Genomic DNA, 115343 nt, shown 5'->3' with positions numbered 1-115343 from the left:
TAACACCAAATTAACAATAATATTGCACTTATTCCTACTATATTTTATCCACTAGCACCAATACCATCGCATGATTTTAAATCCACAGGTACAGTATTCACTACTCTCGAATCATGCTCTGAGAAATATCCATGAATATCAAAGATATATTATTAGCACTCTGTGTCGTCGTCATTTGGGGCGTCAATTTTGTGATCATAAAGCTTGGCGTAACCGCCCTACCACCTTTATTACTTGGCGCACTACGCTTTGTATTCGTGGCATTTCCTGCAATTTTTCTGTTTAAACGCCCTAATATCCCATTTAGGTTATTACTGATTTATGGACTCACTATCAGTTTTGGGCAATTTGCATTTCTATTCTGCGCTTTACATGTCGGTATGCCAGCAGGTATTGCCTCGGTGATCTTACAATCTCAGGCCTTTTTTACCTTACTACTCGGTGCCATCATCTTAAAAGAATCCTTACAACTCAATCATTTTATTGGGATGTTCATTGCTATCGCTGGTCTAGCCGTTTTAGCCAATGGGGCAACTGCCGGCGGTATTGATGATATTCCACTGATCGGCTTAGTGTTTATATTAATTGCAGGATTATCTTGGGCGACAGGCAATATCACCAACCGTATTATTATGCAAAAACAAGGTGATGAAAAATGTAGTGCTCTATCACTGGTTAGTTGGAGTGCTCTGATCCCCATTATCCCTTTTCTATTAAGCTCATGGATTTTCGAAGGTGAAACTGCCATCGTCCAAGGTTTAGCCGGGTTTAATTGGTCTATATTTGGCGTGATTATTTATCTTGCTTACTTATCAACATTTGTTGGTTACGGTTTATGGGGCGTTTTATTAGGCCGTTATGAAGCTTGGCGAGTTGCCCCATTCTCACTGCTCGTTCCCGTTTTTGGTCTCAGTAGCAGCGCATTATTCCTTGGTGAGCATATTAATGGCATACAAGTCGCTGGGCTGATTTTGATCATGATAGGTCTGATAACAACGCTATTTGGTAAGAAAATTATTCAAATGCTGAGACAGCGATAGCTAACCTATTAAAATACCGGAAAGTTTAATACGGTATTTTTTCCCTACGATTTTATATTCCCACTATTCGCCACACCCTAATTATAAGTTTATTAAACCAATAAACTTATAATTATTGAAATAAAAATTCAAAACAAAAACGCCACATAGACAAAAACAAGATAAAATCCAATATTCATTCATATTTTAGTGACGCCAATTGCAATAATGAAATTTACTTAAAATTTCAATTAGGTGTCTCGTTTTAGCTACTTTTTCTTTTGATTTACTCTCGCTATACCTGTTTCAGTTTTACTTAAATAAATAATAATGACTCGTTAATGAAATGGATGGGGAAGGCTATGGGTAAACAATTGATTTGGATTGCTCTCGCTCTGCTCGGTGCTTTTTCACTCGGTTATATTGCACTAAACCGTGGTGAACAAATAAATGCCTTGTGGATTGTTGTTGCTGCTGTCTGTATTTATCTTATTGCATATCGCTACTATGGACTGTTTATTGCGAAAAAGGTCTTACAAGTCGATTCAACACGTATGACACCAGCTATTCGTCATAATGATGGTCTGGATTACGTCCCGACAGATAAAAAAGTGTTATTTGGTCACCACTTTGCCGCTATCGCAGGGGCCGGTCCACTTGTCGGACCGGTGCTAGCAGCTCAAATGGGATATTTACCAGGAATGTTATGGCTACTGGCAGGGGTTGTGCTTGCCGGTGCTGTACAAGATTTCATGGTGCTATTTGTGTCCACTCGCCGTGATGGGCGCTCTTTGGGGGAATTGGTTAAAGAGGAAATGGGGAATACAGCTGGGGTTATTGCCCTGATCGCCTGCTTTATGATCATGGTGATTATCTTAGCTGTTCTCGCGATGATTGTGGTGAAAGCGCTGACACACAGTCCTTGGGGAACCTATACCGTCGCCTTCACGATTCCACTGGCTATTTTCATGGGGATTTATACCCGTTATATTCGCCCCGGTCGTATTGGTGAAGTTTCTGTCATAGGCTTAGTTTTTCTCGTTTTTGCTATTATCTCTGGGGGTTGGGTTGCAGAAAGTGAAACATGGGCACCTTATTTTGACTACACCGGCGTTCAATTAACATGGATGCTCGTGGGATATGGCTTTGTAGCTGCCGTATTACCCGTTTGGTTATTGTTAGCACCTCGTGACTATCTGTCTACATTCCTGAAAATTGGTACCATTATTGGTCTCGCTATTGGTATTTTAATTTTAAATCCAAGTCTACAAATGCCAGCGCTAACCAAATATATTGATGGTACGGGTCCTGTGTGGGCGGGTGATTTATTCCCATTCTTATTTATTACCATTGCTTGTGGTGCCGTATCAGGCTTCCACGCCTTAATCTCATCGGGTACCACACCGAAGATGTTAGCCAATGAAAATCAAGCATGTTTTATTGGTTATGGTGGAATGTTGATGGAGTCATTCGTTGCCATCATGGCATTAGTGGCTGCTTGTGTGATTGACCCCGGTGTTTATTTTGCGATGAACAGCCCAATGGCAATGTTGGCACCAGCCGGTACTACAGATGTGGTGGCGTCAGCCGCTCAAGTGGTTAGTAGTTGGGGCTTCCAGATTACACCGGAACAACTCACTCAAATTGCCAATGATGTCGGTGAAACCAGTATTATTTCCCGTGCAGGTGGAGCACCAACCCTTGCAGTAGGTATGGCGTACATTCTCCATGGTGCTTTAGGTGGCTTGATGAATGTGGCTTTCTGGTATCACTTCGCCATCCTGTTTGAAGCGTTATTTATCCTGACGGCAGTGGATGCAGGAACCCGTGCTGCGCGCTTTATGCTACAAGATTTATTGGGTGTGATTTCTCCATCGTTGAAAAGAACCGATTCACTCCCGGCAAACTTAATTGCCACCGCGTTGTGCGTATTGGCATGGGGTTATTTCTTACACCAAGGGGTTGTGGATCCATTGGGTGGTATCAACACATTGTGGCCACTATTTGGTATCGCCAACCAAATGCTAGCAGGTATGGCATTGATGCTGTGTGCAGTTGTTCTGTTCAAAATGAAGCGCCAAGCTTATGCGTGGGTCGCACTATTACCTACCTCATGGTTGCTAGTTTGTACTATGACTGCGGGTTGGGAAAAGACGTTCAGTGAAGATGCCCGTGTTGGCTTTTTAGCTGTCGCCAATAAATTCCAAGCGATGTTAGACAGCGGTAACATTCCACCACAATACACGGAGTCACAGCTTACTCAGTTAATCTTTAATAACCGTTTAGATGCTGGCTTAACGATTTTCTTCATGATTGTCGTCGTGGTTCTCGCTATTTTCTCTCTGCGTACCGCATTAAAAGCATTAAAATCTAAGGAGCCAACGGCTAACGAAGTGCCTTACGAGCCAATGCCAGAGAACTACCAAGACATTGTGGCGAACACCCGCCATCATTAAGAGCAACGGAGATCGAGGGATGAGCAATTTTGTTTTAAGCATTTATTTTTCTTAAATATTTTTCAAAACTCACTCTCTTTCTCCAAAATCACTGGCTACAATGCAATCCTCTAAATAGTTTGTGTTGTAGCTAGGCAGCAAGCGAGGATATCCCTGGGAACATAGATAACTATGTGACTAGGGTAGCCAAGTGAAGCTAACAACGCTACAACACAAAATATGACGAGGATTTATGTTTGGGAACTTAGGGAAGGCGGCCCGTTACTTGGGCCAAGCCGCCAAAATGATGGTCGGCGTCCCCGACTACGACAACTACGTTGCTCACATACAGCAAACCCATCCTGACCAAACGCCGATGACTTATGAGGAATTTTTCAAAGAGCGGCAAGATGCGCGTTATGGCGGCAAAGGTAAAGGTGGATTTAAGTGCTGTTAACTCTTCAATAAAAAAGCCGAATACAGCACAAAACTGTATCCGGCTCTTCTTGATCTCATCGAGTCACTCACTATAATGACTCGCTTGATCTACTCGGCAATTATTTTACGCGTGATACGTATTCACCTGAACGGGTGTCAACTTTAATCACTTCGCCGACCTGTACGAACAGAGGAACTTTAACCACTGCGCCAGTGCTCAGTGTTGCTGGTTTACCGCCAGTACCTGCAGTATCACCTTTCAGACCTGGATCTGTGTCCGTAATTTCTAACTCAACGAAATTCGGTGGTGTTACGGCGATTGGACGACCGTCCCATAAGGTTAAGATACATTCAGCTTGGTCGACCAGCCATTTTGCGTTGTCACCAACTGTTTTTTCATCAGCTGCTAGCTGTTCGAAAGTTTCATTGTTCATGAAATGCCAGAACTCACCGTCGTTGTACAGGTAAGTTAAGTTCATATCCATGACATCTGCACCTTCGCAAGAGTCAGTAGATTTAAACGTTTTTTCCAACAGTTTGTTAGAAATCAGTTTACGGAGACGCACACGTGCGAACGCTTGACCTTTACCCGGTTTAACGAATTCACTTTCAAGAATTGCACACGGCTCACCATCTAACATGATTTTAAGACCTGAGCGGAATTCATTGGTACTATAAGTAGCCATGGAGATCCTCTATTTATAAACTAAAAATGGCATAGCCAAAAAATGGTCGATATTATAACTCAAAATACCTCATCCAGAGAAGTCTGGATACAACAACTTGCTGAAGCAGTCACTAATCCTGATGAATTGCTGCAAATACTCAATTTGGAAGACCATTTACCATCGCGAGAAGGCAACGAGGCTCGGAAATTATTCCCCTTACGCGTTCCTCGACCTTTTATTTCTCGAATGAAAAAAGGCGATCCATCAGACCCTCTGTTATTGCAAGTGTTAACCGCAAAGACAGAGTTTGATATACATCCAGGTTTTTCTACTGATCCACTAGAAGAGCAGGATAATGAAATTCCAAGTTTACTGCACAAGTACCACAACCGAGCATTAATGCTGGTTAAAGGGGGATGCGCGGTGAACTGTCGTTACTGCTTTCGCCGGCATTTTCCTTATGAAGATAACAAAGGAAATAAAAATAACTGGTTGATGGCGGTGGATTATATAAAAAACCACAGTGAACTCAATGAAATCATCTTTTCTGGTGGTGATCCATTGATGGCTAAAGATCACGAACTTGATTGGCTTATTAGCCAACTTGAGGATATTCCTCATATTACACGCTTGAGAATTCACTCCCGTTTGCCGGTTGTAATCCCAGAAAGGATCACCAATACACTCTGCAAGCGCTTGGAACAATCGCGTTTACACGTGATTATGGTCACCCATGTGAACCATGCCAACGAAATTGACGACTCTTTTACTCATGCTATGCAAAAATTAAAACGTGCGGGAGTTACTCTGCTCAACCAGAGCGTGTTACTGCGCCAAGTTAACGATAATGTCACTGCATTAGCTAACTTGAGTAATGCATTATTTGAAGCCGGAATTCTGCCTTACTATTTGCATGTTTTGGATAAAGTGCAAGGTGCTGCCCACTTTTTAGTGAGTGATAACGAGGCAAGAGAATTAATTCGTGAGTTATTAAGCAAGGTTTCGGGCTATTTGGTACCTAAATTAGCACGAGAGATCGGCGGAGAGCCCAGTAAAACATTATTGGATTTGAATTTACGACAAAGCTAAAGAGATAAAAAAACCCGCTTATTCACTAAGCGGGTCTTCACGATACTTAAATTATTGGCACTTATAAACCTGACCAACCATTTTGCTATCGACGGGAACAAAGCTAGAGAGGACGGTTTCGCTTGGGCTTGACGCACCAAAAATGACATTGCCACCCATTGCCGCTGCTTTGTTACGTAAATCGTTCGCTGCTCCACGCATAGAGCTAGATTCATTATTAACGCCGCTCAGCCAGTTGCTTTGAGTTCCAATTACCTGACCAAGAAGTTGACACTCACTTCCCGGTTGATTTTCAACAAAACGAACTTGTGAGCCTGCCGCAGTTAGATCATTGGTTGATGTACAACCTGCTAAAGTTAGTAATGCAGCAGCACCAAGCAAGACTTTAATTCGCATGTTTTCCCTCATTTTTTATTGTGTTTTTGCAGCTGGTTGTAGAACCTTTATCGCTCCAATCACTCAAAATTCTGTTTTATGGCAGTGAATTCGCTTACTAGATGCAGCGGTAAACTTTTTAAAAACTACCAATCGCTCAGAGTTTATCACAAAACTATCAAGACGCTCGTGATGTTCTTTACTTATTTAAACCATTTTTTACCTTACGTTAAATATAACCCGATGAGCCATGCAAACGCAAAAATAAGTGATAGTCCCAATGAATGCAGATCGCAAAAATATCAATTTAATACATATAAAAAACCGGCACTGCTAGAGAAACTAACAATGCCGGTCTATATTGGCTGGTAGCGGCTAACTTAGTTAACGGCTACTTGAGCAAGATGTTTGCCGAATGGCTTACATCATGCCGCCCATTCCACCCATGCCGCCCATGCCAGCGCCACCTAAGTCTGGTGCATCTGATTTAGGAGCATCAGTGATCATTGCTTCAGTAGTGATCATCAGGCCTGCGATAGATGCAGCGAATTGCAGTGCAGAACGAGTCACTTTAGTTGGATCCAAGATACCCATTTCGATCATATCGCCATAAGTATCCGTTGCCGCGTTGTAACCTTCGTTACCATTAACCGCTTTAACTTTGTTAACAACTACAGAAGCTTCTTCACCTGCGTTGGTGACGATTTGACGCATTGGAGATTCCATTGCACGCAGTGCAACACGGATACCAACGGTTTGATCTTCGTTGTCGCCTTTCATACCTTCCAGTTTCGCAGCAACGCGAACCAGAGCAGTACCACCACCAGCAACCACACCTTCTTCAACCGCAGCGCGAGTTGCATGCAGAGCATCGTCAACACGAGCACGTTTTTCTTTCATTTCAACTTCTGTCGCAGCACCGACTTTAATTACCGCAACACCGCCAGCTAATTTAGCAACGCGCTCTTGCAGTTTTTCACGGTCATAATCTGAAGAAGATTCTTCGATTTGCTGACGAATTTGAGCAACACGACCCGCGATAGCCGCTTCGTCACCGACACCATCGATGATGATAGTGGTGTCTTTGTTGATCACGATACGTTTTGCTTGACCTAAATCTTCTAACGTTGCTTTTTCCAGCTCCATACCGATCTCTTCAGAGATAACAGTACCGTTAGTCAGGATAGCGATATCTTGCAGCATTGCTTTACGACGGTCACCGAAACCAGGTGCTTTAACCGCAGCCACTTTCACGATACCGCGCATGGTGTTAACCACTAATGTCGCCAGTGCTTCGCCTTCAACATCTTCCGCGATAATCAGCAGTGGTTTGTTTGCTTTAGCAACACCTTCTAATACTGGGAGTAATTCACGAATGTTAGAAACTTTTTTGTCAACTAACAGAATGAATGGGTTTTCCAGTTCAATAACACCAGTTTCTGGTTTGTTAATGAAGTAAGGTGATAAATAACCGCGGTCAAACTGCATACCTTCAACCACGTCTAATTCGTCTTCCAGACCAGTACCTTCTTCAACGGTGATAACGCCTTCTTTACCGACTTTATCCATTGCTTCTGCGATTAAACGACCCACAGTTTCGTCAGAGTTTGCAGAAATAGTACCAACCTGTGCGATTGATTTAGTGTCTGAACATGGAACTGACAGTGTTTTCAGTTCTTCAACAGCTGCGATAACCGCTTTGTCGATACCACGTTTCAGATCCATTGGGTTCATACCCGCAGCAACGGCTTTCAGACCTTCAGTGATGATAGATTGAGCCAGAACTGTTGCGGTAGTTGTACCGTCACCCGCAGCATCGTTAGCTTTAGAAGCAACTTCTTTCACCATTTGAGCACCCATGTTCTCGAATTTATCTTCTAATTCGATTTCACGTGCTACAGAAACACCGTCTTTAGTGATAACTGGTGAGCCAAAAGATTTGTCTAAAACAACGTTACGACCTTTAGGGCCTAAAGTCACTTTAACTGCATCAGCAAGAACATTGACACCACGAAGCATTTTTACTCGTGCATCATTACCAAATTTAACGTCTTTAGCTGCCATTATTTCTTTCCTTTAAATTCTTTTCGTTTGATGAAAGTTTTAAGTGAAAATGATTATTCAACAATTGCTAAGATGTCGCTTTCGGACATGATTAACACTTCTTCATTGTCGATTTTTTCAGCTTTTACGCCATAACCGTCGTTAAAAATCACGATGTCGCCAACTTTCACATCCAGCGCTTTGATTTCACCATTTTCCAGGATGCGGCCTTGGCCTACAGCGATAACTTCACCACGAGTTGATTTGCCCGCAGCACTGCCAGTTAAAACGATACCACCAGCAGATTTTGATTCGATTTCTTTACGCTTAACGATAACGCGGTCATGCAATGGACGAATGTTCATTAATAGTTCTCCTACAAATAAAGTCCATACGAGTAAAAGGACGATACCAAGATGATCTTCACCAGTACCATGATTCAGGAGATTGGGGTTGGTTTATCAGACTTCAAGGGGTGGGAGATAAATTTTTTCATTATTTATCTCCCTACAAAAACAATGGAATTAGTACTTCGGACGCTCATCTTTATCAGACTCGGCAGATTTATCCTCTTTATCACCCTGATTAGGGCTATCTATCGTATAAGATGCATCATCTTGCTTACGTTGAAATTCACCTTCAAAAGTATTGCCATCTTGAAAACCATTACGGCCTGTACCATGAAAGCCATTACCCGGTTGATAAAATTTAATATGCGGGATTAAACGCATGACAAATAATTTTTGTACTGGCGGTAATAATAAAAGTAGACCAATAAAGTCAGTAAAGAATCCTGGAACAATTAGTAAAAATCCAGCTAACACCAACGCCACACTTTTAATCATTTCAGCGGCGGGACTTTCACCATTCATTAATTTTTGTTGTATTTGCATTACATTTTTCATCCCTTGGTTTTTCACAAGTGAAACCCCTAAACAGGATGTGAGCACCACTAAAATAAGTGTCATTAATACACCGATTTCATCAGCGACTCGGACAAAAATCACCGACTCTATATAGACCAAAACACCTATCAAAATTAGTGGTAACCAGCGCACAAGTACTCCTTTATATCAATAAGCTACTGCGTTTTTCGAGGTTAAAAGAAAACCTTTGTGAACTATCTCTAAGAGACTATCATCAGTATTCGCTTTTTTCATTAGTATAGCCATAATAATTGGGTCGCTTATAACGATTTTCAACTCACGAAGAAATATCATTAATTATGCTTATCCGTGATTTAAATCACACAATATGAATTCTGTTTCACTAATCAATCCATAAAATGATCTAGGTTCAAGGTATGGAGTGATAAAAGGCATATGATCTACCCATAAGTCAGTAGAACATAATGCTGATAACGGAGTAGTAGGTGGTAAACACCTATAAGTTTAGTTTTAGGATATATTTTTAAAGCGCATAAACGGACAGTAACTGTAATCTAATTAAGAAGGTTCTCATGTCAAACAATACTCGTATCGAAGAAGACCTGTTAGGTAAAAAAGAAGTTCCAGCTGATGCCTATTATGGTGTTCATACTCTGCGTGCGATTGAAAACTTTTATATCAGCGACCGCACTATTAACGATGTCCCAGAATTTATTCGTGGCATGGTAATGGTAAAAAAAGCAGCCGCGCTTGCTAACAAAGAACTGCACACGATTCCTCGTAATATCGCAGATACCATCATCAAAGCATGTGATATTGTTTTGAACGAAGGCAAATGCATGGATCAGTTCCCAGTTGACGTATTCCAAGGTGGTGCGGGCACATCACTGAACATGAATACCAACGAAGTTCTGGCAAACATCGGTCTTGAACTGATGGGCCATAAAAAAGGTGAGTATGAGTTTTTAAACCCAAATGACCACCTAAATAAAAGCCAATCAACCAACGATGCATACCCTACCGGTTTCCGTATCGCAGTTTACAACTCTGTTCTGAAATTAATCGACTCTGTTGTTTACCTGAAAGAAGGCTTTGAAAGAAAAGCTGAAGAGTACAAAGACATCCTGAAAATGGGTCGTACTCAGTTACAAGACGCAGTACCAATGACTGTTGGTCAGGAATTCCATGCTTTCGCGACTCTTTTAAAAGAAGAAGAGAAAAACTTAAAACGTAGCATCGATTTACTGCTCGAAGTTAACTTAGGTGCAACAGCTATCGGTACTGGCTTAAATACAGCGCCTGGTTACCAAGAATTAGCCGTTAAGAAATTAGCTGAAGTAACAGGCTTAGCATGTGTACCATCAGAAGATTTGATTGAAGCAACTTCTGACTGTGGTGCATACATCACTGTTCACGCTAGCCTGAAACGTTTAGCCGTTAAACTGTCTAAAATCTGTAACGACTTACGTTTACTTTCCTCTGGTCCTCGTGCGGCGCTGAAAGAAATCAATCTGCCAGAATTACAAGCAGGTTCTTCTATCATGCCAGCAAAAGTTAACCCAGTAATCCCTGAAGTTGTTAACCAAGCATGCTTTAAAGTTATGGGTAATGACATCTGTGTCACCATGGCTGCTGAAGCAGGTCAATTACAGTTAAACGTAATGGAACCAGCAATCGGTCAAGCAATGTTTGAATCAATTTCACTGATGAGCAATGCATGTCGTAACTTAGTAGAGAAATGCGTCAACGGTATCACAGTAAACAAAGAAATCTGTGAAGCGTTCGTATTCAACTCTATCGGTATCGTGACTTACCTAAACCCATTCATTGGTCACCATAACGGCGATATCGTTGGTAAAATCTGTGCTGAAACTGGTAAGAGCGTACGTGAAGTTGTCCTAGAACGTGGACTTCTGACCGAAGCAGAATTGGATGATATCTTCTCTGTAGAGAACCTAAAACATCCAGCATATAAAGCAAAAAGATTTGATGACTAATTATTTATGAGTTTCATAGATAATTCTTAAGAATAAGGGCACGACTTTCCACCGGATAGCGTGCCTTTTTTCATGAACGCACACACAAATAATTAACATAATAGTTTCATAATTTTCATTTTGTCGAGGAGTAAACACTATGTTAGCCGTAGAATTTGTCATTGTTCTGCTGGCCATTTTTTTAGGGGCCCGTCTTGGTGGGATAGGTATCGGCTTTGCCGGTGGCCTTGGTGTTCTGGTACTCGCTGCTATTGGCGTGAAACCGGGTACCATTCCATTTGACGTAATCTCTATCATCATGGCTGTTATTGCCGCTATCTCTGCAATGCAAATTGCAGGTGGTCTTGATTACTTGGTTGCTCAAACAGAAAAATTACTGCGCCGCAATCCAAAATACATCACTATTCTTGCCCCAATCGTGACTTATTTCCTGACCCTGTTCGCAGGTACCGGTAATATCTCATTAGCAACTCTGCCAGTTATTGCAGAAGTTGCGAAAGAGCAAGGTGTGAAACCATGTCGTCCACTGTCTACTGCGGTAGTGGCAGCTCAGATTGGTATTACTGCTTCCCCAATTTCTGCAGCGGTTGTTTACATGGCGTCAGTCATGGAAAACCCAGCAATGGTTGGTGCAGGTAACACAGTTAGCTATATCACGCTGTTAGGTGTTTTATTACCATCGACATTCCTTGCCATTATTTTAATGTCATTTATTGTTTCTTGGACATTTAACTCTAAACTGTCCGATGACCCAATCTATCAAAAACGTTTAGCTGAAGGTTTAGTTGAACTGCGCGGTAGCCAAGTCAAAGAAATCAAACCAGGTGCAAAATCTTCTGTTCTGCTGTTCTTACTCGGCGTTGTCGGCGTAGTTTGTTATGCAATCATCAATAGCCCAAGCGTGGGTCTGGTTGAAAAACCATTGATGAATACCACTAACGCTATCCTGATTATCATGCTGACTGTTGCGACATTAATCACTATCCTGTGCCGTGTTAACACTGATGCAATCCTGAACTCAAGTACCTTTAAAGCTGGTATGAGCGCCTGTATCTGTATCTTAGGTGTTGCTTGGTTAGGTGATACTTTCGTACAGCACAACTTAGACTGGATCAAAGCAACTGCGGGTGACCTGATTCATGAACATTCATGGATGTTAGCGGTTATCTTCTTCTTCTGTTCTGCTCTACTGTATTCTCAAGCAGCTACCGCTAAAGCGCTGATGCCAATGGCACTGGCTCTGAACGTTAGCCCACTGACTGCAATCGCATCTTTCTCTGCGGTATCTGGTCTGTTCATTCTGCCTACTTACCCAACGCTGGTTGCGGCGGTACAAATGGATGACACCGGTACAACTCGCATTGGTAAGTTTGTCTTCAACCACCCATTCTTTATTCCGGGTACTATCGCTGTCGCATTTGCCGTTACCTTCGGCTTCCTGTTCGGCGGTATGATGTTGTAGTCAATATTCGTTAAGTTAATTATCGAATGATAAAAGCCGTGGCATTAAAACCACGGTTTTTTTATTCTCGAAATACCATCACGATATAACCCCTTCCCCCGTTCCCATTCGCTTCAAAAACAATTGCTGATAACGCCACAGGGTTTTGGCATCAACACAATGATAATCCATATCAAATTGTGCGGCGGTTTGCTGAATAATATTGGCGAGAGCCGGATAATGTCGATGATGCCAGTTGGGAAAAATATGGTGCGTTAGGTGTAAATTCAACCCACCTAACCAATACGTCAGCCATTTGGGCGTGGTTTGCCAATCGTAGGTGGTTGAAAAAGTATGGGTATAAAAACCCTGCGCCATACGCCCTGATTCTGGTGCGGTATAAAAGGTAGCTTTTGCCCAGTGTGTACCGAGGATCAGCACCACAAAAATTAGCGAGGCGAGCATCTGGCTAAACAGATAAACCGTCAATAATGTGCCGATACCGATACCATAAGGGGATAAAAACCCATACGGTAATAACAGAGCCAAACAAAGATGCAGTACTTTACTCAGCAAAAACAAGCAAATACCTTTAGCTCCCTGATGGCGCATTTTCGGCGCGACACGTGTGAAATGAAAGCGGTCAAACCAATCATATCCCCAAATCAGCGCGGGAAACGTCATCGCCGCAATCAACGGCCAATATAAATGCTGCCAACGCATAAATGGATACCAGCGTTGATAAGGCGTTTGCCGCAGTAAAAAGTTTTCTTCTATATCCAAATCATAATGACGAATATTCGTATGGGTATGATGAAAGAGAATATGCCGAACCCGCCAGCAATCTGGGTCTAATCCAAGGGGAATAGTCACCCAAAAATTCAGCCACCGATTTGCCCAGCCATGCCGAAATACTGCGTTATGGGAGGCATCATGCACCACATTGATCGCCAGTAATAAAGCAAAAAATATAAACAGTGGATAGCCAATAAAAAAAGTGATTCCCCCCTGAGAGGTCATCATTAAGAAATAACAGCTAAAACAAGCCAGAATTAATAGCGTATTTTTCAGGTATACCTTGGCATTCGCAAAACGGTGGTCACCCTTTTCTTGCAGGTACCCGTTTGCGGCTTGCTGTAATGCGCGATGAAACGCCAAGTCATCTTTATGACGAAAAGAAAGTGGTGGTAAATCACTCGGTTTGCGCATCGGTTTTATCCACCTTAGTCACTCCGAATCCTACCAGCACCAATAAACTGTGCAGCCACAATACGCCACTCACAACCAACCAAAATGGCATTAACCAACCTGCACTTAACACCCACGCCGCAATCATCGTCGCCACCAAAAACCAGCTCCATTTACCCCATAGATAACCGCTTGATAACCCCGACAATGCTACGGTTCCTAAGGCTAACAAGATAAAGAGCCCAACTTGCACGCCAGTGGTGCCATTAAAACCGTAGCCATACAAATAAATGTAGCCAATCACCAATGTGAATAGCAACAATGTACCGCTTACCAAGAAGATTTCCTTAATCTGATAATGGGTTTCACGCGGCTGTTTCAGCCCATTTTTCATACCCAAAATACGGAGAAAAGGACGGTTACTGTCAACAAATGGATTTTGGGTCGCAGATTCTCCCCCAATACCGTATTGATGAGGGGTTTCAGGAGGTTCAGAAAATGAACCAAATAGTTTATCCCAAATAATAAAGCTGCCACCAAAGTTACGATTGGCATATCCACCCGATTTAATATGATGAACTCGATGGTGGTGCGGTGTCACCATCAATTTTTCTAGCCATCGGAAACGGGGGATCACACCACTGTGATTAAAAAACTGGATGGTATAGTGCAAAATGGAAATCGCCATAAATACCGCTAATGGCACGCCCAGTAAGGCAAGCAGTAAAAAGAATGGAATCGAGGTCAAGGAGGAATACCACGAGTTACGTACCCCAAGGGACAGGTTAAAATGTTCCCCTTGGTGATGAACAACATGTACCGCCCACAATAACCGGTAGCGATGGTGCAAACGATGTAACCAATAGAAGCCAAAGTCCCAAGCCACTAAGGTAAATAACCACACCAGCCAGATCGGCCAGTGATCAACAATCCCCAATGAAAAATGAGTGACCACAAACCCATAGCAAAATAGCTCTAATCCACGAAACAACCACAGCATGATGTGCCCGGAATTAAGGTTAAAAACCACATCCCGCCAACTAAATGAAGCGCGTTTCTGCCGCGCAATAATCACGGCTTCAGCCATGACAATCAGCAACATAAAAATAACGGGGAACGTTAATTCATTCATTTGTTGCCTCCTCTACACCTTATCTCCCTGAAACACTGAATCACTAAAATAGCGATTAATGCACACACAACACCACCAGCGACATCAATAAACAGATGCCGCTTAAGCTGCAAGACAGAAAAAATAATCACTAACGCCCACACTAGCCACAGTAAATTTTGAATGGGTTTTCCTTGTCTCCATAACGCAACCAACGAAATTAAGGTTAAAGAGACATGCAAAGATGGCAGCATATTTTGTGGTGTATCCACTTGCAGTAATCCGACTAAGGCTTGTTGCGTCAATCCATTACCGAGCTCTTGAGGGAAAATCGCAGTAGTTGGATAGAGTAAATAAACCACCCCAGATAGCACCGCACACAAGATCATTTGCCACATTAGCGGCTTCACTTTTACTGACTCAGACAACAGATAGCCACAAGGAATAAACAGGAAAAATGATAGATACAGCCAAATAGCACTTGGGGAATAGGCAATATAATTATCAATAATACTCGGGGAAATAAGGTGCGCAGCATCGTGAAAATGCCCAGTAAAAGAATAAATAATGCCTACTGTTCCCCAGCCAAGTAATAAATAACTGCCTCGTAACACTAATGAAAAGGATTTCATCACTCCGCCTCCCGCGTGATACGGCGTCGCTTCACCGCCATCGAGCACACTGGCAAATGATGCCTCAGTGTCCACTGCACATTGGAGGTTTCCGCACCTTGCTGCGCAAAATAGTAAGTTAGTGCTTGCTGACATTTCTGTAACTCAGCATCATCGCATTGCGCCGATAAGGTAAATTGAAGTCCTTTTTGATGCAGTCGAAAATCGGTTTCAGTGGGCAATGTATTGCAAATAACGCGGTTGCACGCGTCCGCAAATAAGCGAATCGGTTCCCCTTGCGAATTTTTTAATATTAATTGGTCGTCGCAGCGCCCCTCAATACGCTCAATGGCGGTTTGCACATCACCGCAAGGGCATGGTGCTTCCCGTATCACCAGCACATCATCCAGTTGATAGCGAACAATAGGCTGAGTTTTGCGCGTAAAATCCGTAATAATCGGGGAAAATCGGCGTTCATCCAGCCAATGTTTCTCAATATGGAGAAATGCTTCATTAAGATGTAAAGTTCCATGGGAACAGGTGCAGCCAAGAAACCCTTCTGTTGCCTGATACACTTCTCCCACCGCAGAAAAAAACCGTTGAAGTTTCTCTTTATCTTCTTTCTCAAGCACCTCTGCCACTGAAATCACTTTCTTTGGGGTTAGCGAGCACTCACCAAGCTGCTGACGCCGAGCAATTTCAACCAGCACCTGAGCAGGTGCAACAATAATAGTTGGCTTCCATTGAGCTAAAGATGACAAATTTTCGTCAAAATCCCCTAATAGGTCGTAGAATTGAAATGACAGCCAGCGGTTACTCACGCTTTCATATAAATTATTGTTAGCCCTAAGAAATAATGCAACTCGCTCACCCGCAAACAGTCCTTCAGGCAACATTTTAGCTAACATAATTCCTGACCACTGTGCTTGCTCATTCGGACTGACGGCAAAAACACCTCGACGCCCCGAGGTACCTGATGATAATCCCACACTGAATTTCCCAACCGTGGGTGAAAAATCCCGTGAGGATTCACTGCGTTTTGCACAAGCTAGCAGTTCATCAACCTTGAGTCCTTGGGTATTCATGCTATCAAAGTGCTTCATCATCAATACCTTATTCATCAAAGGCCATTGAGTTAGTGGTTGCTCACAATAACCTGCAAAATAGGGACTGTGACACAAATCGCGCTGAATAAATTTCGAGAGTTTACCTTGCTGGTATCGCTCTAAAGCCTCACTGTCTTTAAATTTCAATCTGCGCGCTCGCCAGTAATACCACAAAATTTTCAGCAGCTTCACAAATCACCCTCATGGCATAATTGGATTGGTATATGCCGTTTATCAATATGATGCAGTTTATTTAGAGTTTCGTAATAAGCTTGGCTGTCATCCATAATTAAATTGGCAATCGCCATGGGACCACGCATTTCTCGGTAATTAGTCGGCGACCATGCTGCATCCCCAGCTAATAAAATCCATCCATTATCCGTTGCGACACACAGCCCGGTATGCCCTGCCGCATGCCCCGGTAACGGCACTGCAATTAACGTTTTCTCTGCATTGATGGCAAAGCCATATCCCAATTCGGCTAGCTCAGCGGGTAAATCTATCTTCTTAAAACCTTCATAGAACTGCGCTCTCACCTCAAAATCTTCGGGGATTAACCCTCGAACAAATGCCTTACGTAGCGCCGAAAATCCGGTTAAATTCCGTGTTTTTTCCCAGCCTTCCCCAGAGCATATGAATGGCACATTAGGAAAATCACGCAGCCCAGCAATATGATCACCATGGAAATGAGAAATAATGACACCAGTAATATCCGATGGTGTGATTCCATCAGCGTTGAGTTGTGACACTAACGCATCTTTGGCGTCAAAATAGACTGGCGTGACTGCACGATAAAAACGAATAATGCCATGACGAGTATGATCATAAAAATGGTCGGCATAGCCGGTATCAAATAGCCAACGTTGATCATTTCCTTCAATCAACCACGCTCGCGCAGGGAATTTACAGGCTTTCATACTGGCGCCTTTGAGAGCAACACAGCCGGGATGAGTACAATACCCCACTTCAAATACCCGAATATTCATCATTTCTCACCCTTTTGATGTTGATTAAGCCACTGAGCGGTACGAGCAATCCCTTCAGCCATTGAATAACGAGGATAGTAGCCTAGCTCATTCTGAGCTTTCTCATTATTCAACGTCATTGTGAAATAGGCGGCACCCAAGCTATAACGGGTTAATAATGGCTCTTTGCGCTGTAAAACCGCTATTTTCTCCAAACAAAATGCCAGTCCATATAACAATGGATAAGGTGCTGATTTCACCTGACACTGGGTTTCTGTTTGTGAAAATAGCGCTCGAAGCGTGGTAATCAATGGCTGTGGATCTTGATTGGTAATATTAAATACCGAGCCGCTTTGTAGCGGTTTTTGGGTTGCCAATATCATCGCATCCACTACGTTTTCGACGTAGGTCAAATCAAAGGCATTCTGCCCACCACCGGGTAAAATAAGTTTTCCATGACGAGCACGAACTTGAGCCATTAACCGTGGTAACAGCACTCGGTCATAAGGGCCAAATAGCCCTCGAGGGCGCAAAATTACAAATGTGGTTGCTGGATAACGAGGCACCATGCTGGCAATTTCCTGCTCTGCCAGAAATTTGGTTCGAGCATAATCGTTGGCAAATTGGCGGTTTGTTGTCGACTCAGGGATATCTTGTTGATGGGTAAAATTAAAATAGATTGCTGGCGTGGAAATATGAACAAATCTTTCGATACCTTGGTCTGCGGCGGCTTGAGCTAATGTCCGTGTGGCTAGCCAATTCACTGCTTCAAATTCTTGTCTGTCTCCCCAAGGTGCCGATAATGCCGCGCAGTGCCAAATTCCCTGACAATCTGCCATCAGTTCGTGAGCCGCTTCTCGTGTTAACGTCCCCAGATCAATGGGACGAAAACTCGCACCGGCTTCCATCAATAACTGACCTACCGCCAAATCACGTCCACAGGCGACCACTTCGTGACCGTCTCGCAGCAACTTTTCCGTCGCATTACGCCCTAACCCACTTGTCGCTCCCGTGACGAGAATTCTCATGGCACTATCACCATCGCAGATAAAGCTAGACCCGCAGCCGTTCCCACCAGCATGACTAACGATTTTCCATAAAAGCGGTCAGTAATAATAGCTTCATGTAATGCTGAAGGAATCGATGCCGCCACTTGATTACCTCTTGTGGCGTAAATATCCACCAATTGCGCTGGAGTGACACCCAGTCGTTTTCGCATATGCTCTAGGGATAAATGGCTCGCTTGGTGAGGTACCACCGTATCAATTTGTGACAAACTCACTCCCGCCTCGGATAAAATGCGCTGCATAAAATCTTCCACCATCGCAGACGCCATCTTAAACAGCGGTTTGCCTTTCATATGGAATAAAAAGTCACTTTCTTGCATGCCTGAACGTGGATTACATCGCGTACCACCGGCCCGAATTTCACACAGGTCTAAGCCCTCTGGATACGTTTCCAGACGAAATGACAATATGCCACTATGACCATCGCCCCGTTCCACAATCGTACAAGCTGCACCATCACCAAAAATTAATGATGACTCTTCATGCTCCCAATCAATTCCTCGGGAAGCAATATCCGCGGAAACAATGGCAATTCGCTGATATTGATTCGTCGCCAATAACCCAGCAGAGACTTGCAAAGCGGATAAATAACTCACACAGCTAGCATTGATATCAAAGCAGGCAATTCCAGAAAGTAGTGATGAGCAAGATAAAATATGTGCCGCGCTACAAGGTAGTGCTTGAACAGGGATAGCCGAGGCGCAAATCAATGCATCAATCGAGGATGGGGCAATATTTTGGCGGATCAATGCATCTTGAATCGCTGCCGCGGCAAGTTCGGCTTGGCTATCGGTATTTGAAGCATGATAGCGCCAGCGAATACCTGAGCGTTTTTCAACATAGCCGTTGGATTTATTTAGGCGTTTATCAAGCTCTGTTGATAAAACTTGCTGTGAAGGTAATGCAACACCGGATGCCACTATTTTGAGAGGAACCAGCGAAGTCGAGTTGAGCATCTGTTTATTTACCTATTATTTTTTATTAATCCTACCATTTATCAAATTACGTAACGTCATGGTATAGGAAAAAGCGCATATAAAATAAATAGCGTCAAAACAGAGATAAAACTTACCTAAAAATCCTACCCAACCTTTTTGAGATCACTTCACGCTATCCTCATCTAATTTCTGATGAAAGTGATTGACCAATTTTAATCACTCTAGCCACATTAGATGCAGCAACTTCTAAGTTGTGCTCCCCCTCGCCCAATACTTTTTCTAAGGTGTCTAAGCGAGGTAAAATACTAAATAACGCACTTATGCCTTGCGTATGCAAAGAACTTGCGCCGTCACCGAGTACACCACTCAATGCAATCACCGGAACTTGATGTTTAGCCGCTAATTTTGCTACGCCAATCGGGGCTTTGCCTCCGGCAGTTTGCCCGTCCATGCTCCCCTCACCAACGATCACTAAATCTGCATCCATCAGATGCTGCTCTAAATTCAGCGCTTCCATGACGAGATCAATACCCGATTTTAATTGCCCATTTAAAAATGCGGCAACCGCAACGGCAATACCACCAGCGGCACCGCCGCCTTGTAGGTGGCGGTAATCGTGTCCAGTCAACTGTAAAATAAGCTCTGCATAATGATTCAGCGCGTGATCTAACATTATCACCATTTCTGAAGTCGCCCCTTTCTGAGGGCCAAAAATAGCTGCGGAACCTTGTTGTCCCACCAATGGGTTAGTTACATCACAGGCGACATCAATAATGCAGTCTTGTAAGCGGGAGTCTAAACAGGAAATATCAATCTGGTCGATTTGGCTTAATATATTGCCTTCAATACCAAGAAGCTTCTGATTTTCATCATAAAATTTGACGCCTAATGCTTGAAGTGCACCGACACCACCATCGATAGTTGCACTACCACCAATCCCTAAAATAATGCGTTTTGCTCCTCGGGATAAAGCATCGAGGATTAATTGTCCCGTCCCATAGCTGTTAGTGAGCATTGGATTACGTTGTTCAGGTGCCACCAGCATTAAACCGCTTGCTTGCGCCATTTCAATTACCGCCGTCTGTTTTTCTGGCAACAAGCCATAATATGCAGTAATCGGGGCCCCTAGAGGATCGCGAACGGTCAACGTAACTTTATCCCCTTGCAGAGCAGCAATCAGTGTGTCTAATGTCCCTTCCCCACCATCAGCAACAGGCAATGCCACATATTCTGCTGCCGGAAATACGTGACGAAAACCACGAATAATCGACTGCGCAGCAACATTAGCACTTAGACTTTCTTTGAATGAATCTGGGGCGACGATAATTTTCATCAGTTAGCTGTCCTTTATATCTCTAAGATGCACTCAAATATAAAATAACCTATTTAATCTAATCATCAAAAACACTAAAAAACGATTTATTTATTACTAATTAAATATGAATATTTCTTACGAAACACTTGTATTAATAATATATATATAAGTGTAACAATCCATTGCTTTATTCATATTCTATTATTATTTTTTGATTAAATTTACGATTATATAGATACGAATTTAAAACCAAATTAAAATAAAAAAATCGGTCAATTTAATATTATATTTCTAAATAAGGTGAATTTACAAAATATATAACCAATTATTCAAAGTTACTATCCATGAATGGAGTGAGTACAATAGTTCTAGTCTATCGAAATGAGTCAATCAATCCGCGATAAAAATTGGTAATAATGGGGGCTTCCTTGTTAAATACACACCATGATTGTAACAATCAAAATTAGACAACTTCGACTCACTAAAGATAATATTTTTTAATTATTGATGCGATTATCTTAATAATCCTCGCATGGAGGTATCATGCTCACTGATCAACAATTCGATAGTATCGAAGTCTCGACGTATATCGGGACATTTCTAAAACGTCGTCGAAAGGGGGCTGGATTAACGGGGGCTGAACTCGCCTCACGCTTAAGCATTAGCCAACAGCAGATTTCTCGCTATGAGCGCGGTGTTAATGCGATTACGATCCAAAGTCTTTTAGGAATTCTGCATGCTTTAGAGTTAAAGAAGCATGATATTGATGATTTCCTACAAAATATTTTCCATTTTTACTATATCGATATTGATATGGAAAATAAATTATTGAATTAGACAATTTATTTTTAATAAAAACAAATAATTAGTCATGGAGAGGAACTTACCTCTCTATCTCTTTTGCCACTCTATTTTTGTCAATTTAATCCCTTCCCCCCATCCTTCCTCCTCAAATACCGTTGAACTTATAACAAAGTAAATCCCTATAAATCGGTTTTGATCATTGCTATGATGAGAAAAAATCTGCAAATCTGGTGATGGAGATAATAATGAGTATCCAGCGAGACACGATCCTGAGTCATGCACTAAACCAACTAGAAAAACAGGGTTTATCTGCATCCACCGAAAACTTACTGACTGAAGTCGAATCCGATTTTACCACGCTCCGCCAATTCTGGCCTGACGATGAAGCACTGGTTTATGACGCTCTGCGTTATCATGGACAACAAATTGAAATTTGGCAGCGTCAAACATTATTAAATGAACAACTCAGCCCACAACAGAAATTAATGGCTCGCTACCAACAATTATCAGAGAAAGTCCGTGAAGGACGTTTCCCCGGCTGCTTATTTATTTCCGCCTGTAATTACTATCCGGATGCTGAGCATCCAATTCATCAGCTTAGCCGCCTGCAAAAAGCCAACTCATTTAACTTCACTAAGCAATTGTTAGATGAACTTGATATTGAAGATGCCGAATTGGTCGCCAATCAAATGGAGTTAGTCCTTGAAGGCTGTTTAAATCGTCTGTTGGTCAATCGAGATATTAATGATGTCGAAATTGCTCAGCAACTTTCTGAAGATATTTTAAGCATCGCATTGTGCCGTAAAAAAGGCGCTTTAAGCTAAAAAAAACCATTCGCGCGTTAAACAGGCTGTTTTTGTCGAAAAAGAAAACACTCGATCACAAAAAGGTTTTTTTTATCAAAAATGCATTGACGAGAACAGCCTAATACGGTTTAATGCGCCCCGTTGCCCGGATAGCTCAGTCGGTAGAGCAGGGGATTGAAAATCCCCGTGTCCTTGGTTCGATTCCGAGTCCGGGCACCACTATTTAAAGAACCCGCTTAATTGCGGGTTTTTGCTTATATAAACATTGATAATTCATCTCTCCCCCTCATCCTAGCTATCTAAACAATCCCGTATTTCTCTAATCATCCCATTGTCTCGAAAAATCCTAGCTGAAAACCTGCATAAAATATGGCTTTAACGTATAATCCAATCTCTTGGGCCTTTGCTCACTTCACACAGTGTCAACGTCATCATAAATACTATTTAGCCCCTTGTACTTTGATGGGATTTTGAAACTAAATTGATCGGGTGGGATATGCTGGATTTTCTAAAAAACTATGACAACCTAACTGTCAGTGAAAAAAAAGTATTAAAATATCTTACTGATAATATCGCGGATATTCCCTATTTAAATATTAATGAATTAGTTGCTAAAACCTTTGTGTCTAAAACGGTGATAATTAATTTATCCCAAAAATTAGGATTTAGTGGATTTAAAGAACTTAAATTCCAGATTAATAACCATATATTATCTCAAAATAAAGCAGAGAAAAAAAATCCTGCTTCTTATAAAAAACAGTTAGAAAATAATATCCATAAAACTTTTACACTGATTAATGAAGAGCAAATTCATGATTGTGCAAAAACCTTACGCCATTCACGTAATATCTTTATTGTTGCGCGAGGAACGAGTAAAGCTGTTGGCTACGACCTAGAGCACCTACTCTTCTCTCTTGGTTTACATTGCTTTTTTATCAATGATTACAATCTATCTGACTCTTTTACACGCCTAGTCAACAAGGATGACACCGTCATTTTCATCTCCCTTTCGGGGGGTACTAAAAAGATCATTGAAACTGCAAAAATCGTGCAACTCAAAGATGCCAATATTATTAGCATGACCGCATTCCATACCAATGAACTCACCGCCTACTCCACCAATAGCTTATTTTGTTTTGCTGATAGTTATGATACTAAGCGCGATGATTCAAAATCGAGAACGGGGTTCTTTATCCTTGTCGACCTATTGATTAATGAACTAGAAAATATGTTGTTAAGTTCGAATTAAAGCTACCTTTTTATTTTTTATTAAAATTAAATTCTATTTAACGATATTACTTTATTAATATCTACCTATTCTTTTTCTCGTTATTTACCCAACTAAAATGACCTAGGTCATAAATAATGACCTGAGATAATATTTAAAACCGCAATATCATTTCTTTTAAAAAACCCAGTGCTAGTATTTCCCTAATTTCAATATTCTTCGTCATAAGGAAAAAATATGGCTAAAAGAAAGTTTGGTGAGTCAATCCAACGCTTTGGTAGGACCCTACTCCTCCCCATTGGCGTGTTGGCTCCAATAGGTATGATACTGGGGATCAGTGGTGCATTAGTTCAAACCTATATGATTGCGCGATTCCCATTCCTCGGCAATGAAACTGTTAACGCATTATTAATCAGTATCCGCTCTATTGCTGGCGTCATCTTCGATAATATTCCATTGCTATTTGCAATGGGTGTCGCTTATGGGATGAGCCAACGCGATAAAGGAATTGCCGTCTTTGCCTCCGTTGTCGGCTATCTCGCCTTGATTATCACTATGAACATCTGGCTGGTGCTCACAGGTAAACTCGCTGACCCAGCTATCATGGGACAAGTTGGGCAAATCAAGGTTCTCGGGATACAAACCCTGAATATCAGTGCTGCGGGGGGGATTATCACGGGCTTAATCGCCGCATGGGCAACAGATAAATACTATAATCTTGAACTCCCAACAGCCTTTGCTTTCTTCTCTGGTAAAAAATCCGTCTCCATCATCATGATCGGATTGATGATCATGGTGGGCGCAACCTTACCGTTTATCTGGGAAGTACTCGTTCAAGGCTTAATGAAACTCTCGGCTGTGTTCCTCAGCCCTGTAGGACCATTCTTTACTGCGGGTGGCGAACGACTGTTTATTCCATTTGGCTTACACCACGTTTGGAACGTGCTATTTAGATTTACAGAATCCGGTGGTACTTATGTTATTGATGGACAAACATTTGTTGGCGTTGTTCCTGCACTGACTGAAGTCCTATTTAAGCAAGGTCCTGACAGTGAATACTGGGCGATGATGCCAAGCCTGACGCGCTTTATGGCACAACAGCAAATGCTGGTGACGCTGTTCCTGTTCCCTGCCATTGCGTTAGCCATTTATAAAACGTCTAAGAAAGAGAACCGCGCTGAAGTCAAATCGATGCTGGTAACCATGGTATTGACCGCCATGCTCGGTAACGTGACGGAACCTCTCGAATTTACCTTCGTGTTTATCGCACCGCTGCTGTATTTAATTTACGCCATTATAGTGGGAATTGGGGCGGTGCTGCTCTCCTTCGCCGGTGTCGCTATTGGTTATATTCGAGGCACAGTATTTGACTTCACTATTTTCGGATTACTGTACGAACATACCAACTGGATATTCTTAGTGATTATTGGTGGCTGTTTAGCCGTCGCAACGTACTTTATTTTCTACTGGGCGATAGTGAAATTTGATATCAAAACACCGGGTCGTGAAGAATCTAGTAACTTGAAAAATACTTTAATTAAAGAAAAACGTTATGGGGAAATTGCTGAAATTCTGATTCAAGCCCTAGGTGGCAAACAAAATATTCGTAACGTTGATAACTGTATTACCCGTATGCGTATTGATGTTGGTGAAGTTAACCAGATCGATAAAGAGTTAATGTTGGAATCAGGATGTACCGCATTCTTCTTTCCATCGGCAAACCACGTCCACGTCGTTTATGGACCGAAAGTTGAATTTGTTCGCAACGCTGTTGATGAAGCAATGAAGAAATAAAAAGGATATATGATGAGAGCCTTATATGATTCTAAAAGTAAAACTATCGATGACCGTGGCATAAAAGCGCTGCTATCGAATGAAGCCAAATACAATACTTGGTTGATGTTTGAATCCATGTTAGCTCAAGCACAAGCTGAGCTGGGGTTCATTCCCCAGTCTGCTGCCGATGAAATCAAAGAAAAGGCAGTGATTGAGAATATTGATTTCGAAGAAATGAACCGGATTTATCAAAAAATCGGCCATGGATTCGTGCCTTTCTTAAAAGTGTTAGTGAACGCCTGTTCTGAGGAAAGTGGAAAATATATCCATTATGGGATTACCACTCAGAATATTCAGCAAAGTTCACAGCTGTACATGATGAAGACGGTGCATAATAAATTTATGCTGCTGTTAGGTGAGATCATCGAAAACTTATCAGGGCTGGCAGAAAAAACCAAACACATGGTCATGGCGGGTAGAACTCACGGACGCCATGCAATTCCAATTACTTATGGGTATAAAGTGTCTGTGTGGATCAGCGATTTTATTGATTGCTACCAACGCATGCGTGAATGTGAGAAACGCGTATTTACCATCATGATGGGGGGCGCTGTTGGAGCCTTTAACTCAATGCCGGGCATTGGTTTAGAAGTGCAAAAACGGGTAGCTGAGTTAACCGGTATGCATGCAATGGAGGTTCCATCCAGAAATCTAAGTACCCATAAATTAGAGTACATGGCGAACTTAGCCCTGATGGCGAATATCTGCCATAAAATTGGTGAAGAAGTTTATAGCACAACACTTGAAGAAATTGCTGAAGTCTCTGAAGGGTTTACCAAAGGCACGGTTGGCAGCAGCACTATGCCACACAAAATTAACCCTAAATTAGCCAAAGGGATCATTGCGAACTCCCAAAAATTATACTCTTTACCGAGTGTTGGGATGTACTCAGCAGTTAGACCGTATGAAGGTGATAGCAGCTCATACATGCTCTTTGATGGGCTAATTGAAGAGGCTTTAGAGCTGACAACTGAAATTCTATTACGAACCGAGGAGCTATCAAGAACCCTCGTTCCTCACGAAGATAGAATGTTGCATAACGTACTCAGAAATAAAGGGCTCGATAATACTGAATACGTAATGATGAAAATGGCGGAAAAACTCGGCAAAGATAAAGCCCACTCACTACTCTATGAAGAGGCAATTAAGACTGCCGCTGACGGTGAGGACTTCTATACCAATTTAATCAAAAACGAAACAATTACCGCAGCTTTTAGTAATGATGAAATCAAAGCAATGCTCGACCCTCGTTCTTATATTGGTTTGTCTGTTGAGATTGCAGAAAAAGAAGCGAAGCGTGGTTTAGCAACGGTGAAAGAAATTAACCAACTGTATAAATAAATGCGATTCTACTAATAAATAGAGTACCCTATTTAAAATTATGGGGTGCTCTTTTTTAATTGGCAATAAATCAGCAATTTCCTCTTCAATAAAATTATCAATAGTTTTTTATTTCTTTATTTTTCATCAAAAAATTAATACCTAAGTAAAATACACTATCTATTCCATTTAAATTTGTTACATAATCTAATGCTATTGTTATCACTTCTATTCTATTCTCAATAAATCTATTCAAAAATTAATAATTATATTTAAAAACAATAAACCCTTTAATTTTACTCATTTAATTATCATGCTATTTGTTCTAAACCCGTGCTATTAACCTGTTTTATATGTGATTAACCAGTCAATAAATCTACTTTTTAGATAAAAAGGAAGTTTTTGAGATGCCGTTCAAACATTTATTTTTATAAAACACACATCATCGCTGCGATTCTATTTTTTGATTCTTAATTATCGTTATTAATTTATTTATAACAAAGGTATCAGAATGAACAAAGCACATGTGTCAATACCATATACTCATCATAAAAATAAAGTTTCCGTAAATAAAAAGCTTTTTCAGCTTTCAGTTATTACTTCTGCACTGCTATTTTCCGGTTATACCCTCGCATATTCAGAAGCGGGACAAATTGGTGACAAACAGAGTTGGGAAAGCCAAGAATATAAAAATGACTGGGGACTGGCGGCAATGAATGCCTCCAGTGCTTATGCTCTTGGTTATCATGGGCAAGGCGCTAAAATTGGTGTAATGGATTCTGGTGCACTGTTAACTCATGAGGAACTCAGCGGTTCCCGCTTCCATGCAGTAAAAGCCAAAGGTGAATATGGCTCAACAGGCATGCGCTATCCACAGGAAATGGGAGGAAACTATGAAAAAGATCAACCATTTGATGTCGATGGTAATTGGATAAAAGGCGTCAATGATACCCACGGAACCCATGTTACTGGTACTGTTGGGGCAAATCGTGATGGAAATGGTATGCACGGTGTTGCTTGGGGTTCTGATGTCTATGTCGGTAATACTGGCGCAACAGATAGCAATAACTATGGTCCTTATCAAGACTATCAATATTTCTATACTGGCTGGAAAGCAATGGTCGATGACGGTGCTCAGGTGATTAATAACAGCTGGGGTACCAATACACGGATTATAAATACAGTAAAAACAACCGGCCCTGACGGAGGTAATACCACCGTTCATTTACCTGCTGATACCACTCAGCAAACTGAATACGAATATTTCTATTTCAAAAAAGTGTATGGCGACAAACCTTCTTTTGTCGATGCAGCCTATGATGCGGTGAAAGGCACCAATGTGGTTCAAGTATTTACCACCGGTAACCGTGATTTTGCTAACCCATACTATCGTCCTCTCTACCCTTACTTTAATCCACAAGCTGAAAAACATTGGATTGCAGTTGCAGGCATGAAACAAAATGCGGCTAAAACTGGCTATGAACTAGAAGGTATGTTCAACGAAGCGGGCAATGCAAAATGGTGGACTGTCGTTGCACCAAGCCGTGCTATCTACTCGACTGTTGTTGATGAAGAGGGTAATCCAGGTTGGGATACCTTTAGCGGAACATCTATGGCAGCCCCACATGTTACCGGCGCTATGGGTGTGTTGATGTCTCGTTATCAATCCATGAATGCCCTGCAAGTTCGCGATGTGATGTTTACCACTGCCAATCGTTATAATCCTGACGGCTCTCTGTATAAAAATTGGACTTCCGCAGATGGCGTACCCGATGAGCGCTACGGCTGGGGTACACCAGATTTAGAAAAAGGCATGTACGGTCCGGGTCAATTCCTAGGTAAATTCGAATATAACTTAGATTCCACCCCACTTGATGTTTGGACTAACGATATTTCCCAAGCAGCACTCGATCAGCGTGAAGTCGAAGATCTTGCATGGTTAACCGACTATAAAAATAACGGTATCGATGCGGGAGGAAATTACGAATTAGGTGATAACTTCGTTGTTAACGATGGTAATCCAGATCCTGCATCCCATATTGTTGATATCAATGATGCTAAAAAATGGCGTCAAGAGTATTACCAAAAACGCGCCGAAGCTATTCAAGCCAAAATCGATGCGGGTTTATATGACGGTGCATTAGTGAAAAAAGGTCAAGGCGCTTTGGTCATGACTGGCGACAACACTTATCGTGGCGGTACTACCGTTGAACAAGGCACACTGTATGGCTTCACTGAATCTTTCGGTACTGCGGATGTGAATGTGAACGGCGGTACAATCAGTGTGATCGACCGTTATAACGACACGTTCACTCAAAAAGGTCAGCTGACTTCTAATCAAAGTCATAAAGCCAACATCAATATCAATGATAAAGGCACCTATTTGGTTGCTGTGGGTCACAATGCAAATGTCGGTAATCTGACTTTAAATCAAGGTGCTCAACTCGATGTCGCCGCAAGTGATGTCGGCCAATTAAAAGATGTTTATCTGAATGGCAATACCGTTCAAGGTACGGTGAATGCAGATAATCTAGTGGATAGCCGTGCAAAAGCTAAAGCCTTAGCAGCAACGCCAAATAATGCGATATCGGATGATTACGCATTATTCCAAAAAGATGTTTCTGTAAAAAATAATACGATTACAGGCTCAATTAGCAAAAAAGGCGATACAACTTTAGCGACCTTTGCAAACAATGAAAATGGCCGTGCTATTGCGAATACATTAGACAGTAATGCAAAAGGCCAGCTGTTTGATGCTGTATTACCAATGAGCGCAAATGACCTGAGCAGCACCTATCAATCATTGGGCAACGACATGCTACTGAATGCGAACACAGCAAGTGTAGTGAACGTATTAGGCTTAACCCGTACCGTGAAAGATCAGGCTATTGGTGTCGGTCATGGTCGCTATGCTAACCTCGAAAACAGTAATGCTCGTATATGGATGACTGGTGTAGGTCAATGGGGCAATCTGGACTACGGTTATAGCAATATGGACGTGGATTTCTACGCAGGCTTAGTCGGTGCAGAAATTGATGTCACTGAAAATACCAAAGCAGGTCTGTTCTTCGGGGCTGGTTCAACCCATTATAAAGCTCACGAATACGGAAAAATTGACAGTAATGACCTCCATGTCGGTCTGTATGGTGTTTCCAACATCAAAGATGTAGCCGCAGTAAACTATGGTATTACTCACACTAACCAAGATCGTGATGCTAAACGCACATTATGGGTCGGACAAACTTCAGGTTATAACTCCACCAGCTATGATGCAAAAATCACTCAGTTCTTCTTGGAAGGTGCTTATACCCAGTTGAATAATGATAAATACTCTATTGAACCGTATGCTGGATTTAACTGGCTACATGTTTCAACAGACAGTATCAATGAGCAAGTGGGCAATATGCAGTTCAGTACTAAAACTGACAATCAAGATATCCAAGTGGGTACCATTGGTTTACGTGGTGGTTATCCATTCACCGCAGGCAGCATCAATATGGCTCTGAAAGGCGATGTCTCTGCAAGCCACCTGTTTGGCGATAACCGCCCGGAAGCTCAACTGTATTTATCTAATTCCGGTGAAGCGACTTTACGTGGTGGAAAACTGGATAACCTATTCGGTGTAGGCTTAGGTGTTGATGCTCAATTGAATAAATCAACTACCTTCGGAGTTTCTTACCAAGGTCAGTACAATAGTGATGTGAGTTCAAGTGGTATTAATGCAACACTGAAAGTGAATTTCTAATCACACTTTGAGTCTGTAAAAATGTTGGGCTCTGTCTTTACGGAGCCCAACTTTTACTATTTTCATACTGATTAACGAAGCGCATGAATATCAGAGGGAGATAACCCAGTAATTTGGCTAATAATATCGACACTCAAACCTAACTTTAAGCTCATTATCGCTTGTTGTTGTAGATTTAGTGCCATTTGTTGCTGATAATGTTGACGTTCATTCGCTAATTTTTGTTGGCTAATCATTCGTTCCTCTTTCCTTCCTTTTTCCATGCCTTTTTCCATTCCTTCATTTCTCAATCGCTGTGCAATATTCATCACGGTTTCCTGATGCTTTTCTGTTTGGTCAACCAATGTTTTTACTATATGAGTATAAGCAGGAGTGTCCATAACGCTAAAGAGGTAATTAATGATCAAAATAACATCATCTTGATGATTCTGATTATTATTAAGTACCTGAGCTAAGCGTTCCGATAATCCGAATACGTCACCCCGTAGAGATGCATGCTTAAAAACTAACTCCATCGCAGCGACTTTTCGGTGATTCATAAGTTCATCATCACATGCCACCGTGACATCCACTAACGGCAGTGGATTGCAATACAAATCATGAGCTAAATCAGACCACTGAAAGCAATCCGTCCATGATTGGGAATAGGGATAAGGGGATTGGTTTCCATGATAAAACAAGATGGGAACCACCAACGGCAAAGATTGGTGCCCTTGCTGAAGATGCTGGTTCATCGCGCAAAATGCGTAATGCATCAGCCGCCATCCCATCAGCTTATCGGGAGAAGATTGGTGCTCAACCAAGAAGTAAAAATACCCCTTACCCTTGAGCGTTTGCACGGAATAGAGCATATCCGAAAAGCGAGAGCGCAGCGTTTTATCCACAAATGAAGCACTGGCTAATTTCAACGTATCAAAATTGCAAAGGTGTTTAATGCGATTAGGAAGATGGACTTCAAAAAAATCCCGCGCATTATCCACTTTGCTCATAAAGCCTTTAAAGGTTGAATCATGAGGAGCTACAATTGATTGGGTCGCCATCTCGGCCTCATCTTGGTTCGGAAGATGACGAGATACTAACCAATATCTTCAGGAGAGTGAGAAAAAGTTAGTCCTAATTACCGAGAATTAGTTAACAATTTAATGCATTGTTTTTAATCGAATTATTTACTTATTTCATCCATAAAAAAATACCCCAATCTGCGTATTGCTCATTGAGGTGTAATTCAAAATAAAAAGATTTTTTAATTTACTCTGCGGGAAAATTTGGACCGATTAAATCAATACGATCAGTACAAATAGCGTCCACGCCCCAATCTAATAATAATTTCGCTCGTGCAGGGTCATTCACCGTATACACGAGAATATGCAGTCCTGCGGCTTTTAATTGACGAACTCTATCTTCATCTAATAACAAATAATCTAAATGGATAGAGACACAGCCTAAACGTGTTGTCAGTTCACGCCAATCCTCGCGCCACTCCTCCAGCAATAAACCGCGTGGCAATTCAGGTGCTGCGGCTTGAGCCGCTTCAAGAGACTCAACGGAAAATGAAGAAAGTAACGGTGCTGTTTGACCTTGCCATAATTGACGAGCCGCCAGAGCAACCACGGTGCCAGTCTGGGTTTCTAAACCCGTAGTTGGTTTGATTTCAATGTTCGCCATCATGCCATGCTGTTGGCAACGCTCAGCAACTTGCGATAATAATGGCAGAGGCTCGTGAGCAAACTCTGGGCTATACCAGCTACCTGCATCAATTTTAACTAATTGTTCCCAATCAAGCTCTCCCGCAATTCCAGCTCCGCTACTGGTGCGCTCAAGAGTGTCGTCATGGAGTAAAAAAATTTGGCCATCACGAGATAATTTGGCATCAAATTCAATCATGGTATGCCCGAAGCTCGCTCCCACATCAATGGCGGCAAGCGTATTTTCCGGTGCTAATTTTCCACCGCCTCGGTGGGCGACAATTTTTGGATAAGGCCAATGACTCATAAACGGTGTCCATATTGAGTATCAAAAAAATGCTGATGGGCTTGCGGAATATCAAGCCACAGCGTAGTACCGACTTGCGGTCGCTGTTCATGACCAAGACGAACAATCACTTTTTGTCCGCCCCATTGACCATGCACTAAGTTATCAGCACCAAGCATCTCCAGCGTTTCTACAATCAATGGAATGCCCCCTTTAGACGCGGAGCTAAGCTGTAAATGTTCAGGTCGAATTCCTAACGTTAACCCATGCCCTACCCACTGTAAATATGACTTACCCAGCGGAAGAGATATTCCACCCACCAGCTCAAAACGAGTTCCATCAGAATTCAAAGTACCTTCCAATAAATTCATTGCAGGAGAGCCAATAAAGCTTGCAACAAAGCGACTCGCAGGACGCTCATAGACCTCCACCGGAGAACCAATTTGCTCAGCAATACCTTTGTTCATCACCATCACGCGCTGTGCAAGTGTCATGGCTTCAACTTGGTCATGAGTCACATATAAACTGGTGGTTTTTAAACGGCGATGAAGTTGTTGCAGTTCAAGACGCATTTGCACGCGTAGTTTGGCATCTAGGTTAGAAAGCGGTTCATCGAATAGAAAAACCGCAGGGTCACGGACAATTGCACGCCCCATCGCTACCCGCTGACGCTGTCCGCCTGATAGTTCACGAGGTTGACGTTTAAGCAGGCCATCAAGTTCTAAAATACGCGCCGCTTCAGCCACCTTTTGGCGAATAATTTCCTTCCCCATACCGCGAATTTTCAGCCCCCACGCCATGTTTTCTTCCACGCTCATATGGGGATAAAGTGCATAATTTTGGAATACCATCGCGATACCGCGCTCTTTTGGTTCAAGATCGGTGACACGTTTTCTATCAATCCAAATATCCCCACTGGTGACTTGCTCCAGCCCCGCGACCATACGCAATAACGTGGATTTCCCACAACCGGATGGTCCCACCATCACAATAAATTCACCGTCAGCGACATCCACCGTTAAGGGTTTAATCACTTGGGTTTTGCCATCCCAACTTTTGCTAACAGCCTGTAGTTTTAATTCTGCCATGGTTATTTCTCACTATCGACCAAGCCGCGCACAAAGGCGCGCTGCATCGCTAATACAACAACAACAGGAGGAATTAAGGTTAACAGCATTGCCGCCATCACCTGATTCCATTGAGTGGTTCCTTCTCCAGAGGCGATCATGCCTTTGATCCCTGCAACAGCGGTTCCTAGACTCGGATCAGCGACGATCAGGATTGGCCATAAATATTGATTCCAACCGTAGATAAAAGTGATCACAAAAAGCGCCGCTAAATTGGTTTTGGATAATGGCAAGACAATATCGAAGAAAAAGCGCATCGGAGAAGCGCCATCAATACGTGCCGCTTCAATTAATTCATCGGGTAAAGTCATAAAAAATTGACGAAATAAAAACGTTGCTGTCGCAGACGCGATAAGTGGCAACGTGAGTCCCGCATAGCTGTCCACCATGTTTAAGTTGAAAATGACCTCGACCGTTGGAAAAATACGCACTTCCACTGGCAGCATTAATGTGATGAAAATCATCCAAAAAAATAAGCTACGGCACGGGAAGCGGAACCAAACTATGGCAAATGCCGATAACATTGAAATAGTGATTTTTCCAAAGGCGATGACCAGCGCCATAATGGTACTGTTTACTAACATTAACCAGAATGGGGCACTGTTAGCCGCCACACCGTTATTCCATATGTTGCTGATATTTTCCAATAAATGAGAGCCAGGGATCAGCGTGATTGGCGTATCGAAGACCGCTTTGTCATCCAACGTGGCGGCAACAAATGCCACATACAGAGGGAACAAAATAATCAAGATACCTAACGTCAGCATACTGTGACTGAAAATAGCGAGCCCACGATTTTTTTCAATCATTGGTAACGTACCTTACGTTCGATAAAACGAAATTGAACGATAGTTAAGATGATCACTAAAAACATTAAGATCACGGATTGCGCTGCGGATGAAGAGAGATCTAATCCCGAGAAACCTTCACGATAGATTTTATAAATCAGCGTCGTCGTCGCCTGTACAGGACCGCCTCCTGTGGCGGCATCAATCACAGGGAAAGTATCAAAAAAGGCATAGACCAGATTCACCACCAGCAAGAAAAAGCTCACGGGCGTAATGAGCGGTAATGAGATTTTAAAAAAGCGTCGAATAGGACCTGCACCGTCAATCGCCGCCGCTTCCATCAAAGAGCGCGGAATTGACTGTAATGCCGCAAAGAAAAATAAAAAGTTATAGCTGATTTGCTTCCAAACTGAGGCTAACACCACCAAAAACATGGCTTGACCACTATGCTGAGCGTGATTCCACGAATACCCTAAAGATTCTAATCCATAGGTGATCAACCCTCTCCCGGGACTGAATAAAAACATCCACAATACTGCGGCAACCGCAGGGGCAACCGCATAAGGTAGCAATATGAGGGTTTGATAAAAACGGCTTCCTCGAATCACATAGTCGACTAACGCAGCCAAAAAAAGGGAAATCAGTAGACCACTTCCCGCCACCCATGCGCTAAAAATCATCGTGGTATAAAAAGAATCTAAGTAATAGCTATCACTAAATAGCTGAGTGAAATTTTCCAATCCAACAAATTCACTTGATAACCCAAAGGGATCGATATTTTGCAGTGAATACCAAAGGGCTTGTCCTGCCGGCAAAATAAAGAAAATCACCGTGATAATGAGCTGAGGAAAAACTAAAGCATAAGGTAACCAGCGGGAACGAAAAACGGGACGAGATGATGACATAAATAACCCAATAAACTCTGATTCAGTGATACCAAGCCCCCCTTATTCCCAAGAGGGGCTTGAGAATTTACTGCTGAGTGGATTTTTCGAAACGACGCAGTAATTGGTTACCACGTTCAACAGAAGCATCCATCGCTTGTTGTGGCGTTTTCTTACCTGACCAAACTGATTCAAGTTCCTCGTCAACAATAGTACGGATTTGTGGCATATTGCCTAAGCGTAAGCCTTTGGTGTAAGGCAGTGGTGCTTTGTTTAACATTTGGCGCGTGGCGATATCAGCGCCAGGATTCTTATCATAAAAACCGGATTTCTGAGTCAGCTCATAAGCCGCCGTCGTAATAGGTAAATAGCCGGTATTTTGATGCCATTTAGCCGCATTCTCTGGCTCTGCAAGAAATTGCATAAATTGTGCAACACCTTTATAGGTGGCAGGATCTTTACCATTCATCACCCATAAACTAGCGCCACCAATAATTGCATTTTGTGGTGCCGTTGGAATTTCTGCATCGTATGGCATCATGCCAACACCGAAATCAAATTTGGCATGTTTACGGATATTTGCGAGGGAACCAGAAGAACCTGTGATAATCGCACAGTCACCGTTATAGAATTTTTCGGTTGGCTCGTCTTTACGTCCTAAATAGCTGAAAGTGCCATTTTTATTCATCTCTTGTAAACGGGCGATATGCTTAACATGAGCTGGGGTATTAAATTCCAGCACCGCATCAGCGCCATCAAAACCGTTATTTTTTGAGGCGACTGGTAGCCCATTCCAAGCGCTGAAGTTTTCGATTTGGATCCAACCTTGCCACCCACTGGCATAGCCACATTTCATTCCTGAATCACGTAATTTAGCGGTGTATTGCGCCAAGTCCTGCCATGTTTTAGGAGGCTCATCTGGGTTTAATCCGGCTTTTTTAAACGCTTCTTTGTTGTAATACAGCACTGGCGTGGAACTGTTGAATGGCTGGGAGAGTAAATGCCCCGTTTTAGCATCACTGTAATAACCGGATACTGTCGGAACAAATTGGGATTCGTCGAAGCTGATTCCTGCATCTTGGAAAACCTCATACACCGGTTTAATGGCTTTCGATGACATCATTGTCGCCGTACCTACTTCATAAACCTGCAAAATAGCGGGTGCGTTTCCAGAACGAAATGCAGCAATCCCTGCTGCAAGGCTCTGCTCGTAGTTCCCTTTATAGGTTGGAACAATTTTGTAATCTGGATGAGTGTCATTAAAGCGAGTCACAAGGGAATTCACTTCCTCACCGAGTTGACCTTCCATTGAGTGCCAAAAAGGAATCGTTGTAACGGCCATTCCCTGACTGGTGAAAGCAAAACCTAACATCATTGCTAGAGCAGAATGTTTTATCGATGCCATGCCATTTTCTCTCTTTATGATTACTGAGATTTACACCGCCGAAATTTACACAAAAATGTGCGAATTCACGCAGTGTATGTTCGAGAGAGAATTTATCACCGAGAAATGACAGAAATATAGCGATGACATGACGGAACCATGACAAACACATCGCTAGTAAATGACAATACCATGACAAATAGGGAATATTTTCAATATTTCCTATTATATAAATTGATGACTTTATCTATGTGTCATTTTAATATTAGCTAAAAATGAGCATATAACAAAAAATTGGGAACATAAATAAACCAGTAAAAATCGAAGCTAAAAATAATTTAGCTGATAGCGTCATTCTATCCATATTGATTACCTTTATTATGACTCAACTGACACAGAAAGATAAATAGCTTTAATTACATAACGTTAAAAGCAATAAACTCATAGACATTGAGAGTTAAAATCCATTACACAATATAATTTTAGAATAAAAATACTTATCTAACAAATCGGAATCTGCGTGAAGTTAAATATTCATCCTTATATACTGAACAATAAAATTCTATTTTTATTTTTTTTAATTAATATGATAATCGATATAAGAGATTAATTAGTAAAAAGGGCGAATAATGATGTATCCACCCTTTCTATAAAATAAATTAGTTTATTTCATTAACTTCCTTGATTGAAATAAATAGGAGAGCCTGGGCCAACAGGGATACCTAATACGAAAACCCAAATAATAAAGAATAGTGACCAACCAATGAAAAAGATAATTGAATACGGTAACATCATCGAAACCAAGGTACCAATTCCAGCATCTTTCTTATATTTCACCACAATCGCCATGATCAACCCGAAGTAGCTCATCATCGGCGTAATAATATTTGTCACTGAATCACCAATACGGTATGCCGCTTGAATAGTTTCAGGCGAATATCCCGCTAACATCAGCATAGGAACAAATATCGGTGCAGTGACCGCCCATTGAGCAGAAGCAGAACCAATCATTAAGTTAATGAATGCACAAATCAGAATAAACCCAATGAATAGCACTCCACCATGCAGGTCGATACTATTCAAGAAACTCGCCCCTTTAACCGCAATAACTTGCCCTATATTTGTCCAACCAAAAAAGGCAACGAACTGAGCCGCAAAGAAAATAATCACTAAATAGAGGCCTAGTGTGCTCATCGCGCCGGCCATTGCATCAACCACATCTTTATCACTACGCAGGGTTTTCGCAATATAGCCGTACACAATTCCAGGTACAGCAAAGAAAATAAAAATAAAGACAACAATGGCTTTTAAAAATGGTGAGTTACTGACAAGTCCCGTCTCTTGGTTACGTAGAATGCCATTTTCTGGAACAACCATCATTGCCAAAATCGCAGCTAATCCCCAAAATGTCACCGATGCCCAGAATAACGCTTTCTTCTCCAAAGGAGTAACTTCAGCAGATGCTCGGAGTTTATCTTCATCTTCGTCAACGCCACCCCCCTCATAAGGCCCCAACTGTGGCTCAACAATTTTTTCAGTGATGAAGTAACCCAAAATAGTGATCAGAAAAGTACTCGCAAACATAAAGTACCAGTTGGCTTCAGCCCCTACCACATAGGTTGGATCAATAATACGTGCGGCCTGTTGCGTGATCCCAGATAACAGAGGATCTACAGTGCCTAATAATAGGTTTGCAGAGTAACCACCAGAAACACCAGCAAATGCAGCAGCAAGTCCAGCCAATGGATGACGACCTAATGAGTGGAAAATAATTGCTGCTAACGGAATTAAAACAACATAACCCAGTTCTGCTGCGGTATTAGACATAATCCCAGCAAAGACAACTGCTACAGTCGTTAGCTTGCGAGGCGCTTTAATAACAATTAGACGCATTGCTGCGGATAGTAGACCTGCTCGTTCTGCAATTCCCACACCTAATAGCGCCACTAATACCGTGCCTAAAGGCGCAAATCCGGTAAAGTTTGTGACAACATTAGACAGAATCTTACGAATACCTTCGGCATCTAATAGGCTAACAATATGGATAATGCCATCTTCTGCACGACCTTTTGCGCCTTCTGGTCGAGGGTCTGGAACACTAACACCAAAATACTGACCTATTGCTGAGGAAATCAATAAAATAGCAATTAAAATAATAAATAAGATAACAGGATGTGGCAGTGCATTGCCTAACCACTCAACCGTTCGTAAAAAACGGCTTCCTTCTTGCTTTTTTTGTTCCATATTTTCTCCTTATAAACAAGAAAAACGAACATTACACAATGTTTTTCTCTTCTCCTAATTACAAAAGTACAATTTAAAATCAACAAATCTGATACAAATCGAACGCATTTGCTAACAATCACCATTAAGACCAACAAAATACGATATTAGCTTTTTAAAATTTCATTAATGCCAATAAAATTAACTATGAAAATAAAATATAATTAATTATGAAAAATGTGCTTAAGCTAACAATTTCATCATATTAATAAGCTATTTTCCCTTATTTATTACTACCTATATATCAGTTTTTACCTGTTTTATTTTATTTAATATACCTAGCCGCTATTTTTGAAATTTAAAATTTGCACATTGATTTACAAAGAAATTATAAATGAAGTTACTATCATTAAAGTTCATTTTAAAACGACTAAAATGAACGCTATAATATAGAGCTCATTCACAGTTAAGCTGAGTATCATGTCTGTCATTGATCTTTGGGCTGAGCGCCATATTCAAGAAGCATTAAATAAAGGGGAGTTATCAAATCTGAATGGGGAAGGTAAGCCACTCCAACTCGATGATGATAGCCAAGTGCCGGAAGAACTTAGGGCAGGATATCGCATACTGAAAAACTCAGGGTATCTACCTCCTGAACTACAACAGAAAAAAGAAGCCTTAAATTTACTGCATATATTGCAGCAACTTTCACCTGATAACCCTAAATATATGGCAATAAGTCAACAATTAGCTTTGCTCGAATTAAAATTAAAGCAAGCCAATATCAATACTGATTTTTTATATGGTGAATATTCAACAAGACTATCCCACCATTTAATATCTAAATAAATTTAGCGATAGGTTAATGCTTGGGATCGATATTCTTGGGGCGTTTTGCCATAAAATCGTCGGAATGCTTGACCAAATGCGGAGTGCGAATCATACCCCACTAATGCTGCAATTTGCTCAATCGCCTGCTGGGTCAACAAGAGACTACCCGCTGCTTCCATTCTTTTTTGCAATAAAAATTGCATCACAGTCATTCCTACTTCGACTTTTATCTTGCGCTGCAACGTACTGATAGACATAAAAAATGCTGAAGCAATATCCTCACAGCTAAGCGGTAAATGTAATCTCAATTCAATCCACTGACTGAACTGATCAATCCAACGATTCTCAGACTTTAATTGAGCCAATAATAAACGTGCGACAGAAAAATTTTGCTCAGGAGCTTGTGGGAAATTTTGCAGCCAATTAAGCAATCCTATCGCAGCAGGGGTGAGCGAAAAGTGCGTCATTTTCTCATTCAATGCCCATTGCGCTGTCGCGGGCATTTCTAACACATAGTTTTGATTACCGATTTCCCCACTAAAAGCATGACTGACACTTGGCGGGATCACGACACCTTGCCCTGCATTCAATAGCCAGTGTTGGCGGTGCATATTAATTTCCATGGAGCCTGATAACGCAAATACCACCTGCCACTGCCCATCATGTTGATGAGAAATAACTTCGTCAGAATATTGGCGAAAATGCAATTCAGGTAACAACAAAGGAAGCTCCTACTGAGAAAAATACAATAGGAGTATAGCTGCTTTAATCAATAAAATGCAGTATCACTGATTAGGCTAAGCGGGAACCATTAGGGACAGGTAAATTAAATTCGGCCAATACAATCGCCCCCGTTTCATCAGGAGCACCGGTAATTAGCACTTCAGATTTTATGCCTGCAATACGTTTAATCTCGAAATTACACACACATAGGATACGTTTACCAATTAAATCTTCTGGGGTGTAATGCACGGTGATTTGAGCGCTTGAACGTTTAATCCCCAATTTCCCTAAATCGACATCCATAACATAAGCTGGGTTTCTAGCTTTATTGTTTATTTCAGCGCGAATAATAGTACCAACGCGTAATTCAACTTTCGTGAAATCATCCCACTCAATAACTTGCATCACTTAATTCCTAAATAAAACCACCAATAGGCAGTTAAATTATCATAGGAAAGAAAATTTCTTTTAGCGCCAAACATTCATTTTATATCGTAAAACACGCATTGATTATTACCGGATTAGACAAGTAATAATCAATGCCTATATGAGTATTGTGCTGCTCACTACATATTTGAGAAGGTGTTCATAATAATACCACCAGAGATAATTAACCCCATCGCAAACACCGCTGGAACATCGGGTTTTTGTTTATATAAAATCATAGAAACTAATGTGACACCGACAATCCCAAAACCACACCATAATGAATATGCCACACCCACTGGGATATAACCCATCGCACGGGTTAACGCGAAATAACATAAGCAATAGGCAATAATCACGAGTATTGATGGGCCTAATTTACTAAAGCTATTGGTTTTTTTGATCATTGATGTGCCAGTGATTTCTGAACCAATCGACAGCGCCAGCCATAAAAATCCAGTAAACATTCTCTTTTCCTCTTTACTTATTAATGAGCGACTTTATTCGTTGAAGATATTGATGCCTCTGAATTTTCAGCTGGCTCTTCCTCATCGGCGCCCATTTTAGAAAACAGATTCATAATCACGATACCTGAAGCAATCACGCCCATACCAATCATTGCTGCCATATCAGGGTGCTGCCCATAAAAAATCATGCCTAATGTAGAAACCATTAAAATACCGGTACCTGACCAAGTCGCATAAGCTAACCCAACGGGAATATATTTTACTGCGCGAGAAAGAGAGTAATAACAAATGACATAAAGAACGACGATTAAACCTAATAATAATGATTTGGTTGTTCCTTCACTATTATCGAACATTTTTAATGTGGATGTTGCTGAGGTTTCAGAAATAATAACCGCCAGCATCCAAAGCCACGCTTTTGCTTTAGAGGACATAGATAATACTCCTACATAGATAGACGTTTAAAATATTAAATTGAAATGAAATTTATTTTTTTAGAGACTTTAAATAATCCATTGCCGAGTCTGTCAATTTATTTTTATTTAGGGAATATTCCTTTGGGTCATTCATTACTTCTCTCAAAGTAATATAGCGATTCTGGTCTATTTTATTTTCATTCGATATCTCATCATTTTTAATGAGTATTTTATTTTCAATATTATTAAATGTATCGAATTGAATACCTAATGAAATTGCTTTATTAATATTCTCTTTTATTAAATTTCCATATTGTTCATTTTTATTTAGGCCTAATATTTGGTTTAACTCACTATCAGGGCAACAATGGTATTTCAATGCCATTATTGGAATATTCTGTGATAGAGCGTGTAAAACAAACTGACTTTCTTCACTCACTGATAAGCCATTTACCACTTCATTTAATGTCTTAGTTTCGATGAAAGGTAAAAAAACACAGTGATACTCAGTGATTTTCTCAGCGTTAAAACTTGTTAAATCCAATAATTGCCCAAGTTCCTGCCATTGTTCGATATTCGATTTCGTTAACATCTCCTTGGTGGCATAGAAAGAAAAAGAAACTGCCGGTAATTGGACTAAACGCTGGTAGACCGCCTGTTGATACCCTTGGCTCGGAGACAATAAAACCAACACCCGCCGTTTCATCTGCTGCAGTACCCGTAATACGATCTGCTCAATTAATTTTTCATTCATATTGCCACCACTCGTTTATCGCTTAACTGACAATAAATACGCTGTCATTATTGCGTAGCCCTGCTGCATTAGCCTCATCTGTATCAATATGAAATTCCAGAGAAAACCTTGCATCTACTCGAACAACAACTTCATCAAATACTAGGCTGCGCTCACCTTCAGTACGCACACACACTCGCTGCCCATTGGAGACATTTAGTGTTCTAGCATCCATGACGTTCATATGAATATGGCGCTGTGCACAAATCACCTGTTCCAATAAATTAACGTGACCTGCTGGCCCAATTAATAAAGCGCTTCCCGATGTATTTAAATCGCCCGACTCACGCACGGGTGCTTTTATTCCCAATGTGAAACAATCTGCTTTTGAGACTTCGAGCTGACTTTTAGGACGAGTGGGTCCTAATACACGCACCTTACTAATGGAACCTTTAGGTCCCACCACCATCACACACTCTTTAGCCGCAAATTGTCCCGGCTGTTTTAATTCTTTGAATGGTGTGAGTTGATAACCTTTGCCAAATAAAACCTCGACATCTTCATCTGATAGGTGAACGTGACGATTAGAAACGCCAACAGGAATTGCAATGGGACTATCCATCATTGGAACCGCATTTGACACAGACAAACGCGATAGAATTTTCCCCATCAATTGCTGGTTTATCATGATTTTTTACCTTTGCGCTGCTCCACTTTTTCCTCAGTCATCACACTTTCAACCTGAGCAACAATCGGTGTAACAATCTCCGTTTTTTCGACGCGTTGCGCGTGCTCACTCGATTCATGGGTTACTGATAATAATTTGGCAATAACACTCTCATCAGGGCGAGCAATCACTAGTGTGCCTTTTAATAAGTCTTGATGGCTAATAACCGATGCACCATGGTCAACCGCGGTTCTTACTGCACTAATTTCCCCTTGAAAATAGACAGAAACCAGCCCAGAACCAATTTTTCGATAACCCGCAATCTCTACACTCGCCGCCTTACATGCTGCATCTGCGGCCTGTATTGCAGACGTCAGTCCATACGTTTCAATCACACCTAAACTTTTCATCTTTCTCTCCTACTTAGTGACGAACCAATCGAATATCAAAATCGAATTTTTTAAAGAAAGCCTCTAATTGGTCTAACTCTTCGGTACTGTAGGTAGGGTCTTTCTTGATGGGATAAATCATGTCGAGCTTGTCGTATTTTCCGCGACCAAGCTGGTGATAAGGTAAGATATCGATGCGATTTAAATTACCGCGTTTTGACAATTCCATGGCATATTCAATCGCCCCAGTAATGGCATCAAAAGAATCGTTACATCCACGAACCAACGGCATACGCATCACCACATTGGCCCCTAATTCCATTAACCGTTCGAAATTACGACGCACATTTTCATTACCAATACCGAATAAATTTTTATGTTGTACTGTGTCGATGTGCTTCAAATCAAACAGAAATAAATCGACAACTTCCGCTAATTTTTCATAATTTTCGACAGATGTGGTGCCTTGAGTTTCCACCGCCGTGTTGATCATCATTTTTTTGCATTCACGCAATAGCTCGACAGCAAAGTCGGTTTGTAAACTCATCTCGCCACCGCCAATCGTGACACCACCACCAGAAGAAATATAAAAATCATAATCTTGCATAATGATTTCCATCATTTCCGAGACAGTGACATCTTTTCCCATAATGTCTAACGCATCAGAGATACACACTTCTTCGCATTTGCGGCAGCCAATACAGTCGATGCTACGATTAACTCGATGAATTTTTTCTCCCTGTTCGTTGGTTGTCATGTAATGGATCCCCGCAGGACAGACATCCACACACTTACCACAACCTACACACTTATCGTGGGAAAACATCACTTGAAACTGGCTACTTAACCCCTCAGGGTTCGCACACCAAGGGCAACGAATATTGCATCCTTTGAGGAAAATCAGCGTGCGGATACCATCACCGTCATAAATCGAGTATTTCTGGATATTAAATATCCGCCCCTTTATTTCTGTCGCTGCATTCATCATTGCATCTCCAAAACAATCTTAAACTTGTTGTTTTTATTATGTATTGGCAGGTATAACACTATACCTGCCAATATTAGGCTTAGAATTTTTCAATCACTGTACGGCTGATGATTTCGTCCTGAACCTCTTTACATAATTCAACGAAGTAAGCGCTGTATCCCGCAACGCGAACGATTAAGTCGCGATATTTCTCTGGTTCTTGCTGGGCTTTTTTCAGCATTTCGTTATCAACATAACTAAATTGCATTTGACCATTACCCAAAATGGATGCGGTTCTCAATAGGGTAATTAACCCATTGCGACCTTCAGGCGTATCCAATAAGCCTTTCAAGAACTTAAAGTTATGCACCATACCGATGTTCATGGTTTCGACGTTCATCTTACTGATGGATTTAATGATTGCGGTTGGACCTTGTTTATCAGCACCTTGCGTTGGGCTGATCCCATCCGACAGAGGCATCCATGCTAAACGACCATTTGCCGTTGCCGCCGTCAATTCGCCAATTGGGGTATTGTTGGATATGGATAACGTTCCGTGACTCAATGTGGAATACAGCATGTCGTACTTGCGGCATTCGCGCTCAGTCCACTCCGTAATATCCAGTGCATATTGGTCAACATAATTGTCATCGTTACCGAATTTCGGCGCATTTAGGCAATCACGGCGTAACTCTTCGTAACCCTCAAAGTTTGCCAATAAACCATCACGCACTTGCTCTAAGGTATAGCGCCCCTCTTCATAAACCAATTTGCGGATCGCTGCCATGGAGTCAACGTAGGTCGCTAGACCAGAGAAAATCAGCCCTGGACCATGGTTAACCATCGCGCCACCAGCGGCGACATCTTTCCCTTTATCCATACAGCCTTCCACCAACAAAGACATCAAGGGTTTTGGTGCAACATCACGGTGAACTCGCTGGCTAATTACGGTACCAATCGCAGAAAGACGAATAATGTGTGCTATCTGTGCTTTCACGGCATTATCGAAATCTTCGAATGTTTTTAAGTTACGTAAATCACCCGTATCCAAACCTTGGTGGCTATCGAATAGCACCATCCGCCCCCGATTCAGAACAAACTCAATCGCAATAGGCCACTGGGTGTAACCCGTTGATGTCCACTGATAAATACGACCTGATTTTTGTGGTTCCACACAGCCCATTAAGCAATAGTCGCGCGCATCTTCAAAATCAAAACCTTTACGCAGCATCATTTTGATATGGGAATCATCGAAGTGGCACGCAGGGAATCCCATACCGGCTTTCACTACATCGACGATTTTTTCCATGTATTTCTGAGGCGATTGGTTATGAATACGGCATGCTAATGAAGGTTGATAAACTTTAACAAAACGTACAGCGTCCATAATCAAGTACGTTAAATCGTTACAAGCATCGCCACCAGAGCGTTTTTGACCACCGACGGTTAAGTTGATAAACGGCTGGTAACCTGCGAAATATTTTGCGCCTAACTCGCTGGACATCCACATCAATTCAGCACATTTGATGATAAATGCCTGAAGCAGCTCTAATGCTTGATCCTGAGTTAAATTGCCTGATTTGATATCGTTCTCATACATCGGGAAGCAATATTGGTCTAAGCGCCCCAGTGACAATCCTGTTTGGTTCTCTTCAATTTCAAACAACGATTCCACAGTCCAGACACTTTGCAGCGCTTCTTGTAATGTTTTCGGTGGGTTCGCTGGCACATTTTCATTGACTTGCGCGATGGTCAGTAACTCTTCACGACGTTTAGGGTCTTTCTCTTGAGAAGCCAGTTCGCGAGCATGTTCAGCGATGCGATGAGCATAAGCTACGACCCCTTCACAGGTTTCGATTGAAGCCTTGTAGAAATAAATACGGTCAATGTCATCAGGATTTTGCATATCTAATTCAGCGAGTTTCGCTTGAGCATCGGCTTTAATTCCGTTCATCCCTTTGGTGAACAGTAAAACGTCATAGCCCGGACAGGTATCCCCGCCACCATTGATTTGGTGATAAGACAAGTCACTGACAAAGGTTTCACCACTGAATTCCCAAACACCGGCTTCACGGTATTGCGCTTCACAGATTTCATCCAGAGAACGGCCTTCCCAGAATGGCGCGATTTCTTCACGAATGACTTTTTTATCTTCTTCAGAGATCACAAATGGATCTTGAGGGCGGGTACTCATGGTATCTAACTCATCCACCACCCAACGCCATGCGATATCTGGCGAGAATGCGCCAGCACGTGCTTTCCCGCATGGATGCCCCACGATCAACTCTTCAGGCTGGATAAGGATCGGCGCAGTTTCACAAGCGCGGCGGAATGCTTTCGCTCGCAATAAAATCGGTGGTAAGCCAGGGTTATTTTTCACCACCTCAGTGAATGCCAGTGCGCGATAAATGGAGACACTTGGACGCGCTTGTAAATAATGATTACGCAACCGCTGTAAGCGAGGTGTTAACCCTTCCATGACTTTAAATTCCGTCTCCTGCTGAGCAGACGGAGCAACATAGTTAGCAGATGGTGAAGAATATTGAGGCTGAGCGCTAGCTTGCCCACAATATAAACGCACTTTTAATCCACCGTTAATTCCACTGATATTTTCATGGGCGGACAGCAGCATTGCTGAAAGTTCATTGATACACACTTGCGGATCATTAAGATAAATACCGCCTTTTAATGCATCGAACATCGGATAACCATCAATGGCACGAGTCGCACGAACTTCAGAAAGCTCGGCCAATTTTAGCCATAAACTTTCAACAATTTCATACGCCTGAGTTGGTGTTAAACGGCCTTGCTCAATATCACGCTGGTAGAATGGATAAACCGCTTTATCGAAGCCCATTGGATTCACCGCATAGCTACCATTTTCCAGATGTAAAATCAGTTGCAATAGGTAGAAAGCTTGGCAGGCTTCTTTGAAAGTTTGAGCTGGCTTAGCGGGCACATTACGTAAAATGTCGGCACTCTCTTGTAGCTCTGCGCGGCGATACGGATTCGCTTCAGCTGCCGCTAAGTTTTCAGCTCTGAGTGCTAATGATTGAGCAAAATGGATAGCCGCATCACAAGCATAAATCGCAGCTCTACAGTTGTTTGCTTCATCGATACTGTTGCGGCTCACGGCGCTACCAATGTTTCTGACACGATTTTCGAGCTGGTTTTTAATTTCCGCAAAACCTACATTCAGTACCACTAAATAATCCGGTGCAGCAATGGCACTATCACCCGCTAGAAACTCATAGATACTCTGGCTATGCACTTCATCTTCAGTATGAAAAATAGCTCCGCGAGGTGTTGAAGATTGGCTACCAATAATCAATTCATCTTGAGCAATAAAAGCGGGAAAACTGCGAATAAACTCATAAAAACGCTGAGCAGGTTTGATGGATTGCGGGGCGCCAGTTAATTGGTTTCTTACCGTTTCAAGGATATTCGCACGTTCGGTAATAATTGAGCAATTACGAGTACTTAAACGTTCAGCCAGTGTTTTTACACGTGGGGTCAAAGCATATTTGGCCATGTTAGCCTCTCCTGATGTTCTTTCTAGTTCGTTATTTTTCACATAAACAGCGTTAACTATTAAAAAGACTGTCTGTACAGTACTTCTAGCTGCTTTTCATTGACGTCCCGTGGATTCGTTGGAGTGCAACTATCACGCAATGCTTGTCCAACCATTTCTCTTAAACGGGTATTAAACTCAGTTTCATTGATGCCTGTAGCATGGATACCTTTCGGTATATTCATTTCATCTTTGAGTACGTTGATCGCGACAATTAAGCTTTCAACACCTTCTCGAACTGTTGATGCGGGTAAATTTAATTTTTTTGCCAGTGAGGCGTAACGCTTCGCCGCATCCGTGTCACAACAACCGTCTAAATCTGAGTTAAAAGCAACGACTTGAGCCATTAATAAAGCATTTGCGCGACCGTGTGGAATATGGAAAACACCGCCTAATGCATGAGCTAAACTATGGGTGATCCCAAGTGAAGCATTGGTAAATGCCATTCCCGCAATACAGGATGCGTTATGCATTTTCTCGCGAGCAACTAAATGATTGCCATCTCGGTAACACTCAATCAGATGGGCAAAAACCAGCTGAACCGCTTTTTCTGCCAATGCATCAGAAAAATCGGACGCACTGCGTGAAACATAAGCTTCAAGGGCATGGCATAGCACATCCATTCCTGTATCGGCGGTAATTGCTGCTGGTACTGATTTCACTAATATCGGATCTAAAATCGCCACATCCGGCAGCATGAATTCGTCAACTAATACCAGTTTTTCTGAGTGTGATTTAATCACTGAAAAAGACGTGACTTCAGAGCCTGTTCCGCTAGTTGTCGGAATAGCCACAAAATGAGGTTTAGCTCTATGACTGTCTTGGCGGGTATGCCATAGGGAGTAAATAACCGCTTTTGCAGCATCAATCACCGAACCACCACCCAGCGCAATCACTAAATCAGGATATTGGCTATCCATGATTTTCATGCCCTTTACGATGGATGAAATTTCTGGATCGGGCACCACATCGTCATACAGAGAAAATGAGATTCCCTGTTGGGATAATCGACGAGTCACCTCGTCGGCTAACCCAAATTTCACCATCGCTTTATCGGTCACGATAAAGGCATGATGTGCGTTGATTTGTGATAAATAATCCAAAGCATTCGTACCGAATTGCACTTTTGGTTTAATCAAAAACTGGTTCATGCGTTATTTACTCCCTACCGTCTCGATACACTTTTTCAACAATGGCAACCACGGACATGGCTTTGTATTTGTCTTTATTCAAAGCAAGGTATTCTTCGACAAGAACAATGTCATTGATGCCCGCACCAACACTGTCCACTGCCACATACGTTCTGTCCTTCAACGGATTCAGGTCATCCCCAAGCGCCGTGACCATCAATAAATTACTGCCGCTCAGTTCTTGGCATTTCTGCGTTGCGACAACATGCCCGATTACCTTTGCCAAAATCATGATTTATCCCGCCTTATCTCAATGAATTACTTATTCAGGCGCCCGAGAACGGCCTTAATAATCTGCTCAACATTCTCTTCCGTGATATCCCCTTGCGCCGCAACCGTTTCAGCAACAGCCGCGTGGCTTCCGGTATTACCGAATCGATCATCCGCAGGATTATTGCTGATAGAACCCTGTTGAATGCCCGCAGCCTGCGGTTGACGGAAACGTTCATCATCCAGAATACTCACTTGAGTCGGGCTAGAATGCGCAGCTACCATGGGTTGTGCTGTGTAACATGGGGGATTCGTCGATGACGGTTGTCTTAAATCTTCAATTGAACGCACCCCATAACCGACTTTACGGATATTGAGTAAATTCATTGGACCGACGTTATCTGAGCTAGATCCGCCACCCACCGCGCCACAACCTAATGTCAGTGCAGGTGTAATGTTGGTGGTTGCACCAATCCCCCCTAAGGCTGCTGGGGTATTAATTAAGATGCGGTTAACCGGTTTTTCGAGGGCAAATTGACGAATAACATCTTCATTTTGCGTGTGGATCACCAAAGTATGTCCTAAACCTTCGTTGGTCAGTAGGTCGACCACACGATGGCATGCTGAACGCCAATCTTCTTCGATATACATCCCTAAGATTGGGCACAATTTTTCACGAGAATAGGGGTTTTTAGGTGAAACGGTATCTTGCAGTGCAATCAATACGCGCGTATTCGCGGGTACGCTAAATCCAGCTCGCTGACTCAATATAATCGCATCTTTACCCACGATTTCAGGGTTAATGGTGCCATTCGCTCTGAGTAACATTGATGCCATGCGCTTCGCTTCTTCTTCATTCATGAAGTAAGCACCCTGAGCCAGCAATTCACGGTGAACATCGTTATAAATACAGCGTTCAACAATAATGGACTGCTCAGAAGCACAAATCACACCGTTATCAAACGTCTTGCTGGTAATAATGTCACTGACGGCTTTTTTGATATCTGCACTACGTTCAATAAAAGCAGGACCATTGCCAGGACCGCCGCTGATAGTCGGTGTTCCGGATGCATAAGCTGCGCGTACCATGCCTTCTCCTCCGGTTGCCAGAATCAAAGAAACATCTTTGCTATGCATTAACTCTTTGGTTGCTTCCAATGTGAGCATAGTGACGCCATCGACAATGCCCGCTGGCGCACCTGCTTCAAGTGCAGCTTTTTTAACGATATCGAGCGCTCTAAAACTACAGGCCTTTGCATTTGGATGAGGGGAGAAGACAATCGCATTACCCGCTTTCAGGGCAATCAATGTTTTATAGATAATGGTTGAGGTTGGGTTAGTGGAAGGCACTAATGCCGTGATCACGCCTAACGGAACCCCCACATCCATGACTTTTTTGATCTTGTCATCATTGATGATGCCAATGGTTTTCAAATCTTTAATATGTTCATACACACGCACAGAAGCGAAGGTATTTTTCAGGACTTTATCTTGCCACTTCCCGAAACCCGTTTCTTCATGTGCCATTTTTGCCAACTCCTCTGCATGACGTGCAGATTCTGTCGCAATGTGTTGAACAATACTGTCGATTTTTTCCTGCGAAAAAGTCGCAAAGATTTTTTGTGCTTGTTTCGCATTTCTAACCAGCTCTCTAGCCAGTTGTCTGGATTGCAGATCTTTATCTAATGCAACCATGTCTTCCCCCGTACCGGAGTCAAAAGATTAAACTTATTAACTTGTTGTTTTATATTTAATTTATCAATGATTAGGCTTTATGCTGCTGTGCAATTTTGCCAATATCATTGTGTGGTCTTGCAATCACGCGTGAAGTCACTACTGTGCCAACACGTTTAGCCGCTTCAACACCGGATTCAACTGCTGCATTGACGGCCCCTACATCACCTTTCACCATGGCGGTCACCAATCCCGACCCCACATTTTCATAGCCAATTAACTCAACATTCGCGGCTTTGCACATCGCATCAGCAGCTTCAATACACGCTACCAATCCTTTCGTTTCGATTAGTCCAAGTGCTTCTTTCATAAGAATATTTCCTGTTTATTCTGAAACTTTATATTGAGATACGATTTTCTGGATGTCGCTATGAGGGCGAGCAATCACCAAAGATGTCACGACGGTGCCAATCCGAGAGGCAGATTCAACACCTGAATCCACGGCGGCTTTAACCGCGCCAACATCCCCTTTCACCATCGCAGTCACTAAACCGGATCCCACATTTTCATAGCCAATCAGCACCACATTGGCGGCTTTACACATTGAATCGGCAGCTTCAATACAAGCGACTAACCCTTGTGTTTCGATAAGACCTAATGCATCACCCATCTATTCCCCCGAAAAAGCTATGCTTTATGCTTAATCACGATTTTGTTGATATCGTTATGTGGACGGGCGATGACTAACGAAGTCACCACTTCACCAACACGCTGTGCCGATTCAACACCAGAATCTACTGCCGCTTTTACTGCGCCAACATCACCTTTCACCATCGCAGTCACGAGGCCTGAACCCACATTTTCATAACCGATGAGTTCAACGTTAGCGGCTTTACACATTGCATCAGCTGCTTCGATACAAGCCACCAAACCTTTAGTTTCAATAAGTCCTAATGCATCACCCATTGTTGTTTCCTCCAGGAAGACGTTGTTACATTTTTCTCTACCCTCAAAAATCAAGAGCCATATTTAAAAAGGTTTATGTCTCTTAAATGTGGGTAAACATTTGTGCCAATTGAGTCTGCGCGGTGATTAATTGAACGCAGCTTTTTGGCGTCAAAATCACTATATCCCTCAAAAAATAAAACAAAATATAAATCCGCAAAATGAAGATAATTAGAACATAAAACTTAAATTTATCGATATTTAGCCTTTGATTTATTTAATCATGCTAAAAAAATAAAAAATTCACGTATCTATATGGCATAAAAAAAAGAAAGAAAAATACACTGATGATTTATAGGGTTAATTGTTAATAAGATATGATTGGGCTGATGCTAGAAGGTAATTTGGTCAATAATAAGTGTGGCGTTGCTCACTACCCATCCCGTCGCTACGTTGCTGGAATATACGTAAAGCATGCTAATTAGATGAAATGCAACACGGATAAATATGGATAATGGTCACTCAGAGAATGGCGCCATTCGTTGGTTATTGATAGGTAGATAAGAAAGCCGGAGAGGTGAGCAGATGAGTGGCTAACGCATCACGTTGGAGCTATATCTGGTTATCCCAGATATTCAATCAAACTTACTCCCCAATTGAGGTGTGCAAATAAATAACGGTGAATTAATTGAACTGAGCAGTAGTGCTTTATCATTTAGCTTCTGGACATTGATAAACAAGCCATCGTGGCTATCTGACATTTCTCGCATAAAATAGTCGAAAATAACGTTGGGAGATTCATCGATGGAAGATGCACTGGCTTCCCATTGACTAATATTATAGTGACGCTCCGTTGGTGAAATACGTTTACTTGTATACTTAAATTTGACGTAACGCTGTAAATAAAGCCATCCCGCTTTCGAGGTTGTATAGCCTTCCACAACAATAGATCCCTGACCATTTGCCCCAAAATTAAAATGAATATTGCCATTCACATTTTCATCTTTCATATTTTCGAAGCGCATAATCCCTTTAGTGGAGCATGCCATAAGGCCTGAATTTTTATTTGATAACACGATAGATTGTGTATAAATAACCACGACCACAAAAATGGCTGCACTCAAGAAGCATAATAATTTTCCTGATATTTTCATCATGGTTTCCAAGAATAATAGAAATAATTATCACAATAACTAAATGGATTAGACTCATTTGCAGCGCAGTGCGCCAAAAATACGCGCCCTAGGCCGTTCTTTTGCAATTTATCGCCATAAAAGAAAACAAATCGTTCCTTATCTTTGCAGTCAAGATTTAAGTTATTTCGCACCTTGTCAAAGTTTTGCTCATAATTCTCGGCAACGACACCATTAATCATTTTCTCTGTAGATAATGCATCACAACTGGCATGCTCCAATGTGGGTAAACTAATAGGTGCGGAAGGCTGAGATGAAAAATAATTCATAGTGGCAAGTAGGATTGAACAACCTAACAATACGGCACTCGCAAGATACCAACAAATCTCTCTTTTTTGAGGATGAATAGATTTAGGTAATTCTTGAGGTATTAATTCGATAGGATCTGTTGCTGGGGTAAGAATAACTTCAGCCGTTTGTATCTCACTTAAGCTATTTAAAAGATGGGTTGTATTTAATGTTTCTTCATCAATTAATTCCAATAATATCTCAGAATTAAATTCTAAACGGCCTCGGGCAACAGTCACTATAATGTTTTCAATACCATATTGACGAAATGTTTTTCTCAATAAACTGAGATACTGATTTAAATTACTATTTGATGAAACTAGGCCATTATCATCCCAAACAGCTTTAAGCACTTCATCACGTGAAACAACGCCTTTTCTTTTAATCAAATAAAACAATAATGCATTGGCTGTAATGGACAATTGAGTATCAACCTCATCTTCTTTTAAAGATAAAGTGCCATCAACAGCATCATAAATAATGAAGGCATTGATCTTATATTTCATTATCGCCTCATTCTATTACTAGACGTAATATTGCTATTTGGAAACAAAAGGTATTTCTTCAAAAGAGATTTGCGTCAGCCGGTGGATAATCGCATCTCGTTCTTGCTCAGATAGTGTGGGTCCTTCTGTTAAGGCGGATAACCATAAACCGTCTGCCGCATAACGGACTAAAGCCCCTAAATAGCTATTATCAAACTCATCACCGTCTTCTAAATGCTGTAGCATCCAGTCACGCCAACATTTACGTAAGACGGGTTCCATCGGCATCGCTAATGATAGAAATGCAAGTTGGAAGCTCTCATCAGACTCTTTTAGTTCTCCGATATAATGCAGATAAGCACGAGAAAAACGGCCATTTGTATTGATATCACTCGTCATAATCACCGCGATACGGGTGTCCATAATATCGAGTAACTCAATGAACAGCGCATGTATCAGCTCTTGCTTGCTCGGAAAATGATGTAATAGCCCACCCTTACTGACACCCGCTTCTTTTGCGACCGCATTAAGCGAAAGTGCGGCAATGCCTTCCCGACCAGCAATCACTCGAGCCGCCTTTAACAGCTCTTCTTGCCTTTTTATGGGATCTTTTTTTCTTTGGGGCGTAAGTATATTCATGCACGGATAATACCGACCAGTCGGTATGTTCTATTTTGACTCGTATCAATGAACACAATATTGAGGTGAATTAAATGCGAATAGTGTAATTTACTTCACAGTATCCCTGCCTAAAAACTAAGAAATATAATGTTATTTTTAAAATATAAAAAAATATAACAATGAAATACCTCCTATTTTTTTACTCTTGATAACTAAATTTAACTTAGTCTTGTTGCACCGAAGGTTATACTGTTTAATTATGTGAGAAATATCTATTTTCAAAGAAAGCATCTGAACTGTGTGTATTTACATAACATGAAAAGAGGTTTTGATTATGTCCAATCAGTATAATATCGGTGTGATTATTGGTAGTTTACGTGCCGACTCTTATAACTTAAAAGTCGCTAAAGCCATCACCAAATTATTCCCATCCAATTTCACTTTTAAATTTATAAAAATTGCAGATCTACCTCTCTATAACCAAGAAGCAGACCAGAATGTGCCTGCCGTAGTGGCTGATTTTAAAGCACAAATTAAAGCCTCAGATGGAATTATTTTCGCAACGCCTGAATATAACCGCTCCATGCCCGGTGTATTGAAAAATGCGATTGACCAAGGTTCTCGTCCTTGGGGTGATAATTCCTGGGATAGTATTCCTGCGGGAATTCTCGGGGTTTCGATTGGTAATATAAGTACCGCTATTGCACAACAACATTTACGTAATAGCCTCGCATTCTTAAATATGCCAACGATGAATCAACCAGAATGTTATTTAAAATGGTATGAGGGTATGGTTGATGAGCAAGGTAATATATCCCCAAAAAGTAAAGATTTCTTACAACCTTGGGTCGATAGCTTCGTCAAATTTGTGAACCACAATTCAGTAAATTAATCATAGACATAAAAAAAGGCATCACATGAAGTGATGCCTCTTAAATTTCATACAAACTGAATACGAATTAACGCCCAGCTTTTAATTTTTGGAAATATTCTTCATACAGAACATTGGCATTCCCAACATCACTTTGCCATTCACCTTTTTTCAACACCTCTTCACTTGGGTACAGTGATGGGTCATTGGCTATTTCCGCTGGCAGCAGTTTTTTTGCAGCTAAGTTTGGAGTTGGATAACCAATCGACTCAGCAACTTGTGCCGCTATTTCCGGACGTAATAGGAAGTTAATCAGCTTATGTGCTCCCTCGACATTCTTAGCATTCGCAGGAATAGCTAAGCTGTCCATCCAGAAAATACCGCCCTCTTTCGGCCAAACAACCTCAATAGGTAAGCCTGCTTGTCTCGCCACAAAAGCGGAGCCATTCCATAACATACCAACATCCACTTCACCTTCAATAAATGGTGTTGCAGGGTTATCAGAATTAAATGCAAGAATATTAGGACGTAATTTTTGTAGCTCGTTGTATGCTTCTTCAATCTGTTTTGGATCTGTGGTATTGCCAGAATAACCTAGCTTCGCTAATGCCACTTGGAACACTTCGCGCCCGTCATCCATCATGAGCAAACTATTTTTATATTCTGGTTTCCAGAAGTCAGCCCATGAAGTCACCGTGCTAGGATCAACCGCATCCCCATTAATTCCAATTCCTGTTGCACCCCAAATATATGGCACAGAATAGTCATTATTTGGGTCAAATTCTTTATGGATTAGATTGGGGTCGAGGTTTTTAAAATTAGTGAGCTTTTGTTTATCGATCTTTTGCAGCATGCCTTCCTTGCTCATTTTTGCAATGAAATACGTGGATGGCACCACTAAATCATAAGCCCCTTCTTTATAGGTCTTCAATTTAGTGTACATGCTTTCATTCGATTCGTAGGTGGAGTAAATCACCTTGATCCCAGTTTCCTTAGTAAATTGCTCTAATAAACCGGGGGGAACATATTCTGTCCAGTTATAGAAATACAGTACATCTTTGTTATCGTCAGCGGCAGTTGCCGTGCCAATGCTTGCAGCCATTAACCCTGCGGCTAACAGATAGGACCATTTTTTCATCACTGATTTCCCTCAACAAAGTGCTTTTATCTATCTAATAGGCTCAATTGGAGCCCACCCTCTTGCCTGATGGCATTAAAAGATTGGGTGCCACAATGACACCCTCGATTTTATAAACTAATGCTTGGATGATTTAGCCGCGGCATTTTTGCCGTGTTTATCACGCATGACCCACTGACTTAAACAAACCAAGACCAATGACATCAGCAACAAGACTGTCGCCAATGCATTCACTTCAGGGGAAACCCCCACTTTAACCATTGAGTAAATTTTCAATGGTAAGATTTCATAGCTTGGTCCCGTCACAAAGGAGGAGACCACCACATCATCCATGGATAACGTGAAACTTAAGAGCCAACCCGCAACAATGGCAGGCAGCGCTAAAGGCAAAATAATTTTACGTAAAATAGTAAATTCACCCGCACCAAGATCCCGTGCCGCTTCCAACATTTTTACATCAAAATCTTTCAATCTGGCGTATACGGTCACCACTACAAACGGCAGGCAGAACGTAATATGGGAAAACAGCAGTGACCAAAACCCCAAGGAAACACCGAGGATCATAAACAGCACCAGCAATGATATCGCCATCACGATATCTGGAGACATCATCACCACAAATAACATACCGCCCACAAAAGGTTTCCCTCTAAAACGGTAACGAAATAATGCAACGGCGGTTAATGTGCCGATAACTGTCGCGAATGTCGCCGAAAGCACCGCCATTGTTAAGGAGTGCCCCGCTGCTTCTAATAAACTGTCATTATTACTGAGTAACTCATACCATTTGGTGGAAAAGCCCTGCCATTGAATACCAAAACGCGATTCGTTAAAGGAGTTCACAATCAGAATAATGATTGGAATATAAAGATACGCGTAAATAATGGTCATAAAACCACCACGGAATATGCGACCGATCATTCTTCATACGCCTTTTTATTCAGAAGCTTAGCAGCTCGGTAATACACATACAGCAATAGCCCCATCATCACGGTGAGGAAAATACTGGTTGCCGCCCCGAATGGCCAATCACGAATATTTAAGAACTGGCTCTTTATTACGTTACCAATGAGAAGATTTTTCGCTCCTCCCATTAGGTCTGCCACATAGAACAGTCCCATAGCGGGTAACAGCACGAGCAGGCAACCTGCAATAATTCCCGGCATCGTCAGTGGAATGATAATTTTCACGAAGGTTTGCAATTTACTGGCACCTAAGTCCCTTGCAGCCTCCAAATAGGATTTATCGAGTTTCTCTATGCTGGAATAGAGCGGCATGACCATGAATGGTAGCAGGATATAAATTAAGCCGAGCACCACCGCTTCAGGGGTGTACATTAATTTAATCGGCTTATCAATAATGCCAATCCACAATAAAAAGTCGTTTAAATACCCTTTGGTACTTAAAAAAACCTTTAACCCATAAATGCGGATCAGGGAGTTTGTCCAAAATGGTACGATCAACAAAAACAGCATTAAAGGTTGGATGCGTTTAGGTAATTTCGCCAAGATATAGGCGAAGGGGTAGCCAATAACCAAACAGAAGAATGTGGCGATCAGCGCCATATTCAACGAATGTAGCATCACTTGGGCATACATCGGATCCGATAAACGGATATAGTTATCCCAAGTAAAAATCAAATCGACTAGATTGTTATCACTGCGAGTCAGGAAACTGGTGCCAATAATCATGATATTTGGCAGAAATACAAATAGCAGCAACCATGCAACCACGCTGGTGATAATCACATTCTGTAAAATTTTATGCTTACGAATGATCATCCAGAACTACCTCCCAGCTTTCAACCCAAGTCACAGCAACTTTTTGGTTAAGGGAGTGGTCGACATCAGGATCATCTTCATTGAAGAATTCGCTGACCATAATAATTTTGCCATCTTCCATCTCAACCACGGAGTCTAAAGTCATCCCTTTATAGTTACGTTCACGCACATAACCAATAAGCCCAGGATGATTGTCCGCATCATTCACTTCTTCAACACGCAAATCTTCAGGGCGCAATAGCACGTTTAAATGCTGCCCTTCAGTCACAGGAAGATCAGTGAAAATATCACATTCATGGCCTTCAACATTGGCTCGAATGCGTTGTTCATCAATGCGATATAATACTTTTGCATCAAAAATATTAATTTCACCGATAAATTGAGCTACAAACAGGTTTTTAGGCTCTTCATAAATTTCACGAGGCGTCCCATCTTGCTCAATTTTTCCGTCACGCATGACGATAATGCGATCGGACATTGCCAGTGCTTCTTCTTGATCATGGGTGACAAAAATAAACGTGATCCCCAACTTGCGCTGTAAGGCTTTCAGCTCATTTTGCATCTGTTTACGCAGTTTATAATCCAGCGCAGACAAAGATTCATCCAATAACAGGACTTTTGGACGATTCACCACCGCACGAGCAATTGCCACGCGCTGCTGCTGACCACCCGAAAGTTGATTCGGCATACGCTCTGCAAAATCAGCCAATTGCACCATCTGCAAGGCTTGCTCCACCCGTTTTTGAATTTCATCTTTTGGCGTTTTTTGCATACGCAAACCAAACGCCACATTTTCAAATACGGTCATATGTGGAAATAATGCATAGCTTTGGAATACAGTATTCACGAAACGATGTTCCGCAGGAATATCTGTAATATCCTGACCATCAAGAATAATTTGGCCATCATCAACATCTTCTAATCCAGCAATGAGACGTAAAACTGTCGTTTTGCCGCAACCAGAAGGCCCAAGAATAGTTAAAAACTCCCCATTCTGGATAGTTAGGCCAAGCTCAGAAATAATTTGTTTGCCATCAAAACCTTTATTTAAAGATTTTAATTCTACGAGTGGTGTGAGAGAGGTTGTCTCAGTCATTTATATTTCACTCTATCCCTAGGAATAATGCAGATAGAACCGCCACCGTTAAAGACTGTTAAGCCCCCAGGATAATTCCCAGCGAAGCCCAAAACCAGTAGCGCCATTTTAGAAAAACATTAAGCTCAGCATGATAAACACTGTTAATGAAAATTGAAAGCCATTTTCAACACTTTGTTAGCCTTTCATTATGAATTTACAACAAATAAACGCGATTTATAATAAAAATAAGTCCCGTAGACCCTTTTATCATGATGACGTGCCAATCTATCAAACTTCATTATAACTCAATCAATAAATAGCAATTAAATAATATTTAATTCAGTGGGTTATGAGATTTTTATTATTTCCACTTTGATATTTTACTAAGCAATTATTTAAATCTTTTTATACTTCGCGAAATCTACCATGAATTATATCCCAAATGCTAAAACTCAATTAAAGAATAATATCGCTGATAACCGACAATAATACTTTTAGATAAATTCAATGAATAATGACTAATTTAAGGCTTCGTAAATAACATTAATAACAAATGGTTAAACCTAATTTTTGAATTTATTTATGTGATTAACTTCAAGCTTTTCATTGGAATTTTTATATCTTCTTAAACCTTAACCAAAGTCATATTAATTTTCACATCCCTTTGAATATAATGGTTAAATTATTCTTATGAATTTTTGATTATTACGAATATAAATGATTATTCATACCCCTTTAAAGTGGGTTATCCAGAATAAAAAATCTAGAAAGAGATTATTTTTTATATTTTCCGCTAAAATTAAAATGTGAGTGAGTGATATGGCTAATAAAGAGTTTTTCTATCAACAACCTTATCCATTATCTGAGGATAAAACTGAATATTATCAATTAACCGATAAATATGTTTCTGTTGAACAGTTTGCAGGAAAAAACATCCTAAAAATTGAGCCAGAAGCCTTAACCGTGTTAGCCCAACAAGCAGTTTGTGACTCCCAATTCTTTTTAAGAGCGGCTCATCAAAAACAAGTCGCTGCAATTTTGCATGATCCTGAAGCCAGTGAAAATGACAAATATGTTGCTCTACAGTTGCTACGTAACGCTGAGATTTCCGCAAAAGGAGTTTTACCAAACTGCCAAGATACGGGAACCACTACCATTGTGGCGAAAAAAGGTCAGCAGGTATGGACTGACTGCAATGATGAAGAGATGTTATCTCGCGGTATCTATAACGCATTCCAACAAGAAAACCTGCGTTTCTCGCAAAATGCCGCTTTAGATATGTATACCGAAGTGAATACAGGAACAAACTTACCGGCACAAATCGATATTTTTGCCACTGAGGGTGATGAATATCATTTCTTACTGGTCAATAAAGGTGCGGGTTCAGCCAATAAATCGGCACTATTTCAAGAAACTAAAACCATTTTAGAGCCTGCTCGATTGAAAGCCTTTTTAATCGAAAAAATGAAAAATCTAGGCACGACAGCTTGTCCGCCATACCATATTGCCTTTGTCATCGGTGGAACCTCGGCAGAAGCAACACTCAAAGCCACCAAACTGGCATCCACTAAGTATTATGATAATTTACCGACTCACGGTAATGAATACGGTCAAGCCTTCCGCGATATCGAACTGGAAAATGAGTTACTCGAAGCAACTCGTCATTTTGGTTTTGGTGCCCAATTTGGTGGCAAATATTTTGCTCACGATGTACGTGTCATTCGCTTACCTCGCCATGGTGGCTCTTGCCCTATTGGGCTGGCAATCTCCTGTTCTTCAGACCGCAACATCAAAGCAAAAATTAACCAAGATGGGATTTGGATTGAGAAAATGGAACACAATCCAGCCCAATATATCCCAGAGTCAATGCGCCATAGTACCGAAGGGACTGTCGTCCATATCGATTTAAATCGTCCAATGAAAGACATTCTGGCTGAATTAAGTAAGCACCCAGTTTCTACGCGTGTTTCTCTCAGTGGTCCCCTGATTATTGGTCGCGATATTGCTCACGCAAAATGGAAAGAACGTTTAGATAATGGCGAAGAGTTACCGCAATATTTTAAAGATCATATGGTCTATTACGCGGGTCCTGCCAAAAAACCCGAAGAGATGGTTTCAGGTTCATTAGGTCCAACAACCGGTAACCGTATGGATCCTTATGTGGATCTGTTCCAATCTCATGGCGGCAGTATGCTGATGTTAGCAAAAGGAAATCGTACTCAAGCCGTAACAGATGCCTGTAAAAAACACGGTGGCTTTTATTTAGGTAGTATCGGCGGTTCCGCGGCTATTTTGGCACAAGAATTTGTGAAAAGTTTAAACTGCTTAGAGTATCCAGAATTAGGTATGGAAGCAGTATGGAAAATGGAAGTAGAAGGGTTACCTGCCTTTATTCTTGTCGATGACAAAGGCAATAACTTCTTTGATATTGTCCAGAAAGAAGCCTGTAATAAATGCGTTAAGTAGTTATTCCCAGCTATACATTCAACAACTCAGCCTTGAGCCCGTTATTTTAGGGCTCAAGGTTTTTAATACTTATTTATCAACCACCACGTTTTTATTCACGACAGTTTCTTCCCCATTCCCAACCATCAGAGCAAATTTACTGATCGGGTCGGTGCTATAAGCATACAAACGTTTTAAGGCAAAAGGATTATCCCCAAGGCGAACTTTACCTTGAATTGTTGTCACTGCAAGACGCAAACCTGCCTCTTTTCCTGCCTGAATTGCTGTTTGATTATAAGCGCCAAATGGATAAGCAAGGGCTCGTTGATTTGGTTCAAATTTAGCTAACTCTTTCATTGAACGTTTAAAATCCAACATTATCGTATGCTCTTTACGGCTAAAAATAATCGGGTTATTGCGATTATCTAAGCGATGCAAAAAGTGGGTATGCGATTGGATATTAAAAACATCTTGGCTATCTTTGATCTCCTGCTTACACATAAATTGCAGAGAATCTGGGTTCCATTGTTGCGGTTTCGTTTTGACTCTTGAAGAGATCACAAATAACGTCGCTTGCTGCTGATTATTTCTTAATATTGGCAATGCATAACGGTAAACCGACTTCAGTCCGTCATCAAAGGTCAATGCGACTGCTTTACCCGGCAAATTCGCTTTTTTCTCCAAATAACCTTCAACATCATCTAAAGAAATAGTCTGGTATCCCTGCTCTTTCAGATAATCCATTTGTTCACGGAAAGCGGCCACAGATGTCGTCGTTGAAGTATGGCGGAAGTTTTTATTCTCGCTGTCTTCAAGAATATGGTGATAGGTTAGAATTGGAATGCCTTTATCAATCGAGACATCATCTAAGCGAATATAGCCCAAGCGATCCCCTAATCGAATGGTTAGCCACGCAGTTTTTTCCCCATCATTATCGGTATTAATCATCCGTGCCAATACAGGGTAACGTAGGTCTTCCCATAAAGAAGCAATTTGAGGACTATTCTCTTTCATTCCCGCATACACAGGGGTTTTTTGTGTTGTGATGAGGTAATCATAAACTGGGTTTTGAAGATCATTTAATCGGTCATCACTAGGTAGATTACGGGGTTTTTTATTAGAAAGTTGAGCTGTTTTTATGTAAGCGTAATCATTGCCAAACTGCAATGCATTGTAGCTCCCATTGGGATTATAGGCATAAAAGCCATGGTCTGGATTAAGCTCTCCAACGACGCGCATTTTTCCAGCAATAGGGGCGAAGATAACCTCAGGTTGTTTTGTCTGAATCAATTTAGGCGGTAGGTCAACGACCTCCCAATTATCAATATTAATCGCTTTTGAGCCAATGATGACAACATTGTTATCATTGGTATCTTCCGCGTAAGAAATAGAAAGCGGACCTAATAATAGGAAAAAAAATAGCGTTAGTAATCGATTAGACATTGCCTTTCTACTCTGGGTTAGCAAATATGCTCGCCAAGTTTAAACCGACTTTCTATTTAACCCTATACCCTGTTAAAAATATTTTTATACGAAAAAACCACAAAAATAAATTTCGTGGTTTTGAATATAAACAAATAAGAAAAACTCTTTCAAACAAATGAAAACAATTTAATAATTCATTAACAATAAAAGATAATTAACTCAAAATTGTTTAGTCATAAAACAAATGAGATTTATTTTTGTCCGTAATAAGCATTTTTTCCATGCTTACGTAAATAATGTTTATCCAACAACTCTTGTTGCATATCCCCTATTTTAGGCGTCAGTTGACGAGTAAATAAGTTCATGTAGGCAATTTCTTCCAATACCACCGCATTGTGTACTGCATTATCAGCATCTTTACCCCAAGCAAAAGGTCCATGGCTATGAACCAGTACCGCTGGAATATCCTTTGCAGAAATTCCTAATTGCTTAAATGTTTCAATAATCACATTGCCAGTTTCTCTTTCATATTCACCCGCAATTTCACTTTCTGTCATTTGACGGGTGCAAGGGATCTCACCATAAAAGTAATCAGCATGGGTGGTGCCTAATGCACTAAGAGGTAAACCCGCTTGCGCCCAAATAGTGGCATGCCGTGAATGAGTGTGAACAATTCCACCGATCTCAGGAAATGCTTGGTATAACGCTAAGTGCGTATCAGTATCAGAAGACGGTTTATATTTACCTTCAATAACTTCACCAGTGGTCAATGAAACCACAACCATATCTTCCGCTTGCATGGTTTCATAATCCACGCCAGAAGGTTTGATCACCATCAGCCCTGCATCACGGTCAACCCCACTGACATTCCCCCAAGTAAACGTCACGAGGTTATGTTTGGGTAATTCCAAATTCGCGTTGAATACTTGCTGTTTTAATTTTTCCAGCATCGTTACCTCCCCAGGTGCGAATGTTTAATATCAATATCAAACAGATGGGAATTTTATATTCTCTTTTCTGTCGATAAATAATTTCTGCGTTGGTATTAAGGTAAACAGATTTGGATAATTTAAAAAGCTTGCATCTTTACATTTAATTAACAAATAGCCCAATATCAGTCATACTCGGTCATCATCAGGCTTAAACGGAAATAAATTCCCCACAAAGCAATGCCCGAATTTGAGCTTTTATTTTTATCGCCATGCCAAAATAAGGCTGTAAATCACTCAATTCAGTAATTCAGATCACATTATTAATGCAATTGAATTTATTTATTTCATTTATTTAGTGATCAGGTTAACCATAAAATTCTTTATTTATTTCTGACTGGGATTACATGAGTCGAATCACGACAAATAAAAATCAACACAGGCACAATGCATACCATGGAAAGAATAGGAGTTTTGAGATGCTACAAGCTGAACGCCATAAAATAATTTGTTCTCATGTTTCTCAGCATGGATCGGCGTTAGTGCGTGATTTAGCTCAATTATGTCAAGTTTCACAAGAGACTATTCGCCGAGACTTAACCACCCTTGAGCGAAAAAATAGAATTATTCGTAGCTTTGGTGGCGCAGTTTCAATTGAACAGGACGAAAGTCCAGTACTGAATGGGTTACCATCTTCAGTCAAACTCGGTCAAATGGTCGATGGTGCGGAGTCTTTCCGTAAAAGAACGGAAGAACACCCCGAGGCCAAAATGAAAATCGCTAAAGCCGCACTGAAGTTTATTCAGCCTGGTGATTGCATCATGATGGATAACAGCAGTACGTGTTGGTTTTTAGCCCGACAAATACCGGATATTGATATCACGGTAGTTACTAACTCAGTAAAGATAATTCAAGCTCTCGCTTGCCGTGATCGTGTCAGAGTAATTGGTATTGGCGGAGAGTATTCGGAGCGCCACGACGATTTCCATGGCCCGATTTCAGAAAGTATTATTCGTAGCTTTCAAATCAAAACCTTATTTTTATCGTGCCAAGGATTTAATATCGAAAATGGTATTCGCGATGGTAGCGAAATAAACTCCAAGCTCAAAAATATTATGGTTCAGGTATCTGAAAACCGCGTGCTATTGGCTGACAATAGTAAATTAGATAAATATGCGTTTAGTCAAGTTTGTACCTTAAATGATATTAATGTATTAATCACCAATAAGCTTAATGATAAGAGATTTAATCAGCGATTCCCTAATTTAAATATTATTGAATGTGATAAATAATATTTATATAACTAAAAGTATTAATTTTAATTAACGTATTAAAACCCTATAAATTAATTGATGTTAAAACTGAAATATTAATAAGAATGACACCAGGCACTACAACATTTATTAATTAATTTAAAGATTAATCGATGTTGCTTATATAAATCCGATTAGACATAACATTAACCCTATGTTGATGGCGTGCTCTTATTTACGTTCATCATCTCGAAGGAATATAACTATGAATATGAAAAAGTTAGTTTTACCTTGCTTAATGGGCGCAGCACTGTTTTCCAATATTGCCATGGCTGAATCACAAAAAGCACAAAAGCCATTTACCATGGGCGTTGTAGTAAAAGTCGGTGGTATTCCTTGGTTTAATGTTATGGAGCAAGGGATCACAGAAGAAGGTCAAAAATTAGGCGTGAACGCATTCCAAGTCGGACCAACCACCGCGGATCCCGCAGAACAAGTTCGTGCGATTGAAGATTTAATTGCCAAGAAAGTGGATGTTATCGGTGTCGTTCCTAATGATGCCAAAGTCCTTGAACCTGTCCTGAAGCGCGCACAAGAAGCGGGCATCAAAGTGATTACTCACGAATCGCCAAATCAGAAAAATGCAGATTGGGATTTTGAATTACTCGATACCCAAAGCATGGGTGCCAACCATATGAAAGATATGGCGGCGTGCATGGGCGAAGAAGGTAAATATGCCATGTTTGTGGGCAGCCTGACAGTACCATTAGTTAATGAATGGGCTGATGCCGCAATTGCTTATCAAAAAGCTCACTATCCAAAAATGCAGATGGTTGATGACCGCTTTGGCGTTGCCGAGTCCGTTGATGATTCAATGCGCACCGCGAATGACCTGCTATCAAAACATAAAGACTTAAAAGGCATTATGTCATTTGGTTCTCAAGGTCCAATCGGTGCTGGTCGTGCTATCGATAAACGCCGTAAAAATGCTGAAACCTGTGTATTTGGTACATTCACTCCGGGTCAAGGTATCAAATTACTAGAAAAAGGCGCCATTGATGGTGGCTACATCTCTAACCCGAAAGTCGCAGGTCAGGTCTTTGTTCAAGTGGCTACCGCAATGATGAATGGACAAGAAATCAAAGACGGTGTGTCTATTGGTGATATGGGTGAAATTAAAGTCAGTGGCAACACGATTCTGAGCGACAAGCCGGTGAACTTAAATATCGAAAATACCAAAAAATTGGTGGAAGTCGGTCTGTAATCCAACGCAGTAAATAATAAAAAATACGCTAACAATTTTATTTTTGTTTAACGTAATTTGAGTTACCGCGAGCAGTCAATATGCTAATCCCTAGAAGCGTACCTTGTGCGTAACTGGGGGTTAGCAAGTAAAAATAATAATGCGGCAGCTCAATTCATGATGAAAAAGTCAACACCAGGACTCCACTATGACAGCCGAAAAATCAACCCCACTTATTACACTTCGGGATCTTTCCAAAAGCTTTGGCGGCCATCGTGCATTACGCAATATCGATTTAACTCTGAACAAAGGTGAAGTTCACTGTTTGGCTGGCACCAATGGCTGCGGAAAAAGTACCTTAATCAAAACCATCAGTGGTGTTTATGCGCCCGATGAAGGTAGCGAAATTGAAATCGATGGAAAACGCTATTCTCGGCTAACCCCGGATAAAGCCCGTGATCTTGGGGTGCAAGTTATCTACCAAGATTTATCACTATTTCCTAACCTAACCGTTGCCGAAAATATTGCCTTTGAACTCAATTTAAACGGCTATTTTGGTTGGTTCAATCGTGGAAAACTGCGGGAAAAAGCGTTACAGATCCTTGATGAGTTATCTTTCACTATCGACCCAGACACCCCTGTTCAGTTCCTACCTATCGCTCAACGCCAACAAGTGGCTATCTGCCGCGCTCTGGTTGCCGATGCACGCCTTGTCATTATGGATGAACCAACTGCATCCCTGACTCGCACCGAAGTAAACCAATTACTCTCGACAGTGAATTACTTAAAAGACAAAGGTATTACCGTCGTTTTCGTCAGCCATCGACTGGAAGAAGTCAAAGAAATTTCAGATCGTATTACCGTGATCCGCGATGGGCAAAAAATTGGAACATGGCCCGCTGAAGGGCTAACAACCCGAAAAATTACCGAACTGATGACGGGCTTAGATATTGTTCATGAACGTAAAGTACCGAATAACGCAGAAGAAACCCATACCGTATTAGAGCTAAAAAACCTAAGCCGTGCAGGACAATATCAGAATATTTCTTTGTCCCTAAAACGTGGTGAAGTGCTCGGTTTGTGCGGATTGCTAGGCTCTGGGCGAACTGAACTCGCGCTATCATTGTTTGGTATCACTCGCCCAGATAGCGGCGAAATGATTGTTGAAGATAAACCAATCATATTCAAAAACAATGCCCAAGCCATCAAACACGGCATTGGCTACGTGTCAGAAGACCGCCTGACTCTCGGCGCAATTTTGCAACAATCTATCGCTGATAACATGGTGCTGTCGATTTTAGATCGTTTAAAAACCCCTCTGCATTTAATTGATGAGCAAAAATGCCAACAAATTGTGCAGGAGTGGATCGCCGATTTAGACATTAAAGTCACCGACCCCAATAATCCGCTATCCACCTTATCCGGCGGTAATCAGCAAAAAGTGGTGCTGGCTAAATGGATCCTGACTCGCCCCAAAGTGCTGATCCTCGATGCTCCAACCGTGGGGGTAGATATCGGCGCAAAAGACAGTATTTATAAGCTGATCCATCGACTGTCTGGTGTCGGGATCTCAATCTTGCTGATCACCGATGAAGCCTCCGAAGCTTTTTACAACTGCGATCGAATTTTACATATGAAGCAAGGATCTATCGTCAAAGAAATTGTGACAGATTCCATGACGGAGCAACAATTGGAGGAAATCATCAATGGCTAATTGGCAAAAACTACGTCCACAGTCTGTTGAAGGCTGGCTGACTTGGGTGATCCTCATTATGGTGGCATTTTTTACCTTGATGAGCCCACAATTCTTAACCATCCAAAACTTGCTCGACCTCAGTGAAAGCTATGCCGTGACAGGAATTTTTGCTCTGGGATTATTCGTGGTGCTGGTCACTGGCGGGATTGATATCTCGTTCGCTGCGGTTGCCTCCGTTGTGCAATACGTTATCGCCACCTTTTTGCTGCAAGGTCTTCTCGAAAGTCCCACGCTCAGCATTATGCTCGCCATTATCATTGGTATTGCCTTTGGTCTGATTAATGCGATTTTGATTTACTCCCTCAATGTGGTGTCGATCATTATCACCATCAGCATGCAATCTTTGCTATTCGGTATGTTGATGTGGCTGACTAATGGGCACAGTATCTACGATCTCCCTGACTGGTGGGTCGATCCAGTCACCATCCTGCCTTTTGAAGTCGATGGCGAATACTACCAAATTGGCTTACCACTTATCGTTATGCTGGGTATCGCTTTTCTAACGTGGGTTCTGATGAATAAAACCCATATTGGACGCCAACTGTATGCGGTCGGCGGTAGCCAAGAATCGGCATCCCGAATTGGTATTCGTGTCTCTGTCATTTACCTGTTCGCTTATGGCTACCTCGGTGCCATGGCGGCGATCGGTGGCATGTTACAAACCTATCGAATGAGTGAAGTTGTTCCCAGTGCCTTAGTTGGGGGTGAGCTAGATGTTTTAGCCGCCGCCGTCCTTGGTGGCGCCAGTTTATCGGGCGGTCGTGGGAGCGTCATTGGCACATTAATGGGGGTTTTCCTGATCGGTATTTTGAAAAATGGTCTGAACCTCATCGGTGTCTCGAACTACTTCGTCAATATCGTTATCGGTATGGTTATCCTCATTGCAATTTGTATCACTCACTACAAAAAACGCAAAGAGACGGACGTAGGTTTTGTTTAACAGGAATATCACCATGAAAAAACAAGATTTTTTTAAAATTGATGGCTCTGTTATCGGACTGCTTTCAATCTTTTTCGCCGCGATTGCCGCATTCAGTATCGCCATGCCGGGGCATTTTTTTACTCAAAATACCTTTTTGAGTATTACCTTCCAGCTACCAGAACTTGGCTTATTAACCTTTGCTATGTTTGTTCCTATGCTTAGCGGTGGATTAAACCTTGCCATTATTAGTACGGCAAACCTGACTGGGCTATTTATGGCTTGGGTCTTCATCAACTATTTACCCGTGGACGCCAGTACGGCTACACAGTTGATGTGGCTAGGCTTTGCTCTGATTGGCGCTACCGTCATTGCGGTGATTATTGGTTGCTTAACGGGGCTGATGATCTCCCATATTGGGGCTCACCCGATCTTAGTAACATTAGGCACCATGACTATTATCAGCGGCATCGGTGTTTATCTTACCAAAGGGGCTGCTCTCAGCGGAATGCCACCTGTCGTTAGAGCGATTGGTTCCGATACATTCTTGGGCATGCCGATTGCCATGATTATTTTCATTGTCACCGCCATTTTGTTAGCCCTGTTTTTAGGCCGCACACGTCTAGGTAAAAATATCTATATGAGTGGCAGCAACATTAACGCCACTTGGTTTAGTGGTGTACGTACCGACCGCGTGATGATAGCCATCTATACCATTTCAAGTTTGCTGTGTGTCTTAGCAGGATTGATCATGATGGCGCGCTTTAACTCTGCACGTATGGGGTACGGCGATTCTTATTTACTGCTAACTATTCTGGCGATTGTGCTCGGCGGCACCAACCCATTCGGTGGTGTCGGTAAAGTGAGCCGCGTGTTCTGCGCGCTTCTGGTACTGCAAGTGATTGCTACTGGCTTAAGTCTGCTGGGCGTTAGTCTGCACTTCAATCTGGCGGTTTGGGGTATCACATTAATCCTTGCCCTAGCATTTAAATTCTTCAAAGAGAAATGGAGCGCTAAACGTGCAATGAACCGTAATCAGCGCCTGAATAAAGCTTCCGCACAAAATTAATTAACAGGGGAAATAATGATGAATACTTCACGCAAGAACCCAATCGGTATCTACGAAAAAGCCCTGCCTAAACAAAGTAGCTGGCTAGAAAAATTAGCCATTGCGAAAGCTGCTGGATTTGATTTTGTTGAGATGTCTGTGGATGAAACTGATGAACGTCTCGCTCGCTTAGATTGGACGATGGAACAACGCCTCGAAATCGTTGCCGCCATTCAGAAAACTGGCGTGCGTATTCCTACAATGTGTTTATCAGGGCACCGCCGTTTTCCGTTTGGCAGCCATGATGAAAAAACACGTCAAATGGCTCGTGAATTAATGCTCAAAGCCATTAAATTGGCACAAGATTTAGGGATTAGAACTATTCAATTGGCAGGCTATGACGTCTATTATGAAGAACAAGATGCTCAAACTATCGCCCGCTTTGAAGAGGGCATGAAATGGATTTCTGAGATTGCTGCCGCATCCCAAGTGATGTGCGCGGTTGAAATCATGGATACGCCATTTATGAATTCGATCACTAAGTGGCAAGCCCTCGCCGATAAAATTCGCTCTCCGTGGTTCCAAGTGTATCCCGATGTCGGCAATTTAACTGCATGGGGCAATGATGTTGAAAACGAGCTGACCAAAGGCATCGAAAATATTGTCGCTATACACCTCAAAGACACTTACGCCGTGACTGAAACTTGTAAAGGTCAGTTCCGTGATGTCCCATTCGGTGAAGGATGCGTGGATTTTGTCGAGTTATTCAAACTTCTTAAACGGTTAAATTATCGCGGTACGTTCTTAATTGAAATGTGGACCGAAAAAGCCGATGAGCCCCTCGTCGAAATTATCAATGCACGCCATTGGATTGAAGATAAGATGCGACAAGCAGGCTGGAATAACGCATAAGGAGCAAAAGATGAACACATTTTTTATGGGTGTTGATCTGGGTGGAACCGTCATTAAAGCGGGAATTTACAGCCCTGAAGGTCAAGAGCTTGTGGTCGCTGAATGTCCTTTTCCTACTGAAAGCCCTCAAGCAGGTTTCAGTGAGCGTAATATGGATATGTTATGGCAGGCAACCTGTGGCGTCATTCGTGACGCTATTCATAATAGCCGACTAAACCCAACCCAAATTGCTGGCGTTAGCTTTTCATCTCATGGCAAAGGTTTGTATTTGCTGGATAAAAATGGAAAACCTGTACGCAATGGAATTGTTTCTTCCGATTCCCGTGCTCAAAATATTGTCGATGAATGGCATCAAAATGGTACGGCAAAGCACGCTTATCCGTTAAGTTTACAGCAACTTTGGGCATCTCATCCGGTTTCCTTATTATGCTGGCTAAAGCAACATGAGCCAGATAACTACCGCGATGGGCGCTATGTTTTGATGGTTCACGACTATATTCGCTACCGACTTACTGACCAAATTACCTGTGAAGAAACCAATATTTCAGGAAGTCAGTTATATAACCCCACAACCTCAAACTATGATCCAAAACTGTGCCAACTGTTTGGTATTGATGAAGTGAGTGAAAAACTCGCTCCTGTCATTAATTCTGCGGAGTTAGCAGGCTGTGTCACCCACCAAGCTGCCAAAGCATGCGGCTTAGTCGAAGGAACCCCTGTATTTGGCGGATTTTTCGATGTTGTAGGCGCCGCATTAGCATCTGGTGTTAGCCAGCAAGATAAACTCAGTGCTGTCGCAGGAACTTGGACAATATCCACGCGTGTCTTTGATAAAATCATGCCTGCTGATTACCCTTATGTCTGGGGAAAATACTGCATTCCGGGAACCTATTTTGTTCATGAAGGCAGTCCCACTTCCGCCAGTAATTTAGCCTGGTTTACCCGGCACTTTTTCAATCAGCGCTTACAGGATTACAAAGTCTTAAATGAATGTGTTGCAGAGGGAGCTACACGGAAAAATGATATTCTGTTTTTCCCATGGCTATATGGCTCTAATTATCACAGCAACTTGCATGGTGGATTGCTGGGGTTAAGTTCTCACCATACTGAGGCAGATATCGCTTACGCGATTTACCAAGGTATCGTATTTTCTCATTTATTACATCAAGACCGGATTGTGGGTATCGATAACCTAACTGAAGCCATCCGATTTACGGGAGGGCCAACCCAGTCAGCGCTGTGGATGCAAATGTTTTGTGATGCCAGTAATTTGCCAGTTGAAGTGGTGGATGTGAAACAATCTGGCTGTCAAGCGGCTGCATTGTGTGCTGCTGTCGGTACAGGATACTATTCTGGATTCGACACTGCGATTGCCTCTAGCACGCCGAAAATTACCGAATACCAACCCAATGAAATTGCTCACCAGCAACTCAGAGATAAATTTGCCCGTTTTAAAGCCGTTGCGGATGCATTGAGTTAATCACCTTTCTTAATAAAATCCTGTTCTATCCCTTATGAAAAAAGGACAGGGTTTTTCATCTCAATCAAAGCTCAAATTCACCTCAAATAATGAAGCTGAATGTAATTAACTTTTTCTATTAAGTTGAATCTTTACTATTTTCACATTTTATTAACCACCCCCCTATTTATAAAATCCAAAAAATTAAGTAATTTGTGATATTCATCACTTTATTATATTTAAATATTTTTTTGCAAAAATATTAACTGGATAATTAATTAGCTAGTTCTACTTAATTGAAAGCGTAAATAGCCGATTATTTAGCATAAGGAACACAATTTTCTATTTGATATTAATTTTATTTCATCATTCTTGGCGAATTAGCCATCAAATACCCCTACTGAGAGTACCTATTACATGTTGTTATTTAAATTATAATTTGTATTTATTGACTACATAATTAATCCATCGTGTTATCACGAAAGAAAATCAATCATAACTCAATGTATTTATTGATATAATATGAAATATTATCACATAAACAAATAAGTGGTTAATTTAAACCCCTACAGTTTCAATTGTTTTAATTAAATTAAATACCATGGTTAATTTCTGGTCTTTTTGTTTATAAAATAGCTAAAAAATTTCAGTTAATTACTAAAAGCATCCAGCATGACTTAATTAAAATTTAGAATATTCTTCTGAGATTAATTATTCATCTTCAGATCAACTCTATTACTCTAATAATTAACTTATCCTAAATTAATCTATTTACACCTGTACACTTTTAATGACATTAACAATTAAAATCACTCATTTTGAGTTTATTTCAAATAACCAAAATAGTGACAAACCCCCAACAGCACTGACCAGATCACGCCATCGAAGAAAACATTTCACTCAAATTTATTAACAAGTGCTACCGCAGCTTAACAATTTCAAAATATATGATAAGATCATTATCTCAATTTGAAATTATTTACTATATAAAAAACAAGATTGTTATTGAGGTTATAGATGAAAATCTCGAGAAGAAAGCTATTATTAGGGGTTGGTGCTGTTGGCGTATTAGCTGGGGGAGCTGCTGTTGTCCCAATGATCCGCAGAGAAGGTAGTTTTGAATCTACTAAGTCTCGCGTACCTGCTGTAGCAGGTACCGAAGGTGCATTACCTGCGTCTGCTGATGCAGTCGTTATTGGTGCCGGACTACAAGGGATTATGACTGCGATTAATTTGAAAGAACGCGGTTTAAACGTCATTATCTGTGAAAAAGGTGTTGTGGGCGGCGAGCAGTCTGGTCGTGCATATAGCCAAATCATCAGCTACAAAACATCTCCAGCAATTTTCCCATTACACCACTATGGAAAAATTCAATGGCTTGGTATGAACGAAAAAATCGGTGCTGATACTAGCTACCGCGTTCAGGGCCGTGTTGAAGTTCCTTCAAGCGAAGAAGATTTAGAAGTTTCCAGAGCGTGGATCAAAAGCGCATCTGAAAACCCAGGTTTCGACACTCCACTGAGAACCCGTATGATTGAAGGCCAAGAACTGGCTAATCGTCTGGTTGATGCACAAACTCCGTGGAAAATTGGTGGTTTTGAAGAAGACTCTGGTAGCCTTGACCCAGAAACAGTTACCCCAGCAATGGCTAACTATGCTAAATCGATTGGTATTCCAATCTATTTAAACTGTGCGGTCCGAGGTTTAGAAACTGCGGGCGGAAAAATTTCCGACGTCGTGACTGAAAAAGGTTCAATCAAAACTTCTAACGTCGTTCTAACGGGTGGTATCTGGTCACGTCTGTTTATGGGCAACTTAGGTGTTGACGTTCCTACACTGAACGTTTACCTGTCTCAACAACGTATTACTGGCGTTCCTGGCGCACCGAAAGGTAACGTTCACCTGCCAAACGGTATCCACTTCCGTGAACAAGCAGATGGAACTTACGCCGTTGCTCCACGTATTTTCACCAGTTCAATCGTGAAAGACAGCTTCTTGTTAGGCCCAAGATTCCTGCATGTATTAGGTGGCGGTGAATTACCATTAGAATTCTCTCTTGGTAAAGACCTGTTCAACTCATTCACAATGGCAACATCTTGGAAGTTAAACGAGAAAACACCATTCGAAGAGTTCCGTACAGCGACCAATACGCCAAACAATGAGCACTTAGATGGCGTTCTTGAGCGTCTGAGAAAAGAATTCCCAGTATTTAAAGAATCAAAAGTTGTTGAACGTTGGGGCGGCACTGTGTCACCAACTGATGACGAGATTCCTATTATTTCTAAAGTCGAACAATACCCAGGTCTGGTTATCAATACCGCGACAGGTTGGGGTATGACTGAAAGCCCGGCGGCTGGTCGATTAACTGCTGAGTTGTTAATGGACGAAAAAACATTTATCGATCCGACGCCATACAAGCTGTCTCGTTTTAGTTAATTAAAACGAAACACAATTAAATGGAACCTATTAAATACAATAAAGTCTTAATAGGTTCTTACTTAACTATATAATATATGGAGTTTATTATGCGCTATAAAAGTTTACTGCTTTCCTTACCTTTAGTTCTGGGTGTAGCAACGGCAAACGCAGCTGACGATGTGAAACGTGTTCCTGTTAAAGGTTTCCCTATCGCTGAATCAGTAGAAATCGGCGCTAACAACAGCATTATTTTCCTGAGCGGAAAAGTGCCATCTAAAATCTCTAAAGATGCTCCAGAAGGCGTTTTAGAGTCTTACGGTAATACCGAAGCGCAAACCATCAACGTTCTGAAACAAATTCAAGCGACTCTGGGTGAAATGGGTCTGACTATGAATGACGTTGTTAAAATGCAAGTATTCTTAGTTGGTGGTGATGAGACTAAAGGTACTATGGACTTCGCTGGCTTCATGGCTGGTTACAGTAAGTTCTATGAATCTGAGAAAGTGACTAACCTACCAGCTCGTTCTACTTTCCAAGTCGCTAAACTGGCTAACCCAGCTTGGAGAGTTGAAATCGAAGTGACAGCAGTTCGCCCAGCTAAAAAGTAATTTTTAACCGCTAACTGTTCCTAAAACGGTCGACTATTTATTTCCGCTTTGGCTTGGAAGTAAAATCTAGCGACCGTTTTTGTTTTTCTTCCCTTTGGTTCCCATCCCTATTGCTGTTATTCTTCTTTTATCAATCGTCAGATTGAATTTTCCGTACCGACAATCCCAATTTATAAACGCTTACTTTGTAAAAAAGCATCATAAAATCGTCGGTAAATTAAATACTCTATAGGCAAAATATGATTAAAGAATCCCTGAAGATCCACGGAAGAAAACAGTTTGAAATCAAACAAAAAGTTTTTTTTCCACGTAAATCTAAAGAGATCCGCTATCAGGTTGAAACCTTTTTCTTTTTGCCATCCTCATTGCAAGTGAATCCAGATCTTTACACTGCGTCTAATTTTCAGCGTAGCCTAAAGAACTATATTCGCCTCCGAGCCCCAACCGTTAAGCTCTCTTCTATTCCAGCAGAAAATGGCATCTTAGATGATTTAAGCTGGTGGTTAAAACAGCTAGACCCGCAATTACCGCCAAGCTTAGATGAGTATGAAAACCGCTTAAAACGTTACGCTCTCACCTATAAACGCACCGTGCGCTTAACGGTCAAGATGGTGATTCAAAATCCACAACGTCAAACTGAGGAATATTTGCAGGCTCTATTGAACGATATCGAAAAATGTCTCACTCGCTACCGTGAATTAGTGAACTATACCGCCCCAGTCGAGAGCGAGATTCAGTCCAATGCATTTGCGTATTGCGACGAATTTATGTCTCACTACACCATGCTATACCTGCAAGATTTACTCAAAGAGAAACAGCTGCCTTTGAGGGATGAAATTCGCCATCATTGGTACCAAGAAATGCGTTATTTGAAAAAGCTGTCACCCGATAGCTTTCCCCATGATGAAAATGATGCGGAAATGGTGACTTATCGCCGCAATTTGCTGAAGAAATATATTAATCGCTATCTCTATTTAGAGATCCGCCATAAGCGCGGGCTTCCCCTACTTTTACATTCTATTTATGGTATTGCGGCGGCAATTTCGATGGTTTTCGCCACTTTTATTGCTTTTATGTGGCAAGGAAAATATGGCGCATTAAGCGCTAATTTATTTTTGGCAATGGTTGTCGGCTATATCTTCAAAGATCGCCTAAAAGAGATCGGACGAGAGCAGCTGTATCGGCTATTTCAGCGTTGGATCCCCGATCGCCAACTGCGTATTTATCGGGAAGGCGTCAAAAACCCAGTTGGGGTCTGTAAAGAATCATTTCGCTTTTTGAAAGAAAATACCCTTTCTCCCGATATTCGAGAAATGCGCCAGAAATCGCACTGGGTCAATTTAATCAATGTGCAGCGCGTTGAAGATATTCTTTATTACCGTAAAGATGTCACGCTGCATAACCATTCGGCCGCTTTTGAACAGACACAATCTTCAATCGTGGATATTACGCGCTTTAATATTGCAGATTTTTTGAAGTATATCGATATTAGCTATGAAGAGCTGATGGTCAATGATGATGAGCCTGTGATTATTGGCGAGAAGGTTTACCACATTTATCTGTGCCGTCGAGTGACCATGAATAAGAAAACTTACAATGAACTGGCACGTTTGGTGGTCAATGCGGATGGCATTAAGCGCCTTGAAATTCTACAACCTCTTGAAGTACTCAATACCAATGAAGATATTACGATCCCTCCCCAATAATCCATTACTGGGGAGTTATTTGAGCTAGTAATACAGAGCGATATGTCGCCCGTCTAGCTCTTTCACTTCTAAAGGCGTATCAAAGATATCCTCAAGAATTTCTGCCTTCATAATCTCTTCTGGTGCGCCATGATAAGATAGACGACCATTTCTGAGCGCCACAATATAATCTGAATATACCGAAGCAAAGTTAATATCGTGGATCACAAGAATAATCGTTTTGCCTAGCTCATCTGCTGCACGACGCAGTAATTTCATCATGATCACTGCATGCTTCATATCCAAGTTATTTAGTGGCTCATCAAGCAGTACATATTCTGTATCTTGGCACAAAACCATGGCCACATACGCACGCTGACGCTGCCCACCAGATAACTCATCAAGATAGCGATGACGAAACTCTGATAAATTTAAAAAATCCAGAGACTCATCAATTTTCTTTTTATCATCAAGAGTTAAACGTCCCTTGGTATACGGATAACGCCCAAAACCAACCAATTCTTCTACCGTTAAACGGCTAGCAAATTGATTCTCTTGGCGTAAAACAGATAAACACGTCGCGAGCTGGTCACTGGGTGTCGTTGAAACATCCAAATCATTGACCTTCACATAGCCATGATCTGCCATTAACAAGCGACCAATAATCGATAATAACGTCGATTTACCTGCCCCATTAGGACCGATGATTGAAGTCACACCGCTATTTTTAATACTGGTGGTGATGTTATCTAAGACCTTAGTATCCTGATAACTTTTCGATATCTGATGAATTTCAATCATACTAAAACCTTCTTAACACCATATAAATAAAGAATATTCCGCCAACGAATTCAAGTACAACAGACAGGGTTCCTGCTTTATTGAGTCCATATTCTAGGAGCAATTGTCCGCCAACTAAGGCAATAACGCCTAATAAGAAGGAAACTGGCAAAACGTAACGATGCTGGCTACTTCCCGCAATAAAATAAGCAAGGTTTGCGACCATTAACCCTAGGAAAGTTAAAGGACCCACGAGGGCGGTAGAAATTGCCACTAAGATAGAAATCAGTAATAGGATCACTGTAACTTGCTGACGATAGTTAATCCCTAAATTCACCGCGTTCGCTTGCCCAAGGGCTAACACATCGAAGCAGTAGCGCATCCGCCATAGTAGTATTCCGACGATAACCGTAATGACCAGCGTAAATAGGATGAGCTCTGGCGTCCCTTTAGTAAAGGTGGCAAACATACGGCTTTGTAAAATCGAGAACTCATTGGGATCCATCAAGCGCTGCAATAACGTAGCGACACTGCGAAATAATGTGCCGAGGATAATCCCGACCATCAACACCAAATTGATGTTCATTTTGACGGAGACAAATAGCCAACGATATAGCAGCACGGAGAAGACAACTAACAGTGATGATTCCAGCAAGAACTTGCCGATATTCAGCAACCATGATGCAGGAAAGCTATCGGTATAAAAAATAAAGATAGTTTGCAGCAGAACAAACAGTGCTTCTAACCCCATGATAGAAGGAGTCAGAATCTTGTTGTTCGCAATGGTCTGAAATAAAACCGTCGAGACCCCAGAACCGAAAGCGACAATAATCATAGTCAGCACGATATAGCCACGGTGCGGCAAGATATAGGCTAGGTTGCTGCCAAGATTAATGGTCATATACAAGATCACAGACAACACTGACAGCGCAGCCAAAATACCAATGCGCTGTATTGGCGTTATTGTCCTCTTAACGGGCAGACTGATTGAATTAACTTTTTCCATAACGCTGATGCTTTAACAAGAGATAAAGGAAAATAACGGCACCCACAACACCTAGAATCACACTCGCAGGAATTTCAAATGGGTAACGGATCACGCGACCAATAATGTCGCATAACAGTACCAAGCCACCGCCAGCAATGCAGATCCACGGGATAGTTTTACGAATATTATCCCCCATCACTAAACTCACAAGGTTCGGGACAATGAGCCCAAGGAACGGTAATGCACCAACCACCACGACCACAACACCACTAATCAGAGCAATAATGCTCAAACCTATTGTCATGACTTTTTGGTAATTCAAGCCTACGTTAATCGAGAATTCACGTCCCATTCCCGCCACGGTGAAGCTATCCGCAATTAAGCAGGCAGCTAATGTGAGTAAGCCCACCAACCACAGCAGTTCATAGCGACCTTGAAGAATACTGGAGAAATCACCGCTCATCCAAGCCCCGAGGGATTGGAGTAAATCAAAATAATAAGCCGTGAAGATAGTTAATGCGCTAATCACTGCGCCTAACATAATCCCAACCAGTGGAACAATCAGGGCCGATTTTAAAATAATGCGGCGTAGGAGCACCATAAATAACATGGTACCTAATAACGCAAATCCACTCGCCACCACCATTTTGGTCATGATGCTAGCACTTGGATACACTATCATCACGAACAATAAACCGAGGCTTGCCGATTGAGTGGTTCCCGCCAATGACGGTTCAACAAAGCGGTTTTGGGTGAGTAATTGCATGATCAGCCCAGCGACACTCATGGCGCTACCCGCAAGGATCAGAGCGGCAGTACGAGGAATTCGGCTGATAAAAAAGATATCTTGCATCTCGGGGTCAGTGAAAAGCGAAACGGGTGACACGTCACCCGCTCCAATAAACAAGCTTATTACCGCCAAAATCAATAACGCGATGATGCCAAAAAAGAGATAAAGCGTTTTCATTGATTAATTCGTTTTTTTCTTCTCTAAAGCTGCATTAACTTCATCCATTAACTTGGAATAAGTTTGGATACCACCCGCAATATACACTGCTGATGAATCTAAATAAGTCACTTGACCTTTTTCCCATGCAGAGGTTTTTCTCACTAATGCATTATCTAGCACATCTGCGGCAGGTTGAGCATCTTTAGCACCGATCGCATTATCGCGGTCGATAACAAATAACCAGTCTGGGTTAAGTTTCAGCAATAATTCTGAACTGACGATATTACCGTGACGACCTGTATCTTCAGTAAATACATACGCAGGTTCGAAACCTAATACGTCAAAGATAAATCCAAAGCGAGAACCTGGACCATAAGCAGAAATTTTGCCACCACTCACTAAAATGACCATCGCTTTACCTGCGGTTGGTGCTTTAGCTTTAATGCCATCAATTTTGCCTTTGAAATCAGAAACTAATTTATCTGCTTCTGCTTGTTTACCGAATAAGTTACCCAGTAAAGTTGTACGTTCCATCAAGCTATCAATAAAACGTTTGTTATCGATATCTAAAGAAATCGTTGGAGCAACGCCACTTAATTTATCGTAAGCATCACGTGCACGGCTTCCGCCTAAAATCACATCTGGCTTAGCGCTGCTGATGGTTTCATACGCAGGCTCAAATAAGCTACCGCCATTGATATATTCTGAAGTGCTATATTTTTCTAAAAACTTAGGGAAATGGGCATTAGTTTGTGGAACACCAATAATTGGAACACCTAACGCATCAATGATGTCAAGGGTTTCCATGTTCATCACAAACACACGTTGAGGATGGCTAGGAATTTCAGTTTTGCCTTGAGCATGCTCAACCACAACCGTTTGGCTTTCTGCTGTTTTATTCTCAGCTGCTTGTTTTTCTGCGACTGGGGCTGTGCTTTGTGTTTCTTTAGCGTTATCACAACCTGCTAAAGCGACTACGGACAACAATGCAATACCTGAAACTAATGATTTAGCGAACATTTAAAGCTCTCCCATCTTTCAATATGTTTATCGTTAGTCATGAAATTAACGACCCGAAGATGGCGGTTATCTTACATGAAACATAGCGCTAATGATATTAGTTTGCATTTGCATTTCGTTAAAAAATGACACAAAGCACAAAAACATCAATTCGCTATAGTTAATAGAGAAGAAAGCATCTTTTTATGTTAGAGAGGTCTCTATGAAGCAAGAATGGTGGAAATCCGCTGTCGTTTACCAAATTTATCCCAAAAGCTTTTATGACTATAATGACGATGGTATTGGAGACTTAGCAGGGATCACTGCAAAGCTCGATTATATTCACTCGTTAGGTGTCAATGTCATCTGGCTGTGCCCTATTTTCCAATCCCCAATGCAAGACAATGGTTATGATATTGCAGACTATGACCGTATCGACCCCATTTTTGGTACAAATGAAGATTTAGATACCTTAATCGAACAAGCTGCCCAACGCGGGATTAAAATTGTTCTCGACTTAGTACTCAACCACACTTCAAATCAGCATCCGTGGTTCCAAGCCGCTATTGCAGATCCCCATAGTCCCTACGCCGATTATTATCAATTTATCGAATGGGATTACCCAGCACCCCCCAATAATTTACGGACTTATTTTGATTGCCCAGTCTGGACTCGCATCCCCAATAGTTCTCGCTGGTATTTCAACTCTTTTGGGCCTGAACAACCCGATATTAATTGGGAAAACCCACAATTGCGCCAAGAAATTATCCAGATGATTAACCGCTGGATAGCCAAAGGTGTTGCCGGTTTTCGCATTGATGCCATTGGGAATATTAAAAAATCACCAGAAGCACTTTCTGTACATCGATTTCCTGCCGATCGTGAAGATGGCTCTGCATCCTTAGTACCTTGGGTGGTCAATCAACCGGGAATTCTTGACTGGCTTAACGAACTTGCCGACCAAACATTTCGCCCCGCCAATGTCATGACCGTTGCTGAAATCGATGTACCACCGCAAGATCTTGCCGCCTATGTAGGGGAAAATGGCGTATTTTCGATGGTATTCGATTTCAGTATTGCCAACCTTGATATCACCAACCAGCCACCATTTACGATTTCACCGATCACTGGAGAGCGACTCAAACCTCTCTTTATTAATAGCCAGCTCACAACTCAACAAGTCGGCTGGGGAGCACCCTATTTAGAAAACCATGATCAGCCTCGTTCCCTGAGTAAATTTTTACCTGAAAATGCCCCCACACTCGCCGCTGCAAAAATGCTCGCCACATTTTTATTAACTCAGCGGGGAACGCCATTTATTTATCAAGGACAAGAGATTGGCATGACCAACTGCCCCATGACACTCGAAGAGCATGATGATCTTCACTTGTTCAAGCTATATCAATGGGGAGCTCAGCAAGGCTATACCGAATCCCAAATGATGGATTATTTTGCTAAACGAAGCCGCGATAATGCTCGTACTCCGTTCCAATGGAATTGCCAGATAAATGCTGGATTCACAAATGGGAGACCATGGCTAAAAGTCAATCCTAACTATCTTGATATCAATGCCGAATCTCAACAGCAACACGCTGGCTCCTTATTCACCTTTTACCAGCAATTAATTACCCTACGCCGCCATTCAGCTATCAGCGATATTCTTATTGAGGGGGAGTTTCAAGAAATTGAAGCGCCAGAATCGGTTATTGCTTATCGCCGAAGACTACAGAAACGGTCTATTGATATTTATTGTAACTTTAGTCAACAGCCTCAGCGTATTAACCAAACCTATTCCCATGTTTATTTCAATAATATGCAGGATGTCTTCATTCAATCCTCAAAAATTATCTTACAACCTTATCAATCAATAATTTTTGAAATCTAAAATAGTTTAAAATACAATTTAATACTCAAAATAAGCGTAATAAAGAAATTGGCAGTAATAAATAATATCACTTTAATAATAAGCCGCTTATTTCATCTTAATAAGCGCTTTATTTACATCAAATTCTTTTAATTGATAACCTAATAATATTATTTAAAAACAAAATAACATATTGTTATTTAAGGTTTTTATTTTCAAATTCGCTTGAATTTTTGAAGATCATCAAATATAAATTAAATAACTTAAGTAAAGTCTAAATAGCGCATTAAATCTTTGAGGTTATTTATTTGCAAAATATTAATCAGAACGTTATTCAAAAAATAACTTCAGAGTGTTTGTCTATATCCAATTCACATTCAGACACTCAACAAATCCATATTGGCTTTTTTAGCGTAGGCACTCTCATTCGAGATGTTGATGGCTGGCTCTTGGCAGAAGGCACCCACTTACGTCCCTATGAATGTCTTGGTGCCCACCCCGTCAACTGCGACGGTGTTGACGGGGTGATTTTTTCTTTATGGGCGCCGAATGCGCAAAAAGTTTCTGTGATTGGTGAGTTTAATCAGTGGGATGGTCGTCACCATCCGATGGTACTACGCCAAGAAACGGGCATTTGGGAGCGTTTTATTCCTAGAGTAACCGTTGGACAAGCCTATAAATATGAATTGATAGATAACCAAGGGCACCTGCGCGTTAAAGCGGATCCCTATGCACTCAAAAGTCGTTTATTTCCCCATGTGGAATCGATAATCACTGAACTGCCTGCCAAACGAGCTCAAACATCACAGACAGCTCAATGCGAGCATTCTCAAGCACCGATATCAATCTATGAAGTTCACTTAGGATCATGGCGTCGCCACACCCATAATAATGGCTGGCTCAGTTATCGGCAGCTCGCGGAACAGTTGATCCCCTATGTTGTCGATATGGGATTTACGCATATTGAATTATTACCCATTACCGAACATCCTTTCGATGGGTCATGGGGTTATCAACCCATTGGGCTCTATTCCCCTACGAGTCGCTTTGGTAGCCTCGACGATTTTATTTACCTGATTGAAACCGCCCACCAGCACCATATCAACGTGATCCTTGATTGGGTTCCTGCGCACTTTCCCAGTGATGAATATGGATTAGTGCAATTTGATGGTACTGCACTGTATGAGTATGCAGACCCTCGCGAAGGTTTTCATCAAAATTGGAATACGCTGATTTATAACTATAGCCGCTACGAAGTGGCCAATTTCCTCGCTGGCAATGCCCTCTATTGGCTAGAACGTTTTGGTGTTGATGGCCTACGAGTTGATGCCGTTAGCTCGATGATTTATCGAGATTACAGCCGTAATGAGGGGGAATGGCTACCCAATAAATTTGGCGGAAAAGAGAATCTCGAAGCTCTCGACTTTCTGCGTTATACCAACCAAATAATTAAAGAAAACTGCCCCAATTCCATCATGATTGCTGAAGAATCCACCGCATTTCCTCGGGTCACTGACAGTATCCAAAATCATGGATTAGGCTTTGATTTTAAATGGAATTTAGGCTGGATGAACGACACACTCAGCTACATGTCCCTCGACCCTATCTATCGCCAATATCATCATCATCAAATGACCTTTGGCATGTTTTACGCTCACAGTGAGCGTTATATTTTGCCACTTTCCCATGATGAAGTGGTGCATGGGAAAGGTTCACTTCTTGGAAAAATGCCCGGGGATACATGGCAAAAGTTCGCTAACTTACGCGCTTATTATGGGTTTATGTGGGGGCATCCAGGTAAAAAACTGCTATTTATGGGGGGCGAATTTGCACAGGGGCGCGAATGGGATCACGATCGTAGCCTCGATTGGCACCTTCTCGATCCACAGTTTGATGGTTGGCACTCTGGCGTACAAAACCTTGTGCGGGATCTTAACCACTGTTACCGACAAAATTTGCCACTATACCAACACGATAATACGACTAATGGCTTTGAATGGCTGGTTGTGGATGACCATAAAAACTCTGTTTTTGCCTTTTTACGCCGTGACAATGAAGGAAATGAAATTCTTGTGGTCGCGAATTTCACACCGGAAATTCGTCACTCTTACCGCATCGGTATCCACCAGCAAGGGCGGTATCAAGAACTCATCAATACTGACTCCCACTATTATCGTGGCAGTAATACCGGAAATCTGGGCGTCATTGAAAGTGACCCCATTCAGGCTCATGGCAAAAACCATTCTCTCTGTTTAGTACTCCCTCCTTTAGCCACGTTATATCTAAAACGAGAGTCCAAATAATGAAAAAATTTGAACTACTCAAAGGAAAGCCACAGCCACTAGGTAGCCATTCTGACAGTCTTGGCACTAACTTTGCCCTCTACAGCGAGCATGCTAAAAAAATAGAGTTATGTCTGTTCAATGCCCAAGATATAGAAACCTGTTATTCACTATACCGAGGAAAAAACCATATTTGGCATGGTTATTTAGTGGGTGCTCACTCTGGCCTACATTATGGTTATCGCGCCTATGGTGAGTGGGACCCGACCCAAGGTTTACGTTTTGATCCTAATAATCTGCTGATTGACCCCTACTGTCGGGCAATTAGTGACAAACAAAATCCTCGCTCCATCGTGATGAATGAATCCTACGACTGGCAAGATGACCTTGCACCAAAGACTCCATGGGCAGAAACGATTATGTATGAAGCTCATGTTCGAGGGTTAACTCAGTTACATCCCAATATTCCCTCAAAAATCCGAGGCAGCTACGCCGCCATTGCTCACCCCGCAATCATTCACCATCTCACTGATTTAGGCATCACGGCGCTTGAGCTACTCCCTGTTCAACTCCATTTAGATGAGCCCAACTTAATCCAACGCCAACTGACCAATTATTGGGGCTATAACCCCCTAGCCCCCTTTGCCATCGAACCTGATTATTGGTCAGGGCAAGCTGGCACTACCCCGCTAAATGAATTTCGCGATATGGTCAAAGCCCTACACCGTGCAGGAATTGAAGTTATTTTAGACATCGTATTTAACCACAGTGCCGAATTAGATAATGCAGCGCCGACGCTTTGTTTTCGCGGGTTAGATAACCCCACCTACTATTGGCTAACCGAGACAGGCGAAAACCAAAATTGGACGGGTTGCGGCAATACATTAAACCTGTCCCAGCCACCCACCATCCAATGGGTTCTTGATTGTCTCCATTTTTGGGCATTAGAGTGCCATGTTGATGGCTTTCGTTTTGATCTTGCCACCGTACTGGGTAGAAAACCGACATTTACCCCTCGGTCTCCACTATTAACCGCCATTATTCACGACCCGATTCTGAGTAAACTCAAGTTAATTGCCGAACCTTGGGATCTCGGTAACGGCGGATACCAACTTGGTCAATTTCCAGCCCCGTTTGCCGAATGGAACGATCGATTTCGTGATGATATTCGCCAATTTGCCTTACACGGTACAATCCCAATCGGGATTTTTGCCAACCGCTTTGCTGGCTCAAGAGATCTCTTTCCCCAGCCCCACCACCAAAGCTATGTTTCAATCAATAAAATCACCGCCCACGATGGCTTTACCTTACGAGATTTGGTCAGTTTCAATCACAAACATAATCATGCCAATGGGGAAGATAATCGTGATGGTAATAATCAAAACTACAGCCATAACCACGGCTATGAAGGGCTTGATGCGCCGGATAAAATTCAGCAATGTCGTCAGCAAAGCCAGCGAAATTTATTGACTCTTTTATTATTGTCGTTAGGTACGCCAATGCTGCTGGCAGGAGATGAGTTAGGGCATAGCCAGCAAGGTAATAATAATGCCTATTGCCAAGATTCAGCCATTAGCTGGCTTAACTGGCGAAAACAGGACAAAAATTTATCTCAGTTTACTGCACAATTAATCTCACTGAGAAAACAGATTTTAGCCCTAAATTCTGGGAAATGGTGGGTATCCCAACCGCCAATCAACGATGTGGAATGGCTAGACGCACAAGGTGAGCCACTCACAATTGACCAGTGGCATCAATTTATTCCCCTACAAATTATTCTTTCTGGTCAATGGCTACTACAAATTAATTTAACGGAGCAGCCATATTCAATCATTTATCCTGATGGAAATTGGCATCCTGTCGCCCCTGTTATTCATCATGCTTGCAATACCGCCATACAAACTCTTCATCCAAAAACAATCAATCTGCTACAGAACATCCCCCTTTCTGACCCTGCATTATCAAGGAGATTATAATGTCTGAGAATCCGTCCTTTGCGCCTCATTCGGATATCCTACAGCGGCAGATGCTTGCCAAAATGTTACCGAATAAGACTGTGGCACTGGTTCTAGCTGGAGGAAAAGGAAGCCGCTTAAAAGCACTGACTCAGAAACAACCCAAACCATCCCTATTTTTTGGCGGTAAATTTCGCATTATCGATTTCACCTTATCCAACTGCGTCAATTCAGGCATTTATCGGGTCGGAGTATTAACCCAATATTATTCCCATTCCTTGATCCAGCATATTCAACACAGTTGGTCGTTTCTCAATGGAAAAAATAACGAATTTATTGAAATTTTACCGGCACAACAGAAACAAAATACCGATGGTTGGTACTTGGGTACTGCGGATGCCATTTTTCAAAATCTCGATATTATCCGTCGCTACCAAGCCCAATACATCATTGTGTTAGCCGGGGATCATATCTATAAAATGGATTACTCCCGCATGCTCGTCGACCATGTGGAAAAAGGCAGCCAATGCACCATCGCCTGTATTGAAGTTCCCTATTCTAGCGCCTCCGAGTTTGGCATTATGGCGATCAATGAAAATGAGCAGATTATTAATTTTATTGAAAAACCGGCGAAGCCTCCCACGATCCCGGGGAATCCGATGGTTTCATTAGCCAGCATGGGGATCTATGTGTTTAATGCCCAATACCTGTACCAACTCTTAGCTGAAGAGAATCAATTACCAGAAACCCAACATGATTTCGGTAAAGATTTGATCCCCAAAGCCGTCAAACAAGGAACGGCATGGGCGCACCCATTTAGCCGATCATGTGTATTTTCCCATTTTAATGCAGGATCAGCCCCCTACTGGCGAGATGTCGGCACTATCGATGCTTATTGGAGTGCCAATATTGATCTGGTTTCCGCCAAACCTGAATTGGATATGTATGATCCCAACTGGTCGATTCGTACGACTCACGCCCCCTTTGCCCCAGCGCGTTTTATTCAAGGAGAGCGCCAGCATCCTCCCATGATAATTAATTCCCTGATTAATGCCGGTTCAATTATTGAAGATGCCATGGTCACCCATTCTGTGATTTTTCATGATGTTCGTGTCAATGCCCATAGCCATATTGATTCTTGCGTTCTATTACCTGAAGTCTCTGTGGGATTATCCTGCCGTTTAAGGCGCTGTATTGTGGATAATGGCTGTAATTTACCGAATGGACTCATTGTTGGAGAAGATCCCCAATTCGATGCTCAGCGTTTTTATCGCTCAGAAGGTGGCGTGGTCCTCATTACCCAAGAAATGCTTACGCGTCTTGACCCTCAATGGAGAGAATAATGCGAATCTTGCACGCCTGTTCAGAACTGTTCCCTCTCTTAAAAACTGGCGGTTTGGCGGATGTGCTTGGAGCACTTCCTCAAGCACAAATTGCTGAAGGAGCTGATGTCCGTTTAGTGCTCCCCGGTTTTCCTGCTCTATTAGACGCGATCCAACATACATTGGTCGGACAAGTCTTCGATACATTTGCAGGGCAAGTTGCTTTGCGTTTTGGTACCTGCGATGGTGTCGGAATTTATCTTATTGATGCACCACACCTCTATCAAAGAGCGGGCAGCCCCTATCATAATGATGAGCTTCACGATTATGCGGATAATTACCTGCGTTTTGCATTACTCGGGTGGATTGCCAGCGAACTAGCGTGTGGATTAGATCCTCAGTGGCGGGCTGAAATTGTGCATGCCCACGATTGGCATGCGGGGTTAACAGCAGCTTATCTTGCTGCACGTGGTTATCCCGCACCTTGCGTTTTCACTGTGCATAATCTCGCTTATCAAGGGTTATTTTCGCCTAAACATTTTTCAGTATTACAGTTGCCTCGAGCCTTTTTCTCCCCCGAAGGCTTAGAGTTTTATGGGCAAATTTCTTACCTCAAAGCGGGGCTGTTTTACGCCAACAAAATTACTTTTGTCAGTCCAACCTACGCGAAAGAAGTGACAACCCCTGAATATGGCAATGGGCTTGCTGACCTACTGAAACAGCGGCAATCCCAACATAGACTTGTCGGGATCCTCAATGGCGTAGATTATCAAATTTGGGAGCCACAAATTGACCCCCTGATCCCCCACAACTATGCTCGGCAAAATATGCTGGGCAAAGGGATCTGCAAAATGACCCACCAGCGTGAGAGCGGATTAAGTGTCACGGACAAAGTCCCACTCTTTGTGGTTATTAGCCGCTTGAGTACCCAAAAAGGGCTGGATTTGCTACTGGAAGTGGTTCCCGAATTATTACGCCAAGGGGGACAACTTTCAGTACTTGGCAGCGGAGATCATGACTTACAAGCCGCCTTTGAGCAGTTAGCTCTGCATCATCCGAAGCAAGTCTCTGTAGTGATTGGTTACGATGAACCTCATGCCCATAAACTCATTGCAGCCGCCGATGTGATTGTGGTGCCTAGCCGTTATGAACCTTGCGGTTTGACACAGCTTTACGGCTTAAAATATGGTGCGCTCCCGCTAGTTCGTCATACCGGTGGTTTAGCCGATACTGTATGTGATTGTTCCCTCGAAAATCTTGCTGATCGCTCTGCCACCGGTTTCGTGTTCCATGACTACCATGGCTATCGCTCCCAACATGGAAAAACCACTGAACTCAATGATGCGGTACGCCGAGTATTTGCATTGTGGAACGAACCCACCCGCTGGAAACGGGTTCGTCGCCAAGGAATGAAAATGGATTTTAGCTGGCAAATATCCGCTAAAAAATACCTCGATCTGTACCAAAACCTTCTCTAACCACCCATATTGGAGCCGATCATGAATCCCCCATTTCATATACAAAGCCAAGAGCAGCGCATCGATAATTTAGTGGATGCCATCCAAACTAAACTGAAGTTTATGGTTGGCAAAGATCCGATTATTGCGACCTCCCATGATTGGTTGAATGCTATTTCGTATGCGATCCGTGACTTAACAGTGGATCGCTGGTTACGAGGGATCCGTCGATCCCTTTCTCAATCGGATCGTGCTATTGCGTATCTTTCGATGGAGTATCTGATCGGGCGCACCCTGTCGAATACGTTACTTAATTTAGGCATGTACGAAGATGTCTCCGCTGCATTGGAAAAAATGGGATTCAGCTTGGATGATGTGGTGCAGGAAGAGGACGATCCCGGCTTGGGAAATGGGGGATTAGGTCGACTTGCCGCCTGCTTTTTAGACTCGCTCGCGACATTAAAAATTCCTTCCGTCGGGTTCGGTATCCGCTATGAATATGGCATGTTTCAGCAAAATATTATTGATGGTCAACAGGTTGAATCTACCGATCGTTGGCTACAGTACGGCAATGCATGGGAGTTTCCGCGTTATAACCTGAGTTACAAGGTGCGCTTTGCAGGACGCATCCAACAAGAGGGAAAAATTGTTCGTTGGATAGAAACCGAAGAGGTACTAGCTCGCGCCTATGACCAAATTATCATGGGCTACGGCTGCGATGCGACAAACACCTTGAGGCTGTGGTCTGCACATGCAACCAACGAAATGAATATCAATAAATTTAACCAAGGGGAATATTCCGCGGCTGTTGAGGATAAAAATTTTTCAGAGAATGTTTCTCGCGTACTGTACCCCAATGACTCCACAGAATCTGGCAAGATCCTCCGTTTAGGTCAGGAATATTTTTTGGTTTCTGCCACACTACAAAATATTTTAGATGTGCATAGTCGCGTTCATGGCACTCTCACGAATCTCGCTGAAAAAGTGGCTATCCACCTCAACGATACTCACCCCGTTTTGGCTATTCCCGAATTAATGCGTTTACTGATTGATGAGCATGAATATGCATGGGAAGCTGCCTGGCAACTGTGCGGGAAAATTTTTTCTTACACCAACCATACGCTGATGAGCGAGGCATTAGAACGCTGGTCAGTAGACTTACTCGGCAGATTGCTTCCTCGGCATCTGCAAATTATTTTTGAAATCAACGAGCATTTCCTTAACCAAATCAAACAGCGTTATCCCAATAATTCTGAGCTGCTCACCCGGCTTTCCTTGATCGATGAATCTCATGGTCGATACGTCCGTATGGCATGGCTGGCGGTGGTAGGAAACTACAAAGTGAATGGTGTTTCTCAACTCCACTCCGAGCTAATGATCCAAGAAATTTTTGCCGATTTTGCGAAAGTGCTGCCAGAGCGTTTTTGTAATATAACCAATGGGATCACACCACGCCGCTGGCTAGCTCTGTGCAATAAACCTTTGGCTAGTTTGATCGACGAAACTATTGGTACGGGTTGGCGCGAAGATCTCACCCGGCTTTCTCAGTTGCAACAGCGCACGGATTTCCCCTTATTTATCGAGAGACTAAAAACCTGCAAACTCGAAAATAAAGTGGCTCTCGCCGATTATATTGCGCAAAACCTGAATATGATTGTCAATCCCCATGCGTTATTTGATGTGCAAATCAAACGTATCCACGAATATAAGCGCCAGTTACTCAATATTTTACAAGTGATTGGTCGCTATAACCGAATGCTGCAATATCCAGAAAAAAACTGGGTTTCCCGCGTGGTGATTTTTTCCGGTAAGGCAGCATCGTCCTATGTGAATGCCAAGATGATTATCCGTTTAATTAACGATGTCGCGCAGGTAATTAACCACGATGCGCGCCTTAAAAATCGTCTCAAAGTGATTTTTATTCCTAACTACAGCGTCAGTTTGGCGCAATTGATCATCCCCGCGACGGATCTTTCTGAACAGATTTCTTTGGCTGGAACTGAGGCATCCGGCACTGGGAATATGAAATTCGCCTTAAATGGTGCGTTGACTATCGGCACATTGGATGGCGCAAATATTGAGATTCGTGAGCATGTTGGTAAAGAAAATATGTTTATATTTGGTCACACTGCCGAGGAAGTGGAGGCTTTGCGCTCCAAAGGCTATGATCCGCGTAAAATTTATGAGGAGCATGAAGATCTTCATCAAGTGCTTAATTCGTTAGTCTCCGGCGTTTTCAGCCCCGACGATCCCAATCGTTATTATCCGTTATATGATTCACTGATAAATTTCGGCGATTATTATCAACTACTCGCAGACTATCACGCTTATGTGCAAGCCCAAGATGCCGTCGATAAGTTGTATCAAGATCCCAATTTATGGGCTCAGAAAGCACTGTGTAATATTGCCAATATAGGGTATTTCTCATCCGATAGAACGATTGGGGAATATATGGAGAAAATATGGGGGATCTAGCCGTATAGATATAATTTAGTAAGCAACCGGAACTTATTAATTAGCTTCCGGTTTAATCCTAACTAATATTTTTTATTTTCCATGTAAATCAGGTGGATTTATGTGCTTAATATGGTCTATTCCATCATTTAGTATCACATTTGGCTGTTGAAAGAGTGTATTTTTAATATTATTGATTGCACCATTAACAACATCATCACGAGCTTGCTTCGGTAAGAATAATGTACATAACCCATAGATAAGCACTGCAAATAGTATCGCAGCAAAAACGCCAGCAAAACCATTCCATAGCCATTGCATCACTCGTAAAAAACGATTTTGTTTATTCCCGTATTGTATGGCTACTGTGCGATAAAAATGTAGAATTGCAGCTTCACGCGCTTCAATTAGCTCTTGCTCATGAGCTGACTTAAGTTGATCAATCTCATTAGTGAGGCGTTCAATTTTATTGGCTTGCTCATTTGCCCCATCCAATTGAACTTCATAACCATATCGAATTTGTACTTCTAACTGATCAAAAATATTAGCGATGATTATTTTAGCTTTTTCACGATACCCTTCTATCCGAGCTGGTGTATTTACCGTTTGCCGGTGAAATGTATCCAACTCCGTAACGATAGATTCTTCGTCCATACCATTAACTCTGAGCCCTTCTGCAAATTCATTTTTCTCAAACTTATATAATGAATAAGCTAAAAATCCCTGAGTATCATCTTGCCCTTTGACCAACTCCCTGTATACCCAGCGTTTACTCATCCTTAAATTATCCATATAAAAAATCGCCACATTTGTGGCGTATTTAAAAGAACATATAATTATTAACGCTTCGTTGCAGCTCGAAATGCCCGATTAAGCATTCCATTAACCGTTTCACCCGATGATGATTTTTCAGAGAAGCTACTTATTGAAGCTCCTTGTGTCTTCGCGGGTGTAGATAGAACAGTACGAACAATATCAGCTTTACGGCTTTCAGAGAGTGGTCGTATCTCGTATTTACTCATAACTCCCTCCTTAATTGCCCAAAATAATGATAAAAATCTAGAAGAGAGTCTACCATTCACACTATAAAGAGTCATTGAGTAAACTATCAAATATTCTCTGAATAGTACCCTAAAAAGGATATTCTTCAGTTAAAACCCACATCAAATTATGCTATTCATATTCACTGTAATCCACTTCTTCATCATTCAAATCAACCATCACATTGAATTGTTCCATAATTGACATAAATGGTTCGAAAATATCGGCAGGAATAAGAATTTCATGGTAAGCATCATTACCAGAATCTAAACCTAATAGGTAATAGCTTAAAGCTTGTAGCTGCTGATTGGCACGCACAAAAATTTGATCAGGTCTTAAGCTATTTTGAGGATTATCAACACCAAAATCTAACTGAATATCAATGTCTGCAATATCCAGTGCATTTTTCAGAAAGCCAATCGCGGATTCACTATCTTTCCAGTCGATCCAGAAACTATTTCCCATATTTGATCTCACGACCAAATCCGCCATGATAAACCCCAGATCCTCATTCTCGACGCTATCAACAAAACCCTCTTCATCCTCATCAATCAGTTCTTTTAACTCTTCCTCAAAAGAAGCGATATCCGTGGCGATATTTTCTTGAGAATTCGGGTTTAGTAACTTCGCCAATTCAGTGATGGCAGGCATTATTTCATTATAAAGTTCTGCGGTTTCTGGCTTCATACCCTGCATGGAAAATCCTTAAATTTATTATCGATGTCATCGCCACTATTTTGCTGAAGTTAAAATGAGTTGTATATGAAATAAATCCTAGATTATCCGTATGTTAAGCGGATACTGGGCTACAGATCTCAATCAGGAAACCGTTAATATCATGCACATAAGCAGTGGTTTGTCCCCATGGCATTATTTCCGCTGACTGTACCAGCTTTGCGCCCGCTAATACGGCTTGATTCAGTGCCTTTTCAACCTCATCAGTTTCGAATGCTAGCTCAAAAACAGGGGCTTGCGGGTTTGGTGAAATAGCGCCTTTACCCAGCTGATTCATCAATGCTAAAGAGGAAAATGAAATCGTGGTGCTACCAGTATCTAACTCGCCGTAATCCCCGCTTTCATGTAGAAAAGCACATTTCATACCAAACGCTTGATGGTAAAAGTCGAGGGTTTTAGCAACATCATTGACGTACAATATCGCGTATTTAAATTTCATTGTTTCCCCATTCGTTCGACAAAAATAGCAGCCTTGTGGGTCAAGCTACTTAGCAACACCCTCGAGCCATTTATGGATCACTTTGTATTTCTCTTCACGTATTCCCGTTAATAATCTATTTTCCGTGAGTTGAACAGCGGCTTTACACTTCACCTAAAGGTCACATCCCAAATCTGTGGCTTCAATCACTTGAGTTAGGTTTTATCTCAATGATAAAACCCACGCATGAATATCGTGGGCTGAATTCACTTATTAAATATCTTACTGGTTATCTTGATGATTATTTTCCAAATGTGCAGCAATATAGCGCTGATAACGATGGGGTTTTAAACGGCTCATATCCACCAGTACCAACCCATCGATACAATCATTAAACGCGGGATCAGTACCAAAGTCGATAAACTGTACGCCACCAGGTTCACAGAGCTCGGTATACTGTTTATACAATGTTGGGATGGAGCAACCAATATTACTCAGCAGGCTTTTCAACTTCACTAAATCTTCTTGATAATTATCGCCATCAAACTGAGCTAAAACTTGTGGTAATGAAGCTGGATATGGTTGACGAGAACGTGCCATCGAAAGCTCAGAAGAAAAATAAAGACGGTAGAACGCAATCAATAAATCTCGAGCAGCAACGGGCATACTTCCAGAAATAGATACAGGACCAAATAAGTAACGATATTGAGGATATTTAGCAACGTAAGCACCAATGCCTTGCCATAAATATTCGAGACCCCGTTTTCCCCAATAGGCTGGCTGGATAAAACTGCGCCCCAATTCAATTCCTTGGGCTAAAATCGGCATCATATCTTGGTTATAGTGGAACAGGCTATTGCTGTAGATCCCATCTAACCCTTTTTTAGCAATTTGCTGTTCTGTTGGAATAAAACGGTAAGCACCGACAATTTCTAAGTCGTCTTCATCCCATAAAATTAAGTGGTAATAATCATCATCATAGCTGTCGAGGTCACGGCGTTTACCTGACCCCTCCCCAACTGCACGAAACGCAATTTCCCGTAGCCTTCCTAACTCTCGCAAAATCGGTGACCTAACTTCTTGCTGGCGCTGATACAGAAAAATAGTTTTGCCATCAGGCGTCACACCTAGTTTTTCACAGCCGACTAACGCTTTTTTCAGTTCCAATCTATCTTCCGGTAACGCAATGGGTGCTTCACTGGTAAATAGCCCGGTTTTTCCTTTCCCCAATAAATAGACATGGCGCCGAAAACGCTCCGCCAATTCATGGTCATTGGTTCGCCCATCATACCAATGGGAAAATGGAATACGCCCACCGATATGCAGCTTAATTCGCTTATTGCGCTGCTTAAACATCTCATTCACCAGCAATAATGCGGATAACGGCTTATAGACTATTGATGAGATATAAAACAGCAGGCTATTACGTGCTTGAACATGAATAGGGACAATCGAAGCACGAGATTTCGCCGCCAAACGTAAAAAACCCGTGCGCCAGTGACCATCACGAATGCCTTTCGCTCCCCAACGAGAAACTTCTCCCGCAGGGAAAACGATCAATGCCCCTTGATTATCCAGATGTGATTGCATACCAACGACTTGCTGGCGATTGGTTCGATTACCAACATTATCGACAGGAATAAATAAACTTTGCAGGGGTTCAAGATAGCTGAGCATTTGATTTGCCACGATCTTAACATCGGGTCTCACCGTTGCAACGGCGCGTAAAATTGCCAGCCCATCAAGGGAACCAATGGGATGATTCGCCACTAAAATGAGGGGACCATGGCTGGGAATATTTTCTAGATCCCCATCGGCTAGTTCACAGCGTACATTTAAATCATTGAAAACTTGCTCGATCAAATCCAAACCTTTTAAGTGCGGATAGTCTTTGGCAAGTTGTTGAAAATCTTTTTCGTGTAATAAACGTTTTAGTAAATTCCGTTTCCAAGCAGGCAGTGTTTGCTGGGGAAAAGCATGTTCCAGTAAAGCATCAACACTAAACATAATGGAGTCCTCTCACATATGCGTCATTGGCGAATTTAAGTCAAAATCATGACTAAAAAATATCCATTTGATGACAAATTTATGAAATACACTGTTTGAAATATAGACGACATTATCTGAAAAACGTTCGACACTTTTGACGAATCACTCTTGATTTAGTTTCTGTTGAATATTTATAAAAATAATATTTATTGATTATTCAACAAATTAGAAATTGCACTCCCCCTACAAAAAATTGGCATAAACCCTGCATTAGCTCTGATGAAAGGGCGGGAAACCGCTACATGAAAATATAGGAGCAATGTTGATGGAAAAAGTCATCACCGTCTGCCCGTATTGCGCCTCAGGCTGTAAAATTAACCTGAAGGTGGAGAACGGGAAGATCATAGGCGCAGAAGGCGCAAATGGTCACACCAATGAAGGAGAGCTCTGCCTGAAAGGCTATTATGGCTGGGACTTCATTCATGACACTAAAATTTTAACCCCGCGTTTAAAAAACCCGATGATCCGCCGTCAACGTGGTGGCAAGTTAGAAGTGGTTTCTTGGGAAGAAGCGATTGAATTCGCGAGCTCCCGCTTGTTGGCTATCAAAGAAAAATATGGTCCAAAAGCCATTATGACCACCGGTTCTTCCCGTGGGCCAGGTAATGAAGCCAACTTTGTGATGCAAAAATTTGTTCGTGCAGCGGTCGGTAGCAATAATATCGACTGCTGCGCTCGTGTCTGACACGGCCCTTCGGTTGCAGGTCTGCAGCGTTCGGTCGGTAATGGCGCAATGAGCAACTCAATTGTTGAAATTGAGGATACCCAATGTATTTTTGTCTTCGGCTACAATGCCGCAGACTCACACCCTATTGTCGCTCGCCGTATTTTAAAAGCGAAAGAAAAAGGGGCACAAATTATTGTCTGCGATCCGCGTTATATTGAAACCGCGCGTATTGCAGATATTCACTTACCATTGAAAAACGGTTCTAACATCGCGTTATTGAACGCGTTCGCCCACGTTATTATTGAAGAGAATCTGTATGATCATGCATTTATCGAGGCACATACCGACAAATTCGATGAATATCGTGGATTAGTCGCACCTTATACACCTGAATCTGTTGAAGAAATTACTGGCATAAAAGCGGCAGATATTCGTAAAACTGCGCGTATGTATGCCAAAGCTGAAACCGCAACCATTCTATGGGGTATGGGTGTTACTCAATTTTATCAAGGGGTTGAGACCGTTCAGTCACTCACCAGTTTGGCATTGTTGACGGGTAACCTCGGTAAAGCTCATGTGGGCGTCGGTCCTGTACGTGGTCAAAACAACGTACAAGGCGCGTGTGATATGGGTGCGCTGCCGAACACGCTACCGGGCTATCAATATGTTTCGGATAATGCAGCTCTGGAGAAATTTGCTAAATTCTGGGGCATTGAGAAAATGCCTGATGAAAATGGTATTCCACTGAGCGAAGTCCCTCACTTTATCGATGAAGGCGTGCTGAAAGCTCACTATGTGATGGGTGAAGATCCGCTACAAACTGAGCCTGACTTAGCAACCATTCGCCGTACCTTCGATAAATTGGAGCTGTTGATTGTCCAAGATATCTTTATGACTAAAACCGCGTCGATTGCTGACGTGATTTTCCCAGCCACTTCGTGGGGGGAACATGAAGGTGTGTACACTGCCGCAGACCGTGGTTTCCAGCGTTTTTATAAAGCGGTTGAACCTGTCGGTGATGTGAAAACAGACTGGGAAATTATCAGTCTGATGTCCACGGCGATGGGCTATCCAATGCACTACAACAACACCAAAGAAATTTGGGATGAGCTGCGTGAGCTGTGCCCGATTTATTTTGGAGCAACTTACGAAAAAATGGCGGGATTGGCATATATTCAATGGCCATGCCGTACATTAGAAAGCGAAGGTACTGAGTATCTGTATGACGGTGGTAATTTCGATACGCCAAACGGTCGTGGTCAGTTCTTTACTTGCGACTGGCGCCCGCCAATCGACCAAGTCAGTGAAGAGTATCCAATGGTACTGGCTACCGTGCGTGAAGTCGGCCATTACTCTTGCCGCTCTATGACGGGTAACTGTAAAGCGCTTGCTGCGCTTGCCGATGAGCCGGGATTTGTGCAAATCAATACTGCGGATGCGAAAGCACTCGGTATCAAAGATCAGGAATTGGTCTGGGTTTGCTCACGCCAAGGTAAAGTCATCACGCGTGCCAATATTAGCGATCGCCCAAATAAGGGTGCCGTGTATATGACGTATCAGTGGTGGATTGGAGCTTGTAATGAGTTGGTTGCGGAAAACTTAAGTCCGATAACCAAAACACCTGAGTATAAATATTGTGCAGTACGTGTTGAGCCAATCGCGGATCAACCCAAAGCTGAGCATTATGTAGTTCAGGAATACACAGCGATTAAGCGCCGCTTACGAGAGGCTGCTGAAGGAGTTTAATTTCCTTCATTCTTTGCACTGTAGGGGCTAGCAACCTACAGTGCAATTTATATTGAAAACTATTCAAAAATAATAAAATCCATCATCCAATAAAATTAGGTAAATAAAATATTAATCTCAGTTAAAAACTATTTAATATAAAAATAACCTTCCCTCAAAATAATCAACATCCTTTATTCTTAGTTATTATTTTTCCTTTTCCTTTTCCTTTTTCTTTTTCTTTTTCCAGCTTCTACCAATCTCTAAATAATTCGCGTTGTGGCTAGGCGGCAGACGCAGCTAATCCCTAGGAGCATACATAAGTATGTGACTAGGGTTAGTAAGGGCCAACAACGCCACGGCGTGAAGTATGACGAGATTACTGGAATAGGTCTTGAACACTAATGCCAAGTCTCTGCATCCTCGACAATAGCGTTGTTCTCTTTAATCCCAACCGCATAGCAGCCCCTCTCGCTCCCGCAACCACTCCATTAGTGGCTTTCAGCGCTTCAATGATCCGATTCCGCTCTTCATCGTCACTCTCTGGGGCATCGGTTTGCATTTTCCGCTCCAGAGAGCTTGGCTTTTTTAAGGCTTCTTTTATACGTGATGGTTTGGGAATATTCAGCTCATGCAACTGAATATTCAGTGTGTTTCCACGAGTTAAAATCACCGCTCGCTCAATCACATTTTCTAACTCACGCACATTTCCCGGCCACGGATACAGCGACAACTGCGCTAACACATCCCGGGGAATACAATCAATTTTGCGGTTCATCCGCTGTGCCATTTTTTTAGTAAAGTAAGTCGCTAACAGCGGGATATCTTCAGGTCTGTCACGTAATGGCGGGATCACAATCGGGAACACATTCAAACGGTAATAAAGATCTTCACGAAACTCCCTATCTTCCGTCATTTCTTTGAGATTTCGATTAGTTGCCGCAACTAAACGAACATCCACTGGAATCACTTTATTGCCACCAATGCGCTCAATTTCACGCTCTTGCAATACGCGCAATAGTTTTGGCTGTAGATCCAATGGCATATCACCGATTTCATCCAAAAATAACGTGCTTTTATTCGCCATTTCAAAACGGCCAATATGGGTGGTTGTCGCGCCGGTAAATGCCCCTTTATCGTGGCCGAATAAATCGCTTTCTAATAATCCTGAGGGAATTGCCGCACAATTCATTTTAATCAGGGTATGCTGATGCCGTTCACTGAGCTGGTGAACCGCACGGGCAATAAGCTCTTTCCCCGTTCCCGTTTCCCCTAAAATTAATACCGTACTGTCACTGCGAGCCACCAAATCCACTTGCTCCAAAACTTCACGCATGGCTTGGCTTTGGAAGATAATTTCGCTAAAACTGTTGGTGCTTTGGATCTGCTCATTCAGCCATAAATTTTCATTTTTTAGGCTGTCTTTAAGGCGCGTAATTTCACCGTAAGCTGCGGCATTATCCACTGCGATTGCAAAACGCGCGGCAATTTGCTTGAGTAAGTTACAATTATCCTCGGTAAAAATATGATCATCTTCATGGGATAATACCAATACCCCCAAAGGCTTATGGTTAAATGCCAATGGTAATAACAGCGTTTCAGCCATTCCTTCAGCACATAAATGTTGATACAGCGGATCTTGGGTTTTGGGGTCGAGAGTCAACCGCAGTGGTTTATTATCATCTAGCACAGTGGCTAAATCAGAATGCAGCTCATTCAGGTGATATTGGCTTTTCTTAACGGGCTTTGAACGCTGATAGTGACTTGAATAACAGAGATAAACTGCGGAGCTGTAATTGTCACACAGCGCAACACTGATTTGGCTAATGCCAAAAAATCGGTAGATCTCTCTGGAAACTTCAGCGACTAATCCATCCATCTCTAAGTGAGAAAGTACAGAATTAGTAATATCCACAAGGATCCTAAACTGGTCACGTTCATGGCGAATGTGTTCGGTGGTTTCGGGTTTACTCACAAAATCTCCAATCTCATCCTAATTCGCTGCATTGTTAAGTCAAAATAGGCTAACAATAATGAGAATTAGTTAGAGTTTAAAATTTTCATTTAATAAACTTCTTATCTATAAATAAGAGAGAAATAAAAAGGTTTTATACTGTGATTAGTGCGATTGCTATTTTTTATTTAATGCTAATATTGTAATCGGAATTAGAAAAATTAATATCTCAGTCTGATTTAAATTTGATCCATCCACCTATTTTGGATAATTCATTAATTCATCTATATACCAAAAGATACTTAAAAACAGTTCGACAATAATGTCGATAAACGTGTCGAATATTAAAATTTTGCGAATTATCATCCCTTAATAATAATTAATATTTTGATTTTACTGAGTTATTTTATTTCGCCAATTTGGCACGATCCATGCTTATAGATAAGTATTGTCAGCAGAAGGCGAGGCTGCCGGAAAATACCGGATAGGATGCCCGTCATGGATCATTCAGGAGAAGTTGATGAACCGTTTCATCATTGCAGACCCAAAGAAGTGCATCGGCTGTCACACCTGTGAAGTCGCCTGCGTGGTTTCCCATCAAGAGCAGGAAACGGGTATTGCCACCGTAGTAAAAGATGAGTTTTTCCCACGTATTCATGTATTAAAAGGCTATACCGTCAGCACCGCTGTAATTTGCCGCCAGTGTGAAGATGCCCCATGTGCCAATGTGTGCCCAAATGGTGCCATCAGCCGCAAAGATGACTTTGTGTATGTTGATCAAGCTAAATGTATTGGTTGTAAAACCTGTGTCATTGCTTGCCCTTACGGCACCATGGAAGTGATCAGCCGCCCTGTTGAACAGCAAGTGACAGCACTTAATACTATTCCACAATACCGAGCAGAGGCCCATAAATGCGACCTTTGCCATACCCGCGAAGGAGGCCCCGCTTGTGTGGAAGTGTGCCCAACAGAAGCCTTAATTGTTGTCGACAGAAATAAAATGGATGAAATCATCAAAGAGCGTCGTCGTCGCGCCGCCTTTGAAATGCCTGCTGATATTTTGTCTTAAAGGATAGCCCATGCATGAAGTTGCCTTATGCCAAAACGCATTTGAGATCATTGAACAGCACGCTAAACGCAACCGTGCTCGGCGAGTCACTGGCGTATGGCTAGAGCTCAGTGCTGTTTCTTGTGTGGAAGAGTCCGCGGTACATTTTTGTTTCGATATCATTTGCCGCGATACCCTCGCCCAAGGCGCTGCATTGCATATTCTTATTGCCCCTGCACAAGCGCAATGTCGGGATTGCCAACATCAGGTAAAAATAACTCAGTTTGGTGCTGGTTGCCCGCATTGTGGCAGTCAAAATTTAATTGTGGATAGCAGCAGTACCATGCAAGTGAAGCAAATTGAAATTGAATAATTTATTCAGGAGTCAACTATGTGTTTAGGTATTCCCGGCAAAGTAATTACCGTTGGTAAAACCCCAATGGACAATGCCCAAGTTGATGTTTGTGGCGTAAAGCGGGATGTAAATATAGCCCTTGTTTGTGAGGGAGATACTGAAAGCATGGTGGGCAAATGGGTGCTAGTCCATGTTGGTTTTGCCATGAGTATCCTCGACGAAGAAGAAGCCCGTGATACCCTAGAAGCGTTAATGGCGATGGAAGAAGTCGAGGAAGATGTGGGGTATTTTTTAAGGGGAAATGCGTGATGACAATATATTTTTAAATTAGTAACTTAGAATATATTCTGGGTACATAACTCTTATCTGGAGGAGCGATGTACCCATATCAGTAGCCACCCGTTATTATAGGCTATCTATCAAAACGGTAATTGCAATTATTCCGCTGAACAACCCGTTTTGAACGGCGTTTTTGTGGTGAGTGCAGCAATAGCTTCACGATAACACAGTTCAAGTTTTGCACGACTATCGGCTGTAATATCGAGATCAATTAAATACCCATCGGTGATCCCGTAAATCCAACCATGAACCATAATATCTTGTCCACGTTTCCATGCAGATTGCAGAACAGTGGAATGCCCTAAATTATAAACTTGCTCAACAACATTTAATTCGCATAAGCGATTAATACGTTCTGTTGGTTTAAGCTCCCCTAGCATCCGGCTATGTTTAAACCAAATATCGCGGATATGCAGCAGCCAATTATCAATTAAGCCTAGCTCATCATTTTCAATAGCCGCCTCAATGCCGCCACAACCATAATGGCCACAGATAATAATGTGCTCAACTTTTAGAACATCAATGGCATATTGAATCGCAGACAAGCAGTTTAAATCGGTATGAATAACCAAATTAGCAATATTGCGATGTACGAAAAGCTCTCCTGGACCCACTTTCATTAATTTTTCAGAAGGTACTCGGCTGTCAGAACACCCAATCCATAAAAATTTAGGTTGTTGATCTTTCGATAAAGCCTTAAAGAAATCAGGGTCTTGCTCTTTAATTGAAGTCGCCCATTCCCTATTATTTACAAATAATTCTTTAATTCTATCCATCGCCATTTGGTACGCTCACTTACAGATATGACATTTTGAAGTTCATTATACAGACCATCTTAATTTAATCAGTGTAATAGGCTTTAATACCAGTAGATTATTCTCAATATTTTGATTCAAAAAGAAAAAAACCGCGCTACAATCCCTATAGCGCGGCACACTTCATTCCCTTGAATAACTTTCCTTAAATTAAACGGTTATTCACCATCAAATAGCTTAAACCCACCTAGCCCATTCCACGCTGGTAAGGCTTGATAAACTTGCTCGACGGCGGCGATCACTTTGTCATTCATTGGCATATAAAAACCGACTAAATCGGGCTGAATACCTAAGAAAATAATCTCCCCGACATCTTCTTTGAGCTGATCGATCAGAAAGTTCAACGGCAGATTATGGGTACTCATAATGAACATTTCGGCGATATCATCAGGGTCGATAATGCGAATTTCACCTGGAGCTAAACCGATATCTGCGGCATCAACAATCAATAACCTTTGGGGCTTTAAGGCGCGAACTTGGTGAGAAACACTCTCAGGGCTGCTTCCCCCATTAATTGCCATCCAACCATCGATCGGATTTTGCTGCATCAAGTCAAACAGCATGGGGCCTGCACCATCATCCCCCATCATGCTATTACCCACCGCCAGCATCAGATTTTGTACTGGCGTTTGGTTTTCTGAAGATAATAATTTTTCTGACGGCGAGTTTTCAGCTGAGTACTCAGACTCCATTGAAAAAGAAGGTTGCGTTTGTCTGGCCGCATCCCCCATAGGCTGTCTTTTCACGATCAAATAAATTGCCGGTTCGCGCTCAATTTCCCCGAGTAATCGAATCAGCGTGGCGCTCCAGGCTTGATACGGAGAATCACTGTCTTTAGCAAAACCATCTAACGCCAACGCCAGCATGTTGGTGTGCGTGGCGTCGATATTAATTTCACCAAATGTAATGAGTCCCTGTAATTTGCGGCGCGCCTCCCCTTCAGGAAGCGCATTCACCCATGCTTGGTAGCCATCCAGTGGACATTCTAATTCCGTTTTTAAGCAGTCAATCATCCCAACATGGTGACCAATTGCCAGCGAGTAATACATGACTTGCTGGGCTTCTTCGGGAATATCATCGTCACTGTCGACAAATTTTTGGCGCAGTGACCAGAAAATCACTTTGCCGGTTTCTGTGGATGACTTACTCATTGATGCCCCCTTGCTGCAATACGGTCACCAAGCGGTTTACAATGTCACGCAAGCGCGGATCTTGCTCTTGATCCATCCATTGCTGCATTCGACTTTGTACTTGGTTTGGTGTAGCACCATCGAGCAGAGACAAAAATTGGTCACTGATTTCTCGACCTTGGAAATAGCCCGCTTGGCGACGCGCTTCCCGCTCAATCATTACTCGGGTTGCTAATGGAATCGAGGGCAGTAATAACTCAACCCGCTCATCATCCGCTTCACGGTGATCTTGCCCGACTAATTTCTGTTGCAGTAACCCTAATGCCACGGCAAAACCATAGATAGTAGCTGCTGGAGTTGGAGGGCAACCGGGGATCCACACATCGATCGGTACAATATGTTCGCTACCGCCCCATACACAGTACAAATCATGGAAGATCCCGCCACCACAGCCACACGCCCCGTATGAGATACAGATTTTTGGATCCGGTGCAGACTCATAAGCCCGCAGTGCAGGCATGCGCATTGCACGAGTTACCGCTCCCGTGAACAGCAAAATATCCGCATGCCGCGGAGAAGCTACCACTTTGATCCCAAAACGTTCCGCATCAAATACTGGAGTGATCGCCGAGAAAATTTCGATTTCACATCCGTTACAACCGCCACAGTCAACACGGTAAACATACGCCGAACGTTTGATATCTTTCAGTAGCGTACTTTTGAGTTTTGCCACCTGCTCGTCGAGAACAATAGGCTGGCTAACATGGTGATTGACGGGGATATTTGGCAGACTCATGATTTATCTCCCTGAATATGCAAACGGAAGTTCTGGCGATCATTATTGGATAAATTATTTTTTTGCTTACAGGATGGGCACGTTTCATACATAGGACGCAGGGCTTCGATGCCGCTCGCTTCAACACCTGAAGCCACCATTAGAGCCATGGCATATTCCACCGATTTTTTCGGTGCAAATGCTTCGCCACACTGGCGACAATGTTGTAAGCGGAATGTCCCTTTCATGTACAAGTCCGCTTTATTCATTACCGCAGTTTCAAACTCTTCCGTCAGATGGATAGCGCGGGTCGGGCAAACCTCTTCGCAGCGAGCGCAATAAATGCAGCGCCCTAAAAATAACTGCCAGCGACGTTCCCCGCTTTCTAAATCCGTTTCCATGGTTAATGCATTGGCAGGACACGCAGAAATACAGGCACCACACGCGATACATTGTTGTGGATCGTATTCAGGTTTACCCCGAAAACCGTGTGCCACTTCCAATGGTTTAAACGGATATTTCACCGTTGCTGTTCCCGCATTACGAAGGGTTTTAAATAGCTTAAACATTTTATTCCCCTTATTTCATAATGGATTGTTTGCGCTCGATGCTGTATTGCTCAAGCTCTTTATATGCCACGGTTTTCGCTTTACGTTTTTTCACATCCACCAGCGTCACGCGGTCAGTACAGGAATAACAAGGATCGAGACTACCGATAATCAATGGTGCATCAGAAACCGTATTGCCTTGCAACATATAGCGCAGCACTGGCCAGTTGGCGTAAGTCGCTGCACGGCAACGCCAGCGGTACAGTTTTTGGTTATCCCCTAGCATGCTCCAGTGAACATCCTCACCCCGTGGCGCTTCGGTGTAACCCAGTGCGAATTTATGCGGCTGATAGGTGAAACCTTCAGTGAGGATTGGGCCATCTGGCATATTGTCGAGGGCATATTCAATCATCGACAGGGAATCGAGTGTCTCTTTGATACGCACCATGACGCGAGAATAGACATCGCAGCCATCTAAGGTGAATAAGGTTTTTGGTAAGTTGCCATAGTCAGCAAATGGATGGTCGAAACGCACGTCACGTTTAAAGCCGCTGGCACGGATCATCGGCCCTACTGGGCTATAATCACGAGCCACTTTCGGGTCTAAGCGACCCACCCCAACGGTACGCTGCTCCATATTTGGGGTACTCAACAGCATATCCACCAGCTGGGTCACATCTTGGCGCATCTCTTTGACCAGTTGGATGGTTTTGACTCGCTGCTCTTTTAAGAAGTCACGGCGTACACCACCAATTAAGTTGGTACCATACGTTTTACGCGCCCCAGTGAGTAATTCCGCCATGGTCATGGATTTTTCACGCACACGGAAAAACTGCATAAAACCGGTATCAAAGCCCGTAAAGTGGCTGGCTAAACCAATATTAAGTAAGTGGCTATGTAAGCGCTCAACTTCTAACAGTACGCTGCGAATAGTGTGAGCACGCGGTGGCACGTAAATACCGAGCGCATTTTCAACGGAAGAGGTGTACGCCACGCTGTGGGTAAAACCGCAAATTCCGCAGACACGGTCAGATAAGAAAGTGACTTCGTTGTAACCCATGCGGGTTTCAGCCAGTTTTTCCATACCACGGTGAACATAGAACATCCGGTAATCCGCATCGACAATCCGCTCGCCATCAACGAATAAACGGAAGTGTCCCGGTTCATCGGAAGTGATATGCAGCGGACCAATAGGTACGACGCGGCTTTGGGTTTTGCTGTCGTTGATAAACTCGTAAGTTTCGGTATCTGTAGTTGGCTCTGGACGTTGACGGTAATCCATGGTGTCTTTGCGCAGCGGATACAGGTCTTCAGGCCAATCATCCGGCAGCACTAAACGGCGTTCATCCGGTAAGCCCACTGGGCGTAAACCGTACATATCACGGATTTCACGTTCGCCCCATACGGCTGCTGGTACACGCGGGGTCACCGATGGAAATTCTTGAGTGATTGGGCTGACATAGGCTTTCACCGTTACCCAGCATTTTTCTCCCTCTTCCATCGACAGCGCATAATACACCGCAAACTGACCGTTAAGTGGACGTTCATCGTTGCCCCACAGTACCGGTAACCAGCCGCCACAGCCGTAATAAAGAAACTCGACGACCTCTGGCAGCATGTCAGTTTTGACGGTGATGGTGACTTGGTTGGCAGTTTGCCACTCCTCTTCCAACATGGCATGAGGAAATTTCTCGCGCACTTTTGCCAGATAGCCAGCGCCTTTACGAACGCCCTGAAGGGTATCTGCATAATTCTGATAGCTCACGTTATTTCTCCTGCGATGAAGGTTCGGAGGTGCTTACACCCCACGGCCATGGGTAATTTAAAGTGGTCAATTGCTCTGTAGCAGTGGCGCTGTCTTTTAAGACAATGGTTGCCGCATTTTCGAGTAAACGGCTCACTGGCTGAGGAATATGCGTTCCCATCACCAGCATCAGCACAATCAAAATTGCCATCGGCAAGGTGGTTAAAATACCCAGTTCCCCACGAGAGACACATTCAGGTTGCTCGCCAAATAATGTTTTGGAGATCATGCGGATAAGACCGCCCAGCACGACAGTAATCAGGATTAATACCAACAGAGTTAACCAGAAATGATCCATGGCAATACCCGCCACGACGATCATAAATTCACTTAAGAACACGTTGAAAGGTGGCATTCCGCCTAATGCTAATGCGCCACCCGCAAACATTACCGCGGTAAATGGCATAGTACGTAATAGCCCTTTGACCACTGTGATATCACGGGTACCATATTTGAGTAGAACGTTACCCGAACCACAGAACAGCAAGGTTTTGCCCAAGCTGTGGTTTAAGGTATGTAGCAGTGCCGCCAGCACACCTAATGGTCCGCCAATGCCTAATGCCACCGCAATCAGCCCCATATTTTCCACACTGGAATAAGCCAGCAGACGCTTCATATCTTTTTGAACCAAGATAAAGAACGCCGCTACCGCCACAGACATTAACCCGAACACCAGTAATAAAGTTTGAGTAAATTCGCCGCCAATCGATGAAGTGACGATGATGTAGTAACGGATGATAATCAGTAGCGCGCAGTTCAGTAGTACCGCCGACAATAATGCCGATGTTGGGCTTGGTGCTTCACTGTGCGCATCCGGTAACCATGCGTGCATTGGGAACAGACCGGTTTTGGTACCAAAACCGATTAACACAAACACAAAGGCAAGGTGCATCAGAGTTGGATCCAGTAAATCGGTGTATTTCAGGACCTCCGTCCAGAAAATCGCCATTTCAGGATCCGGCATCACGTTCACCGCGTTGGCATACACTAAAATGGTACCGAATAGACCAAACGCCACGCCGACGCTACAGATAATGATGTATTTCCATGCGGCTTCCAGCGAAGAACGTTGCCCATAAATGCCCACCAAAAATGCCGAGCTTAATGTAGTGGCTTCTACCGCCGCCCACATCAGGATCAGGTTATTGCTGGTGATCACCAACAACATGGTGAACAGGAATAAATGGAAAAAACCGTAGTAATTACATAACGTTCCTACGCTGATTTCGCCATCATGCACTTCATGGTTCATATAACCGATGGAGTACAACCCTGTCAGGAAGCCAACAATCCCGAGAATGGCGAGGAATAAACCCGCAAGGCTATCGAGGTGGATCCAGCGACCTGCCATCAGCAAATCACCAACCTGATCAATGGTGCCGACCATCCATAACGATAAAACCAGTAATACGGTAATTCCCACTGTATGAATCAAGGTGACGGGAATTTTTGCGCCATTACCCAGCAAGCGGCAAGCAAAAGCCAGTAGCGAAATCACTAGCGGTGTTGCCATTAATAACGTCAATAACATAGTTTGACTCATCTCATCACCCCTTCAGCGCGGTCAGTTGATCCACGTTCAGTGTGTTGAGCGTGCGATAAATTTTACGCGCCAATACCGCCATGATGATCACAGCAAAAATAGCGTCCGTCGCGATACCAATTTCCACTAGCTCCGGCGCTTTATACGCCAGTAACGCTAAGGTTAGGTGGGAACCGTTTTCCATTAAGCAGTAACCAAATGCCTGCTTCAGGATATTGCGCTGAGTCACGATGCACAGCAGCCCCAACATAAAGTGACCCAATGAAACGGCTAATGCGGGTTTTAAATCCGTCGCCATCGGTAATTTGATGGGCTCCACCACAAACCAGCACAGCACCACAATCACCGCCGCCGCCAGCATCAACCACGCGGGGCTGATCACTCCGCCGTTAGCGGTTGGATCAGACAGTTTGCGAAACGCATACCCCATAATCAGCGGGACTAAAACTACTTTGGTGGCAAACGCACTAACTGCCCACATGGCCAATTCTGGGGCATTGAGGGTGTACGATAGCGTGCCAAAAATCGCCACTAATACCAGCGACTGCAAGGCATAGAACCAGCAAGAAGCCACCGGCTTTTTCGCGCCGATAACCAGCAGTGACGTGATCATCATCAGTCCTGCCAAATTATTCACAATCATTGAACCTGTCATGCTTTCTCTCCCTTAACCGAGCCAGATGACGGCAATCACACTAGAGCAGAAGGACATCACGATCAGTAAGCCGATAACCCACTGCATCGCCCATGGAACTGCACTGCCGTTTGCCACTTCTTCACTAGGTTCGCCGGGAACCACTTTGCCGAACCAGTACAGTAACCACGCAAAACTGGCCACTGACTCAATCAACACCAGCACCATAATTGGCGTTAAGATCCAGAACTTCTCTGATAACGCAAAACCGGCGGCGAAGATTGGGAATTTACTGAAGAAACCGTTGAGTGGTGGCACACCGGCGATTGCCAGAGCCGCAACACAGAAACCGACGCCCAATAATGGATAACGTTTTGCCAGACCACGCAAGCGCGGAAGCATACGCGTTCCACAGCTGTAGCTCAGTGCGCCCGCCACTAAGAAGAACAGACTTTTGGCGAATGCGTGGTTGAAGATATACGCGATACCGCCATCGAAGGCTTCTTTAGAACCGAAAACGGATAGGGATAAAGCAAGGAAGATATACGCCAGTTGGGTGATGGTTGACCATGCCAGCAGACGTTTCATATCTTTCTGCGGCAGGTACATCATAAAACCATACACCAAGGTAATCACCGCCATCACGACGCCCACCCAGCCGATGATTTCCGGCACATGGGTCGAAGACATCAAGCCGCGAGCAAATATGTAAACGCCCACTTTCACCATAGAAGCGGCGTGTAAGTAAGCACTAACTGGGGTAGGCGCTTCCATGGCATCAGGTAACCACGCTTGCAGTGGTAACTGAGCAGACTTGCCCCATGCGGCAAACAGAATGCCACCAAATACCATCAGGCTTTGGGTTTCATTCAGTTGCTCGATAGCGCTTAACGCGAACGTTCCGGTACTAATAAATAAGGTTGCCGCCGCCATGTATAAGCCTAATGAGCCCACATGGGTGATCAGCAATGCTTTCATCGCCGAACGTTGGGATTTTTCAGTTTGGTAATAACCGATCAGCGCCCAAGAGCATCCCCCGGTGATTTCGAAGAACACCAACTGCCCTAGAATGGTTGAGGAAAGCACCACGCCTGCCATCGCACCAATAAAAATCAACAAGAATGCATAGTAACGACGAGTGGGTCCGTGAGCGTGCTCGCGGTTTCCTTCAGTGAGGTAGCCCGTGGAATAGAGACAAATCAAGAAGCCGAGGAACACTACGGCAAAGGCAATTAAGGTACTGACGCCATCGACAGTAAAACCAAATAGCGCCACGTTCCCTGATTGGATTAATTCGACTGTAGTAGCAACCTTGCCACCATCTAAATAGAGCCATCCCAGTGCCGCAGTGCCCAGTGACGCTAGCAGCGCGACTAAAGTACTTAGCCACGGTGCGAGTCGAGTTGGCAGCACACTGACCAGCAATGCCCCAATAAAGGGGATCATCAGGGTCGCTAGTGCAATATTTTCTAACATGCTTCGTCGCTCCTTATAGACCGGTGAGGTAGAAGACGAATCCGAGTGCCGCAACACCGAATCCTAACCAAGTCACATGGTGCGTTAATAAGAAACGACCACGAGCCAGACTGTTTTCGACTATCGATGCCAGTACGAAAATCACCAGTAATTTCACTAGCAGTAATCCCATCGCTAACAGCAGGCTACCGACGGTAAAATCACTGGCATTGCCGAACGGGAAAAAAATCGACAGAAACAGGATGGCAACCACCACTTGTTTCAGACCAATTCCCCATTTCACCAGCGCCAGCCCTGAGCCGGAATATTCAGTTAACGGACCTTCTTGTAACTCTTGTTCAGCTTCTGCCACATCAAATGGGATTTTGCCCATCTCAATAAACGTGGCAAATCCGCAAGCTAGCAGTGCTAATAAGGTGGCTGTCGGAGAAATCCATCCCTCACTCATCGTCGCGCTGATAGTACCAATGTTGGTGGAACCGGCGATCAACGCCACCACCAATAAGCCGAGGAATAATGTGGGTTCTACAAGTACCCCGAGGGTCAATTCACGGCTAGCACCGATACCGGCAAATGGACTGCCCGTATCGAGACCAGAAAGTGAAAAGAAGAAGCGGAATAACGCAAAGATGTACAACACGATAATAATGTCGGCTGCGCCACTAAACAGTGAGGTGTTGGTGACAACGGGCAATGCCATCGCCAGCAGTAACATACTTCCCAGCAGCACATACGGCATGATGCGAAAAATAATGCCTGAGTCACGCGGTGCAACAGATTGGCGAGTCATCAATTTGATGATGTCGCGATAATCTTGCCAGATCCCAGGGCCTTGGCGAGAGTGCATTTTGGCGCGAATTTGGCGAGATATCCCCGTAAATAGCGGCGTTAGCAGCAATAGGGTCACGGCTTGAATAAGGGCGAAGATCCCGCTCATCAATGTTGGAGTTTCTTGAATCGACATGGTTTCTCTCCTTACGCCGCAATCACAACAAGCAAGACGACCAATGCTGCGACCACATACAGGCAGTAGAGTCTAAAATCCCCACCTTGCAGACATTGCATTCGTTTTGCTATTCGGTTAATCACGCGAACCAGTGGATAGATAATTTTCTCATCCCAGAACGGTTCAACCTTCCCTGCGCCCTCTTTCGTTATTTCTAAGGTTTGTGCTAAACGCGCTGATGGGTCGAGTTGAGTACGCAGGCGATACAGTGGCGCGAACATAGAACGCAGCGGCTGAGTAAATCCCCCCGCTGACACGGACATCTCTTTTTCCCACGCATAACCACACGCCCATGCATCCCCTTTACGACGAGCGTCGAGCTGTTTGCCTTTAAATACCATGTAGATAATCAGCGGAATGATTGGCAGAGCCAGTAATAAAATCAGGGTCATGGCTGGGGAGATCATCGCTTGAGACGCGCTATTTGGTACCAGCATAGCGCCTTGTGCGACGGTGATATCCGTAGCATGAGTCAATGACATCGCCACTTTTGCCAAAACTGGTGCGATATACGTTGCTCCAACCCCTAAAATCACACAGATAGCGGCGAGAATTAACATCGCCGCAGTCATTGTCCATGGCACTTCACGAGCATGTGTGGCTTGTTCACTGCGAGCGCCACCACAAAAGCTGACGCCGTACACTTTCACAAAACACATCGCCGCCAATGCCCCAGTAATAGCCAACATCACAATGGCGATTGGGCCGCTAATGCGCATAATAAAAGTGCCTTCGTGGCTCATGGAGAACAACGATTGGTAGGTGTACCACTCACTGACAAAGCCGTTGAGTGGAGGAAGTGCTGAAATCGCCATACAACCGATTAAAAACGCGGTGGCAGTGAGTGGCATCAATTTTGCCAATCCGCCCATTTTTTCCATATCGCGGGTATGCACACGGTAAATGACTGCACCGGCGCCAAGGAATAATAAGCCTTTGAAAACCGCGTGGTTAAGTAAGTGGTAAATCGCACCGAGCAGACCAATGGTTGCCAGCACAGGCATATTGTTTGCCATACCGACCATCGCCACACCGACACCCATCAAGATAATCCCGATATTTTCGACGGTGTGCCAAGCCAGTAAGCGTTTGATGTCGTGCTCAGCCAGTGCGTACATCACCCCAAGAACTGAGGAAACTGCGCCGAATGCCAGCACCACGATCCCCCACCAGCCTTGGGTCGCACCGAGTAAGTCGATACCGACTTTGATGATCCCGAAGATACCGATTTTCACCATCACGCCGGACATTAATGCCGAAGCATGGGAGGGTGCTGCGGGGTGAGCTTGTGGTAACCAGCTGTGAAGTGGGAGCATCCCTGCCTTGGCACCAAAGCCAAAAAATCCCAATAAGAAAACCACCGACGCCATCGCTGGTGAAAGTGAGAGCTGGCGGAATGAGTCAAAATCTAAGCTGCCGCTTTGACGCCACATTAAGAAGAAGGCGATCATAATTAAAATCGAGCCGGCGTGAGCAATAAAAAAGTACAGCAGACCCGCACGGATAGATTTTTCATCTTGGTCGGCAATCACTAAGAACCAAGATGCTAGCGACATCATTTCAAATAGAATAATGAAGTAAAATGCATTATCCATCACCACCAAGCCAACCATGGAAGCGATAAATACGTTGAGGAAAAAGCCCATGCTCCATGCGCCGCGACCACAATATTCCTGAACATAATTCAGGGAATACAGTGCGCTGACAGTCACCAGCAGGGAAATCACCATCACCATAAAGGCGGCGAGGCTATCGAGACGAACGACAAAATTGGCGAAAGGGAATGGACCTTGTGACATATAGGTCAGGACTTCCCCACTCATTAAGACCGGAATGGCGCTGAATAATCCCAGCACGCCACCGATAATCGCAGCAATCCCGGCAACATAAATGGCGATTTTTTCTTGGCGTTTAAATAGTAGAGAAACGAAGCCACCGACGGTGTAAAAGATTACGGACCACAAGAGTAACTGAAGTGCTGTCATGTTATGAGTTCTCCCGTTTAGCAACAAAAATGTCGAACTCTGGCGGCATGGCATCGACGGATGCGCTGCGGCGTTTGGCACTTTCGTTTTCGAGTTGGCTCTCTTCTACCAGATGGAGGGCATCGGTCGGGCAGACTTTGACGCAAGCTGGTCCTTCGTCACTAAAGTCACAAAGGTCGCATTTCACGGCAATGTTGCGAATTCCCGCGTTCCACGCCAAGAAAGGGTTCATGGTTGGGAGGCTATCAGGCACATCTAACAGCATCTCTTTCGGAACATATTGTTCAAAGAAATCAGGCATATCCACTGGTTTGCTGCCTGATGGTGTGATTGCCCCAAACGGGCATACCAGTCCACATAGCTTGCAGCCAATACATAAGCTTTCGTTCAAGACAATCATGTCATTTTCGTGAGTGATGGCATTGACCGGACACACACGAGCGCACGGGGCATCGTCACATTGACGACAGAGCATCGGTGCGGTTAGCTCGCCAACTTTTACCACCGTCAGTCTCGGATATGTCTGTAAACCTTGGGCTTTATGCGTTTCTGAGCACGCCGCCATGCAAGTATTACATCCGATACACAGTTGTGGGTCTGCAATTACAAAGCGATTCATTCGCTTTCCCCTCCAATAAAATCAGTCGGATCTTAAGTTTGTTGCAGACACCTA

99 protein-coding genes, 1 tRNA gene and 2 pseudogenes are annotated in these 115343 nt (G+C 42.5%); 36 read left to right on the top strand and 66 right to left on the bottom strand.

The genetic code is table 11. The annotated features are described in order from the left end of the window. The first annotated feature begins 131 nt into the window (after positions 1 to 131). From PR761_RS11470 to PR761_RS11460, 3 genes are all read left to right on the top strand, one after another. Complete coding sequence (locus tag PR761_RS11470; protein ID WP_006814330.1) at positions 132 to 1040, top strand: EamA family transporter; 909 nt, start codon at positions 132 to 134, stop codon at positions 1038 to 1040. A gap of 341 nt (positions 1041 to 1381) precedes the next feature. Beyond that, positions 1382 to 3475: a pyruvate/proton symporter CstA gene (cstA, locus tag PR761_RS11465; RefSeq protein WP_392397985.1), complete on the top strand. Its 2094-nt coding sequence runs from the start codon at positions 1382 to 1384 to the stop codon at positions 3473 to 3475. A gap of 232 nt (positions 3476 to 3707) precedes the next feature. Beyond that, positions 3708 to 3911 (top strand): YbdD/YjiX family protein, encoded by a 204-nt coding sequence (locus PR761_RS11460; protein ID WP_006814332.1) that lies wholly within the window; start codon positions 3708 to 3710, stop codon positions 3909 to 3911. Positions 3912 to 4011: 100 nt separating this feature from the next. Here the strand turns inward: PR761_RS11460 and efp are convergent, their stop codons facing one another. Continuing rightward, positions 4012 to 4578, bottom strand: a complete 567-nt coding sequence (efp, locus tag PR761_RS11455) for an elongation factor P (RefSeq protein WP_006814333.1) — start codon at positions 4576 to 4578, stop codon at positions 4012 to 4014. Positions 4579 to 4620: 42 nt separating this feature from the next. Between efp and epmB the strand changes: the two genes are divergently transcribed. Continuing rightward, positions 4621 to 5649, top strand: a complete 1029-nt coding sequence (epmB, locus tag PR761_RS11450) for an EF-P beta-lysylation protein EpmB (RefSeq protein ID WP_006814334.1) — start codon at positions 4621 to 4623, stop codon at positions 5647 to 5649. 51 nt (positions 5650 to 5700) lie between these two features. On the opposite strand, the gene PR761_RS11445 is transcribed toward epmB, so the two are convergent. The 4 genes from PR761_RS11445 to PR761_RS11430 form a co-directional block, all read right to left on the bottom strand. Beyond that, entirely contained in the window at positions 5701 to 6045 is a 345-nt protein-coding gene (locus tag PR761_RS11445) for a DUF4156 domain-containing protein (protein ID WP_039854784.1), read from the bottom strand. 399 nt (positions 6046 to 6444) lie between these two features. Continuing rightward, positions 6445 to 8088, bottom strand: a complete 1644-nt coding sequence (gene groL / locus PR761_RS11440) for a chaperonin GroEL (protein ID WP_006814337.1) — start codon at positions 8086 to 8088, stop codon at positions 6445 to 6447. A gap of 53 nt (positions 8089 to 8141) precedes the next feature. Then, complete coding sequence (locus PR761_RS11435; RefSeq protein WP_006814338.1) at positions 8142 to 8432, bottom strand: co-chaperone GroES; 291 nt, start codon at positions 8430 to 8432, stop codon at positions 8142 to 8144. A 159-nt stretch (positions 8433 to 8591) separates the two neighbouring features. After that, positions 8592 to 9125, bottom strand: a complete 534-nt coding sequence (locus PR761_RS11430) for an FxsA family protein (protein WP_006814339.1) — start codon at positions 9123 to 9125, stop codon at positions 8592 to 8594. Between the two features lie 401 nt (positions 9126 to 9526). On the opposite strand from PR761_RS11430, the gene aspA reads away from it, so the two are divergent. Both aspA and PR761_RS11420 read left to right on the top strand, forming a co-directional pair. Continuing rightward, positions 9527 to 10951 (top strand): aspartate ammonia-lyase, encoded by a 1425-nt coding sequence (aspA, locus tag PR761_RS11425; protein WP_006814341.1) that lies wholly within the window; start codon positions 9527 to 9529, stop codon positions 10949 to 10951. Between the two features lie 139 nt (positions 10952 to 11090). Next, on the top strand, positions 11091 to 12413 hold the full coding sequence (locus PR761_RS11420) for an anaerobic C4-dicarboxylate transporter (protein WP_006814342.1): 1323 nt from the start codon (positions 11091 to 11093) through the stop codon (positions 12411 to 12413). A gap of 78 nt (positions 12414 to 12491) precedes the next feature. Here PR761_RS11420 and PR761_RS11415 read toward each other — a convergent pair whose 3' ends face one another. The 8 genes from PR761_RS11415 to PR761_RS11380 form a co-directional block, all read right to left on the bottom strand. Further along, complete coding sequence (locus tag PR761_RS11415) at positions 12492 to 13601, bottom strand: acyl-CoA desaturase (protein WP_006814343.1); 1110 nt, start codon at positions 13599 to 13601, stop codon at positions 12492 to 12494. Beyond that, positions 13585 to 14712: a sterol desaturase family protein gene (locus PR761_RS11410; RefSeq protein WP_154610801.1), complete on the bottom strand. Its 1128-nt coding sequence runs from the start codon at positions 14710 to 14712 to the stop codon at positions 13585 to 13587. Before PR761_RS11410 ends, PR761_RS11415 begins: the two co-directional genes overlap by 17 nt. Next, positions 14709 to 15323 carry a phosphatase PAP2 family protein gene (locus PR761_RS11405; RefSeq protein ID WP_154610800.1) on the bottom strand — a complete coding sequence of 205 codons (615 nt, stop codon included), beginning with the start codon at positions 15321 to 15323 and terminating at the stop codon, positions 14709 to 14711. The genes PR761_RS11410 and PR761_RS11405 overlap by 4 nt, the downstream gene beginning before the upstream one ends. Next, on the bottom strand, positions 15323 to 16600 hold the full coding sequence (locus tag PR761_RS11400) for a F390 synthetase-related protein (RefSeq protein ID WP_272519357.1): 1278 nt from the start codon (positions 16598 to 16600) through the stop codon (positions 15323 to 15325). The genes PR761_RS11405 and PR761_RS11400 overlap by 1 nt, the downstream gene beginning before the upstream one ends. Then, positions 16597 to 17397, bottom strand: coding sequence for an MBL fold metallo-hydrolase (locus tag PR761_RS11395; protein ID WP_115164714.1), 801 nt, complete (start codon positions 17395 to 17397; stop codon positions 16597 to 16599). Before PR761_RS11395 ends, PR761_RS11400 begins: the two co-directional genes overlap by 4 nt. Next, on the bottom strand, positions 17394 to 18401 hold the full coding sequence (locus PR761_RS11390) for an NAD-dependent epimerase/dehydratase family protein (RefSeq protein ID WP_154610799.1): 1008 nt from the start codon (positions 18399 to 18401) through the stop codon (positions 17394 to 17396). Before PR761_RS11390 ends, PR761_RS11395 begins: the two co-directional genes overlap by 4 nt. Next, positions 18398 to 19396 (bottom strand): 3-oxoacyl-[acyl-carrier-protein] synthase III C-terminal domain-containing protein, encoded by a 999-nt coding sequence (locus PR761_RS11385; protein ID WP_006814349.1) that lies wholly within the window; start codon positions 19394 to 19396, stop codon positions 18398 to 18400. Before PR761_RS11385 ends, PR761_RS11390 begins: the two co-directional genes overlap by 4 nt. A gap of 160 nt (positions 19397 to 19556) precedes the next feature. Further along, a complete protein-coding gene (locus PR761_RS11380) occupies positions 19557 to 20711 on the bottom strand; it encodes a glycerate kinase (protein WP_006814350.1) in 1155 nt (384 codons plus the stop codon). Positions 20712 to 21236: 525 nt separating this feature from the next. On the opposite strand from PR761_RS11380, the gene PR761_RS11375 reads away from it, so the two are divergent. The 7 genes from PR761_RS11375 (at position 21237) to pta (ending at position 30432) form a co-directional block, all read left to right on the top strand. Continuing rightward, complete coding sequence (locus tag PR761_RS11375) at positions 21237 to 21530, top strand: helix-turn-helix domain-containing protein (protein WP_006814351.1); 294 nt, start codon at positions 21237 to 21239, stop codon at positions 21528 to 21530. Positions 21531 to 21748: 218 nt separating this feature from the next. After that, positions 21749 to 22321 carry a division control transcriptional repressor DicD gene (dicD, locus tag PR761_RS11370; protein WP_409264020.1) on the top strand — a complete coding sequence of 191 codons (573 nt, stop codon included), beginning with the start codon at positions 21749 to 21751 and terminating at the stop codon, positions 22319 to 22321. A gap of 125 nt (positions 22322 to 22446) precedes the next feature. After that, positions 22447 to 22522, top strand: a tRNA-Phe gene (locus PR761_RS11365). A 277-nt stretch (positions 22523 to 22799) separates the two neighbouring features. Then, positions 22800 to 23552, top strand: coding sequence for a MurR/RpiR family transcriptional regulator (locus tag PR761_RS11360; RefSeq protein ID WP_154610797.1), 753 nt, complete (start codon positions 22800 to 22802; stop codon positions 23550 to 23552). 216 nt (positions 23553 to 23768) lie between these two features. Beyond that, complete coding sequence (locus PR761_RS11355) at positions 23769 to 25325, top strand: PTS transporter subunit EIIC (protein WP_154610795.1); 1557 nt, start codon at positions 23769 to 23771, stop codon at positions 25323 to 25325. A gap of 12 nt (positions 25326 to 25337) precedes the next feature. Further along, complete coding sequence (locus PR761_RS11350) at positions 25338 to 26708, top strand: class-II fumarase/aspartase family protein (RefSeq protein ID WP_039854793.1); 1371 nt, start codon at positions 25338 to 25340, stop codon at positions 26706 to 26708. A gap of 490 nt (positions 26709 to 27198) precedes the next feature. Then, entirely contained in the window at positions 27199 to 30432 is a 3234-nt protein-coding gene (gene pta, locus PR761_RS11345; protein ID WP_154610793.1) for an autotransporter Pta, read from the top strand. Between the two features lie 71 nt (positions 30433 to 30503). Here the strand turns inward: pta and PR761_RS11340 are convergent, their stop codons facing one another. The 7 genes from PR761_RS11340 to PR761_RS11310 form a co-directional block, all read right to left on the bottom strand. After that, positions 30504 to 31472, bottom strand: coding sequence for an Rpn family recombination-promoting nuclease/putative transposase (locus PR761_RS11340; RefSeq protein ID WP_006814357.1), 969 nt, complete (start codon positions 31470 to 31472; stop codon positions 30504 to 30506). Between the two features lie 208 nt (positions 31473 to 31680). Then, positions 31681 to 32424: a glycerophosphodiester phosphodiesterase gene (gene ugpQ, locus PR761_RS11335; RefSeq protein ID WP_006814358.1), complete on the bottom strand. Its 744-nt coding sequence runs from the start codon at positions 32422 to 32424 to the stop codon at positions 31681 to 31683. Further along, positions 32421 to 33491 (bottom strand): sn-glycerol-3-phosphate import ATP-binding protein UgpC, encoded by a 1071-nt coding sequence (locus PR761_RS11330; RefSeq protein ID WP_154610791.1) that lies wholly within the window; start codon positions 33489 to 33491, stop codon positions 32421 to 32423. Before PR761_RS11330 ends, ugpQ begins: the two co-directional genes overlap by 4 nt. 2 nt (positions 33492 to 33493) lie before the next feature. Next, the gene (ugpE, locus tag PR761_RS11325) at positions 33494 to 34339 is read right to left on the bottom strand and encodes a sn-glycerol-3-phosphate ABC transporter permease UgpE (protein WP_154610790.1); all 846 of its coding nucleotides are present in this window, start codon (positions 34337 to 34339) and stop codon (positions 33494 to 33496) included. Then, complete coding sequence (gene ugpA, locus PR761_RS11320; RefSeq protein ID WP_039854797.1) at positions 34336 to 35223, bottom strand: sn-glycerol-3-phosphate ABC transporter permease UgpA; 888 nt, start codon at positions 35221 to 35223, stop codon at positions 34336 to 34338. The genes ugpE and ugpA overlap by 4 nt, the downstream gene beginning before the upstream one ends. Before the next feature lie 67 nt (positions 35224 to 35290). Then, the gene (gene ugpB / locus PR761_RS11315; RefSeq protein WP_006814362.1) at positions 35291 to 36607 is read right to left on the bottom strand and encodes a sn-glycerol-3-phosphate ABC transporter substrate-binding protein UgpB; all 1317 of its coding nucleotides are present in this window, start codon (positions 36605 to 36607) and stop codon (positions 35291 to 35293) included. A gap of 651 nt (positions 36608 to 37258) precedes the next feature. Next, positions 37259 to 38830, bottom strand: a complete 1572-nt coding sequence (locus PR761_RS11310; RefSeq protein WP_006814363.1) for an AbgT family transporter — start codon at positions 38828 to 38830, stop codon at positions 37259 to 37261. A 459-nt stretch (positions 38831 to 39289) separates the two neighbouring features. Here PR761_RS11310 and PR761_RS11305 point away from each other — a divergent pair, with 459 nt between their 5' ends. Then, positions 39290 to 39658, top strand: a complete 369-nt coding sequence (locus PR761_RS11305) for a DUF1992 domain-containing protein (protein WP_006814364.1) — start codon at positions 39290 to 39292, stop codon at positions 39656 to 39658. 2 nt (positions 39659 to 39660) lie between these two features. On the opposite strand, the gene PR761_RS11300 is transcribed toward PR761_RS11305, so the two are convergent. The 18 genes from PR761_RS11300 to PR761_RS11215 form a co-directional block, all read right to left on the bottom strand. Further along, positions 39661 to 40362, bottom strand: coding sequence for an AraC family transcriptional regulator (locus tag PR761_RS11300; RefSeq protein WP_039854800.1), 702 nt, complete (start codon positions 40360 to 40362; stop codon positions 39661 to 39663). Positions 40363 to 40432: 70 nt separating this feature from the next. Then, entirely contained in the window at positions 40433 to 40768 is a 336-nt protein-coding gene (locus PR761_RS11295; RefSeq protein WP_154610788.1) for a tRNA-binding protein, read from the bottom strand. 161 nt (positions 40769 to 40929) lie between these two features. Further along, positions 40930 to 41256 (bottom strand): DMT family transporter, encoded by a 327-nt coding sequence (locus PR761_RS11290; RefSeq protein WP_006814367.1) that lies wholly within the window; start codon positions 41254 to 41256, stop codon positions 40930 to 40932. Between the two features lie 20 nt (positions 41257 to 41276). After that, the gene (locus tag PR761_RS11285) at positions 41277 to 41690 is read right to left on the bottom strand and encodes a DMT family transporter (RefSeq protein WP_006814368.1); all 414 of its coding nucleotides are present in this window, start codon (positions 41688 to 41690) and stop codon (positions 41277 to 41279) included. Between the two features lie 52 nt (positions 41691 to 41742). Beyond that, positions 41743 to 42426 carry a hypothetical protein gene (locus PR761_RS11280; protein WP_006814369.1) on the bottom strand — a complete coding sequence of 228 codons (684 nt, stop codon included), beginning with the start codon at positions 42424 to 42426 and terminating at the stop codon, positions 41743 to 41745. A gap of 22 nt (positions 42427 to 42448) precedes the next feature. Continuing rightward, positions 42449 to 43093, bottom strand: a complete 645-nt coding sequence (locus PR761_RS11275; RefSeq protein ID WP_112837421.1) for a phosphate propanoyltransferase — start codon at positions 43091 to 43093, stop codon at positions 42449 to 42451. Continuing rightward, a complete protein-coding gene (locus tag PR761_RS11270) occupies positions 43090 to 43482 on the bottom strand; it encodes a BMC domain-containing protein (protein ID WP_112837420.1) in 393 nt (130 codons plus the stop codon). Before PR761_RS11270 ends, PR761_RS11275 begins: the two co-directional genes overlap by 4 nt. Before the next feature lie 13 nt (positions 43483 to 43495). Beyond that, positions 43496 to 44446, bottom strand: coding sequence for a choline TMA-lyase-activating enzyme (gene cutD / locus PR761_RS11265; RefSeq protein WP_112837581.1), 951 nt, complete (start codon positions 44444 to 44446; stop codon positions 43496 to 43498). Positions 44447 to 44528: 82 nt separating this feature from the next. Further along, a complete protein-coding gene (cutC, locus tag PR761_RS11260; protein ID WP_039854803.1) occupies positions 44529 to 47960 on the bottom strand; it encodes a choline trimethylamine-lyase in 3432 nt (1143 codons plus the stop codon). 59 nt (positions 47961 to 48019) lie between these two features. Then, complete coding sequence (locus PR761_RS11255) at positions 48020 to 49150, bottom strand: 1-propanol dehydrogenase PduQ (protein ID WP_006814374.1); 1131 nt, start codon at positions 49148 to 49150, stop codon at positions 48020 to 48022. 7 nt (positions 49151 to 49157) lie between these two features. Then, positions 49158 to 49421 carry a EutN/CcmL family microcompartment protein gene (locus PR761_RS11250; RefSeq protein WP_006814375.1) on the bottom strand — a complete coding sequence of 88 codons (264 nt, stop codon included), beginning with the start codon at positions 49419 to 49421 and terminating at the stop codon, positions 49158 to 49160. A 26-nt stretch (positions 49422 to 49447) separates the two neighbouring features. Next, positions 49448 to 51094, bottom strand: a complete 1647-nt coding sequence (locus PR761_RS11245) for an acetaldehyde dehydrogenase (acetylating) (RefSeq protein WP_154610787.1) — start codon at positions 51092 to 51094, stop codon at positions 49448 to 49450. 70 nt (positions 51095 to 51164) lie between these two features. After that, complete coding sequence (locus PR761_RS11240; protein WP_006658501.1) at positions 51165 to 51443, bottom strand: BMC domain-containing protein; 279 nt, start codon at positions 51441 to 51443, stop codon at positions 51165 to 51167. A 15-nt stretch (positions 51444 to 51458) separates the two neighbouring features. Next, entirely contained in the window at positions 51459 to 51743 is a 285-nt protein-coding gene (locus PR761_RS11235; protein WP_006814377.1) for a BMC domain-containing protein, read from the bottom strand. A 17-nt stretch (positions 51744 to 51760) separates the two neighbouring features. After that, on the bottom strand, positions 51761 to 52039 hold the full coding sequence (locus PR761_RS11230; protein ID WP_004249182.1) for a BMC domain-containing protein: 279 nt from the start codon (positions 52037 to 52039) through the stop codon (positions 51761 to 51763). Positions 52040 to 52653: 614 nt separating this feature from the next. Continuing rightward, complete coding sequence (locus PR761_RS11225) at positions 52654 to 53172, bottom strand: FidL-like protein (protein ID WP_039854812.1); 519 nt, start codon at positions 53170 to 53172, stop codon at positions 52654 to 52656. Continuing rightward, positions 53172 to 54005 (bottom strand): transcriptional regulator, encoded by an 834-nt coding sequence (locus PR761_RS11220; RefSeq protein WP_006814380.1) that lies wholly within the window; start codon positions 54003 to 54005, stop codon positions 53172 to 53174. The genes PR761_RS11225 and PR761_RS11220 overlap by 1 nt, the downstream gene beginning before the upstream one ends. 33 nt (positions 54006 to 54038) lie before the next feature. Next, entirely contained in the window at positions 54039 to 54623 is a 585-nt protein-coding gene (locus PR761_RS11215) for a TetR/AcrR family transcriptional regulator (RefSeq protein ID WP_006814381.1), read from the bottom strand. Between the two features lie 316 nt (positions 54624 to 54939). On the opposite strand from PR761_RS11215, the gene PR761_RS11210 reads away from it, so the two are divergent. Continuing rightward, positions 54940 to 55497 (top strand): NADPH-dependent FMN reductase, encoded by a 558-nt coding sequence (locus tag PR761_RS11210; RefSeq protein ID WP_006814382.1) that lies wholly within the window; start codon positions 54940 to 54942, stop codon positions 55495 to 55497. Between the two features lie 67 nt (positions 55498 to 55564). Here PR761_RS11210 and potD read toward each other — a convergent pair whose 3' ends face one another. The 4 genes from potD to potA form a co-directional block, all read right to left on the bottom strand. Then, positions 55565 to 56614 (bottom strand): spermidine/putrescine ABC transporter substrate-binding protein PotD, encoded by a 1050-nt coding sequence (gene potD, locus PR761_RS11205; protein WP_006814383.1) that lies wholly within the window; start codon positions 56612 to 56614, stop codon positions 55565 to 55567. 117 nt (positions 56615 to 56731) lie between these two features. Then, positions 56732 to 57535, bottom strand: a complete 804-nt coding sequence (gene potC, locus PR761_RS11200; protein WP_006814384.1) for a spermidine/putrescine ABC transporter permease PotC — start codon at positions 57533 to 57535, stop codon at positions 56732 to 56734. Next, entirely contained in the window at positions 57532 to 58395 is an 864-nt protein-coding gene (gene potB / locus PR761_RS11195) for a spermidine/putrescine ABC transporter permease PotB (protein WP_006814385.1), read from the bottom strand. Before potB ends, potC begins: the two co-directional genes overlap by 4 nt. After that, a complete protein-coding gene (gene potA, locus PR761_RS11190; protein ID WP_154610785.1) occupies positions 58382 to 59491 on the bottom strand; it encodes a spermidine/putrescine ABC transporter ATP-binding protein PotA in 1110 nt (369 codons plus the stop codon). Before potA ends, potB begins: the two co-directional genes overlap by 14 nt. A gap of 801 nt (positions 59492 to 60292) precedes the next feature. Between potA and PR761_RS11185 the strand changes: the two genes are divergently transcribed. Continuing rightward, positions 60293 to 61939, top strand: a complete 1647-nt coding sequence (locus PR761_RS11185) for a fumarate hydratase (RefSeq protein WP_006814387.1) — start codon at positions 60293 to 60295, stop codon at positions 61937 to 61939. A gap of 69 nt (positions 61940 to 62008) precedes the next feature. Here PR761_RS11185 and PR761_RS11180 read toward each other — a convergent pair whose 3' ends face one another. Both PR761_RS11180 and araD read right to left on the bottom strand, forming a co-directional pair. Continuing rightward, positions 62009 to 63361 carry a polysaccharide deacetylase family protein gene (locus PR761_RS11180; protein ID WP_006814388.1) on the bottom strand — a complete coding sequence of 451 codons (1353 nt, stop codon included), beginning with the start codon at positions 63359 to 63361 and terminating at the stop codon, positions 62009 to 62011. Between the two features lie 233 nt (positions 63362 to 63594). Continuing rightward, positions 63595 to 64293, bottom strand: coding sequence for an L-ribulose-5-phosphate 4-epimerase (araD, locus tag PR761_RS11175; protein ID WP_006814390.1), 699 nt, complete (start codon positions 64291 to 64293; stop codon positions 63595 to 63597). A 458-nt stretch (positions 64294 to 64751) separates the two neighbouring features. Here araD and PR761_RS11170 point away from each other — a divergent pair, with 458 nt between their 5' ends. The 10 genes from PR761_RS11170 (at position 64752) to PR761_RS11125 (ending at position 77594) form a co-directional block, all read left to right on the top strand. Continuing rightward, entirely contained in the window at positions 64752 to 65564 is an 813-nt protein-coding gene (locus PR761_RS11170) for a DeoR/GlpR family DNA-binding transcription regulator (protein ID WP_039854815.1), read from the top strand. A gap of 232 nt (positions 65565 to 65796) precedes the next feature. Further along, a complete protein-coding gene (locus tag PR761_RS11165) occupies positions 65797 to 66789 on the top strand; it encodes a substrate-binding domain-containing protein (protein WP_039854971.1) in 993 nt (330 codons plus the stop codon). 187 nt (positions 66790 to 66976) lie between these two features. Further along, positions 66977 to 68482 (top strand): sugar ABC transporter ATP-binding protein, encoded by a 1506-nt coding sequence (locus PR761_RS11160; protein WP_006814393.1) that lies wholly within the window; start codon positions 66977 to 66979, stop codon positions 68480 to 68482. Next, the gene (locus PR761_RS11155; RefSeq protein ID WP_006814394.1) at positions 68475 to 69464 is read left to right on the top strand and encodes an ABC transporter permease; all 990 of its coding nucleotides are present in this window, start codon (positions 68475 to 68477) and stop codon (positions 69462 to 69464) included. Before PR761_RS11160 ends, PR761_RS11155 begins: the two co-directional genes overlap by 8 nt. A gap of 13 nt (positions 69465 to 69477) precedes the next feature. Then, a complete protein-coding gene (locus PR761_RS11150; protein ID WP_006814395.1) occupies positions 69478 to 70512 on the top strand; it encodes an ABC transporter permease in 1035 nt (344 codons plus the stop codon). 18 nt (positions 70513 to 70530) lie between these two features. Further along, complete coding sequence (locus tag PR761_RS11145) at positions 70531 to 71403, top strand: L-ribulose-5-phosphate 3-epimerase (RefSeq protein ID WP_154610824.1); 873 nt, start codon at positions 70531 to 70533, stop codon at positions 71401 to 71403. A 10-nt stretch (positions 71404 to 71413) separates the two neighbouring features. Continuing rightward, the gene (locus tag PR761_RS11140; RefSeq protein ID WP_039854817.1) at positions 71414 to 72883 is read left to right on the top strand and encodes an FGGY-family carbohydrate kinase; all 1470 of its coding nucleotides are present in this window, start codon (positions 71414 to 71416) and stop codon (positions 72881 to 72883) included. A gap of 996 nt (positions 72884 to 73879) precedes the next feature. Next, the gene (locus PR761_RS11135) at positions 73880 to 75298 is read left to right on the top strand and encodes an NAD(P)/FAD-dependent oxidoreductase (protein WP_006814399.1); all 1419 of its coding nucleotides are present in this window, start codon (positions 73880 to 73882) and stop codon (positions 75296 to 75298) included. A gap of 89 nt (positions 75299 to 75387) precedes the next feature. After that, positions 75388 to 75888, top strand: a complete 501-nt coding sequence (locus PR761_RS11130) for a RidA family protein (protein ID WP_039854819.1) — start codon at positions 75388 to 75390, stop codon at positions 75886 to 75888. A gap of 239 nt (positions 75889 to 76127) precedes the next feature. After that, a complete protein-coding gene (locus tag PR761_RS11125) occupies positions 76128 to 77594 on the top strand; it encodes a hypothetical protein (RefSeq protein WP_154610783.1) in 1467 nt (488 codons plus the stop codon). Positions 77595 to 77618: 24 nt separating this feature from the next. Here PR761_RS11125 and PR761_RS11120 read toward each other — a convergent pair whose 3' ends face one another. The 4 genes from PR761_RS11120 to PR761_RS11105 are packed head-to-tail and all read right to left on the bottom strand — an operon-like array spanning position 77619 to position 81310. Further along, the gene (locus PR761_RS11120; RefSeq protein WP_006814402.1) at positions 77619 to 78374 is read right to left on the bottom strand and encodes an iron ABC transporter ATP-binding protein; all 756 of its coding nucleotides are present in this window, start codon (positions 78372 to 78374) and stop codon (positions 77619 to 77621) included. 1 nt (position 78375) lies between these two features. Further along, positions 78376 to 79359 (bottom strand): iron chelate uptake ABC transporter family permease subunit, encoded by a 984-nt coding sequence (locus PR761_RS11115; RefSeq protein ID WP_006814403.1) that lies wholly within the window; start codon positions 79357 to 79359, stop codon positions 78376 to 78378. After that, entirely contained in the window at positions 79346 to 80308 is a 963-nt protein-coding gene (locus PR761_RS11110) for an ABC transporter permease (RefSeq protein WP_006814404.1), read from the bottom strand. Before PR761_RS11110 ends, PR761_RS11115 begins: the two co-directional genes overlap by 14 nt. 3 nt (positions 80309 to 80311) lie before the next feature. Continuing rightward, a complete protein-coding gene (locus tag PR761_RS11105) occupies positions 80312 to 81310 on the bottom strand; it encodes a siderophore ABC transporter substrate-binding protein (protein ID WP_006814405.1) in 999 nt (332 codons plus the stop codon). Positions 81311 to 81512: 202 nt separating this feature from the next. Here PR761_RS11105 and PR761_RS11100 point away from each other — a divergent pair, with 202 nt between their 5' ends. The 6 genes and pseudogenes from PR761_RS11100 (at position 81513) to glgP (ending at position 92644) form a co-directional block, all read left to right on the top strand. After that, entirely contained in the window at positions 81513 to 83174 is a 1662-nt protein-coding gene (locus PR761_RS11100) for an alpha-glucosidase (protein ID WP_112837414.1), read from the top strand. Positions 83175 to 83533: 359 nt separating this feature from the next. Beyond that, positions 83534 to 85456: pseudogene (gene glgB / locus PR761_RS11095) on the top strand (1,4-alpha-glucan branching protein GlgB); the annotation flags it as partial. Next, a complete protein-coding gene (gene glgX, locus PR761_RS11090; RefSeq protein ID WP_154610782.1) occupies positions 85456 to 87411 on the top strand; it encodes a glycogen debranching protein GlgX in 1956 nt (651 codons plus the stop codon). The pseudogene glgB and the gene glgX, both read left to right, overlap by 1 nt. Beyond that, positions 87411 to 88733, top strand: a complete 1323-nt coding sequence (glgC, locus tag PR761_RS11085) for a glucose-1-phosphate adenylyltransferase (protein ID WP_112837411.1) — start codon at positions 87411 to 87413, stop codon at positions 88731 to 88733. The genes glgX and glgC overlap by 1 nt, the downstream gene beginning before the upstream one ends. After that, a complete protein-coding gene (gene glgA / locus PR761_RS11080) occupies positions 88733 to 90190 on the top strand; it encodes a glycogen synthase GlgA (RefSeq protein WP_154610781.1) in 1458 nt (485 codons plus the stop codon). Before glgC ends, glgA begins: the two co-directional genes overlap by 1 nt. A gap of 21 nt (positions 90191 to 90211) precedes the next feature. After that, a complete protein-coding gene (gene glgP, locus PR761_RS11075) occupies positions 90212 to 92644 on the top strand; it encodes a glycogen/starch/alpha-glucan family phosphorylase (protein WP_154610780.1) in 2433 nt (810 codons plus the stop codon). 72 nt (positions 92645 to 92716) lie between these two features. On the opposite strand, the gene PR761_RS11070 is transcribed toward glgP, so the two are convergent. From PR761_RS11070 to PR761_RS11050, 5 genes are all read right to left on the bottom strand, one after another. Next, complete coding sequence (locus tag PR761_RS11070) at positions 92717 to 93400, bottom strand: hypothetical protein (RefSeq protein WP_050767620.1); 684 nt, start codon at positions 93398 to 93400, stop codon at positions 92717 to 92719. Between the two features lie 62 nt (positions 93401 to 93462). Further along, a complete protein-coding gene (locus PR761_RS11065) occupies positions 93463 to 93645 on the bottom strand; it encodes a hypothetical protein (RefSeq protein ID WP_039854821.1) in 183 nt (60 codons plus the stop codon). A gap of 151 nt (positions 93646 to 93796) precedes the next feature. Then, positions 93797 to 94360 (bottom strand): DUF6630 family protein, encoded by a 564-nt coding sequence (locus tag PR761_RS11060; RefSeq protein WP_006814414.1) that lies wholly within the window; start codon positions 94358 to 94360, stop codon positions 93797 to 93799. 94 nt (positions 94361 to 94454) lie between these two features. Further along, a complete protein-coding gene (locus tag PR761_RS11055) occupies positions 94455 to 94838 on the bottom strand; it encodes a VOC family protein (protein ID WP_006814415.1) in 384 nt (127 codons plus the stop codon). A gap of 261 nt (positions 94839 to 95099) precedes the next feature. Continuing rightward, a complete protein-coding gene (locus PR761_RS11050; protein WP_154610779.1) occupies positions 95100 to 96824 on the bottom strand; it encodes a lysophospholipid acyltransferase family protein in 1725 nt (574 codons plus the stop codon). 307 nt (positions 96825 to 97131) lie between these two features. On the opposite strand from PR761_RS11050, the gene fdhF reads away from it, so the two are divergent. Continuing rightward, the gene (gene fdhF, locus PR761_RS11045; RefSeq protein ID WP_112837406.1) at positions 97132 to 99279 is read left to right on the top strand and encodes a formate dehydrogenase subunit alpha; all 2148 of its coding nucleotides are present in this window, start codon (positions 97132 to 97134) and stop codon (positions 99277 to 99279) included. A gap of 358 nt (positions 99280 to 99637) precedes the next feature. On the opposite strand, the gene PR761_RS11040 is transcribed toward fdhF, so the two are convergent. Next, positions 99638 to 101233 (bottom strand): sigma 54-interacting transcriptional regulator, encoded by a 1596-nt coding sequence (locus tag PR761_RS11040; RefSeq protein ID WP_006814418.1) that lies wholly within the window; start codon positions 101231 to 101233, stop codon positions 99638 to 99640. A 499-nt stretch (positions 101234 to 101732) separates the two neighbouring features. Here PR761_RS11040 and hydN point away from each other — a divergent pair, with 499 nt between their 5' ends. From hydN to hybG, 3 genes are read left to right on the top strand one after another with little or no spacing between them, the layout of a single operon-like run. Then, the gene (gene hydN, locus PR761_RS11035) at positions 101733 to 102281 is read left to right on the top strand and encodes an electron transport protein HydN (protein ID WP_039854822.1); all 549 of its coding nucleotides are present in this window, start codon (positions 101733 to 101735) and stop codon (positions 102279 to 102281) included. A 10-nt stretch (positions 102282 to 102291) separates the two neighbouring features. Continuing rightward, complete coding sequence (gene hypA, locus PR761_RS11030) at positions 102292 to 102633, top strand: hydrogenase maturation nickel metallochaperone HypA (protein WP_006814420.1); 342 nt, start codon at positions 102292 to 102294, stop codon at positions 102631 to 102633. Between the two features lie 18 nt (positions 102634 to 102651). Continuing rightward, positions 102652 to 102924, top strand: a complete 273-nt coding sequence (hybG, locus tag PR761_RS11025) for a hydrogenase maturation factor HybG (protein ID WP_006814421.1) — start codon at positions 102652 to 102654, stop codon at positions 102922 to 102924. Between the two features lie 128 nt (positions 102925 to 103052). On the opposite strand, the gene can is transcribed toward hybG, so the two are convergent. From can to PR761_RS10965, 12 genes and pseudogenes are all read right to left on the bottom strand, one after another. Continuing rightward, positions 103053 to 103736, bottom strand: a complete 684-nt coding sequence (gene can, locus PR761_RS11020; protein ID WP_006814422.1) for a carbonate dehydratase — start codon at positions 103734 to 103736, stop codon at positions 103053 to 103055. Between the two features lie 191 nt (positions 103737 to 103927). Further along, the gene (hycI, locus tag PR761_RS11015; protein WP_230083556.1) at positions 103928 to 104380 is read right to left on the bottom strand and encodes a hydrogenase maturation peptidase HycI; all 453 of its coding nucleotides are present in this window, start codon (positions 104378 to 104380) and stop codon (positions 103928 to 103930) included. Between the two features lie 135 nt (positions 104381 to 104515). Further along, positions 104516 to 104920, bottom strand: a pseudogene (locus PR761_RS11010) (formate hydrogenlyase maturation HycH family protein); the annotation flags it as partial. Continuing rightward, positions 104913 to 105695, bottom strand: coding sequence for an NADH-quinone oxidoreductase subunit B family protein (locus PR761_RS11005; protein ID WP_112837403.1), 783 nt, complete (start codon positions 105693 to 105695; stop codon positions 104913 to 104915). The gene PR761_RS11005 and the pseudogene PR761_RS11010, both read right to left, overlap by 8 nt. After that, positions 105692 to 106243, bottom strand: coding sequence for a hydrogenase 4 subunit H (gene hyfH / locus PR761_RS11000; RefSeq protein ID WP_006814425.1), 552 nt, complete (start codon positions 106241 to 106243; stop codon positions 105692 to 105694). Before hyfH ends, PR761_RS11005 begins: the two co-directional genes overlap by 4 nt. A gap of 10 nt (positions 106244 to 106253) precedes the next feature. Next, complete coding sequence (locus PR761_RS10995) at positions 106254 to 107987, bottom strand: hydrogenase large subunit (RefSeq protein ID WP_006814426.1); 1734 nt, start codon at positions 107985 to 107987, stop codon at positions 106254 to 106256. Between the two features lies 1 nt (position 107988). Further along, the gene (locus PR761_RS10990; RefSeq protein ID WP_006814427.1) at positions 107989 to 109569 is read right to left on the bottom strand and encodes a hydrogenase 4 subunit F; all 1581 of its coding nucleotides are present in this window, start codon (positions 109567 to 109569) and stop codon (positions 107989 to 107991) included. A gap of 4 nt (positions 109570 to 109573) precedes the next feature. Next, complete coding sequence (hyfE, locus tag PR761_RS10985) at positions 109574 to 110224, bottom strand: hydrogenase 4 membrane subunit (protein WP_006814428.1); 651 nt, start codon at positions 110222 to 110224, stop codon at positions 109574 to 109576. A gap of 12 nt (positions 110225 to 110236) precedes the next feature. Then, positions 110237 to 111679, bottom strand: a complete 1443-nt coding sequence (locus PR761_RS10980; RefSeq protein WP_006814429.1) for a hydrogenase 4 subunit D — start codon at positions 111677 to 111679, stop codon at positions 110237 to 110239. Positions 111680 to 111692: 13 nt separating this feature from the next. Beyond that, positions 111693 to 112643 (bottom strand): respiratory chain complex I subunit 1 family protein, encoded by a 951-nt coding sequence (locus PR761_RS10975; RefSeq protein ID WP_112837402.1) that lies wholly within the window; start codon positions 112641 to 112643, stop codon positions 111693 to 111695. An 11-nt stretch (positions 112644 to 112654) separates the two neighbouring features. Next, positions 112655 to 114670, bottom strand: a complete 2016-nt coding sequence (hyfB, locus tag PR761_RS10970; protein WP_154610777.1) for a hydrogenase 4 subunit B — start codon at positions 114668 to 114670, stop codon at positions 112655 to 112657. A 1-nt stretch (position 114671) separates the two neighbouring features. After that, entirely contained in the window at positions 114672 to 115289 is a 618-nt protein-coding gene (locus tag PR761_RS10965; protein WP_126462244.1) for a 4Fe-4S dicluster domain-containing protein, read from the bottom strand. Positions 115290 to 115343 lie beyond the last annotated feature (54 nt).

This window comes from Providencia sp. PROV210, from assembly GCF_028479445.1.
In the GTDB taxonomy this organism is placed as follows: Bacteria; Pseudomonadota; Gammaproteobacteria; order Enterobacterales; family Enterobacteriaceae; genus Providencia; species Providencia rustigianii.
The sequence above is the reverse complement of the archived record's forward strand: the minus strand, read 5'-3'. Positions and strand labels throughout refer to the sequence as shown.

What these genes read in the sequence shown, in the direction of transcription:
- ugpE (WP_154610790.1), bottom strand. Translation starts at nt 34,339, where the DNA reads ATGATTGAAAAAAATCGTGGGCTCGCTATTTTCAGTCACAGTATGCTG.
- PR761_RS11410 (WP_154610801.1), bottom strand. Translation starts at nt 14,712, where the DNA reads ATGAATGAATTAACGTTCCCCGTTATTTTTATGTTGCTGATTGTCATG.
- PR761_RS11310 (WP_006814363.1), bottom strand. Translation starts at nt 38,830, where the DNA reads ATGGAACAAAAAAAGCAAGAAGGAAGCCGTTTTTTACGAACGGTTGAG.
- groL (WP_006814337.1), bottom strand. Translation starts at nt 8,088, where the DNA reads ATGGCAGCTAAAGACGTTAAATTTGGTAATGATGCACGAGTAAAAATG.
- PR761_RS11395 (WP_115164714.1), bottom strand. Translation starts at nt 17,397, where the DNA reads ATGATGAATATTCGGGTATTTGAAGTGGGGTATTGTACTCATCCCGGC.
- ugpA (WP_039854797.1), bottom strand. Translation starts at nt 35,223, where the DNA reads ATGTCATCATCTCGTCCCGTTTTTCGTTCCCGCTGGTTACCTTATGCT.
- PR761_RS11215 (WP_006814381.1), bottom strand. Translation starts at nt 54,623, where the DNA reads ATGAATATACTTACGCCCCAAAGAAAAAAAGATCCCATAAAAAGGCAA.
- PR761_RS11235 (WP_006814377.1), bottom strand. Translation starts at nt 51,743, where the DNA reads ATGGGTGATGCATTAGGTCTTATCGAAACACAAGGGTTAGTCGCTTGT.
- PR761_RS11145 (WP_154610824.1), top strand. Translation starts at nt 70,531, where the DNA reads ATGAATACTTCACGCAAGAACCCAATCGGTATCTACGAAAAAGCCCTG.
- PR761_RS11360 (WP_154610797.1), top strand. Translation starts at nt 22,800, where the DNA reads ATGCTGGATTTTCTAAAAAACTATGACAACCTAACTGTCAGTGAAAAA.
- glgP (WP_154610780.1), top strand. Translation starts at nt 90,212, where the DNA reads ATGAATCCCCCATTTCATATACAAAGCCAAGAGCAGCGCATCGATAAT.
- PR761_RS11185 (WP_006814387.1), top strand. Translation starts at nt 60,293, where the DNA reads ATGGCTAATAAAGAGTTTTTCTATCAACAACCTTATCCATTATCTGAG.
- potC (WP_006814384.1), bottom strand. Translation starts at nt 57,535, where the DNA reads ATGATCGGTCGCATATTCCGTGGTGGTTTTATGACCATTATTTACGCG.
- potA (WP_154610785.1), bottom strand. Translation starts at nt 59,491, where the DNA reads ATGACTGAGACAACCTCTCTCACACCACTCGTAGAATTAAAATCTTTA.
- PR761_RS11100 (WP_112837414.1), top strand. Translation starts at nt 81,513, where the DNA reads ATGAAGCAAGAATGGTGGAAATCCGCTGTCGTTTACCAAATTTATCCC.
- hyfB (WP_154610777.1), bottom strand. Translation starts at nt 114,670, where the DNA reads ATGACAGCACTTCAGTTACTCTTGTGGTCCGTAATCTTTTACACCGTC.
- PR761_RS11110 (WP_006814404.1), bottom strand. Translation starts at nt 80,308, where the DNA reads ATGAAAACGCTTTATCTCTTTTTTGGCATCATCGCGTTATTGATTTTG.
- PR761_RS11180 (WP_006814388.1), bottom strand. Translation starts at nt 63,361, where the DNA reads ATGTCTAATCGATTACTAACGCTATTTTTTTTCCTATTATTAGGTCCG.
- PR761_RS11210 (WP_006814382.1), top strand. Translation starts at nt 54,940, where the DNA reads ATGTCCAATCAGTATAATATCGGTGTGATTATTGGTAGTTTACGTGCC.
- pta (WP_154610793.1), top strand. Translation starts at nt 27,199, where the DNA reads ATGAACAAAGCACATGTGTCAATACCATATACTCATCATAAAAATAAA.
- PR761_RS11330 (WP_154610791.1), bottom strand. Translation starts at nt 33,491, where the DNA reads ATGGCAGAATTAAAACTACAGGCTGTTAGCAAAAGTTGGGATGGCAAA.
- cutD (WP_112837581.1), bottom strand. Translation starts at nt 44,446, where the DNA reads ATGAATGCAGCGACAGAAATAAAGGGGCGGATATTTAATATCCAGAAA.
- hypA (WP_006814420.1), top strand. Translation starts at nt 102,292, where the DNA reads ATGCATGAAGTTGCCTTATGCCAAAACGCATTTGAGATCATTGAACAG.
- PR761_RS11165 (WP_039854971.1), top strand. Translation starts at nt 65,797, where the DNA reads ATGAAAAAGTTAGTTTTACCTTGCTTAATGGGCGCAGCACTGTTTTCC.
- PR761_RS11115 (WP_006814403.1), bottom strand. Translation starts at nt 79,359, where the DNA reads ATGGAAAAAGTTAATTCAATCAGTCTGCCCGTTAAGAGGACAATAACG.
- PR761_RS11460 (WP_006814332.1), top strand. Translation starts at nt 3,708, where the DNA reads ATGTTTGGGAACTTAGGGAAGGCGGCCCGTTACTTGGGCCAAGCCGCC.
- PR761_RS11105 (WP_006814405.1), bottom strand. Translation starts at nt 81,310, where the DNA reads ATGTTCGCTAAATCATTAGTTTCAGGTATTGCATTGTTGTCCGTAGTC.
- PR761_RS10980 (WP_006814429.1), bottom strand. Translation starts at nt 111,679, where the DNA reads ATGTTAGAAAATATTGCACTAGCGACCCTGATGATCCCCTTTATTGGG.
- PR761_RS11135 (WP_006814399.1), top strand. Translation starts at nt 73,880, where the DNA reads ATGAAAATCTCGAGAAGAAAGCTATTATTAGGGGTTGGTGCTGTTGGC.
- PR761_RS11470 (WP_006814330.1), top strand. Translation starts at nt 132, where the DNA reads ATGAATATCAAAGATATATTATTAGCACTCTGTGTCGTCGTCATTTGG.
- PR761_RS11290 (WP_006814367.1), bottom strand. Translation starts at nt 41,256, where the DNA reads ATGTTTACTGGATTTTTATGGCTGGCGCTGTCGATTGGTTCAGAAATC.
- hybG (WP_006814421.1), top strand. Translation starts at nt 102,652, where the DNA reads ATGTGTTTAGGTATTCCCGGCAAAGTAATTACCGTTGGTAAAACCCCA.
- PR761_RS11245 (WP_154610787.1), bottom strand. Translation starts at nt 51,094, where the DNA reads ATGGTTGCATTAGATAAAGATCTGCAATCCAGACAACTGGCTAGAGAG.
- PR761_RS11375 (WP_006814351.1), top strand. Translation starts at nt 21,237, where the DNA reads ATGCTCACTGATCAACAATTCGATAGTATCGAAGTCTCGACGTATATC.
- PR761_RS11155 (WP_006814394.1), top strand. Translation starts at nt 68,475, where the DNA reads ATGGCTAATTGGCAAAAACTACGTCCACAGTCTGTTGAAGGCTGGCTG.
- PR761_RS11140 (WP_039854817.1), top strand. Translation starts at nt 71,414, where the DNA reads ATGAACACATTTTTTATGGGTGTTGATCTGGGTGGAACCGTCATTAAA.
- PR761_RS11390 (WP_154610799.1), bottom strand. Translation starts at nt 18,401, where the DNA reads ATGAGAATTCTCGTCACGGGAGCGACAAGTGGGTTAGGGCGTAATGCG.
- glgX (WP_154610782.1), top strand. Translation starts at nt 85,456, where the DNA reads ATGAAAAAATTTGAACTACTCAAAGGAAAGCCACAGCCACTAGGTAGC.
- hyfH (WP_006814425.1), bottom strand. Translation starts at nt 106,243, where the DNA reads ATGTTTAAGCTATTTAAAACCCTTCGTAATGCGGGAACAGCAACGGTG.
- PR761_RS11225 (WP_039854812.1), bottom strand. Translation starts at nt 53,172, where the DNA reads ATGAAAATATCAGGAAAATTATTATGCTTCTTGAGTGCAGCCATTTTT.
- PR761_RS11230 (WP_004249182.1), bottom strand. Translation starts at nt 52,039, where the DNA reads ATGGGTGATGCATTAGGACTTATTGAAACTAAAGGTTTGGTGGCTTGT.
- PR761_RS11125 (WP_154610783.1), top strand. Translation starts at nt 76,128, where the DNA reads ATGATTAAAGAATCCCTGAAGATCCACGGAAGAAAACAGTTTGAAATC.
- PR761_RS10965 (WP_126462244.1), bottom strand. Translation starts at nt 115,289, where the DNA reads ATGAATCGCTTTGTAATTGCAGACCCACAACTGTGTATCGGATGTAAT.
- PR761_RS11060 (WP_006814414.1), bottom strand. Translation starts at nt 94,360, where the DNA reads ATGCAGGGTATGAAGCCAGAAACCGCAGAACTTTATAATGAAATAATG.
- PR761_RS11415 (WP_006814343.1), bottom strand. Translation starts at nt 13,601, where the DNA reads ATGCGCAAACCGAGTGATTTACCACCACTTTCTTTTCGTCATAAAGAT.
- cutC (WP_039854803.1), bottom strand. Translation starts at nt 47,960, where the DNA reads ATGGCCAAATATGCTTTGACCCCACGTGTAAAAACACTGGCTGAACGT.
- PR761_RS11005 (WP_112837403.1), bottom strand. Translation starts at nt 105,695, where the DNA reads ATGAGTCTGCCAAATATCCCCGTCAATCACCATGTTAGCCAGCCTATT.
- PR761_RS11130 (WP_039854819.1), top strand. Translation starts at nt 75,388, where the DNA reads ATGCGCTATAAAAGTTTACTGCTTTCCTTACCTTTAGTTCTGGGTGTA.
- hyfE (WP_006814428.1), bottom strand. Translation starts at nt 110,224, where the DNA reads ATGACAGGTTCAATGATTGTGAATAATTTGGCAGGACTGATGATGATC.
- PR761_RS11420 (WP_006814342.1), top strand. Translation starts at nt 11,091, where the DNA reads ATGTTAGCCGTAGAATTTGTCATTGTTCTGCTGGCCATTTTTTTAGGG.
- PR761_RS11055 (WP_006814415.1), bottom strand. Translation starts at nt 94,838, where the DNA reads ATGAAATTTAAATACGCGATATTGTACGTCAATGATGTTGCTAAAACC.
- PR761_RS11070 (WP_050767620.1), bottom strand. Translation starts at nt 93,400, where the DNA reads ATGAGTAAACGCTGGGTATACAGGGAGTTGGTCAAAGGGCAAGATGAT.
- PR761_RS11065 (WP_039854821.1), bottom strand. Translation starts at nt 93,645, where the DNA reads ATGAGTAAATACGAGATACGACCACTCTCTGAAAGCCGTAAAGCTGAT.
- PR761_RS11340 (WP_006814357.1), bottom strand. Translation starts at nt 31,472, where the DNA reads ATGGCGACCCAATCAATTGTAGCTCCTCATGATTCAACCTTTAAAGGC.
- glgA (WP_154610781.1), top strand. Translation starts at nt 88,733, where the DNA reads ATGCGAATCTTGCACGCCTGTTCAGAACTGTTCCCTCTCTTAAAAACT.
- PR761_RS10975 (WP_112837402.1), bottom strand. Translation starts at nt 112,643, where the DNA reads ATGTCGATTCAAGAAACTCCAACATTGATGAGCGGGATCTTCGCCCTT.
- PR761_RS11050 (WP_154610779.1), bottom strand. Translation starts at nt 96,824, where the DNA reads ATGTTTAGTGTTGATGCTTTACTGGAACATGCTTTTCCCCAGCAAACA.
- PR761_RS11170 (WP_039854815.1), top strand. Translation starts at nt 64,752, where the DNA reads ATGCTACAAGCTGAACGCCATAAAATAATTTGTTCTCATGTTTCTCAG.
- PR761_RS10990 (WP_006814427.1), bottom strand. Translation starts at nt 109,569, where the DNA reads ATGAGTCAAACTATGTTATTGACGTTATTAATGGCAACACCGCTAGTG.
- aspA (WP_006814341.1), top strand. Translation starts at nt 9,527, where the DNA reads ATGTCAAACAATACTCGTATCGAAGAAGACCTGTTAGGTAAAAAAGAA.
- PR761_RS11220 (WP_006814380.1), bottom strand. Translation starts at nt 54,005, where the DNA reads ATGAAATATAAGATCAATGCCTTCATTATTTATGATGCTGTTGATGGC.
- PR761_RS11380 (WP_006814350.1), bottom strand. Translation starts at nt 20,711, where the DNA reads ATGAAAATTATCGTCGCCCCAGATTCATTCAAAGAAAGTCTAAGTGCT.
- hydN (WP_039854822.1), top strand. Translation starts at nt 101,733, where the DNA reads ATGAACCGTTTCATCATTGCAGACCCAAAGAAGTGCATCGGCTGTCAC.
- PR761_RS11255 (WP_006814374.1), bottom strand. Translation starts at nt 49,150, where the DNA reads ATGAACCAGTTTTTGATTAAACCAAAAGTGCAATTCGGTACGAATGCT.
- potD (WP_006814383.1), bottom strand. Translation starts at nt 56,614, where the DNA reads ATGAAAAAATGGTCCTATCTGTTAGCCGCAGGGTTAATGGCTGCAAGC.
- PR761_RS11275 (WP_112837421.1), bottom strand. Translation starts at nt 43,093, where the DNA reads ATGATAAACCAGCAATTGATGGGGAAAATTCTATCGCGTTTGTCTGTG.
- glgC (WP_112837411.1), top strand. Translation starts at nt 87,411, where the DNA reads ATGTCTGAGAATCCGTCCTTTGCGCCTCATTCGGATATCCTACAGCGG.
- cstA (WP_392397985.1), top strand. Translation starts at nt 1,382, where the DNA reads ATGGGTAAACAATTGATTTGGATTGCTCTCGCTCTGCTCGGTGCTTTT.
- PR761_RS11305 (WP_006814364.1), top strand. Translation starts at nt 39,290, where the DNA reads ATGTCTGTCATTGATCTTTGGGCTGAGCGCCATATTCAAGAAGCATTA.
- efp (WP_006814333.1), bottom strand. Translation starts at nt 4,578, where the DNA reads ATGGCTACTTATAGTACCAATGAATTCCGCTCAGGTCTTAAAATCATG.
- ugpQ (WP_006814358.1), bottom strand. Translation starts at nt 32,424, where the DNA reads ATGAGTCATTGGCCTTATCCAAAAATTGTCGCCCACCGAGGCGGTGGA.
- ugpB (WP_006814362.1), bottom strand. Translation starts at nt 36,607, where the DNA reads ATGGCATCGATAAAACATTCTGCTCTAGCAATGATGTTAGGTTTTGCT.
- PR761_RS11250 (WP_006814375.1), bottom strand. Translation starts at nt 49,421, where the DNA reads ATGATTTTGGCAAAGGTAATCGGGCATGTTGTCGCAACGCAGAAATGC.
- PR761_RS11350 (WP_039854793.1), top strand. Translation starts at nt 25,338, where the DNA reads ATGAGAGCCTTATATGATTCTAAAAGTAAAACTATCGATGACCGTGGC.
- PR761_RS11285 (WP_006814368.1), bottom strand. Translation starts at nt 41,690, where the DNA reads ATGTCCTCTAAAGCAAAAGCGTGGCTTTGGATGCTGGCGGTTATTATT.
- can (WP_006814422.1), bottom strand. Translation starts at nt 103,736, where the DNA reads ATGGCGATGGATAGAATTAAAGAATTATTTGTAAATAATAGGGAATGG.
- PR761_RS11355 (WP_154610795.1), top strand. Translation starts at nt 23,769, where the DNA reads ATGGCTAAAAGAAAGTTTGGTGAGTCAATCCAACGCTTTGGTAGGACC.
- hycI (WP_230083556.1), bottom strand. Translation starts at nt 104,380, where the DNA reads ATGCTGGCGGTGGGTAATAGCATGATGGGGGATGATGGTGCAGGCCCC.
- PR761_RS11405 (WP_154610800.1), bottom strand. Translation starts at nt 15,323, where the DNA reads ATGAAATCCTTTTCATTAGTGTTACGAGGCAGTTATTTATTACTTGGC.
- PR761_RS11435 (WP_006814338.1), bottom strand. Translation starts at nt 8,432, where the DNA reads ATGAACATTCGTCCATTGCATGACCGCGTTATCGTTAAGCGTAAAGAA.
- PR761_RS11280 (WP_006814369.1), bottom strand. Translation starts at nt 42,426, where the DNA reads ATGAATGAAAAATTAATTGAGCAGATCGTATTACGGGTACTGCAGCAG.
- PR761_RS11150 (WP_006814395.1), top strand. Translation starts at nt 69,478, where the DNA reads ATGAAAAAACAAGATTTTTTTAAAATTGATGGCTCTGTTATCGGACTG.
- PR761_RS11160 (WP_006814393.1), top strand. Translation starts at nt 66,977, where the DNA reads ATGACAGCCGAAAAATCAACCCCACTTATTACACTTCGGGATCTTTCC.
- PR761_RS11240 (WP_006658501.1), bottom strand. Translation starts at nt 51,443, where the DNA reads ATGAAAGAAGCACTTGGACTAATCGAAACGAAAGGATTGGTAGCGTGT.
- araD (WP_006814390.1), bottom strand. Translation starts at nt 64,293, where the DNA reads ATGCTGGAAAAATTAAAACAGCAAGTATTCAACGCGAATTTGGAATTA.
- PR761_RS11295 (WP_154610788.1), bottom strand. Translation starts at nt 40,768, where the DNA reads ATGCAAGTTATTGAGTGGGATGATTTCACGAAAGTTGAATTACGCGTT.
- PR761_RS11445 (WP_039854784.1), bottom strand. Translation starts at nt 6,045, where the DNA reads ATGCGAATTAAAGTCTTGCTTGGTGCTGCTGCATTACTAACTTTAGCA.
- PR761_RS11120 (WP_006814402.1), bottom strand. Translation starts at nt 78,374, where the DNA reads ATGATTGAAATTCATCAGATATCGAAAAGTTATCAGGATACTAAGGTC.
- potB (WP_006814385.1), bottom strand. Translation starts at nt 58,395, where the DNA reads ATGATCATTCGTAAGCATAAAATTTTACAGAATGTGATTATCACCAGC.
- PR761_RS11385 (WP_006814349.1), bottom strand. Translation starts at nt 19,396, where the DNA reads ATGCTCAACTCGACTTCGCTGGTTCCTCTCAAAATAGTGGCATCCGGT.
- PR761_RS11270 (WP_112837420.1), bottom strand. Translation starts at nt 43,482, where the DNA reads ATGAAAAGTTTAGGTGTGATTGAAACGTATGGACTGACGTCTGCAATA.
- epmB (WP_006814334.1), top strand. Translation starts at nt 4,621, where the DNA reads ATGGTCGATATTATAACTCAAAATACCTCATCCAGAGAAGTCTGGATA.